The organism is Aeromicrobium sp. Leaf291, from assembly GCF_001423365.1.
In the GTDB taxonomy this organism is placed as follows: Bacteria; Actinomycetota; Actinomycetes; order Propionibacteriales; family Nocardioidaceae; genus Aeromicrobium.
This window is the reverse complement of sequence record NZ_LMNM01000002.1, coordinates 169259-282021: the sequence shown is the minus strand read 5'-3', so window position 1 is coordinate 282021 and position 112763 is coordinate 169259. Positions and strand designations below refer to the sequence as shown.

Genomic DNA, 112763 nt, shown 5'->3' with positions numbered 1-112763 from the left:
CCCTGCCCGGCGTCGAGGCGGGCGGCGAGCCGTTCGGCCTCGGTGACCACGTGCTGCAAGGCGGCGCGCACGGCGTCGCGAGCGGGCGTGGCGGCCTCCGGCGCGTCCGTGGACTCGAACGTGGCGAGGGCCGAGCGCATCGGCGGCAGCAGCTGCGTCCGCAGCGGATCGCCGCTCGTGACGACGGTCGGCGGCGCGAGCTCGGCCGGGTTCAGGTCGAGGGCACGGTTCGCGGCCAGCACGAAGGACCGGGCGTCGACGGAGACGTCGACCACGTCGCCCAGCCGTTGCCACGACTCGCGCAGGGTCACCACGTCCTGGCGCGCTGCGGCGTAGGCGCTCGACCCCGACTCGCCGCGCTCGGGTGCCGACGCCAGCTCCGGCAGGTCGTCACCGCGTGCCTCGATCACCTCGGCGACGTCGGTCGGATCGGCAGCGTCCACGGCCTCCAGGTCCTTCACGAGCGCCGCACGGAAGCCGGCCGCCTCGCCGGCGTACTTCTGGGCGACGTCGTCGGCCCGCTCCACGTCCGCCTGACGGGCGCGGGCGTCGACGACGACGAACCCACCGATCACCAGCCCGAGGACGAGCGTCGGCGCGAGGACCAGCGCGAGGAGGCGCCCCCGGGTCACGCCGCTCGCTCCTCAGGCACTGCCGACCGGGACACCGTGGCGGCGCAGCCCGTACGTGAGGGCGTCGACCATGGCCTCCCACGAGGCCTCGATCATGTTGGCTCCCACGCCCACCGTGACCCAGGAGTCCTGACCGTCGGACGTCTCGATGAGCACCCGTGTGACGGCGTCGGTCCCGTGGCCCTGGTCGAGGATGCGCACCCGGAAGTCGATGAGGTGGAACCGCGCGACGTCGGGGTAGAGCTGCTCGATGGCCTGGCGCAGGGCGTGGTCGAGGGCGTTCACCGGGCCGTTGCCCTCACCGATGACGGCCAGCCGCTGTCCGGCCGCGCGGAGCTTGACGGTCGCCTCCGTGCCCCGGGCCGACTCGGCCAGCACGCGCCAGGACTCGACGTCGAAGTAGGAAGGGCGGCCGCCCTCCATCTCCTCGGCGAGGAGCAGCTCGAAGGACGCGTCGGCGGCCTCGAACGTGTAGCCCTGCTGCTCCATCGCCTTGACCCGGTCGGTCACCCGGGCGAGCCGGCCGGCGTCGGCAGCCACGTCGTAGCCGAGCTCGCGACCCTTGAGCTCGATGGTGGCCCGGCCGGCCATCTCCGAGACCAGGAGGCGCATGTCGTTGCCGACCAGCGCCGGGTCGATGTGCTGGTACAGGTCGGGGTCGACCCGGATGGCGCTGGCGTGCAGGCCCGCCTTGTGCGCGAACGACGAGACCCCGGTGTAGGGCTGACGCGCCGACGGCGGGTAGTTGGTGATCTCCGCGACGGCATGGGCGATGCGCGTGGCGTCGGCGAGCGCGCCCTCGGGCAGCACGCTCATGCCGAGCTTCAGCTCGAGGTTGGCCACGGACGTGACGAGGTCGGCGTTGCCGGTGCGCTCGCCGTAGCCGTTGATGCAGCCCTGCAGGTGCGTGGCACCGGCCCGCACGGCCGCCATCGAGTTGGCCACGGCGCAGCCCGTGTCGTTGTGCGCATGGATGCCCAGACGCGCCCCGACCCCGAGCGCGTCGGCCACGACCTCCTCCACCTGGTGGGGAAGCATGCCGCCGTTCGTGTCGCAGAGCACCACCACGTCGGCGCCGGCGCCCGCCGCCTCGGCGACGACCTGCAGCGCGTAGTCGCGGTTCGCCGCGTACCCGTCGAAGAAGTGCTCGCAGTCGACGAAGACCCGCTGCCCCTCGGTGCGCAGGTGGGCCACGGTGTCGCGCACCATGGCGAGGTTCTCCTCGAGGGTGGTGCGCAGGGCCAGCTCGACGTGACGGTCGTGGCTCTTGGCCACGAGCGTGACCACGGAGGCTCCCGAGTCCCGGAGAGCGGCGACGAGCGGGTCGTCGGCGGCGGCCACGCCGGCACGGCGCGTGGCGCCGAACGCGGCGAGCGTGGCGTTCTGCAGCTCGAGCTCCTTCGCGGCCAGCGCGAAGAACTCCGTGTCCTTCGGGTTCGAGCCCGGCCAACCGCCCTCGATGAACCCCACCCCGAGGTCGTCGAGGTGGCGCGCCACGTGCATCTTGTCCTGCACGGAGAGGTTGAGACCCTCCTGCTGGGCACCGTCGCGCATCGTGGTGTCGTAGACGTGGAACTCGTCGCTGATCACGCGCGCCAGTCTAGTCGGCGCCCGACCTAGGATGGACGGCTATGACCTCTCGACCCGTGCCGGTGCCCACCACGTGCGAGTGGATGTATGCGGTGATGACGCCGGAGCCCCTCGAGCACGAGGACCACCTGCCCCTCCCGAACGCGGCGCTCCTGCGCGCGCACGGGACCTCGCAGGTCGGTCTCGCCCGCCTCGAGCGGTGCCCCCACCAGGTCGTGCTGCAGAGCCAGGCACCGGTCGAGACCGCCGCCGCCGCAGCGCGCGACGCGCGCATCCAGGCCCTCGAGATGGCCGCCCGGCACGACGGTGTGGTGGTGGAGCTGCTGACACCGCGCGTGGTGGAGCTGACGAGCGAGCAGGTCTCCCTCGCGCACGCGGCCCAGTGGTACGTGCTGGACCACGCGGCCCTGCTCGACGGTGATCTGGTGACCGACGGACTGGCCCAGTTCGGCCTCCCCGAGGTCCGCGTGCGCGGCACCGTGCCCGACGGACGCGGCGCGGAGCTCCGCATCGACCGGGCCATGTCGAGCGCAGTGCTCGCCGGGCTCGTGCACCGGCTGATCGCGGAGTGGCCGGCTCAGGACCCCGTCGGAGAGGCCACGATCACGCTGAGCGACATCGCGTTCGGCCTTGGCGACCTGCAGGCGGACGTGACCCCACGCGACCGGGGCATCCGGATCTCCATCGACTACGTCCCCGACGACCACGTCCTGGGCGTCGAGCTGCTCGAGGACCCCGCGACGACGTTGTTCGTGTAGGTCGATCGCCCGCTGCGTCGCCTGCGAGGGCCTCGGCTCGCTGCTGCGCTGCCCGCGGGGGCTTCGGCTCGCCGCTGCGTTGCCGCGGCTCGCGCCCCGATCGGTCTCCGAGAGGGCCTCGACCGGGCGGCTGGCGCGGGACGCGGTCCGGGTTCTCGGGCTGTGGCGGGTGCTGGTCGGACGCAGGATTCTGCGTTCGCGCGCTGGGAGGCGAAAGCTTCTGCGTTCGTGTCGGGATCCGGTCGTGAACGCAGCATCGTGGCCGCCTGGCCGCGCGGGCTGGCATGGATTCTCCCTTCCCGTGGACCGGTCCACGAGAAGGGAGAATCCCTGGCCCTGCGCCCTCGACATCGGTGGATCCTCAACCTCTGCGGGCCGTCTGCGGTGGAGGATCCACCGATGGCACGCACGAACGAAGAATCCTGCGCCGATCGCGCGCAAAGGAAGAATCGTGCGTCACCCGCAGCACCAGACCGGACCCCGAGACGCCGGACCAGCGCCCGCCCAGCCGTCCGGTCGAGGCCCTTTCGGGGGCCGACCCCGGCGCGAGCCGAAGCAGCGCACCAGCACGTCGAGACGAAACCAGGCAGCGCAGCACCAAGCCCAACACGACCCCACGCAGCCCAGCCGCAGGACGGTCGATCAGGCGCGGGGCGTCAGGTTGGCGAGCACCTCGGGCTGCAGGATCGCGTGCAGCTGCTCCGGCGGGAGCAGCTTCTTCTCCAGCACCAGCTCGGCCACGCCGCGGCCGGTCGCCAGCGCCTCCATCGCGACCTCGGTGGCCGCGGCGTACCCGATGAACGGGTTGAGGGCGGTGACGAGGCCGATCGAGTTCTCGACCTCCTGGCGCAGCAGCTCCTCGTTGGCGGTGATCCCGTCGACACAGCGACGCGCGAGCACCAGCATGGCCTCGCGCATGCGGTAGATGCCCGACGACAGCGAGTAGCAGATGACCGGCTCGAAGGCGTTGAGCTGCAGCTGACCACCCTCGGCCGCCATCGTGACCGTGACGTCCATGCCGATGACCTGGAACGCCACCTGGTTGACCACCTCGGGGATCACCGGGTTCACCTTGCCGGGCATGATGCTCGAGCCGGCCTGCACCGCCGGCAGGTTGATCTCGTTGAGACCCGCTCGCGGACCCGACGAGAGCAGGCGCAGGTCGTTGCAGATCTTGCTGATCTTCACCGCGACCCGCTTGAGCACGCCCGACAGCTGGACGAACGCGCCGCAGTCCTGCGTGGCCTCGATGAGGTCGACGGCGCTCACGAGCGGCAGTCCGGTCATGCGCGCCAGGTGCTCGCAGGCGATGGGGACGTAGCCGACCGGCGCGTTGAGCTGGGTGCCGATCGCCGTGGCACCGAGGTTGATCTCGTGCAGCATCGCCACCGCCTCGGTGAGGCGGCTGTGGTCCTCGCCGAGCATCACCGCGTAGGTGGAGAACTCCTGGCCGAGCGTCATCGGGACCGCGTCCTGCAGCTGGGTGCGGCCCATCTTCAGCACACCGCGGAACTCCTCGGCCTTCGCGGCGAACGACGCCTGCAGGACCAGCATCGCGTCGAGCAGGGAGTGGGTCGCCAGGATGATCGCGATCTTGACGGCCGTCGGGTACACGTCGTTGGTGGACTGGCTCAGGTTGACGTGCTCGTTGGGGTGGACCCGGGCGTAGTCACCCTTGGTGTGGCCCAGGATCTCGAGCGCGCGGTTGGCGATGACCTCGTTGGCGTTCATGTTCGTGGACGTGCCGGCGCCACCTTGCATGACGTCGACGACGAACTGGTCATGCAGCTCCCCGGCCCTGATCTCCTCGCACGCCTGCTCGACGGCACGGAAGCGCTCGTCGTCGAGCAGCCCGAGCTGGTGGTTGGTGGTCGCGGCGGCCTGCTTGACCGCCGCGAGCGCCTCGATCAGGAACGGGCTCTGGCCGATCGGGATGCCGGTGATCGGGAAGTTCTCGGTGGCGCGCAGCGTGTGGACGCCCCAGTAGGCGTCGACGGGGACGTCGCGGTCGCCGATGAGGTCGTGCTCGCGTCGCGTGGTGCCGTCCGGTGCCGCCGGCTGCTCCGCAGCGCGGCTGGTCGAGAGCGTCATGTCGTCCTTCCGTCGCAGGGACGGGCCGAGGGTGGGGTCCGCCGCTGGTTCTCGTGGGTCACGTCGCGGGATCGCCGCAGGTGACCGTGGTCACACCCATCTGACCAGAACGACCCCGGGCGCGCCAGCACCCGGGGTCGTGTCGTGCGCGGTTCAGTCTGTGACCGGGCGCATCCAGTTGTGCCGGTCCTCGGCGCGGCCGTACTGCACGTCGACGAGGGCGGAGCGGATGTCGAGGGTGACCTTGCCGGCCCCGCCGTCGCCGGCGACCGCCTCGCCGCCGTCCCACTTGAGCACGCCCACGGGCGTGACGACGGCAGCGGTGCCGCACGCGAAGACCTCGGTGATGGTGCCGTCGGCGGTGCCCTCGCGCCACTCCTCGATGCTCACCCGGCGCTCGACGACCTCGTGGCCGAGGTCGCGGGCGATCTGGAGGATCGAGTCGCGGGTGATGCCCTCGAGGATCGAGCCCGAGAGCTCGGGGGTGACGATCGACCCGTCGGACTGGACGAAGTACAGGTTCATCCCTCCGAGCTCCTCGACCCAGCGGTGCTCGACCGAGTCCAGGAAGGCGACCTGCTGGCAACCGTGCGCGGTGGCCTCCTGCTGCGGGAGCAGGCTCGCGGCGTAGTTGCCGCCGCACTTGGCCGCGCCCGTGCCGCCCGCACCGGCGCGCGAGTACTCCGAGGACAGCCAGATGGAGACCGGCTCGACCCCGCCGGGGAAGTACGCACCGGCCGGTGAGGCGATGACGCAGTAGGTGACGTGCTGGCTCGGACGCACCCCGAGGAAGACCTCGGAGGCGAACATGAACGGACGCAGGTACAGGCTCGTCTCGCCACCCTGGGGCACCCAGCTGCGGTCGGCCTCGACCAGCGCGCCGATGGAGCCGAGGAACCAGTCCTCGGGCAGCTGGGGCAGCGCGAGTCGCTGCGCCGAGCGCTGGAGCCGCGCCGCGTTCTGCTCGGGGCGGAACACCCGGATCGACCCGTCGGCCCACGCGTAGGCCTTGAGCCCCTCGAAGATCTCCTGCGCGTAGTGCAGGACCGCGGTCGCGGGGTCGAGCTGCAACGGACCGTAGGGCACGACGCGCGCGTCGTGCCAGCCGGCCTCGGGCGTCCACTCGGTGAGGAACATGTGGTCGGTGAAGTGGTTGCCGAAGCCCGGCGAGGCGAGGATCGCCTCCCGTTCGGCGTCCGTCCGGGCAGCCTGGTTGAGCTCGAGGGTGCTGGCGAACGGTGCGGTGGTCATGCTGGACACGGTAGTCCTTCCGGGGTCGAGGGGGCACGGCCCCTCGGGGCCCCCGTGGGGTCCCCGACGGGGCTCGCGGTGGGGGTCAGCCCACCGCTACGCCCTCGGCCGCTGCCGCGCTGGCGCGCGCGGCGATGGCCTCCCCCACCTCCTCGGTGCTGCGCGGGGCGGCGTCGTGGGCACCCGCCCCACGAGCAGCGATGTCGGCCTCGACGGCCTGGCTGACCTGGTGGGCGGCCTCGGGGTGGCCGAGGTGCTCGAGCAGCAGCGCGCCCGACAGGATGGCCGCCGTCGGGTCGGCCTTGGACTGACCCGCGATGTCGGGTGCGGACCCGTGCACCGGCTCGAACATGCTCGGAGCCGTGCGGTCGGGGTTCACGTTGCCGCTCGCCGCCAGGCCGATGCCACCGGTGACCGCGGCCGCGAGGTCGGTGAGGATGTCGCCGAACAGGTTGTCGGTGACGATCACGTCGAAGCGCCCCGGGTCGGTCACGAGGAAGATCGTGGCGGCGTCGACGTGCAGGTAGTCGACACTCACCTCCGGGAACTCCCGGCCGACCGCGTCGACGGTGCGGCTCCAGAGGTGACCGGCGTGCACGAGCACGTTGTTCTTGTGCACGAGCGTGAGCTTCTTGCGCGGACGCGCCTGCGCTCGGGCGAACGCGTCTCGCACGACGCGCTCCACGCCGAAGGCGGTGTTCACGCTCACCTCGGTCGCCAGCTCGTGCGGCGTGCCCACGCGGATGGCCCCGCCGTTGCCGACGTACGGCCCCTCGGTCCCCTCGCGCACGACCACGAAGTCGATCGGTCCGCGGTCGGTGACCTGGGGTCCGAGCGGCGTGGGAACGCCGGGGTACAGCGTGCTGGGCCGCAGGTTGACGTAGTGGTCGAGCTCGAAGCGCAGCCGCAGCAGCAGTCCTCGCTCGAGCACGCCCGACGGGACGCTCGGATCGCCCACGGCGCCGAGCAGGATCGCGTCGTGGCCGCGGATCTCCTCCAGCACCGCGTCCGGGAGGGTCTCCCCGGTGGCGTGGTATCGGCGCGCACCCAGGTCGTACTCGACCGTGTCGAACGACAGGTCGTGCTGGGCCGCCACGGCGCGCAGCACCGTGAGGGCCTGGGTGGTGACTTCGGGACCGATGCCGTCGCCGGGGACGACGGCGAGCGAGTAGGAGCGCGTCATGGCCTCATCCTAGAAGTCGCGTCTCATGATCTGAAACCGCGGTCCCAGAGGATGGACGTCGCGGAGCCGTCATCAGTTGTCGTCGGGACGCTCGGACGGCTCGGCGGCGGGGGTCACGGCGTCGTCGCGCAGGTGGGCAGGTCCCCACTCGATCGGGTAGCTGTTCATGGTCTCTCCTGAGGTCGTGCTGGATCGGACGGACGGGTTCCATCGAGACGATGGGCGGGTCCGGCACCGGTCCGACTGCTCCACGGGCGACGACATCCGGGGGTGATCGGATGGATCAGGAGAGGGAATCAGGTCGTGATCCCCGTGCGAGGCGATTCAAGCCTGCGGCGGAACAGTCGGGCCAAACGCCAAACTCCGCGGCAGGGTGGGCCCTACGAGGCCCTGCCGCGGCAAGCGATGACTACGAGCTGCTTCCGCATGATGGGACCAGAGTACGGCCAGCCACGTCGACCGCAGGGCAGGTTGCCCTGCGTGTCTCGCCCGATGAGACGGCGGAGGTCGGCGCCGCGCGCACGGGTGCCAGACTGGCGAGGTGAGCGCTCCTTCGCAGATCCCCGACCTCGTGGCGCGATCGCTCGACCTCGCCCGGCAGCGGGGGTTCATCACGTCGACCCGCCACGAGACGGGCCGACTCCTGGCGGCGCTCGCCGCGTCTCGCGAGGGCACGCTCGCCGAGCTGGGCACCGGCACCGGCGTCGGCTCGGCCTGGCTGTCCAGCGGCGCACCCAAGGCCGCCAGGATCGTGAGCGCCGAGCTCGATCCCTCCCTCGCGGGCGACGTCCAGAAGATCTTCGCCGACGTCGACAACGTCGAGATCGTCGCGGGCGACTGGTCGACGCTCGAGCAGTACGCCCCGTTCTCGTTGCTGTTCGTCGACGTGCGCGAGGTCATGGAGCAGATCGACGTGCTGGCCGACCTGATGCAGCCCGGCGGCATCGTGGTGCTCGACGACTTCGTGCCGTCGGTCCACTGGCCCCCGATCGTCGACGGTCAGGTCGACGTGGTGCGCGAGCAGTGGCTGACCGACGACCGGTTCGCCGCGGTCGAGCTGCTCATCGACGAGGGCGCGTCCCTCGTCATCGCGACACGTCGTTGACCGGTTCCGGACCAGGCGCCGAGGCGCCGGGCCGCTCGGGCCGGCGCACCTGCGTGAGCGGCAGGAACAGCTGCACCACGGGACCGATCGCGAGCGCGTAGAGCACGGTGCCGACGCCCACGGTGCCCCCGAGGACGAACCCGACCACGAGCACCGTGACCTCGAGGCTGGTCCGCACGAGCCGCACGCTGCGACCGGTGCGCCGCACGATCCCGGTCCAGAGTCCGTCGCGCGGCCCGGTCCCGAGGTCCGCCCCGATGTAGAGGGCCCCGGCGATCCCGTTGCCCACCACGCCGACGAGGAGGAAGCCGACCTGGACGCCGAGCGCGTCGGGCGTCGGGAGCAGGGCGAGCGTCACGTCGACGGCGATGCCGATCAGCACCACGTTGAGCACCGTGCCGATGCCGGGGCGCTGACGCAGCGGGACCCACAGGAGCAGCAGCACCGCACCCACCAGGATCACCACCTGGCCGAACGTGAGGGGCAGGTGATGCGTCAGCCCTTCGTGGAACACGTCCCAGGGGTCGAGGCCGAGACCGGACTCCACCAGCAGGGCCATGGTGGCCCCGTAGAGCCACAGACCGATCACGAGCTGCACCATGCGACGCGTCATCCGCCGCCCTCGAAGGGCGCGAGCGAGGTTCACCGTGGCCATGACCGCATCCTCTCCTGGTCGTCACTGACGAGCGGAGGCGGTCGCAGGCCGAGCCCGTCACCGGCCAGGACACGCATGCCGACCGCCAGCCCCAGAAGAGCCGACGGCACCAGGACGAGGAGGAGCCAGAAGGTGATCATGAGCCGAGCCTGGACCGCAGGTGGCCTGATCGACCAGAGCCACTTCGCGGATCATGGACGCAGCCACTCGAGGTCAAGTGGCCCTTTCGGTCAGGTCCAATCATCCCGCATGCTGGTGGTGTGGACCCCAGCACCTCCGCCTTCCGGCTCGCCGCCATGATCGGGACGTTGCCCGACGGACCGGCCTACCGGAACCTCGCGGACACGATCCGTCTGCTGGTCGTCGACGGCCGCCTGCTCGACGGCACCCGGCTGCCCAGCGAGCGCTCGCTGGCCCAGGCCATGGGGCTGAGTCGCACCACGACGACCCGCGCGTACGACGAGCTGCGTCGCCGTGGCGTGCTCCACTCCCGCCAGGGAAGCGGCAGCGTGCTCCGGGTGCCGACGAGCTCCACCACCGCCAGCAGCCTCATCGTCGATCCCGACGACCCCGACACCATCGCCCTGACCTTCTCCGCCCCCACCGGCCCGTCCGGCCTCACCCGGGCCTTCGGCGCCGCCGCCGAGCAGCTCCCGTCGCTCCTCACGACGTCGGGCTACCTGCCCGACGGACTGCCCGCGCTGCGCGAGGTGATCGCCGAGGGGTACGTCGCCGCAGGGCTGCCGACGGACCCGGACCAGATCATCGTCACCAACGGGGCACAGGGTGCGATCTCGCTGATCGGTCGCACGTTCGGCCGACCCGGTGCCGGTCTGCTCGTGGAAGGCACCAGCTACCCGCACGGCGTCGAGTCGCTGACCGGCTTCGGCTACCGCACCACTCCCCTGCCCATCGGCGAGGACCCGTGGGACGCCGACGCGGCCGCAGCGGCCGCACCCCACGTGGAGGCCGCGTACCTGATCCCCGACTTCCACAACCCCACCGGTGCCGTCATGCCCGTGGAGACACGACTCCGGCTCGCCCACACGCTGCGCCGGCACCAGGTGCTCACGGTCGTGGACGAGTCGATGCGTCGGCTCGACCTCGCCGGGGAGGGGCTGCCCGCGTCGTACGCCGCGCACGACCCGGACGCGATCGTCGTCGACTCCCTGTCGAAGGTCCTCTGGGGTGGGCTGCGGATCGGCTGGATCCGCGCGCCCCGCCGTCACGTGACAGCCCTGCTCCAGTCGCGCATGCGCCACGACCTCGGCACCGCCGCGTTCGACCAGCTCGTGGCCGCCGAGGTGCTCCGCCACGACCAGCACCTGTTCGACGAGGCCGTGGTGCGACTGCGCCGACAGCGCGCCGCCATGGTCGAGGCGCTGGCCGCCCACCTCCCGGACTGGGACGTGCCCGTGCCGCCCGGTGGGCCGAACCTCTGGGTCGGCCTCCCCTCACGCTCGTCGAGCCGGCTCGTCGCCGCGGCCGCGCAGGAGGGGCTGCTGCTCACGCCCGGCCCTCGGTTCACGCTCGGCGCTCCCAGCGCCGGCGAACGTCGGCTCCGGCTGCCCTGCACCTCCGCCGAGCACGTGGGCGTCGAGGCCGTCCAGCGCCTCGCCCGTGCCTGGTCGGCCGTCGTCTCCGGTCGACGCTGCGAGCCGACCGGCACGAGGGTCGACCTCATCGCCTGACGCAGGAAGGCCCCCGTCCGAGGGACGGGGGCCTTCCTGCTGCGAGCTGGGGCGATCAGCGAGCTGCCGAACCCTCGACGTAGTCGTCGTCGGACTGCTTCCACGAGAAGTGGGAGCGCAGCACCTTGCCGGTGGCCTCGATCGGGTGACCGGCCTCCTGCTCGCGCAGGGCGAGGAACTCCGGGGCGCCGGCGTCCTGGTCGTCGATGAAGCGCTTGGCGAACGTGCCGTCCTGGATGTCGGCGAGCACGGCCTGCATGCGCTCCTTGACCGAGGAGTCGACCACACGCGGTCCGGAGACGTAGTCGCCGTACTCAGCGGTGTCGGAGATGCTCCAGCGCTGCTTGGCGATGCCGCCCTCCCACATGAGGTCGACGATGAGCTTGAGCTCGTGCAGCACCTCGAAGTAGGCGATCTCCGGCTGGTAGCCGGCCTCGGTGAGGGTCTCGAACCCGGCCTGCACGAGGTGCGACATGCCGCCGCACAGCACGGCCTGCTCGCCGAAGAGATCGGTCTCGGTCTCCTCGGTGAAGGTCGTCTTGATGACACCGGCGCGGGCGCCGCCGATGGCCTTCGCGTACGAGAGGGCGAGGTCCCAGCCCTGGCCGCTGGCGTCCTGCTCGACGGCGATGATGTCGGGGATGCCGCGGCCGGCGACGAACTCGCGGCGCACGGTGTGGCCGGGAGCCTTCGGCGCCACCAGCAGCACGTCGACACCGGCGGGCGGCTTGATGTAGCCGTACCGGATGTTGAAGCCGTGGCCGAACACGAGCGCGTCGCCGTCGACGAGGTTGGGCTCGATGGACTCGGCGTACACGTGACGCTGCACCTGGTCGGGGGTCAGCACGACGATGACGTCGGCCTCCTCGACGGCGTCGGCGACGCTGAGCACGCGCAGGCCCTCGGCCTCGGCCTTGTCGCGGCTCTTGGAGCCTTCGGCGAGGCCGACGCGGACGTCGACGCCGGAGTCGCGCAGGTTCAGGGCGTGGGCGTGTCCCTGGCTGCCGTAGCCGATGACGGCAACCTGCTTGCCCTGGATGATGCTGAGGTCTGCGTCGTCGTCGTAGAACAACTCGGCCACTGGTATCTCCTCGTGTCGTGGATGGGTTCGTGGGGTGGTCAGGCGCTCTGGTGGCCCGGCACCGTCCGCAGCGTGCGGTCGGTGATGGACCGTGCGCCGCGTCCGATCGCGACGCGACCGGACTGGGCGATCTCGCGGATGCCGAACGGCTCGAGCACGTTGAGCATGGCCGTCAGCTTGCCCGAGTCGCCCGTCGCCTCGATGGTGACGGCATCGGTGGACACGTCGACGACCTTGGCACGGAACAGCTGCACGGTCTCGAGCACCTGTCCACGGGTCTGCGCGTCCGTGCGCACCTTGATGAGCATGAGCTCGCGCTCGACCGCCGACGCCGAGTCCAGCTCGACGATCTTCAGCACGTTCACGAGCTTGTTGAGCTGCTTGGTGACCTGCTCGAGAGGCAGCTCGTCGACGTTGACGACGATCGTCATGCGGGAGATCTCGGGGATCTCCGTGGGCCCGACCGCGAGCGAGTCGATGTTGAACCCGCGCCGCATGAACAGGCTCGAGACGCGGGCCAGGACGCCCGGGGTGTTCTCCACCAGGACGCTGAGCGTGTGCTGCGTTGTCATCAGAGGTCCTCGTCGTCCCACTCGGGCGCCATGTCGCGCGCGATCTTGATGTCGTCGTTGCTCGTGCCGGCCGCGACCATCGGCCAGACCATGGCGTCGCGCTCGACCACGAAGTCGATGACGACGGGGCGGTCGGTGATCGCCATGGCCTCCTTGATGACGGTGTCGAGCTGGTCCTCGCTGTCGCAGCGCAGGCCCACGCACCCGTAGGCCTCCGCGAGCTTCACGAAGTCGGGGATGCGGCGCGCACCGATGGACTCCGGACCGGTGTTGAGGTCGGTGTTGGAGTAGCGACCCTCGTAGAACAGGGTCTGCCACTGGCGCACCATGCCGAGCGAGGAGTTGTTGATGACCGCGACCTTGATCGGGATGCCCTCGATGGCGCAGGTGGCGAGCTCCTGGTTGGTCATCTGGAAGCAGCCGTCGCCGTCGATCGCCCAGACGACCGAGTCGGGCAGCCCGACCTGGGCGCCCATCGCGGCCGGGACGGCATAGCCCATGGTGCCGGCGCCACCGGAGTTCAGCCACTGGCGCGGGCGCTCGAAGTCGATGAAGTGCGTCGACCACATCTGGTGCTGCCCGACCCCGGCCGCGTAGGTGGCGTCGGGTCCGGCGATGGCGCTGATCCGCTCGATGACGGTCTGCGGCGCGAGCCCCTCGGACGGCTTGTCGTAGCCGACCGGGAACCGGCCCTTGGTCGAGAGCATCCGCTCGCGCCAGGGTCCGTACTCCCCCTGCACGCCGGTCTCCTCGGCCTGCTTGCGCAACGTGACCACGAGGTCGGCGATGACCTCGCGGCAGTCGCCGACGATCGGCACGTCGACCTCGCGGTTCTTGCCGATCTCGGCCGGGTCGATGTCGGCGTGGATGACCTTGGCCCCGGGGGCGAACGTGTCGAGGTTGCCCGTGACCCGGTCGTCGAAGCGCGCGCCGAGCGAGATCAGCAGGTCGGACTTCTGCAGCGCTGCCACCGCGGCCACGGTCCCGTGCATGCCCGGCATGCCGAGGTTCAGCTCGTGGGAGTCGGGGAACGCGCCGCGCGCCATGAGCGTGGTGACCACGGGGATCTGCGTCAGCTCGACCAGCATGGCCAGCTCGGCCGCGGCGTCGGCCTTGATGACGCCGCCTCCGACGTAGAGCACCGGCCGCTCGGCGGCCGCGATGAGCCGTGCCGCCTCGCGCACCTGCTTGCCGTGCGGGCGGGTCGTGGGCCGGTAGCCCGGCAGGGCGAGCTCGTTCGGCCAGTGGAACGTCGTCGCGGCCTGCAGCGCGTCCTTCGCGATGTCGACGAGCACCGGCCCCGGACGTCCGGTGCCCGCGATGTGGAAGGCCTCGGCGACCACGCGCGGGATCTCGGCGGGGTCGGTGACCAGGTAGCTGTGCTTGGTGATCGGCATCGTGATGCCGCGGATGTCGGCCTCCTGGAAGCCGTCGGTGCCGATGAGGCTCGACGACACCTGACCGGTGATCGCGACGACCGGCACGGAGTCCATGTAGGCGTCGGCGATGGCCGTCACGAGGTTCGTGGCACCCGGGCCCGAGGTCGCCATGCAGACGCCGACGCGGCCGGTGACCATGGCGTACCCCTGCGCGGCATGCCCGGCGCCCTGCTCGTGACGCACCAGAACGTGCCGGATGCTCGAGTCGAACAGCGGGTCGTAGGCAGGCAGGATCGCACCGCCGGGGATGCCGAAGATGACCTCGACGCCGGCGTGCTCGAGGGAGCGGACGAGGCTCTGCGCACCCGTCAGCGTCTCGGTGCTCGGCCTCGTGACCTGTTCCGTCATCGGTCGTTCCTCGCTTCGGTCCACGGTTCTCGGGTGTTCTGGGCTGGGTGTTCCGGGTGGTGGTCGTGCTGCCGGCGGTCGCTCGTGACGCCGACCCGACGGTGTCCTCGCATGAAAAAACCCTCCGGCCAATGATGGCGTACGGAGGGTGACGCGAGACGGCGGGTCGTCGCGTCAGACATCTACTACGAGCAGCATGGCGTGCACCGTCCCAGTCTCGCCCTCGCCCGGGGCGTGGTCAAGTACTGAGACGCGACGTACCAGCATCCGGACTGGTCCCTCTTCCGCCCACGGCCCGGAACCCCCGCCGGGCCCTCTTCCACCCACGGCCCGGAACCCCCGGCCGGGGGCGGCACCGCGTCAGCGGACCTTGCGCGTCGTCGTGCGCACCGTGGCCTTGGCGTAGCCCGGGGCGGTGGCGACCACGCGGACGCTCACCCGGTCACCGCGGAGCTTCTTGCGCAGCGTCAGGCGAGGGCTGGTCGTGGTCGCCACCCGACGACCGTCGGCGTACCAGACGTGGGTGACCTTGGTCCCCGGCGCGGCCCAGCACCGCGACCGACTGGCGACGAGGGTGCGGCCGACCTTGGCCTTGCCGGTCAGGGTGACCCGCGAGCACGGGGCGTTGCGGCCCTGCACGACCACCGCGGTGCTCGCGCTCGTGTCGTTCGACGTGGTCGTGTTGGGCAGGTCCACCCCGACGCGGACCGAGAGCGAGCGCCCGAGCTGGCTCGCCGTGGGCGCGAAGGTGCGATCCGTGGCCCCGGCGACGGGCCTGCCGTCGGCGAGCCACTGGAAGGTGAACAGGTCGTCGGTGACCGGCATCGGTCCACCGAACCAGTCGTCCTCGACCGTCCACTCCTGCGGGTCCGCCGTGAGCGTCCATCCCACCTTCGGCGTGCCCTTGACGTAGGGCCGCCAGGTGGCGGTGGCTCGGCGCGGGAGGTTGCTGCCGTCGAACCGGACGACGTCGAGTCCGTCGAGGTCACGACCCGCACGGACGTCCACGACCGTGGCCTCGTCCTCGCGCAGCGTCCCGCCGAGCCACATGGCGGGGATGCCCGACCTCTCCTCGGCCGGGACGGCGCGGATCCGGTAGCGGCCGTCACGGACGCCGGCCAGTCGGTAGGAGCCGTCGCTCGCGACAGCGGTGTCGACCTGGTCACCGGCACCGTCGACGGGGACGGCCGTGACCGTCCACGGCGTGGCGTCCCAGGCGCTGCCGTCGGCCTGGACGAGCCGTCCCGCAAGGTTTGCCCCGGAGTCGTCGGCCGCCGCGGGGCCAGCCACCAGCGCCACTGCCACGAGGACGGGTGCGACCACGACCACGACCACCCGACCCAGGCGTCCGACGCCCCGACCGAACCTCGACCTGCTCGACATGGCGGCCCTCCCCTGCTCTCCGCTCTTGGAGAGTAGGGCGCCCCAGGACGCTGACGCCGCTCCGCGGATCTTTCCGGGACCAAAGCCGGCGAAGTCCATGACCTAGGTCAAGTGGACCGTCCGGCCACGCTCACCAGGGTGAGACGTCGTAGTCCTTGAGGAAGACGCCGTGCACGTCCTCGCCCGCCTCGCCCCGCACGATCGGGTCGTACACGCGCGCCGCACCGTCGACCAGGTCGAGGGGAGCCTTGAAGCCCTCCTCCGCCAGGCGGACCTTCGTGGTGTGCGGCCGTTCGTCGGTGATCCAGCCGGTGTCGACCGCGGTCATGAGGATGCCGTCGGACTCCAGCATCTCGCCCGCGCTCGTGCGCGTGAGCATGTTGAGCGCGGCCTTGCTCATGTTCGTGTGGGGGTGCCCGGGTCCCTTGTACCGCCGGGAGAACTGTCCTTCCATCGCCGAGACGTTCACGACGTACGTGCGCCGCGCGGGAGAGGCCGCGAGCGCAGGCCGCAGGCGGCTGATCAGCAGGAACGGCGCCGTCTGGTTGCACAGCTGGACCTCGAGCAGCTCCAGCGCGTCGACCTCCGAGACGGTCTGCACCCAGCTGTTCGTGTCGACGACGTCGGGCACCAGTCCCCCGGCGTCGATCCGGCTGAGGTCGGCCGACCCCGCGGTGAGCGCCTGCTCCAGACGATGGGTCCGCTCGGTGAGCGCGTCCGCCGTCGAGGCGTCGCCGGCCAGCACGGGGTGCGACTCGACCGAGCCGACGAGTGCGGCGGGGTGCAGGTCGCTCGTGTGGCCGAACGTGACGAGCTCCGGTCCGCCTGTCTCGTAGGTCAGCCCGGGCGGGAGCGGGGCGTCCTCCGCCTCGGCCAGAGGACCGTACGCGCCCGGCGACCGACGGACGGTCTGCGCCGCGTTGTTGATGAGGATGTCGAGGTGACCACGGGACGCGAGGTCGTCGGCCAGCCCGACCACCTGTGCCGGGTCACGCAGGTCGATGCCCACCACGCGGAGCCGGTGCATCCAGTCGGCGCTGTCGGGCAGCCCGGCGAATCGCCGCACCGCGTCGCGCGGGAACCGGGTCGTGATCGTGGTCTCGGCGCCGTCGCGCAGCAGCCGCAGCGCGATGTACATGCCGATCTTCGCGCGACCGCCGGTCAGCAGCGCCCGACGCCCCGTGAGGTCGGTGCGCGCATCACGCTTGGCGTGGCTCAGGGCCGCGCAGTCCGGGCACAGCTGGTGGTAGAACGCGTCGACCAGCGTGAACTTGCGCTTGCAGATGTAGCAGCCTCGAGGCACCTGCAGGACCCCGGCGGTCGCACCCCGGGCCGTCGAGGTGAGGGTGAGGCCCGCGGTCTCGTCGTCGATGCGCTGGGCCGACCCGGTGGCCGTCCTCTCGACGACCTCGCGGTCCGCCGCGGCCACCGCGTCGCGCTTGGCCTTGCGTCGCTGCTTCTTGACGTCCTTGTAGAACGCCCCGCACGCACGCCGCAGCGCCACGTACGCCTCGTCCTCCTCGGTGAGGAACTGGGCGTCGCCCAGCACCCTGAGCGCGGTGGCGAGCTCGTCGTCGCTGAACCGACGATCCGGAACCGGCACGTCAGCCGGTGACGGCGCCGTGCGCCGCGGAGCTGACGAGCTTGCGGTACTTGGCGAGCACGCCCGACGTGTACTTGGGGGCCATGGGCTCCCACCCGACCTTGCGCCGCTCGAGCTCGTCGTCGTCGATCTCGACCTCGAGCGTCCGGTTGGCCACGTCGAGCGTGATCGGGTCGCCGTCGGCCACGAAGGCGATCGGTCCGCCGTCGACCGCCTCGGGCGCCACGTGCCCGACGCACAGGCCGGTCGTTCCGCCGGAGAACCGACCGTCGGTGAGCAGCAGGACGTCCTTGCCCAGGCCGGCGCCCTTGATGGCGCCGGTGATCGCGAGCATCTCGCGCATGCCCGGTCCGCCCTTGGGGCCCTCGTTGCGGATGACCACGACGTCGCCGGCGGTGATCGTGCCGTCCTCCAGCGCGTCCATGGCGGCGCGCTCACCGTCGAAGACCCGGGCGGTCCCGGAGAACACGTCGGAGTCGAAGCCGGCGCTCTTGACCACGGCGCCCTCGGGGGCCAACGAGCCGCGCAGGATCGTGAGGCCGCCGGTCTTGTGGATCGGTGCGTCGAGCGGGCGGATGATGTCGCCGTCCAGGCCCAGGTCGATGTCAGCCAGGTTCTCGGCCATGGTGCGACCGGTGACCGTCATGACGTCGCCGTGCATGAGCCCTGCGTCGAGCAGCGCCTTCATGATGACGGGGATGCCGCCGACCTTGTCGACGTCGTTCATGACGTAGCGGCCGAACGGCTTGAGGTCGCCCAGGTGCGGCACCTTGTCGCCGACCCGGTTGAAGTCGTCGAGCGTGAGGGGCACGCCTGCCTCGCGGGCGATCGCCAGCAGGTGCAGCACGGCGTTGGTGGAGCCGCCGAGCGCCATCACGACGGTGATGGCGTTCTCGAACGCCTCGAGCGTCATGATGTCGCGCGCGGTGATGCCGCGACGCAGCAGCTCCACGACGGCCTCGCCGGACTTCTCGGCGTAGTCGTCGCGTCGGCGGTCGGGTGCGGGCGGTGCGGCCGAGCCGGGCAGGCTCATGCCCAGCGCCTCGGCGGCCGACGCCATCGTGTTGGCGGTGTACATGCCGCCGCACGCGCCCTCGCCCGGGCAGATCGCCCGCTCGATGCGGTCGACCTCCTCACGCGTGATGAGACCGCGCATGCACGCGCCGACGGCCTCGAAGGCGTCGATGATCGTGACGTCCTTGCCGTCGACGTTGCCCGGCATGATCGAGCCCGCGTACAGGAAGACGCTCGAGAGGTCGAGCCGGGCCGCCGCCATGAGCATGCCGGGCAGGCTCTTGTCGCAGCCGGCCAGGAGCACGGAGCCGTCGAGACGCTCGGCCATCATGACCGTCTCGACGGAGTCGGCGATCACCTCACGGCTCACGAGGGAGAAGTGCATGCCCTCGTGACCCATGCTGATCCCGTCGGAGACGCTGATGGTTCCGAACTCGAGCGGGTACCCGCCGGCGGCGTGCACGCCCGTCTTGACCGACTTGGCCAGCCGGTCGAGCGAGAGGTTGCACGGGGTGATCTCGTTCCAGGACGAGGCCACGCCGATCTGCGGCTTCGGCCAGTCGTCGTCGCCCATGCCGACCGCGCGCAGCATCCCGCGCGCGGCGGTCTTCTCGAGACCGTCGGTGACGTCGCGGCTACGGGGCTTGATGTCGACACCGGGCTCAGGCGTCGGGGCGGGACGGCGTTCGGGGGTCTCGCTGGGCATGGGGTGATCCTACGACCGGGCCGCGCGACCCCGTCCCGTGCGTCAGGGCGAGGGCTCGTCGCAGCGGGCCAGCAGCCGAACGGCGACGGCTCGCAGTCGGTCCTCGTCGTCGCGGCGGGCCACCTGCAGGCGCGCACTCATGGCCTGGGGCGTGATGCCCAGCTGCTCGGCGGCCGCTCGTTGCGTGTCGTGCCGTCGCACCACGTCGACCGCCTCCTGGCCGTCCGGCGACCGGTCCGCGACGAGCCGGCCCAGCACCTGCAGGACGGTCTCGGCGTCGAGGGCGTCCTGCGGGTCACGGCCCTCGCCCGCCTCCAGCGCCACGCCCGCGGTGCACCGGGCCGCTCGTTCGACCGCGACCCGAGCCGCGAGGAGCGCCGGACCCCGAGCCGCACGGACGGAGGTCGGCGTCGGCACGTCCACGTCCCCGACCCCCACCCCGATCCACCAGCGTCCGGTGCCCGCCACCTGCGTGACCACCTCGACGGCGACGGCCGGCGCCGCGACGAGGCCCTGGACCTCGTCGCCCACGGTGCGCTCGAACGCGCGCACGGTCTCGACGTGGGCCAGGGCGTCGAGGAGCTCCGGCACCCCGTCGCGGGACCGTCGGCTCCCCCGCTGGTCGATGGTCAGGGCGAACATCGGACGATGGTATCAAGCCACATGCGTTGATTCCACCGAATCAAGCCCTGAGGATTGACCCGTCGAGTCGATGTCGCCGTCTCGTGGCACGATGGCGCGCGAGGACCATGACATGACCGATGCCACCGACGACGTCAGCCGACCTGCGGCTGCTGACGACGGACCCCCGTCCGGGGACGTCGCCGCTCCCGCCGACGACCGAGCAGTCGGGACGGGCCCGCTCGAGGTCGAGCTCAGCATCCTCGCCGAGGCGCGCAACGAGGTGGGCGCTGCCGACCACAAGGCCTCGATGGTGCTCGCCGTCCTCGGCATCGGCTTCGGCGCCCTGCTCGCAGGTCTGCTGGCCCGCGACTGGAGCCCGGCGGAGCTCGAGCCTTTCGGGCGCGTCGTCTGGACCGTCGGCGCGCTGCTCGCCGGGGGGTCCGTGGCCGCTGCCGCGTGCGCGGTCTGGCCGCGCTTCACCGTTCCCCCGCCGTCGGCGCACGTGTACTACTGGGGCCACGTGGCGGCCTTCGCCTCCCGCGAGGACCTGGACGAGACCCTCGACGCCCATCCCCCGACACTGCCCGCCCGCACCCGGCACCAGCTGTACGAGCTGTCGCGGATCGTGGCCCGCAAGTACCACTGGGTGAGGGTCGCGATGCGCCTCGCGGGTGCCTCGGTGCCGTTCTTCCTGCTCGCCGCCCTCACCGGCTACTGAGCGTCGGGGCCGTCCACAGCCCCCTGGAGCAGCAGTGCGTGGGCGTGCAGCACGGCGTAGGCACCGCTGCGCCGCAGGTTCTGCGACACCGCGGAGGGACTGATGCCCTCCTGCTCGGCCAGCTCGGCCTGCGTGCGTCCGTCGAGCACGCCGCGCAGGAGGCGACGCGAACGCACCGGCATGCTCGTCACGATCTCGTCGCGCAGCAGCAGGAAGGCGTCGACGTGCGCCTGGTCGGGGCGGTCCGGGTCGGCCGGCGCGTCCTCCGCGACGACGAACCAGGTGCGCAGCGTCCGGTCCCGCAGGGTCTCGCGCGCCTTCGCCTCGTTGATGGCGTCGCGCGCCGCCCACCATCCAGGGCCGTCCTGAAGCAAGCCGACCGCACCCTCCCCGAGGTGCTGCACCGAGCCCACGCCGATCCCCGCCCGCGCGTCGAGCTCTCGAGGCAGCTCGAGGCGGAGGAGCAGGGTGGCCCGCAGGGCCTCCTCGACCGTGCGGTACCGGGCCTGGGCCTCATCACCCAGTGTCGGCTCGAGGGGTTGCTCGGCAGGTACCGCGTCGTTGACCGCCGCTAGGGCCTGCGTGAACACCCGGTGCACCCAGGCGCGATCACCGTGGCGACGCGACCCGACGAGGTCCACGATCACCGTCACCCGCGTGTGAACCTCGACCATGGAGATAAGCATATGCGTTCAGGTAAGACAGAACCTGGACCTGGCAGGATGGGGTGATGCGCATCGCTTGGGCCTGCGGGGCCGACTTCCGCGAGGTCGATGCCGACCTCCCCCTGCTCACCGCCGCCGTCGCGGAGGTCGGGATCGACGCCGAGACCGCCGTCTGGGACGACCCCGACGTCGACTGGGGCTCCTACGACCTCGTGGTCGTGCGCTCGTGCTGGGACTACGTCCCGCGGCGCGAGGCGTTCCTCGCCTGGGCCGACAGCGTGCCTCGGCTGGCGAACCCGGCCGGCGTGCTGCGCTGGAACACCGACAAGACGTACCTGCGGCAACTCGTCGAGGCCGACGTGGCCGTGGTCGAGACGGCCTGGTCCGTCCGGTCCGCCGAGGCGTTGCCCGAGGCCGACGAGTGGGTCGTGAAGCCGACCATCTCCGCCGGATCCGCCGACACGGCGCGCTGGAGCGACCCCGAGCGGGCCGTCGCCCACAGCCGCAGCCTGCTCGACGCCGGCCGGCCGACCATGGTCCAGCCGTACGTCGCCTCCGTCGACACCGAGGGCGAGACCGGTCTGCTGCTCTTCGGCCCGACGTACTCCCACGCCTTCCGCAAGGGCGCACTGCTCGTGGACGAGGGTGATCCACGCGGGCTGCCCGAGCTGAAGGAGGACATCGCGTCGAGGGACGCCTCACCCGAGCAGGTGGCCTTCGCCGAGCGCGCGGTGTCGGTGGCACGCGACCTGGTGGGCGACGACCTGCTCTACGCCCGGGTGGACGTGGTGACCGGACCCGACGGCGACCTGCGACTCATGGAGCTCGAGCTGACCGAGCCGTCGTTCTTCCTCGACCACACCCCCACCGGCGCGGCGGCGTTCGCGACCGCCCTGCAGCGTCGGCTCGACGCCTAGGGAGTCTGGGGCGACTCGGCCGCGCGGCACCGGTTCCGGCGAACGCGTTGCGGGCGGGGGCCGGAGGAGGCAGGATCGACGCCCGTGACCTCCACTCCCGGACTCGTGCGCTTCTACGACGTGACGAGTGCCGACGGCACGCAACTGAGGGCCTGGACGAACGACGCCGAAGGCCCCACCGTGCTCCTGTGCAACGGGCTGGGGACCAACCCCTACGCGTGGCCCACGCTGCTGCGTCCGGACTGCGGCGTGCGCGTCGTCTCGTGGAACCACCGCGGCGTCGGCGGGTCGGCCCGACCCAAGGACGGCCGGGTCGATCTCGACGCGTACGTGGAGGACGCCCTGGCGGTCATGGACCACGCCGGGATCGAGTCGGCCCCCCTGCTGAGCTGGTCGGCCGGGGTGACCGTGGCCTTCGAGCTGGCCGGACGCCACCCCGACAGGGTGGAGGGGGTCCTCGCCGTCGCGGGCGTGCCGGGCAACACCTTCGGCACGATGCTCGCACCGCTGCACGTCCCGCCGTTCCTGGCCCGCCAGCTGATGGTGGGCCTGGCGCGCATCACCACCGTGACCGGCCACGGCATCGCCCCCCTGACGACCCGGATCCCCTGGACGCGTTCCACCACCAACATCCTGCGTCGCACCCGACTCATCGACCCCGCGGCCGACACCGCGGAGCTGCAGGCGATGGTGAAGGAGTTCTGCACGACCCACCCCGCCTGGTACGCGAAGCTCGCGCTCGGCGTGGCCGAGCACTCCCGCGTCTCGCTCTCCTCGATCGACGTGCCCACCACGTTCGTGTCCGGCCGGTGGGACGTGCTCACGGGCGCGCGCGACATGTACACCGCGTCGCAGGCCGTGAAGCGCTCCCGCTACCGCGAGCTCGACGCCACGCACTTCATCCCGGTCGAGCAGCCCGAGGTCGTGCGCGAGGAGCTGCGGATGCTGCTCGAGCGCATCGACGCATTGCGGGGAGCCTGAGGCCGCACCCGCTCAGGCCGGCTCGTCCGCCCACGAGGCGCGGCCGTCACCGGTGATGGGGATGGCCGGGCCCGGGGTGACCCGGGGCCGCAACGTCGCCTCGCCGAGGCCGCGGACGCGGGCGATCCACTCGCGCGCACGTCGACCGCCCTCGCTGACGACGTAGCCCTCGACGTCGAGACCGGCCGCGACGCCCAGGTCGACCGTCCGTGCCGCGTAGACGCCCTGGGTGACGACGATCGCGTCCTCGACCCCGAACACGTCCCGGGCGCGCCGCATGGTGTGCCACGTGCTGAATCCCGCGTAGTCGGTGAAGACGTCGGCCGCGGGCACGCCGGCCTCGAGCACGGCCAGACGCATCGCGTCGGGCTCGTTGTAGGTGCTGGTGCCGTTGTCGCCCGACAGGAGGATCTTCTCGACGAGGCCCGCGTCGTGGAGGGCCACGGCAGCGCGCACGCGCTCCTCGACGGGCCGTCCGAGCGTGCCGTCCGGATAGACGCCGGCACCCGGAACGATCACGACCTGGGCCGGGCCGAGGTCGTCCACGTCACGGGTCAGGTCGTCGGAGGTCCGACCCACGACCACGAGGTTCGCGACCACCACCGACGAGCCGACGAGCGCGGTGACGGCGAGACCCGCGATCCGGAGGACGCGCGACGTGGACCGGCTCACGGGCCGACGCCGTCCGGAGCGCTCGTCATCGTGACGGGCTCATCCGCCGAGCTTCTCGAGGATCAGCTCGCGCACGCGCCCGGCGTCGGCCTGGCCCCGCATCTCCTTCATGACGGCGCCGATGAGCGCACCGGCGGCCTGCACCTTGCCGTCGCGGATCTTCTGGGCGACGTCGGGGTTGGCCGCGATGGCGGTGTCGACGGCGGCACCGAGCGCGCCGTCGTCGGACACGACCTCGAGCCCGCGCGCGGTCACGACCTCCTCGGGCGTGCCCTCGCCGGCCAGCACGCCCTCCAGCACCTGTCGGGCGAGCTTGTCGTTGACGCGACCGGAATCGATCAGGGCCTGCACGCCCGCGACCTGCTCCGGCGTGACGCCCAGCTCGTCGAGGCCGGTGCCGGACTCGTTGGCGCGGCGCGCCAGCTCGCCGAGCCACCACTTCTTCGCCGACGCCGGGGTGGCCCCGGCCGCGACCGTGGCCACGACGAGCTCCAGCGCGCCGGCGCCCACGGTGTCGCGCATGTCGAGGTCGGTGAAGTCCCACTCCGCCTGCAGCCGCTTGCGTCGCTCGGCCGGCGGCTCGGGCAACGTGCCCCGCAGCTCGTCGACCCAGGCGCGCGACGGCGCGACCGGCGCGAGGTCGGGCTCGGGGAAGTAGCGGTAGTCGTCGGCGTCGGACTTGGGCCGACCCGGCGAGGTGGTGCCGTCGGACTCGTGGAAGTGCCGCGTCTCCTGCAGGATGCTCTGCCCGGCGTCGAGCACGCCCGCGTGCCGAGACACCTCGAAGCGCACCGCCCGCTCGACCGAGCGGAAGGAGTTCACGTTCTTGGTCTCGCTGCGGGTGCCGAGCGTGGACGAGCCAGTGGGCTTGAGCGACAGGTTCACGTCGGCACGCAGCGAACCCTGGTCCATGCGGGCGTCGGAGACGCCGAGCGCCACCATGAGGTCGCGCAGGTGCTGGACGTAGGCGCGTGCCACGAGCGGGGCCCGGTCGGCCGGCACCTCGATCGTGCGGGTGACGATCTCGATCAGCGGGATGCCGGCCCGGTTGTAGTCGAGCAGCGAGTGGTCGGCGCCGTGGATGCGTCCGGTGGCACCGCCGACGTGCAGCGACTTGCCGGTGTCCTCCTCCATGTGGGCGCGCTCGATCTCGATGCGGAACGTCTCCACCCCGCCGTCCGGCAGGGGCACGTCGAGGTCGACGTAGCCGTCGAAGGCGATCGGCTCGTCGTACTGCGACGTCTGGAAGTTCTTCGGCATGTCCGGGTAGAAGTAGTTCTTGCGGGCGAACCGGCACCACTCGGCGATCTCGCAGTTGAGCGCGAGCCCGATGCGGATGGCCGACTCGACCGCCTTGGCGTTCACGACGGGCAGTGCGCCCGGCAGGCCCAGGCAGACGGGGCACACCTGGGTGTTCGGCTCGGAGCCGAACACGGTGGTGCAGCCGCAGAACATCTTCGTGGCGGTGTTCAGCTCGACGTGGACCTCGAGCCCGAGGACCGGGTCGTAGCGCTCGATCGCCTTCTCGAACGGGACGAGCGCCGGTGTGGTCGTGTTGCTGCTCTGGGTGCTCATCGGGTCGCTCCTGCATCGATCTCGCTCAGCTGGGGGGCCGCGACGAGCCGCTCCAGGGCCGCCCCGACGTTGTACAGACGGTCGTCGGCCTGGGCCGGGGCGAGCACCTGCACGCCGACCGGGAGACCCGTGTCGCTCGCGAGCCCGACCGGGAGGCTGAGCCCCGGCACTCCGGCGAGGTTGGCCGGGATGGTGGCGATGTCCTCGAGGTACATGGCCAGCGGGTCGTCGCTCTTCTCCCCCAGGCGCCAGGCCGTGGTGGGAGCGGTGGGCGAGACCAGCACGTCGACCTGCTCGAACGCAGCCGCGAAGTCGCGCGCGACGAGCGTGCGCACCTTCTGCGCCGAGCCGTAGTAGGCGTCGTAGTAGCCGCTCGAGAGGGCGTACGTCCCGAGGATGATGCGGCGCTTGACCTCGTCGCCGAAGCCGGCGTCACGGCTGACGGCCATGACCTGCTCGGCGCTGGGGCCGTCGACGCCGTCGGGCGCGACGCGGACGCCGTACCGCATGGCGTCGAAGCGGGCCAGGTTGCTGGACACCTCGCTCGGCATGACCAGGTAGTAGGCGGCGATGCCGTGCACGAAGCTCGGGCACGAGATCTCGACGACCTCGGCGCCCGCCTTGGCGAGCAGCTCGACGGACTCGTCGAAGCGCTGCTGGACGCCGGGCTGGAAGCCCTCTCCACCGAGCTCCTTCACGACACCGATGCGCAGCCCGGCGACGTCGCCGCGGCGCGCCGCGGCCACGACGTCAGGCGTCGGCGCGTCGATGCTGGTGGAGTCCAACGGGTCGTGTCCGGCGAGCACCTCGTGCAGGAGGGCGGCGTCGAGCACGGAGCGGGCCATCGGGCCGACCTGGTCGAGGCTGCTGGCCATGGCGATGACGCCGTAGCGCGAGACACCGCCGTACGTCGGCTTGACGCCCACGATGCCGGTCATGGCGCCGGGCTGGCGGATGGATCCGCCCGTGTCGGTGCCGAGGGCCAGGGGCGCCTCGTAGCCGGCCACGGCGGCCGCGGACCCGCCGCTGGAGCCGCCGGGGATGCGCTCGGTGTCCCAGGGGTTGCGCGCCGGCTTGTAGGCCGAGTGCTCGTTGGACGAGCCCATGGCGAACTCGTCGAGGTTGGTCTTGCCGAGGATCGGCAGACCCGCGGCACGCAGACGGCTGACGACGGTCGCGTCGTAGGGCGGGACCCAGCCCTCGAGGATGCGCGAACCGGCCGTGGTGGGCTGGCCGACGGTGTTGATGAGGTCCTTCACGGCCACCGGGACGCCGGCGAGGGTCGCCAGCTGCTCGCCCGCTGCGCGCCGCGCGTCGACGTCGGCCGCCGTGGCCAGCGCGCCCTCGGCGTCGACGTGCAGGAAGGCGCCGAGCCGCTCGTCGACGTCGGCGATGCGGTCGAGGTGGGCCTGGGTGACGGCCACGGACGTGAGGGTGCCGTCGACGAGGCCGTCGGCGATCTCGGCGGCCTCGAGCCGGGTGAGGTCGCTCATCACTCCTCCCCGAGGATCTGCGGGACGAGGAAGCGCTGCTCCTCGCTCGCCGGGGCACCGGCGAGGGCCTCGTCGGGCGTCAGACCGGGACGGACCTCGTCGGCACGGAACACGTTGCTGATCGGCACCGGGTGGCTCATCGGCTCGACGTCGTCGGCAGCGGCCTCCTGGACGGCGGCGACGTGGTCGAGGATCGCCGGGAGCTCGGCGCCGAGCCGGTCCAGCTCGTCCTCGCTGAGCGAGATGCGCGCGAGGCTCGCCAGGTGGGCGACGTCCTCACGCGAGATGGCCGACGACATGCGTCTCCCTTGCAGGCTCGGGTGCGGGTACCGACCCATCGTAGTGACGTGTCACCTGGCGTTCACCACGCTCCCCTAGCCTCCCGCTCGTGATCGACACCGTGGCCGCCCAGCACCTCACCGACTTCACCGTCGACGACTCCGACGACGACGACCCCGTGCTCCTGGATCCCTCCGGCGTGCCGGTGGACACCTGGCGCGAGGGCTACCCCTACGGCGAGCGGCTCGACCGCACGACGTACGACCTGGAGAAGCGGCTGCTGCAGATCGAGCTGATCAAGCTGCAGCGCTGGGTGAAGGACACCGGGCAGCGGGTCGTGATGGTGTTCGAGGGACGCGACGCGGCCGGCAAGGGCGGCACGATCAAGCGGTTCACCGAGAACCTCAACCCGCGCGGCGCCCGCGTGGTGGCCCTCGTGAAGCCGACCGAGCGCGAGCAGGGCCAGTGGTACTTCCAGCGCTACGTCCACCACCTGCCGACGACCGGCGAGCTCACGTTCTTCGACCGGTCCTGGTACAACCGCGCCGGTGTCGAGCGCGTGATGGGCTTCTGCACGCCCGACCAGTACACCGAGTTCCTCAAGCAGGCGCCGGCGTTCGAGAAGATGCTCGTCAACGACGGCATCCACGTCGTGAAGTTCTGGTTCTCGGTCTCGCGCGCGGAGCAGCTGACCCGGTTCACCATCCGCCAGATCGACCCGGTGCGGCAGTGGAAGCTCTCCCCCATGGACCTCGCCTCCCTCGACAAGTGGGACGCCTACACCGAGGCCAAGGAGGCGATGTTCCGCAGGACGGACACGAAGCACTCCCCCTGGACCGTCGTGAAGAGCAACGACAAGAAGCGTGCCCGTCTGGAGGCCATGCGCCACGTGCTGCACCGCTTCGACTACCCCGGCAAGGACCACGAGGTCGTCCGCATCCCCGACCCGCTCGTCGTGGGCGCGGCGGCCGACCTCTTCGACCCGGACGACGCCGACGTGGACTGAGTGCCGCTCGTCGGTCGCGCCCGCTGGACAGGCGCGGCCGAGCCGTGGAAGGGCGGAGGCACCCGCGGGTACCTCGTCGGCCGCCTGCCATGCTCGAGGGATGTCCCCCTTCTCCCGCCTGCTGCTGCCCCTGGTCGCCTGCGTCCTCGTGCTGACGGGGTGCTCCGCGGCCGGGAACGACGCACTCCCTGAGGCCACCGACGGGTGCCCCCAGGTGCAGGTCGTCGGGGTCCGTGGGCAGTCGCAGTCGCTCGACAAGAACCGTGGCCTGGGCACCGAGGTCGACGGCGTGGTCACCGACCTCGAGGAGCGGCTGGCAGCGAAGGGCGTGGACGACATCGACGTCGACGCGGTCCGGCACCGCAGCCGTGACGCCTCCGACGTCGACGTCTACGAGGCCGACGTCGACCAGGGCCGACGGCTGCTGGCCCGCCAGCTCACCGCGTCGGTCCGGGACTGCCCGGAGGCACGCCTGGCGGTCGTCGGCTTCAGCCAGGGCGCACAGATCGCCCAGGAGACGCTCGCCGACCGACCCGCCCTCGCCCGTCGCGTCGACGCGCTCGCGCTCATCGGCAGCCCGCGGCACGACCCCGACGCCCCGTTCATCCGCCCGGACCTCCCTGGTTCGGAGGCCACCCTCGACGGCAGCCTGGGCGCTGGTCCGGACCTCGGGGCGCTCGCCGACCGGACGGTGGATGCCTGCCTGACCCGCGACGTCGTGTGCGACGCCGACGGAGGTACTGACTACACCGTGCACAAGACCGGGTACGAGGACGCGGGGATCGCCCGAGAGATCGCGAGCGCGCTGCACCGTCTCGTCCTGCGCTGACGCGTCAGACGAAGTCGCCGTCGCCGCGCCGCGTTGGCAGGACAGCCTGAACTGAGCGCTCGAACCCGCGGCCGTCCCAGACCACGAAGTGCTCGTCGTCAAGCCGCGAGCCGATCGATTCGTCGAGGTAGAACATCGCTCGTCCGGGACCGTCGCCCGGGTGGCGGCACGTGAGCTCGGCGCTCAGCACGTCGGAGTACCACTCAGCCGGCGTGACCACGATCGTGACGGCTGGACCGTCGTTCCAACGCTCGTCGAGGACGAGCCGACCTGGCGTGGACTGGTCGACCTTCCCCTGACTCTCGAGCTCGCGAACGAGGAAGGCCCAGGTCTCCCGCTCCTCGCCCACGTTCGCGCGGGCTTCGGCCAACGATCGCCGCCCTCGGTTGGCCAGGAAGGCCCACAGCGCGAAGGACAGCAGCAGCACGCCGAGCGCGATGTCGACCACGACGTGGAGCTGCCTCCACCACGGCATGTCGAGGGCGCCGGGCACGGTGTAGTGGCCGACGCCGATCAGCCCGCTGCCGGAGTAGAGCGCCAGGCAGACGACGGCCGGCACGAGGCGACGGCGCAGGAACAAGACCAGACCGGAGGTGCCGAGGGCCGTGAAGGTGAACCAGGCCGCGGCGATGAGCGCCGCCGACGGAGTGGGAAGGGTGGCACCGGGTTCGGGCTGCGGGTAGTCGGCGTAGTTCACGACGTTGTCGAGGTAGTGCACCACCGACACCGCGAAGGCGACGGAGACCAGCGCGATCGCTGTTGCCGCCCCCCGCAGACGCGGCTCGCTCACGAGCGGGTCAGGCAGTCGGGCGCGTGCACCCGGATGGTCGAGGGCGGGTGCGCCGCGAGCCTGGAGGGCGACGGGACCGGCCGGCGGACGAGCTCGCCGCCGCAGTTCGGGCACGTGAGGTCGAGCCGGCCCTCGGCGCAGTCGCGGCACCACGTGCACTCGTAGGTGCAGATGAAGACGCCGCGGCTCGTGGGCGCGAGGTCGACGTCGCAGCACTCACAGCTCGGACGAAGCTCCAGCACGGTCAGGCCTCACCCTCGGTGTCCGGCGCGTCGGCCCCGTCCTCGTCGTTGGCACCGTCGTCCGCGTCGGCGTCGTCCTCGGCCGCAGGAGGCCCGTCGGCGAGCAGCTTCTTGAAGCCGTCCTCGTCGAGGATCGGGACGCCCAGCTGCTCGGCCTTCTCGGCCTTGGTGCCGGGGCTGTCGCCGACGACGACGTAGTCGGTCTTCTTGCTCACCGAACCCGACGCCTTGCCGCCGTGGGCGATGATCGCCTCCTTGACGGAGTCACGGGTGAAGTCCTGCAGCGACCCGGTGACGACGACCGTGAGTCCCTCGAGGGTGCGCACGATGCTGTCGTCGCGCTCGTCGGCCATGCGTACCCCCGCCGCAGCCCAGGCATCGACGATGCCGCAGTGCCAGTCGACGGTGAACCAGTCCACGACGGCGTCGGCGATCGTGGGACCGACGCCCTCGGCCGCGGCGAGCTCCTCGGCGCTGGCGGCGCGGATGGCCTCCATGGTGACGAACTCGGTGGCGAGGGCCCGCGCCGCGGTGGGGCCGACGTGACGGATGGACAGGGCCACGAGCACCCGCCACAGCGGCTGGGTCTTGGCCTTCTGCAGGCCGTCGAGGAACTTGCGACCGTTGGTGGAGAGCACCGTGTCGTCCGGACCCAGCACCGGGGCGTCCGGCGCGCCGGCGGCCACCGCCTCCTTCTCCGCCCTCTTCGCCGCTCGGCGGTACAGCGGCACGGTGAGCAGCTGCTGCTCCGTCAGGGCGAAGAGCCCGCCCTCGTCGACGAGCACCCCGGACTCGAGCAGCGCCACGGCGCCCTCCCAGCCGAAGACCTCGATGTCGAAGGCACCTCGGCCGCCGACGTGGGTCAGCCGCTCGCGCAGCTGCGACGGGCAGGACCGCGTGTTGGGGCAGCGGATGTCGGCGTCGCCCTCCTTGGCGGGGGCGAGCGGAGTTCCGCACGACGGGCACTCGGTGGGCATGACGAACTCGCGCTCGGTGCCGTCGCGCAGCGCGACGACGGGCCCGACGATCTCGGGGATCACGTCACCGGCCTTGCGCAGCACCACCATGTCGCCGATGAGCACGCCCTTGCGCTTGACCTCGTGCTGGTTGTGCAGGGTGGCCATCTCGACCGTGGACCCGGCCACCTTGGCCGGCTCCATGAGCCCGAAGGGCGTGACGCGTCCCGTGCGGCCCACGTTCACGAGGATGTCCTTGAGCCGGGTGTTGACCTCCTCCGGCGGGTACTTGAACGCGATCGCCCATCGCGGCGCGCGGGAGGTGGAGCCCAGGCGTCCCTGAAGCGCCACCTGGTCGACCTTGACCACCACCCCGTCGATGTCGTGCTCGACGTCGTGGCGGTGCTCGCCGTAGTGCTCGATGAACTCCTGGACCGCGTCGAGGCCGGTGACGACCCTGGCCCTGTCCGACGTCGGGAGTCCCCACGCCTTCAGCGCGTCGTAGGCCTCGGACTGCCGCTCGGGCCGGAAGCCCTCGCGGTAGCCCAGGCCGTGGCAGACCATGGACAGCGGCCGCGAGGCCGTGACCGAGGAGTCCTTCATGCGCAGGGTGCCGGCCGCGGCGTTGCGCGGGTTGGCGAACGGGTTGTTGCCGGCCTCGGCCCAGGCGGCGTTGAAGTCGTCGAAGGCCTGCGTGGGGAAGTAGACCTCGCCCCGGACCTCGACGTAGGCGGGCACCGGGAACTCGTCCGTCGCGGAGAGACGGTGCGGGATCGCCTTGATCGTGCGGACGTTCTCGGTGACGTCCTCCCCCACCCGACCGTCGCCGCGGGTGACACCGCGGGTGAGGACACCGTCCTCGTAGGTCAGGCTGATGGCGAGACCGTCGACCTTGAGCTCGCACAGGAACTCGGCCTCGCCCGCGCCGTCGCGCTCGAGTCGCCCGTACCAGGCCTCGAGCTCCTCGCGGCTGAACGCGTTGTCGAGGCTGAGCATCCGCTCGCGGTGCTCGTAGGCCTCGAACGACGAGGAGACCATGCCGCCCACCTGCTGGGTGGGCGAGTCGGGCGTGCGGAGCTCGGGCAGCTGCTCCTCCAGCGTCTCGAGCTCGCGCACGAGGGCGTCGTACTCGCCGTCGGAGATGGTCGGCGCGTCGTCGCGGTGGTAGCGCTGGCGGTGCTCGTCGACCTGCTCGGCCAGCTCCTTGTGCCGCTGCCGCAGGTCGTCGTCGCTCATGCGTCAGACGATATCGGCGCCCGCCGACACGTGCGCCGCGAGTCGCGGGATGCATCGGTGTCGACGACCTGGCACGGTGGACGCATGAGCACTCGACGTCTCGTCCCGATCGTCCTCGGCGCTCTCCTCGTGGTGGCCGGGCTCGTGGGGTTCTTCGCCCTCGACGGGCTCACGGCCGACGTGGTGTGCGGCGTGGCCGTGGTCGTCGGCATCGCGGTCGTGCGGCTCGGCAGTCGCCCGGCCCGCGACGAGATCGTGTGAGGGCCATGGTGCTGCGTCGCTGCGGCTGAACCTTCGCTGGTGCGCTTCCGCGCTTCCCCGGCTGGGTCTTCGCTCGCTGCTGCGTCGCTCCGACTGGGCCTCGAGCTGCGGCTGCGTCGCTGCGGCTGCGAGTCGGCTCGGTCTCCGAAAGGGCCTCGACCGGCGGACGGGTCCGGGGTCGGTCGGGTTCTCGGAGTGTGGCTCGAGGGACGCACGATTCTGCGTTCGCGCGTGAGGGCTCGAAGGATGCTGCGTTAGCTACGGGTTCCCGTCGTGAACGCAGCATCGTTCGGGTTGTTGTGCGCGAAGGCAGAATCCTGCGTCCAGCGGGGCTTCGGTACGCGGCGGCTGGGCAGGGATTCTCCCTTTGCGCGGACCGTTGCACGAGACGGGAGAATCCCTGCCCTTCTGAGGCCGTCTTCGTCGCCACGACTCTTCCTTCGTGAGGCACGGTCCACGCGGAGGAAGCATCGTGCGTGGATCACGCGCAGAGGGAGAGTCGTGGCTGCGCCCCGCAGGTCCGCCCGGGTCGAGACCCACCGGTGCGGTCGAGGTCCTCTCGGAGACCGAGCCGACTCGCAGCCACAGCGACGCAGCAGCAAGCGAAAGCCCAGCCGGAGCCGCGCAGCCACAGGGACGTACCCACCCAAGCCACGCAGCAGCGGGTCGCACACGACCGCAGGTGGCGCTCCCACGCGATGCACACAGGGGTGGCCGCAGCGCCCTCGACGGTGGTCAGCCCGCGAGGGCGGCGAGCTCGGCCAGCACCTGGCGGGCGTGGGCCGGGGTGGCCCCGGCCAGGCCGCAGGACGGCGTCACGACCACCCGGTCGTGCCAGGCGTCCTCGGCGAAGCCCAGACGGTCGAACCACGCCTCCAGCGTGCGACGGGACGCGGCCGGGTCGAGCGCGGCGTCGGTCGACGGGAGGATCCCGGGCCACAGGTCCGTCCCCGCCTCGAACGCCTCGGCCCATGCGTCGCCTCCAGAGGGGGTGTCGAGCGACAGGTCGAAGGAGATCGCGTCGAAGCCCGCGCCGCGGAGCAGCGTGACGGGCAGGTCCGGAGCGCACGAGTGCACGACGGGGCTCGCTCCCGCCGCCCGCACCGCGTCGACGACGACGCGCAGCAGGGCGTCGGCCTCCGGCGGGTGCACGGTGCGGTAGCGCCCGAAGCCCGAGGAGGTGGGGACCTGTGCGGACAGCACGGCAGGGAGCATCGGCTCGTCGACCTGCAGCACCAGCTCGGCGCCGGGGAACCGGCGGCGCAGCGACGCGACGTGGTCGGTGAGGCCCGACGCGAGCGCGTGGGCGAGGTCGCGCCGTGCTCCGTGGTCCGAGAGCACCTTCTCCCCCCGCTGCAGCTCCACGGTCGCAGCGAGCGTCCACGGCCCGGCGACCTGCTGCTTGACGGCACCCTGTCGGTCCTGCGCCAGCTCCTCCACGACGTCGAGGTCCTGGGCGAGCAGCGACCTGGCGCGACGGTGGTCCACGCCCGACGCGTCGAGCAGCCGCCACCCACCGGGCTGCAGGTCCGCCCCCAGCCCCTCCAGGAACGCGAGCGAGCGGCCGATCATCTGCGCGCCGACGCCTCGCGCCGGCAGCTCGGGGACGAAGGCCAGGTCGTCGAGCGTGCCGAGCACGGCCTTGACCGACTCGGCGTAGCCCTCCCCCGGCATCGAGCCGACGCCCGTGGCCCTCACCGCACGGGCCCGGAGGAGATGCTGCTGCGACTCGTCGCGGTGATCGTGGCCGACCCGACCACGCGGGTCCCGACGTAGACCACGGCGGCCTGACCGGGGGCGATGCCCTCGGCGGGGTCGACGAGGTCGACGTGGACCCGGCCGTCGTCGAGCACCTCCACGACCGCCCGGTGCTCGGCACCGTGGGCGCGCAGCTGCACCGTGCACTCCAGCGGTCCGTCGGGCGCGGCTCCGCACCACAGCGGTCGGTCCGCCTCGAGGGTGTCGACGAGCAGGTGCTCGCGCGGACCGACGGTGACCGTGCCGGAGACGGGCTCGATGTCGAGCACGAAGCGCGGCTTGCCGTCGTCGGCCGGGACGCCGAGACGCAGGCCGCGCCGCTGTCCGATCGTGTAGGCGTAGGCACCGTCGTGCTCGCGCAGCACCGCACCTGCCTCGTCGACGACCACGCCCGGTCGCGGTCCCAGCTTCTCGGCCAGCCAACCGGCGTTGTCACCGTCCGCGACGAAGCAGATGTCGTGGCTGTCGGGCTTGGTGGCGACCTGCAGGCCGCGACGTGCCGCCTCGTCGCGGACGTCGGTCTTGACCGAGCCGCCGAGGGGGAAGTGCGAGTGACGCAGCTGGTCCTGCGTGAGCACGCCCAGCACGTAGCTCTGGTCCTTGCCGGCGTCCTCCGAGCGGTGCATCTCGACCGTGCCGTCGGTCGCGGTGCTCAGCTGCGCGTAGTGCCCCGTCACGACGCCGTCGAAGCCGAGCGCGAGGGCGCGGTCGAGCACGGCCGCGAACTTGATCTTCTCGTTGCAGCGCAGGCACGGGTTGGGGGTCCGACCCGCGGCGTACTCGGAGACGAAGTCGTCGACCACCTCGACGGCGAACTCGGCGCTCATGTCCCACACGTAGAACGGGATGCCCAGCGCGTCGGCGGCACGTCGGGCGTCGCCGGCGTCCTCGATGGAGCAGCACCCACGGGCACCGGACCGGTACGACCGGGGGTTGCGGCTCAGGGCCAGGTGCACCCCGGTCACGTCGTGGCCGGCGTCGACGGCACGCGCGGCCGCCACGGCCGAGTCGACACCCCCGGACATGGCCGCGACGAGGCGGGCCATCAGCGGGCCTCCGTCGTCGGTCCGGACATCAACGGCTCCGCACGAGGGAGGCGCGGACGGCACGCTCGTGCACCTGGGGCAGCACCGCGAGCAGCCGGTCGACGTCGGCCTCGGTGCTGGTGTGGCCGAGGCTCAGCCGCAGCGAACCGCGAGCCGCGGCGTCGTCGTAGCCCATCGCGAGCAGCACGTGGCTGGGCTGGGGAACCCCGGCCTGGCAGGCGGACCCGGTGGACACCTCCACCCCCTGCGCGTCGAGCAGCATGAGCATCGCGTCGCCCTCGCACCCCGGGAACGTCACGTGCGCGATGTTGGGCAGACGGTGGTCTGGCCCGGGCTCCGGGTCCCCGTTGACGATCGCGTCGGGAACGATTCGCCCGATGCCGTCGACGAGCCGCCGCCTCAGTCCCTCGATGCGTGCCGAGACCTCCGCCTGGCGCTGCACCGTCAGCTCCAGCGCCCGGGCGAAGGAGGCGATGAGCGCCACGCCGACGGTGCCCGAGCGGAGGTCACGTTCCTGGCCGCCGCCGTGGACCAGCGGCACCGGCGTCACCTCGCGTCGCACGACCAGGGCCCCGACGCCGACCGGACCCCCGAGCTTGTGGGCCGTGACGGTCATGGCGTCCAGGTGCGAGCCGGCGAAGTCGAGCGGGAGGTAGCCCGCTGCCTGGACGGCGTCGCTGTGGACCGGGATGCCGTGCTCGCGAGCCAGGGCCACGACGTCGGCCACGGGCTGGATCGTGCCCATCTCGTTGTTGGCCCACATGGTCGTCACGACGGCCACCGACGCCGGGTCGGACTCGATCTGACCGCGCAGGGCGTCGACGACGACCCGGCCCTGGCGGTCCACGGGGGTCGTGTCGATGCGGGCGCCCTCGTGCGCCGCCAACCAGGTCACGGGGTCGAGCAGGGCGTGGTGCTCGATGGAGCTGAACAGGACGCGGTCCCGCGCCGAGGACTCGTCGTGCCGCGCCCAGTACAGACCCTTGATCGCGAGGTTGTTGGCCTCCGTCCCACCGGACGTGAACACCACCTCGCTGGGCCGTGCGCCGAGACACTCGGCGATCACCTCGCGCGACTCCTCGACCACGCGCCGGGCCGCCCGACCCGACGTGTGCAGGCTCGACGCGTTGCCCGTGCGGGCGAGCTGGTCGGCGAGCACCGCGGCGGCCTCGGGATGCATCGGCGTCGTGGCCGCGTGGTCGAGGTACACGGCGTCGAGGCTCGAGGAGGGATCGGACGAGGTCATGGCTCTCCCAGCGTAGTCACTGGCCCCGAGGCCGGCAGGTACGCTCCCGTCGGGGGTGGTCCATGAGCACCGTGCAGACGTCGGCGCCACGTGGGTGGCTGGTGGTGGCCACCGTGCTGGGGGCGGCTCACGCCGGGATCAGCCTGCTCTGGCTGCTCGGCTCGACCTGGCTGCTCGACACGGTCGGCGAGCCGTTCGTGTCGTGGGGCACCGACCGGGGCGCCGGCGTGCTCGCGGCGCTGGCTGCGGTCGTGGTCGCCAAGCTCGTCGTCGTGGCGCTGGTCGCCGTCGCGGTGCTGCACGGCCGGTTCCGCCGCCCGGCCGCCCTCGCCACCGGGGCGCTGCTGGTCTACGGGGCACTCATGACCGTCGGCAACGCGGCCGTGGCCCTCGACCTGATCAGCCCCTCCGACAGCGCCGACCTCAGGGCGATCCGCTGGCACGCTGCGCTCTGGGACCCGTGGTTCGCCCTCTGGGGCGCAGCCGGACTTCTCGCGCTCCGGGCGACACGTCGCTCCCGCACCACGACCTGACGCCCGAACCGAGGGTCCGGCCCCGGCTCACCCGACGACGTCGACCAGGGCGTCGGCGGTCTCGGCGAGCTGGTGGTCGGTCACCGCCACCCCGAAGGTGAAGCGCAGCGCCGTCTGCGCCACCTCGCGCTCCAGACCCATGGCCGTCAGCACGTGGCTGGGCTCGTCGCTGCCCGCGTGGCAGGCCGAGCCGCTGGAGCACACGATGCCGCGCCGCTCGAGGTCCAGCAGGACCGACTCCCCCGACCGGCCGGGCAGCACGAAGGACGCGTGGCCGGGCAGCCGCGACGTGGGGTGGCCGGTGAGACGCGCACCGGGGACGCCGGCCAGCACGGCCGCGACGAAGCGGTCACGGCGCGCCGCGACCTCCTCGGCCGTCGACGGGCCGCCACGAGCCAGGCGCAGGGCAGCAGCCAGACCCACCGCGCCGGGCACGTCCTCGGTACCTGACCGTCGCCCGTCCTGCTGACCTCCGCCGTGCACGAGCGGCTCGAACCGCGTGCCCCGCCGGACCCACAGCACGCCCGCGCCCTTCGGACCGCCCAGCTTGTGGGCCGACAGGCTGAGCGCCTGCACGTTCAGCCGAGTGACGTCGACGTCGAGCCAGGCAGCCGACTGCACGGCGTCGGTGTGGAACGGGACACCACGCTCTGCGGCGACGGCGGCCAGGTCCGCGACCGGCTGGACCGTGCCGACCTCGTTGTTCGCGTGCTGCACGCTGACCAGGGTCGTGTCGTCGCGCAGGGCGGCCGCAAGCACGCCGGGGTCGACCGCGCCGTGCTCGTCGACGTCGAGGAGCGTGACGTCGTACCCGATGCGTCCTAGCCAGAGCGCCGACTCCAGCACGGCCGGGTGCTCGACCGCGCTGACCACGACGTGCCTCCCCCGCGGCTGCGCCAGGCAGATCCCCTTCACGGCGGTGTTCGCGGACTCGGTCCCACCCGACGTGAACGTGACCTCGCCCGGCCGCGCCCCCAGCGACACGGCGACGTCGGCGCGAGCCTGCTCGAGCCCGGCACGAGCCGCCTCCCCGAGCTCGTGGTGGCTCGACGGGTTGCCGAACGCAGGCCCGAGGTACGGGCCCATCGCGGCGAGGACGTCGCGGCGCAACGGTGTCGTGGCCGCCTCGTCGAGATAGATCATGGTGCTGTTCCAGCCGCCCACGGCCCGGCACCCCCGCCGGGCGCGACGTCGAGGTCCAGCCCCAGGTCGAGCGCGCGGACGGAGTGCGTCAGCGCCCCGACGCTGATCACGTCGACCCCCGTCCGTGCGACCTCGCCGATCGTCTCGAGCGTGATGCCACCGCTGGCCTCCACGATCGCGCGGCCGGCGACGAGAGCGACTCCCTCGCGCAGCTCGTCGAGGGTGAAGTTGTCGAGCATGATCGTGTCGACCCCACCCGCCAGGACGGCCTCCACCTGGTCGAGCCGGTCCACCTCGACCTCCACGTGCATGGTGTGCGGGAGGGTCGCGCGCGCCGCCCGGACGGCCGCCGTGACGTCCGGGACGAGCGCGAGGTGGTTGTCCTTGGCCATCACCGCGTCCGAGAGCGAGAAGCGGTGGTTGTGGCCGCCCCCGCAGCGCACCGCGTGCCGCTCCAGCGCGCGCAGGCCAGGCGTGGTCTTGCGCGTGTCGACGACGCGCACGTCGGTGCCGGAGACAGCCTCGACGTAGAGCGAGGTGAGCGTGGCGATCCCGCTCATCCGCTGCACCAGGTTGAGCGCGACCCGCTCCCCCTGCAGGACCGCCCGCGCCGGGCCCTGCACGCGCGCCAGCACGTCGCCGGCGGCGAACCGTTCACCGTCGGCCACCAGCAGCTCGACGACGACCCGGGGGTCCACGGTCGTGAACGTCTGCCGGAGCACGTCGGTACCGGCCAGGACGCCCGGCTCCCGCGCCACGACGGACCCACGCGCCACGGCCTCGGCCGGGACGAAGACCTGGGACGTGACGTCGCCGAAGGGCGCGTCCTCCGCGAGCGCCATGTCGACGACGCGCTGCACCTGCTCCCGGCTCAGCACGGCACCGACTCCCGCGCCCCGGCGATCAGCAGGCGCGCCGCCGGGAGGACGACGGCACTGTGCCGGGCCTGCGTCGGGTCGGTGCCGGGGGCGTCGGTGCGGTGGTGGCCGCCCCGCGACTCGCGTCGTGCCAGCGCCGACGCCACGACGGCCGCGCCCACGACGTGCAGGTTCGCGTCCTCGACCGCCTTCACGTCGGCACCCGGTGGGACGGCGCCGGCGCCGATCAGCGCCGAGGCCCGCTCGAGGCCCGCCGCGTCCCGGCTGAGGCCGGCGGTCTCCCACAGCAGCTGCTGCAGGTCGGCGCGCTCGAGCGGCTCGGTCGTGGCCGCCGACGGCACCTCGACCGGTGCAGCCCACTCGGCGTCGAACGTCTCCTGGGGCGCCGCGCCGAGGACGGCCTCGACCACACGCCGACCGAAGACCGCACCCTCGAGCAGGGAGTTCGAGGCGAGCCGGTTCGCACCGTGCACACCGGTGCAGGCCACCTCGCCGACGGCGTACAGACCCGGCAGCGACGTACGCCCCCACAGGTCGGTCCGGACCCCACCCATGAAGTAGTGCGCCGCGGGCGACACGGGGACGGGCTCGGCCCCCCAGTCCAGCCCGTGGGACCGGACCATGGCGTCGATGGTCGGGAACCTGCGGGCCAGGAAGGCGGTCCCGAGCGCCGTCGCGTCGAGCAGGACGGGCAGGCCACCCTGGCGCGCCATGTGCGCGGCGATCCCTCGAGCCACCACGTCGCGCGGGGCGAGCTCGGCGTCGGGATGCACGTCGGTCATGAACCGGTGGCCGTCCACGGAGCGCAGCACCGCGCCCTCGCCCCGCACCGCCTCGGACACGAGCGGGCTGCCCGGCACGGCGAGCGCCGTGGGGTGGAACTGGTAGAACTCCAGGTCCGACGCGACCGCGCCGGCCCGCAGCGCCATCGCCAGACCGTCACCCGTCGCGACCGCCGGGTTGGTGGTGAAGGGGTAGAGCTGCCCCGCGCCCCCCGTGGCGAGCACCACGGCGTCGGCGGGCAGGACCGTGCCGTCGAGGAGACGCAGACCGCAGACCCGTCCCTGCGTCAGCTGCAGGTCGACGGCCAACGTGTGCTCGCGCACCTCGATGCCGGCGGCGCGGACCCGCGCCACGAGCGCCTCGGAGATGGCCGCGCCGGTGGCGTCGCCCCCTGCGTGGAGGATGCGCGCGTGCGAGTGCGCAGCCTCCAGGCCGCGCGCGAGGTCGCCCGCGTCGACGTCGAACAGCACGCCCCGGCGCATCAGACCCGCGACGGCCTCGGGACCGTCGGCGCACAGCACCTGCACGGCGTCGTCGTCGGAGAGTCCCGCACCTGCCGCGAGGGTGTCGGCCACGTGCGAGGCGACCGAGTCGCCCGCGTCGGTCACGACCGCAACGCCGCCCTGGGCCCACGCCGTGTTGCTGGTCCCGAGGGCGGCCTTGGTGACGAGGGTGACCTCGACCCCGTCGCGGGCGTCGGCCTCCAGCGCAGCGGTCAGCCCCGCCACGCCACTGCCGACCACGACCACGCGGGTCATGTCAGGCGTCCTTCGGGAGTGCGGCGAGCATGCGCTCGAGGGCGACCTTGGCGTGCGTCGCGACCTCGTCGTCGACGACGATCTCGTTGCGCACCTCGCCCTCGAGCAGGCCGTCGAGGACCCACGCCAGGTAGCCGGGGTGGATCCGGTACATCGTCGAGCAGGGGCAGACCACGGGGTCGAGGCAGAAGATCGTGCGGTCGGGGTGCTCGGCGGCGAGCCGGTTGACCAGGTTGACCTCGGTGCCGATCGCGATCACGTCGCCCGGCTCGCTCGCGGCGACGAACTTCCGGATGAAGTCGGTGGAGCCGGCCGCGTCGGCGGCGTCGACGACGGGCATCGGGCACTCGGGGTGCACCACGACCTTGACCCCGGGGTGCTCCGCGCGCGCCTTCTCGATCTGCGCGACGGTGAACCGCTTGTGCACGGAGCAGAATCCGTGCCAGAGCAGCACCTTCGCGTCCTGGAGCACCTCGGCGGTGTTGCCGCCGAGCGCCTTGCGCGGGTTCCACATCGGCATCTGCTCGAGCGGGACGCCCATCGCCTTGGCGGTGTTGCGGCCGAGGTGCTGGTCGGGGAAGAACAGCACCCGGTGCGCCCGCTCGAACGCCCACTCCAGCACGGTCGACGCGTTGGACGACGTGCACACGATGCCGCCGTGGCCTCCGCAGAACGCCTTGAGGGCGGCGGAGGAGTTCATGTAGGTGACGGGGAGGACGGGCAGCTTGCCGTCGGCGTCGGGGCCCATGCCCGTGACCGGGTCGGCGTAGAGGGCCTCGAGCTCCTCCCACGCCCCTTCGACGGAGTCCTCGTCGGCCATGTCGGCCATGGAGCAGCCGGCGGCGAGGTTGGGCAGGATCACGCGCTGGCCGGGACCAGCCAGGATGTCGGCGGTCTCGGCCATGAAGTGCACGCCGCAGAACACGATCGTCTCCGCGTCCGGACGGGTGAGGGCGGCGTTGGCCAGCTGGAAGGAGTCACCGACGAAGTCGGCGTGCTGCACCACCTCGTCGCGCTGGTAGAAGTGCCCCAGGACGACCAGCCGGTCCCCCAGCGCCTCCTTGGCGGCGCGGATGCGCTCGTGCAGCTCCGGCTCGGCCATCCGCTGGTAGGCCGCGGGCAGCTGACCCGGACGTACGACCGGCTCGGGGATCGTGTCGCCCTCGGAGGCCCCGGGGCCGTAGCCCGGGACGAGGTCGAAGACCCAGGGGCCCTCGGCCAGCTCGGTGTCGCACGAGTCGGCCGGGCGGGCCGAGATCGCGTCGTGGACGGAACCACCGGGAGCGGGGACGAATGAGGTGGTCATCGGTTCTCCTCGAGGTGTCCGGCGCGTCGGTAGAGCGCCGGAGGTCGGTGGCTCGTACCCGTCAGGTGCGAGCCGGTGGGGACGACGGTGCCGCTCGCCAGGACCTGGCGGCGAAAGTTGGCGGGGTCGAGCGGCCGGCCGAGCACGGCCTCGTGCACGGCACGGAGGTCCGCCAGCGTGAACTCGGGCGTGAGGAACGCGAAGGCGATCGGCGAGTAGGTGATCTTGGCCCGCAGCCGGTCGAGCGCGTAGCCGAGGATCGCGTCGTGGTCGAAGGCAAGTCCCTCGACCTCGTCGGCCACGACCCACTCGACGTTCTCGCCGTCGGTGGCGCGCGCGTCCTCGTCGGGGCGCACGAGCGCCCAGTAGACGATCGAGACGACCCGGTCGGCCGGGGACCGGTCGACCGCGCCGAAGGAGTACAGCTGCTCGAGGTACCCGGGCGTGAGTCCGGTGGTCCGCTCCAGGGTGTGCCGCGCCGACGCGGCGAGGTCCTCGTCGGGCTCGAGCGGGCCGCCCGGGAGCGCCCACAGGCCTTCGTACGGCTCGCGGATCCGCCGCACCAGCGGCAGCCAGAGCGTGGTGCTGCCGGTGGTCGGGTGCGGACGCAGCGCGAAGATCACCGTCGAGACGGCCAGGCTCACCTGGTCGCTCGCGAGCAGGTCCGGTGTCGTCGTCATGGTCCGCCTCCCTTCAGGTACTTCTGACCCTAAGCCCCTCTTATGGTCAGGTCAACCCGAAGTCGGTGTGGTGTGCGTCCCTGGGGTGGGGACAGGATGAGTGCATGGAGATCAGCCGCCTGACCGACGACGACACCGCAGCCATGCGTCCCTTGTTCGTGGAGGCGTTCGGGGCGTTCGACCCCCCGGAGCCGCCGGTCGCGATCCACGCCCCGGGCAAGACCTGGTGGGGTGCGTTCGTCGCTGGACGCCTCGTGGCCACCGCGCTCGACCGTGCCTACGACTCGTGGTTCGGGGGCACGCTGGTGCCGACGGCCGGCATCGGCGGGGTGACGATCACGGCCGAGCACCGCGGCAGCGGCATCCTCACGCCGCTGCTGACGACGCTGCTCGACGCCGCGCGGGAACGTGGCGCCCTGGTCTCCACCCTCTACGCCACCTCCCCCGGCATCTACCGGCGCCTCGGGTACGAGAACGTCACCACCCTCGACGACGTCCGCGTGCCCACCGGGGCGCTCGCTGCCGGCGGCACCACGTCGGTGCGCCGTGCCGACGAGTCCGACGCCGAGGCCATCCGTGCCGTGCACGACCGGGTCGTCTCTCGCGGCAACGGCCCGCTCCAGCGTCGTGGACCCTTGTTCGCCGAGGCCCCCACGCTCCGGGTCAGCGGCGTGACCGTGGCCGAGCGCGACGGCGTGGTCGTCGGCTACACGTCGTGGGACCGCGGTCGTGGGTACGCCGCCGACGGCGAGCTGCGGGTGTGGGACCTCGTGGCCGACGACGAGGACGCCCTGCGCTCGCTCATGACGCTGCTCTCGACGTTCGGGTCGGTCACGCCGAACGTGCTGCTCCGCTCCAGTGGCATCCCGGCGTGGCAGCACCTGATGCGGGTCGCGCACCCCACCCCCGTCACGTCGACGCCCTACGCCCTCGCCGTGCTCGATCCGGCGGCCCTCGCGCTCCCTCGCGTGCATCCCGGCATCGGCGCGCGCCTGCCGTTCGTGGTCGAGGGCCGACCGCACACCCTCGTCCTGGCCGACGGTTCGGGTCGGCTCGAGGACGGCGACGGGAGCGGCCGCTCGTTCACCCGCGGTGGGCTGGCCCTGACCTTCGCGGGGGCGCAGACGTCGGCGGCGTTGCGCGCCCTGGGCCACGTGGGCGGTGACGACGCCGACGACGTCACGTGGGACCTGCTGTTCTCACGCGGGCCGGTGACGGTGCACGACTACTTCTGAGCACCCGGCCGTCGGGCTCGTCGAGGCGCCCTGCGCAGGGAGTCCCTCAGTCAGCAGACCCCGTCGTACCGCTTCGGCACGTCGAGGCCGAAGTACGGCCGCAGGCGCAGGCCCACCCAGGTGCCGGCGAGCGCGACGAGGCCCCAGATCCAGCCCGACAGGCTGCCGGTGGAGATGCCACCGAGGTAGGCGCCGATGTTGCAGCCCGACGCGAGCCGCGCACCGATCCCCAGCAGGACGCCACCGATCAGCGAGGCCAGGACCTGCCTCGTCGCGAACCGGTGCCGCAGGGAGTAGGTACCGGCCAGCGTCGCGGCGAGGGCGGCCCCGACCACGATGCCGATGTTGGTGAGCGAGTTCTTGTCCGCGAGCACCGACCCCGAGAGCTGGGCGGCCTGGTCGGGCTGCTGCCAGAAGGTCCAGGTCTCGGGGTGGGCCCCGACCAGCTGGAGGAGCTTGGCGCCCCACAGCGCGAACGCGCTGGTGATGCCCCAGATGCCGCCGGAGACCCACAGCACGCCGGCCGCGAGGACGGCCAGCACCACCGCGCCGACGTACGGCGACCAGGAGCCGCGCACCACGCGTGCCGCACCCTGGGCCGTCGGAGGCGGCGAGGTGGGCGGCGGGTTGCGACGGGCCTGCACGACCCGGGTCCCCCACACCACGAGCGCGAGCGCTCCGATCGTGAGCACCCACGCGCCCAGGTAGCCGACGTGGTCCTGCAGGACGATGGGGTCCCACGCCGGCAGGTCGTCGACGAGGTCGTACTGCCACGTGTAGAGCACCGACCCGACGACGAACCCGAAGAGGGTCACGAGGATGCTGCTCTGGCCCGACCCGACGGCGAACAGCGTGCCCGACGCGCACGCGCCGCCCAGCTGCATCCCGATGCCGAACAGGAACGAGCCGAGCACGAGCCCCACGCCGATCGGGCCCTCGACGCCCGCCGGGGTGGTGCCGAACAGCCCGGACCCTGACGCGAGCAGCAGAAGCCCCAGTGTGGCCGCCGTGCCGAGGAGCAGCGAGTGCGCGCGGACGCCCGCCCCGTTGCCGACGGCGACCAGCTGGCGCCAGCCCGACGTGAAGCCGAAGCGCGCGTGGAACAGCGCCGCTCCGAGCCCGAGACCCAGCGCGAGCAGCACGGCCTTCTGCGTGCCGTGCTGGGTCTGGACGACCGCGAGCAGCACGACGGCGAGCACCCCGGCGGCCACCGCCGGTCCGCGCTGCAGTGGAGGTGCCGGCGGCGCGGGTGGGGTGGGGACCCGGGTACGGGCGGGGCTGAGGAGGGTGGCCATGTCCTCGACGCTACGTCCGGCGGAGTCGACCGCCGGTCGGTTCTCGCTCCCTGAGATCGCTCGGCAGGGCCGACGTGACGTCGATCACCGGAAGTCGCGGGACCGGTGAGGACCGATGGTCGAGGCCGCCTCGGGGTACAGCACCTCCACCCGCTCGATCCGCTCGGCCCGCAGGTTGGTGGCACCCTCCACGTTCTCGACCACACCGCGCACGACCACGCCCGCCGCGTTCTGCAGGACCCGCCGGTGCCGCTTCCAGACGTCGGCGAAGACCACCACGTTGAGCATGCCCGTCTCGTCCTCCAGGTTCAGGAACGTGACGCCCGAGGCGGTGTAGGGGCGCTGCTTGTGGGTGATCAGCCCCGCCACCCGGACCCGACGCCCGGTGCCCAGGTCGGGGCAGTCCTGCACCGCCAGCACCTCCTCGGCGCGCAGCAGCGGTCGCAGGTGCACGAACGGATGCTCCGTGGGCGAGATGCGGGTGGCCCACAGGTCGGCGGTGGTCAGCTCGACGTCGCTCATGCCGGGCAGCATCGGAGGTGGCGCCTGCACCGCCGTGCCCGCCAGCAGGTCGGGGGCGTCGGTGTAGCCCGCGTTCCAGAGCGCCTGACGGCGGCTGATCCCGAACACGTCGAACGCCCCGGCCGTGGCGAGGGCCTCCATCTGCGGGACCGACAGCCCGGTACGTCGCACGACGTCGGCCATGTCGACGAACGGACCGTCGGCTCGCGCCGCCACCACCCGCTCGGCGTCGGCCTCACCGATGCCCTGGACCTCGGTGAGGCCGAGGCGCACGGCGTGGTGGCCGTCGCGGCGGTGCCCGGCCAGCCGCGCCTGCAGCTCCGTCCGGCCCTCAGTGTCGTCGAAGTCGCCTGCCGGCGGCTGCACCCGATGCGTGCACCCGTCGAGGCCGGTGCTGGTCCGCCGCCCACGGCCCGGCGCGTCGTCGATGACCTCCAGGTCGGCATGGACCTGTGAGCGGGCGATGCAGGGCCGCCGCGCCTCGACGCCGTGGCGCCGCGCGTCGGCGGTGAGGGACTGCGGGGAGTAGAAGCCCATCGGCTGGGAGCGCAGCAGCGCCGCGAGGAACGCCGCCGGCGCGTGCAGCTTGAGCCAGCTGCTGGCGTACACGAGCAGCCCGAAGCTCAACGCGTGGCTCTCGGCGAAGCCGAAGTTCGCGAACGCCTGGATGCGGGCGTAGATGCCGTCGGCCACCTCCCCCGTGATGCCGTGGCGCTCCATGCCGGCGTAGAGCTTCTCCCGCAGCCGCTCGATGCGCTCGGTGCCGCGCTTGGACCCCATGGCCCGACGCAGCAGGTCGGCGTCGTCGCCCGTGCAGTCACCCACCGCCATGGCGATCTGCATGAGCTGCTCCTGGAACAGCGGCACCCCGAGGGTGCGCGCCAGCACCGGCTCCAGCAACGGGTGGATGAACTCGACCGGCTCCTTGCCCGTGCGGCGACGGATGTACGGGTGCACGGCGCCGCCCTGGATCGGACCGGGCCGGATGAGCGCGATCTCGATGACGAGGTCGTAGTACGAACGAGGACGCAGACGGGGCAGCGTGCCGATCTGGGCACGGCTCTCGACCTGGAAGACCCCGACGGAGTCGGCCAGGCAGAGCATGTCGAAGACCGCCGGCTCCTCCTTGGGGATCGACGCGAGGTCCCACTGCTCCCCCGTGTGCTCGGCGAGCAGGTCGAACGTGCGCTGGATCGCGCCGAGCATCCCGAGGCCCAGCAGGTCGAACTTGACCAGACCCATCCACGCGCAGTCGTCCTTGTCCCACTGCACGACGGTGCGCTTGTCCATCCGCGCCCGCTCGATCGGCACGACCTCGCCCACCGGGCGCTCGGTGAGCACCATCCCGCCGGAGTGGATGCCCAGGTGCCGCGGGGTCTTCAGCAGCTGCTCGGCGAGCTCACCGACCAGCAGTGGCAACGGGCTCTCCTCGGGCGTCTCGACCGCACGCCACGACTCGATGCTCTTGCTCCACGCGTCCTGCTGGCCCACGGAGTAGCCCAGCGCCTTCGCGACGTCGCGGACCGCCGAGCGCGGTTGGTAGCTGATGACGTTGGCCACCTGGGCGGCGTTGCGGCGTCCGAACGTGTCGTAGACCCACTGGATCACCTCCTCGCGGCGACCTGCGTCGAAGTCGACGTCGATGTCGGGCTCCTCGTCGCGCGTGGCGGCCAGGAACCGCTCGAACGGCAGGTCGTAGAACATCGAGTCGACGGCCGTGATGCGCAGGGCGTAGCAGACCGCGGAGTTGGCCGCAGAGCCCCGGCCCTGGCACAGGATCCCGCGCCGACGGGCCTCGGCCACGATGTCGTGGACGATGAGGAAGTAGCCGCAGAACCCCTTGGCCTCGATGACCGCCAGCTCCTGGCGCAGCCGCTCCTCGGCTCGGTCGCGGTCGTGGGCGTACAGGTCGTCGGCGCCCCGCCTCACCAGCTCACGCAGCCACTCCATGGGGGTGTACCCGTCCGGGACGTCGGTCTGCGGCAGCCGCGGCGCCGCACGACGCAGGTCGAAGGCAGCGCCCCGGGCCACCTCGACCGACCGCGCCACGGCTCCCGGGTAGCGCGCGAAGCGTGCCTGCATCTCCTCGCCCGAGCGCAGGTAGGCCTGCCCGGAGGCGGCCAGCCAGCCGTCCATCTCGGCGAGGCTGCGCCGGGCGCGCACGGCGGCCATGGCCTGGGCCAGCCGGGTGCGCGACGGCACGGCGGCGTGCACGTTGCCGGTGGCCACCACCGGCAGGTCGTGCTCGACGGCCAGGGCCGCGAGCACGTCGTTGGTGGCCGAGTCAGTGGGACCGCCGTGGTCGGTGAGCTCGACGTCGACGGCGCCGGCACCGAACAGGTCGACCAGCCGTCCCAGCGCGCGCGACGCATCGGCCGGCCCACCGGTCGCGAGCGCCTGCCGGACGAAGCCCTTGCGGCAGCCCGTGAGCACGTGCCAGTGCCCTCGGCCCTGCTCGGCGAGCCGCTCGAGGTCGTAGACCGGCCTGCCCTTCTCGTCGCCCGCGAGCTGCGCCTCGGTGATGGCCGCGGCCAGCCGGTGATAGCCCTCCACCCCTCGGGCGAGCACGAGCAGGTGGCTGCCCTCCGGGTCCGCGGCACCCAGCTGGGGCGCGGTCAGGCCCAGCGACAGCTCGGCTCCGAACACCGTGTCCAGACCGGGGTGCTCGGCGGCGGCCTCGGCGAAGCGGGCCACGCCGTAGAAGCCGTCGTGGTCGGTGAGCGCGAGCGCCTCCAGCCCCAGGGAGCTCGCCTGCTCGACCAGCACCTCCGGTGCACTCGCGCCGTCGAGGAAGCTGAAGTCGCTGTGGCAGTGCAGCTCGGCGTACGGGACGGTATCGATCTGCCGCCCACTCCCCGGCGCATCGGGTGGCGCCTCGTACCGCGCCCGCTTGCGGCTGAACGCCGGCCCGTCTCCCCCGTCGGGGAAGCGGCCGTCGACCGGGTCGGGGCGCAGGTCGTCGCGGCCCTCGCTCGGCAGCGCGTGGGCGGGCCGGCCGGAGAGCCGGGCCTCCAACTCGCGCCACGGGACGTCGGGGTTGTTCCAGCCCATCAGCGCTCCACGGGCTCGTGCACGTCAGTCATAGCGGGCCTCGGTCCACCAGGTGCCGTTCTCGACGACCATGAGCCAGGCCGTGCCGTCGACCCCGACCACCTGGAAGCGCGCCACCCGACGGGCCGCCGCCTCGTCCCACCACAGCTCGTCGACCGGCCACGGGCCCGCCCAGGACGCCACGGGACGCCAGTCCTCGTCGCCGGCGGCACGGAACCGGACGGGGTCGCAGCTGATCGCTCCCCGGCCATCGACCCCGACGACCCGGTCGCCGGGGCCGACCACCTGGGCCGGACGCGGTGACGCGTACACCGTGGCCGGTGCCGGCGGTGGCACGGAGCCCGGCCAGGGAGCCCCCACGGCACGCGCCGGCTGGGTCTGCTCGCCCCACGGCGCGAGCAGACGCCGGGCCGACGGCGAGCGGCCACCCTGCACCCGGGCGGCGAGCACCCCCTCGTGACCGACGAGACCCTGCACCCGGGCGATGCCGCGCTCGACGCGGTCGTCCTCCTGCGCCGTCGCGGCACCCCGGCCACCGGGCCCGAAGAGGGCGGGTGCGTGCTCGCCGACGGGCGCGACGCTCTCGGGCACGAGCCGGACCGCGCCGACCGGTCCCGGCAGCGGACCGCCCTGCAGCTGCCAGCGCACCCGGTCGACGACGTCGACCGCACCGAACCAGCGCGGGTGGACCCACCGACGGGTGGACGCCACCTGGTCGTCGACCTCCACCTCGATCCCGAGCGCGGTGCACACCAGGCCGTGGTCGGCCAGGCGCGCGACGAACCGTTCGGCGATCGACCGCAGGCTGAACGCCACCGTCTCGGAGCTGGAGACCGGCGGCTCGAGGGTGAGGATCCCGCCCAGCTCGGGAGGCACCTCACGCCGGGCGAGGAGCCGAGGGTCCTGGCCCGAGGCCAGGCGGTGCAGGAGGGCACCGTGGGTGCCGAACCGGGTGTGCACGTCGGACGCGGGCAGGGCCGCCAGGTGCGCGAGCGTGGTCAGGCCCATGCGACGCAGCAGGCTCACCACCTCCGGCGCCTCGAGCGTCTCGACCGGCAGCGGAGCCAGGAACGCGGCGTCGGCACCGGGCTCGACCACGTGGACCCCTTGCGGCACCGCACGGCGGGCGGCCTGCTCGGCCGCGAAGAGGCCGTCGGCCACCCCGAGCCGCACGTCCCACACCGCCAGCGAGACGACCCGCTCGGCGACGACGGCCGCCGCCTCCTCCTCACCCCCGTAGAACCGGGCCGGCACGGGCAGCGCGCACAGTCCCGGCCGTAGCGGCGTGACGGCGGGGCTGAGCTCCTCGACGCCCAGCAGCACCTCCTCGAAGGCCCGGGCCTCGACCTCCGGGCGGTGGTCGGCGAGCGCGAGCTCGGGGCACCGCGCCTGCGCGTCACGGCGCCGCATGCCGCGGCGCACGCCCTCCACCCGGGCGGCGTGGTTGCAGGCCAGCACCTGGCCGCCGTCCATGACCGCGCCGGGGACGTCGCGCGGCAGGTCCGGCAGAGCGGCCCGCACGGGCCAGTCCGGGCACCAGAGCACGAGCGTCCTCATCCTGCGCTCCTGACGAACGCGGGGCTCCTCACGATGGCGGGAACCCCGGTGGCCGGGGGCGCCGCGAGCTGTGGGCGCACAGGTCGCACGGTCAGGTCGTCGGCCGGCAGGAGGAGGTCGCGGGTCCGACTCGGAGCAGTGCCACGGTGCACGGTCACGGTGGCCTCACGCGCCCTCAGGTGGCCGTCACCCGCCCCCACCCCCGCCCAGCGCGTGGTCGCGAGGGTGAGCCGGGCGTCGCACCGGGGCCAGACGCCCCACGGCACCAGCACGCAGCCCTGCTTGCGCAGCCGGGCACCGAGGCGGGCGGCGTCGCCCTCACCGACGGCGGACGGCGGCCGCACCACCACGAGGCCGACGACGTCGACGAGGGCGGCGGTGACCTCCAGCCACCGGTCCTGCGGGTCCGGCACGAACACGGTGCGGTGCGGGTCGACCCCCATGGCCACGGCGGCCTCGACCCCGAGGTCGGGCGCGCCCACGACCGCGGACCACGTGCCGGCCGCCGACGGGCCGGCCATGAGCAGCAGCGCGAGGCTGGCTGCGTCGACGCCGTAGACCCCACCGGTCTCGAGGCTCAGCAGGCCTTCGAGGGCCGGGTGCGTGGGCACCGCCTGCCGTGCGGGCGCGCCCTGCATCCGCTCGACCTCGCGCCGCAGCTCGGCGACGACCTCGAGGGCTGGACGGGCTGCGGACACCTACCCATGATCGAACAGATGTTCGAACGAGTCAACCTGGTCCCACCCCCGAGCCGTCACCGGATCAGGCGTCGCCCGCCTCCACCACGCCGAGCGGGATCGACCCGCCCGGGATCGCGTCGAGGAGCATCCGCGTGTAGTCCTGCTGCGGGTTCTCGAACACGTCGGTCACGCTCGACTGCTCGACGACCTGGCCGTTCTGCATCACCAGCACGTGGTCGGCGATCTGCCGCACGACAGCGAGGTCGTGGGTGATGAACAGGTACGACAGGCCCAGCTCGCTCTGGAGCTCGTTGAGCAGGTTCAGGATCTGCGCCTGCACCAGCACGTCGAGCGCCGAGACGGCCTCGTCGCAGATGACCACCTCGGGGTCCAGGGCGAGCGCCCGCGCGATGGCGACGCGCTGCCGCTGCCCGCCGGACAGCTCGTTGGGGTAGCGCGTCATGACCGACGCCGGCAGCGACACCTTGTCGAGCAGGTCGCGGATCTTGGCCTCGCGCTCCTTGGAGGTGCCGATGTCGTGGAGCCGCAGCGGCTCCTCGATGGACCGGTAGATCGAGTACATCGGGTCCAACGACGCGTACGGGTTCTGGAAGACCGGCTGCATCTGCCGCCGCATCGCCAGCTGCTGCTTCTTGGACCGCAGGCTGGTGATGTCGACGCCGTCGAACTCCACCGACCCGCTCGTGGCGTCGAGCAGGCCGAGCACCATGCGCGCCACGGTGGACTTGCCCGAGCCGGACTCCCCCACGATGGCGGTCGTGGTGCCGCGCTCGAGCCGGAACGAGACCTGGTCGACCGCCGTGAAGTCCGTGGACTGACCGGGGCGGCTGCCGCGGATCTTGAAGACCTTGGTGAGGTCCTTGGCCTCGATGATCGTGCTGGACCCCTCACCGAACTCGCCGGAGTCCGTCGCGACCTCGGCCGCGATCTCGGCGGCGGTCTGCACCGCCTGCTCGCGCACCTCGGCCCGCGCCTGGACCGACGAGAGCCGCTGCGAGGCGAGCGAGGGGGCCGAGCTGACGAGGCGCTTGCTGTAGGGGTGCTGGGGGTTCTGCAGGATCTCCAGCGCCGGGCCAGACTCCACGATCTGGCCGCGGTACATGACCACGAGGTGGTCGGCGCGCTCGGCAGCCAGACCGAGGTCGTGGGTGATGAGCAGCACCGCGAAGCCGAGCTCGTCGGTGAGCCGGTCGAGGTGGTCGAGGATCTGCTTCTGCACGGTCACGTCGAGGGCCGAGGTGGGCTCGTCGGCGATGAGCAGCTTGGGGCGTGCCGCGAGGCCCATGGCGATGAGCGCGCGCTGGCGCATGCCGCCGGAGAACTCGTGCGGGTACTGCCGCGCACGTCGCTCGGCGTCGGGCAGACCGGCCTCCTCGAGCAGCTCGACCACGCGGGCGTCGGCGGCCTTGCCCTTGGCCACGCCGTTGGCCTCGAGCGACTCCTTGATCTGGGTGCCCACCCGCCACAGCGGGTTCAGGTTCGACATCGGGTCCTGCGGCACGAGACCGATGGACGACCCGCGCAGGGCGACGATGTCGGACCGCTTGGCGTGGGCGATGTCCGTGCCCTCGAACAGGATCTGGCCACCGGTGATGCGCCCGGTCCCCGGGAGCAGGTCGATGATGGCGTGCGCCGTCGTCGACTTGCCCGAGCCGGACTCGCCGACGATGGCCACGGTCTGACCGGGGTAGACCGTCAGGTTCGCGCCGATGACGGCGGGGACGATCGTCTTCTTGTCGGCCTCGAAGCCGACGTGCAGGTCCTTGACCTCGAGCAGCGGCTGCTCGCTGGAGGGGCGACCCTCGGGGTTCGGGTTGCTCATCGCTTCTTGGCCTTCGGGTCGAGGGCGTCGCGCACGGCGTCGCCGAGGAGGATGAAGCTGAACACGGTCAGCGCGAGCGCGCCCGCGGGCCAGAACATGGTGCCCAGCCGCTGCCCGGCCCGGACCTGGTTCTGCGAGGCCGCGATGTCGTTGCCCCACGAGACGATGCTCGTCGGAAGGCCGAGGCCCAGGAACGACAGCGTGGCCTCGGCGACGATGAAGATGCCCAGCGAGACGGTGGCGGTCACGATGACCGGGGCCAGCGAGTTGGGGATCACGTGCCGCACCAGGTTCCGGCGCGGCGTGGCGCCCAGTGCGCGCGCAGCGTCGACGAACTCCTGCTGCTTGGTCTCGATGACCGCGCCACGAGCGATACGGGTGACCTGCGGCCAGCCGAACAGGCCGAGCGCGAGCACGATCGCCAGGACCGAGCCCCAGAAGCCGCGGTCGGGCCACACGTTGTTGAGGGCCGACAGCAGGACGATGGCGGCGAGCAGCAGCGGGATCGCGTAGAAGACGTCGGCGATGCGCGAGATGAGCGAGTCGAAGAACCCGCCGTAGAAGCCCGCGACCGCGCCCGTCACCAGGCCCAGCAGCGCGACGATGAGCGTGGTGAACACGCCGACCGCCACGGAGGCACGCGCCCCGTAGATCATGCGCGAGTAGACGTCGCAGCCCTGTCGGTCGAAGCCGAGCGGGTGCCCGGGCTCGCCCACCGCCAGGCTCTTGCCCGTCTGGCAGAAGCTCGGGTCGTTGCTCGTGAACAGCCCGGGGAAGGCGATCACGACGGCCAGGAAGACCAGCAGCGCGGCCGAGACGTAGAACAGCGGGTTCTTGCGCAGCTGCTTCCACGCCTCCTTCCACTGGCTCTCCGGCGGCGCGGTGGTGTCGAGTGCACCCACGTCGTGCAGGGGCGTGTCCTCCAGCCGGGCGAGGTACCGCTCCTGGCCGGGTCGGATCTTGGGCGAGCGGCCGTCAGGCATAGCGGATCCTCGGGTCGAGCAGGGCGTAGAGCAGGTCCACGACGAGACTGGTGACGACGTAGACGAGCACCATGATGGTGACGACGGAGACGATCGTCGGGGTCTCCCCGCGTCGCACGGCCTCGAAGGCCAGGTTGCCGACGCCGGGGACGTTGAAGATGCCCTCGGTCACGACCGCACCGGCCATGAGGCCGCCGAGGTCGGCGCCGAGGAAGGTCACCACGGGGATGAGGGAGTTGCGCAGCACGTGGCGCCGGTTGACCTGGCCGTCGGGCAGGCCCTTGGCACGGGCGGTGCGCACGTGGTCGGCCGTGAGGTTCTCGATGACCGAGGTGCGGGTCAGGCGCAGCACGTAGGCGAACGACACGAGTCCCAGCACGATCGCCGGCAGCAGGAGCTCCTGGAAGGTCGCCTGCGAGCTCACGAGCGCCGGTAGCGCCCCCAGCTTGATGCCGACGAGCAGCTGCAGCACGAAGCCGAAGACGAAGATCGGCACGGCGATGACGAGCAGCGAGACGACCAGCATCGTGGAGTCGAACAGCTTGCCGCGCCGCATGCCGGCGTAGAAGCCCGCGGCCACGCCGAGCACGGCCTCGATGACCAGGGCCATGAGGGCGAGCTTGATGGTCACGGGGAAGGCACGCTGCACCAGGTCGATCACGGGCTGGCCGCTGAACGCGGTGCCGAAGTCGAGGGTCAGCGCGCCCTTGAGGAACAGCAGCCACTGCACCAGGAACGGCTTGTCGAAGTTGTACTGCTCACGCAGCGCCTGGTAGGTGCCCTCGGGCACCGGCTTGTCGCCGAACAGGGCGACGATCGGGTCTCCCGGTCGCAGGAACACCATCGCGTAGATGAGCAGCGTGGCTCCGAGGATCACCGGGATCGCTTGGAGGAGACGCTTGCCGACGTACCACCACATGGGCAGAACTCCTTGTCTGAGGGGGCGGCGACACCGCGACCCGCCACGACGATACGCCGCGGGCGGAAGCGCCACCGAGGGACCCGGACACACCTGTGGGGCAACACCTGAGGTGTTGCCCCACGGGTGGTCGTGCGGGCGCCGGAGCTACTTCTTGGTGATGAGGTGCAGCTCGGGCTGGTTCTGCCAGTTGAACTCGACGTTCTCCACGTTCTTCGACGCGGCAGCGGCGACGTTGGAGTACCAGAGCGGGATGGCGGGCAGGTCCTTGAAGAGGACCTCCTGGGCCTGCGACTGAAGCGCGTAGCGCTTGTCCTCGTCGGGCTCGCCTGCGACCTGCTTCATGAGGTCGTCGAACTCGCTGCTGGAGTAGTCACCGTCGTTCGACCCGGCCTTGGTCTGGTACAGCGGGGCCAGGTAGTTGAAGATCGACGGGTAGTCGGGCTGCCAACCGGTGCGGAAGGCGGTCTTGATGGTGCGGTTGGTGACGTCGGTGCGCAGCTCGTCGAACGTGGCGTAGCCCTTGGCCTTGGCGTCGATGCCGAGGTTGTTCTTGAGCTGGTTCACGACGGCGTCGACCCACTCCTTGTTGCCGGGACCGTCGCTGTTGTAGGAGATCGTGAACGATCCCTCGAACTCGGCGATGTCGTCGGCCTGGGCCCACAGGTCCTTGGCCTCGGTGGCGTCGAACTGCAGCACCTCGCTGCCCGGGATCTCCTTGTCGAAGCCGGGCATGACCGGAGCCGAGAAGTCGACGGCCGGCGTGCGGGTGTCGTCGAAGATGTTCTTCGTGATCTCCTCGCGGTTGATCGCCTTGGAGATGGCCTGACGACGCAGACGTCCCTCGTCGTTGGTGCCGAAGCCGGCCAGGCTCTCGGGGATCGTGACCGAGCCGAAGACCGAGCCGGGCTCGGAGATGGCCTGGACGCTGTCGTCGGACTGGAACGTCGACAGGGCGCTCGGCGGCACGGCGTCGAGGACGTCGAGGTCACCGGTCTGGACGGCTGTGTAGGCGGTGTCGGGGTTCGTGAAGAACTTCAGCGTGACGCCACCGTTCTTCGGCTTGCGGACACCGTCGTAGGAGTCGTTCGGGACGAGCTTGATCTGGACGTCGTGCTCCCACGCGCCCTTGCCGTCCATCTTGTACGGGCCGTTGCCGATCGGGTCCTCGCCGTAGGCCTTGATGTCGTCGAAGGCCGACTCGGGCAGCGGGTAGAACGCCGAGTAGCCCAGACGCGCCGGGAAGTCGGCCTCGGGCTGGTTCAGCTCGATCGTGAAGGTCTTCTCGTCGACGACCTTGAGGCCCTCGAGCGTCTTGGCGGTCGGCTTCTCCTCCTGGACGGCGTCGAAGCCCTTGATCGGGTAGAAGAAGTAGCTGTTCAGCTGCTTGTTGGTGCTGAGGGCGCCGTAGTTCCACGCGTCCACGAAGGAGTCGGCGGTGACGGGGGTGCCGTCGGAGAACTCCCAGTCCTTGAGCTTGACGGTCCAGGTGACGTTGTCCTCGGACTCGATCGACTCCGCGACCTCGTTCACGCTCGAGCCGTCCTTCTGGTACGAGACCAGGCCGGCGAAGAGCAGGTCGATGGCGCGACCGCCACCGGTCTCGTTCGTCGAGGTGGGGACGAGCGGGTTCTGGGGCTCGGTGCTGAAGTTGGTGATGACCGAGTCGGTGGACCCGGAGTCGTCACCGCCCCCGCCACAAGCCGCCAGGACGAGGCTGCCCGCGGCGAGCAGGGCTACGCCCGCGACGCGAGTACGTCGGGAGAGACGCATGGATTCCTCCTGTGAAGATGGGTGCACGCAGGCGCGTGCGCCCCTATTGCTATCACCGCGACAGGGCCGCACGACAGAGCCGGACGACGTCTTAACCAACTTGGAACCTGATCCCGATGGGCCATTCCCCCTGGCTCGGTCGGACCATGGGACGCACGAGGGCCCCGGACCGTGTGGTCCGGGGCCCTCGTGGCAGGAGTGCGATCAGCCCTTGCGCTGGGCGATGCCCTCGGTGGCCTGCGGCAGGACCGTCTTCAGGTCGCCGACGACGCCGAAGTCGACGAGCTCGAAGATCGGCGCCTCGTCGTCCTTGTTGACCGCGACGATGGTCTTGGACGTCTGCATGCCGGCGCGGTGCTGGATGGCACCGGAGATGCCGTTGGCCACGTACAGCTGCGGCGAGACGGTCTTGCCCGTCTGGCCGACCTGGAAGCTGTGCGGGTACCAGCCGGAGTCGACCGCGGCGCGCGAGGCGCCCACGGCGGCACCGAGGCTGTCGGCGAACGCCTCGACCTCGGTGAAGTCGCCACCGGTGCCACGGCCGCCGGAGACCACGATGGCGGCCTCGGTGAGCTCGGGACGGCCGGAGGCGGCCTTCTCCTTGGTGGAGACGATCTTGGCGCCCTTGGCGGCGTCGGAGACCTCGACCGTGACGGCCTCGACCGTGCCGGCGCCCGAGGCGGCCTCGGGGGCCACGGAGTTGGGCTTGACGGCGATGACCGGGATGCCCTTGGTGACCTGGGCGTCCACGGTGAAGTTGCCGGCGAAGACCGACTGCGTGGTGGTGACGACGTCGCCGTCGACCTTCACGTCGACCGCGTCGGTGATGAGACCGGACTCGGTCCGCAGCGCGACGCGGGCGGCGATCTCCTTGCCCTCCGTGCTGGAGGGGACCAGCACGGCCGAGGCGGAGGAGTCGGTGACGATCTTGGTGAGCGCCTCGGCCTTGGGACCGACCAGGTACTCGCCGTAGACGGCGTCGTCGAGCTGGTAGATCTTCTCGGCGCCGTGCTCGGCCAGCGAGCCGGGGACGTCGGCGCCGAAGACGACGGCCGACGGCTCACCGATCTTGCGGGCGATCGTGAGGAGCTCGAGGCTGGGCTTGGTGGCGTTGCCGTCGACGACGTCGACGAGCACGATGACTTCGGACATGTCTCTGCTCTCCCTGCTCAGACGAACTTCTTGGAGGCGAGGAACTCGACGAGCTTGGAGCCGCCGTCGCCCTCGTCGGTGATGATCTCGCCGGCGGTGCGCGGCGGGCGGGGCTCGGTCGAGGCGACCTTCGTCCACGCGGCGTCGAGGCCCACGTCGGACGCGTCGACACCGAGGTCGGACAGGTCCCACTCCTCGACCGGCTTCTTCTTGGCCGCCATGATGCCCTTGAAGGACGGGTAGCGGGCCTCGCCGGTCTGGTCGGTCACGCTCACGACGAGCTTGCCCGTGCCCTGGACCTCCTGCGTGGCGACGTCGCCGTCACGCTTGATGGTCACGGTCTCGCCGTCGACGGTGATCTCGCCGCCGAGGGTGACCGCGGGCAGGCCGAGACGCTCGGCGACGAGCGTCGGGACGACACCCATGCCGCCGTCGGTCGAGGCCATGCCGAAGAAGACGAAGTCGTACTCGAGCTTCTCGAGGGCCTTGGCCAGCACGAGCGACGTGGCGAACGCGTCGGAGCCGGCGATGGCCTCGTCGTTGACGTGCACGCCCTTGTCGGCGCCCATCTGCAGCGCCTTGCGCACGGCGTCGGCGGCGTCGTCGGGGCCGACGGTGAGGACGGTGACCTCGCCGTCGCCCTCCTCGACGACCTTGAGGGCCTGCTCGACGGCGTACTCGTCGAGCTCGGACAGCAGACCGTCGACGTTCTCACGGTCCACGGTGTTGTCGGACGAGTCGAAGGTGCGGTCGGCCGTGGCATCCGGCACGTACTTCACCGCGACGACGATGTTGGTCACGAGGACCCTCCTGTGGTCGGGGACGCGACGCTCGGCGTCGCGTGGTCGGGAGGTCCACCTTCCCACGTGGAGCTCCACGTGGAGAGGGCAGCCTTGCGTCGCAGGTTACCGGCGGGTTACAAGCGCGGCCACCCACACCGGCAATGGCGTCGGTCACATCGCTGCACGCCGCGTCGCCCGCGGTGCCGGCCGACCGCCGGCTCAGGCGTCGCGGCGGGAGAGCAGCGACGGCGCAGCCACCCCGACGATGAGGTAGACCACCGAACCGCCGCCGTAGGCGACGAACGCCTCCTTGGCCGCAGCGTTCTCCCCGGAGAAGGCGACCAGGCCACGCAGTGGTGCCGTGAGCGGGTCCGCGACCACGGCGACCGCCCGGAGCACACCGGCGTCGGCGTCGAAGCCGAAGGCGACGAGGAGGGCGGCGAGCGCCAGCAGCACCGAGGCCACCAGTCCGAGCACGCCGATCGCCACGCCCACCAGGGACACCACACGCGCCGGTCCGAAGGAGGAGGACTCCTGCGGCACCGACGGCGGCTCCGGCACGCTGTCGTCGATCTCGCGGGCCGGCGCCTTCTCGGCCCGACGACGCCGGGCCGCCTCGCCCTTCTCGGCGCGGGCCCGCTCCTTCGCCTCGGCCTTCTCGCGACGACGCGCCACGGTGGCTGCCGCCGCTGCTCGGCGGTCGTCACCTCGACCGCCGCGGTCCACCGGTTCCTGAGAGGTGTGCTCGGACTCGCGCGCGTCGGCACGGGCGTCCTGGGCGTCGGCCTCGGTGACCTCGGTGGCCTCGGTGGCCTCGACGTCCTCGGTGGCCTCGAGGTCCTGGTGGGCGGCACCGACGGCGTCGAGGAGGGCCGTCTCCGCGGCCAGGTCGGCAGCGGAGCCGTCCTCGGACCGGGTCGTCGTCGACTCCTGCTCCGACGTGCCGTCGCCCGGCATCGGGTCCTGCGCGTCGGGGTCCTCGGGCGCAGCGTCCTGGTCCGCGACGTCCTGGGACGTGGGGGCGTCGGCTCGAGCGGTGGTCGGGCGTCCGGCCAGGGCGGCGAGGGCCGCGGCCTTGCTCTTCTCGCGGCGCTGAGCCTTCTGCTCCGCCGCCGCGCTCTCGGCCTGGCGACGTCGGTCCTGCTCGACCCGCGCGGCCGCGGCCTGCTCCTCGGCGAGCTGCCTCGTCCGCTCGTCCTCGACCTCCTGCGCCGCCCTGCGGGCCTCGGCCTGCTCGGCCTCGCGCTCCTTGGCCTCCGCCCGCTCGGCCGCCTCACGATCCTTGGCCTCGGCGCGCTCGCGCCTGGCACGATCCTTCTCGGCCTTGGCGGCGGCTCGCTGCTCCTCACGGGCTCGGCGCGCGGCAAGACGCTTCTCGGCCTTGGCCTGCTTGGCGGCTCGGCGCCGGTCCCCCGCGTCGCGGCGCGCGTGGTCACCGGGCTGGTCCTCCAGCTCGGCCGCACCGTCGTCGGACGAGCCGCCGTGCGTCGCAGCGATCCACGCGAGCGAACCCGGCACGAGGTCCTCGTAGGACCGCGTCGGGCGCGCGTCGTCGGTCGCAGACGTCGCCTGCGCAGGCTCCGGGGTCGCCACCGGCTCGTCCTCGGGCGTGCTCGCCTCGAGTCCGGCGACGATCGCGCCGGCGGTCAGGTACTCAGGATCGGCGGATGACCCTTTTTTTGGTCGGGGGGACGGATCCCCCGGTCCCGTCGCTCACCTCCGGGGGGGTCTCGGTGCCCACGGACGGCTTCTCGTCCACGAACTCCCCCACCGACGGTTCCGAGAGGCTCTCGGAGAACGTCGGGGTGGCCTTGGCCGACTGGTTGGCCGCCACGATGTGGGACTGCGCCACCCGCTCGGCCTCGGCCTCGGCCGCCGCGACCCATTCCATGGCCGTCGCCTCGGCCTCGGCCAGCTTCTCCTCGGCGGCCGAGCGTGCGGCCGCCACGGCCTGGCTGAGTCGCTCCTGCGCGTCGCGCTTGGCCTGCTGGACGACGCGGTCCGCCTCGGCGCGCGCCTCCTCGATCCGTCGCCGCGCGTCGTCGTCGGCGCGCTGCGCCACGGTGCGGGCCTCGGCCTCGGCCTGCGAGAGGCGGTCGGCCGCCTGCTGCTCGGCCTCGGCCAGCTTGCGCTCCGCGGTGACGCGTGCCTGCTCGGCCTCCTCGGCCTGACGACGCGTGGCCTCCTCGCGAGCGGCTGCGGACGCCCGCGCGGCGTCGGCCGCCTCGGCCGCCACGCGCTCGGCCTCGGCCTGGGCGTTGCGGACGCGCTCCTCCGCGACCCGCTCGGCCTCGGCCAGCTGTGCGGTGGCCTGGTTGCGCTCCTCCTCGGCCTGGCGTGCGAGCTCGGCCACCTCGGCGGTGACGCGCTCCACGTGGGCCCGGGCCTCGTCGCGCTCGCGGGCGAGCTCGGTCGCCGCGAGCTCGTGCCGCTCGGCGGCCTCGGACGCGAGGCGCTCCGCCTCCGCCTTCGCGGCGGCCAGCTGGTCGCCGGCCGTGCGCTCGGCGTCGGAGAGCCGCACGGCGATGGCGACGCGCTCGGCCGCCACCTCCTGCGCGTACTTCTCCGCCTCGGCCTTCGCGGCGGCCACGTGCTCGGCCGACGTCCGTTCGGCATCGGCCACGACCTTCTCGGCCTCGAGCCTCACCTGCTCCAGCTTGGCCTCGGCCTCGGCACGCTCCTTCTCGAGCTGCTCGAGGGCCGCTTCGCGATCCCTCCGGGCGCCCTCGGCGAGCTTCTCGGCCTCGGCACGGGCCTCGCTGATACGACGCTCGGCGTCCTGCTCGGCCGCGGCGAGCCGTCGCTGGGCGGCGTCCTCGGCGTCACGCTCACCCTGGGCGAGTCGTTCGGCCGCCTTGCGCGACGCCTCCTCCTCGGCGGCGGCGATGCGCCGCTCGGCCTCGGCCTTGGCCTCGTCGAGCCGCTCCTGCGCGGCCCGCTCGGCCTCGGCACGGGCGACCTCGACGCGCTCGTCGGCCTCCTTCTGCAGCTGCTCGATCTTCGCCGACGCCGCCTGGCGCTCGCGCTCGATCTCCGCCGTGACGCGATCGGCCTCCTCGCGTGCGGCGCGGACCCGCTCCTCCGCCGCCTGCTCGGCTGCGCGCAGTCGACCCTGCAGCACCTCGCGCTGCTCGGCCTCGTCGGCGCGGATGCGAGCGGCCACCTCGGCGCGCTCCCTGGCCGCCTCCTCCATGAGGCGAGCGGCCTCGGCGCGCGCGGCGCTGACCCGCTCCTGGGCCGCGGCGCTGGCGGCAGCCAGCTTCTCGGCGAACGTGCTCGGAACCGCGGGCGGGGCCGGGCTCGCCACCGCAGCAGCCTCCGGTGCGGACGTGGTCGGCGCGGGGTCCTCGGGGGCGGGCGCCTCGAGGCTCTCCGTCGCGGCGGCAGGAGCCTCCTCGGGCGCGTCGGCGGCCACGGGGCGGTCCTGCGGCGGCTCGACCGGCTCCGAGAGCGCGTCGACGTGGTCGTCGGTCGGGACCTCGGACGTCGGCTCGGCGTGCTCCACGACGGTCTCGTCCGGCGTGCTCTCGGGCTGTGTGCTCTCGGGCTGCGTGCCCTCGTGCGGCTGGGCCGCGACCGACTCGCTCTCCTCCGCCTCCGCAGCGGACTCGGTCTCGACGTCGGGGCTCGTCGCCCCGTCCGTCGCGGTCTCGGCAGGTGGCTGCTCGTCGGGCGCGGACTCGTCGGCCTGAGCGCGCTCGGGCTCGGCGCGCTCGGGCTCGGGGACCGCGACACCCTCGGCATGCGACGCCGTCACGGACTCCTTCGTGCCGGAGGCCTCGACCGGGTCGGCGTCGGCCGGTCGGTCGGTCGCGGCGGGCGTCTCCGGCTCGGCGAGGCTCGCCGCGGTGGGCGGCATCCACCGCCTCGTCTGCGGCTGCTCGACCGCTTCGGCCTCGGGAGCGGCGGAGGCGGGAGCCTCGGGCTCGACGGCGGCCGGATCGTCCGTGTCGTCCAGCAGCGCCGCATCGATGTGCTCGTCGTCGTTCGGGACCCGACCGGTCAGGGCGTCCGCGACCGTGGGCCGGGCCTCGGGATCCGCCGGCGCCGCGGGGACCTGCGGCATCTCGGCGGTCTTCTCGGCCTCGGGCACCTGGCTCGCCGACCCGGCCTCGACAGCGCCGGTCTCGACGGGCGGAGTCTCGACGGGCGGAGTCTCGACGGCTTGGGCCTCGACGGGCTCCGGAGCGGTGGGCTTGGGCTCCTGCTGCGCCGCCTCGGCCGGCTGCTCGGCGTCGAGCGCCTCCTCGGCCGTGCGCAACGCCGGCTCGACCGAATCGTCCTCGGAGCGGCGTCCGCGACGGGAGGCGCTGAACGCCCGTGCCGCGTTGCGCTCGCTGCGCCGCTTCTCGGCAGCCACCTGACGCGCGGCGCGCTGCGCTGCCCGCTTGCGTCGTCGGTCGTCCGCGGACCCGGAACCGCCCGCGTCGCTCGTGTCGGCGGCGTCGTCGCCGTCGGACTGCGCGAGCATGTCCGCCGCGACCTTCAAGGGGTCGGCACGCCGACGATCCTGTGGCTGGTTCGACCCTGAGTCGGTCATGACTCCCCTTCTTGGCGACACGGCGGCACGTCGCAGCACAGTATGCCCCATGCGCCTCTCGAGCCACGGACGTTTCGCGGCGATGTCGAGGCGTGAGACCTCGGACCGTCCCGTCCGGGTCAGGAACCGCTGAACGTGGCCTTGCCGGGACCGTTCTCGACGAACGAGTCCATGCCGGCGCTCCGGTCGTCGGTGGCGAAGAGGCCGGTGAACTCGATCCGCTCGATCTCCAGCCCCGTCTGCAGGTCCGTCTCCAGGCCGCGGTCGATCGCGCTCTTGGCCGCCCGCAGGGCCAGCGCCGGGCCTCCGACGAATCCGCGGGCCCACGCGAGCGCGGCCTCGAGCACCTCGTCGGCCGGGAGGACGCGGTCGACCAGACCGATGCGCAACGCCTCCTCGGCACCCACGAACCGTCCGGTGTAGACGAGGTCCTTCGCGATCGAGGGACCGACGAGGCGCGCCAGCCGCTGCGTCCCACCCGCACCCGGGATGATGCCGAGCAGGATCTCGGGCTGGCCGAGCTTGGCGTTCTCCGCGGCGAACCGCAGGTCGGTGGAGAGGGCGAGCTCGCAGCCTCCGCCGAGCGCGAAGCCCGTGACGACCGAGACCGTCGGCTTGCCGATGCTCGCCACGGCCCGCGTGAACTCCTGCAGCAGGTGGCCGTGGGCGACCATCTGCTGGTAGGTCATCGCCGCCATCTCCTTGACGTCGGCGCCCGCGGCGAACACCTTGGGGCCTCCGTGCAGCACCACCGCGGCGACGTCGTCGCGGGTGTCGGCCTCACGGGCCACCTCCACCAGCTCGCGCTGCAGCTGGGCGTCGAGGGCGTTCATGGGCGGACGATCGAGTCGGATCACGCCGACTCCGTCGGTCACGTCGAGCTGGACGAGCTGCGTCACGCTGCTTCCTTCCGTCGGGCGACCACCCGAGGAAGGGGCCGCTGGTCCGTGGCCGCGAGCATAGGAGTCGTCGCGACCCGGGGCGGCATCGGGGGAACACGCCCGAAAGCCGCACGCACGCACTAGCGTGGGTCCATGGTCGCTCGGGTTCCGGTGCTGGAGGTCCGTCCGTGCCTGGACCGCGGCCGGTTCCCGGCCAAGGTCGTCCCCGGCGAACCGTTGCGCATCGAGGCGATCGTGCTGCCCGACGACCTCGAGGTCGGCGCCGCCGTGGTCCTCACCGACCCCGAGGGGAAGGCGCGCGCCCCCATCGCCCTTCGCCACCTCGGCGACCACCTGTGGTCGGCGACCGTCACCACCGACGTCGTCGGGGACTGGACCTACCACGTCGAGAGCTGGCAGGAGCCGCTGCGCAGCTGGGCGGCTCGCGTCGTCTCCGACATCGACGGCGGCGCCGACGCCGAGAACGTCCTCGCCCACGGCAGCGCGCTCGTGCTCGGCATCGGCGACCGCGATCCCGCCGCGCTGCAGGTGGCCGAGGACCTCCTCGACGACGCCGCACCGGCCCACGAGCGGCTGGCCGAGGCGCTCGCCTACGTCGCGTCCCTGCCCGACGAGATCGGTCGGCTGCACGTCGACAGCACGGATCCACTGCCGTTGCGCGTCGATCCGGAACGAGCCCTCGTCGGCGCCTGGTACGAGCTGTCCCCCACGTCCACGTCCGACCTGGCCACCGTCACGGAGGAGCTCGCACGGGTCGCCGCCCTGGGCTTCGACGTGGTCCGGCTCCCTCCGCTGCACCCGTCCGCGTCCGCCAACCCCTGGGATGCCGGACCGGCCACCGGGGAGCACACCTCGGTGGATCCTCGCCTCGGCACCGTCGACGACGTCCTGGAGCTCGTCGAGCAGGCACACCACGTGGGCCTCGAGGTCGCCCTCGAGCTCGCCTGGACCATCTCGTCGTCCCACCCGTGGCTCGCGCAGCACCCGAGCTGGTTCGTCCCCGCCGGAGACGACACCTGGCGGTTCGACCACGACGGGGACACCGGTGCCACCTATGCCGCGGTCCTCGACATGGTGACCACCTGGATCGGCCGGGGCATCAGCGCCTTCGTGGTGCAGGACGCGCACCGCTGGCCGCTGGCGCTGTGGGAGCAGCTGCTCCACGACGTCCGGGTCGCGGCCCCCGACGTGGTGCTGGTGGCCGAGGGCGATCCGTCGCCCGCGCAGGCGCACGCGCTGTCGCTCGTCGGGTTCCACCAGACCACCCCGCCGCTGCACCGGGCCCTCGGCGTCCACGACGTCGAGGAGGTCCTCACCGGGATCGGCCGCGGGTCGGTGACCCGCCCGCAGCTGCTGGCGTCCACGCGCCACCGGCGCTCGTCGGCCCTCACCGGCGGATCCGCGGCCACCTTCCAGGCCTGGGCCGCCGTCGCGGCGCTCGGCGGACCCGCCTGGGGAGTCAGCAGCACCTTCTCCCCCACCGACGACCCCGCCGACGAGACGGTCGCCGCGTTCCTCACCCGCCTCAACGAGCTGCGCCGGTCCCACCCCGCCCTGCGGTCGCGTCGTGGACTCGAGCTGCGACCGGTGCACCACGCCGGGGTGCTGGCCTTCAGCAGGACCTGCGCCGACGACGAGGTGCTCGTGGTGATCGACCTCTTCCCGGCCTTCTCCAAGACCGTGGGCGTGCAGACCACGCTGACCGGCAGCGACGGCCGGCTGCAGGACGAGCTCGACGGGTCCTGGCACGCCGCGGAGTCGATCCTGCTGGACCTCGAGCACCCGGTCCGGGTCCTCACGGGCCGGCGGTGACGCTCGCCCACGACGGCCGACGTCAGCGATGACGGCCGCACAGGCCCCGCGTACGGTGGCGGCGTGAGCACCATCCTGCGAGACGACGACCTCGTCCTCGAGCCCACGAGCGGATCCGACGGACTCCACGGCTGGGCCCTGACCATCGACGGAGATCGTCTCGGCACGATCGCGCTCCTCGACGAGGGCCGTGGGGTGGGCTCGGTCCGCTGGAACACCGGCACCGGTGACGGTGCGCTCGGTCTCGCGGTCCGCGCCCTGCGACTGGTGCTCGAGCACGCCTTCGGGGACCGGGGGCTCCTGCGGGTCGAGGCCCGGGTACCCGTGGACCGGACCGAGGACGTACGAGCGGCCTCGATCAGCGGCCTGCGCCGCGAGGGCATCGCTCGGGGAGCGGGCGACGCCCCCGACCGCGCGCTGCTCGCCCGGCTGCACGACGACCCTCCGGCCACGAGCCGCGACGGCTTCATCGCCCTGCTCAACGCGGGTCTGCCCACCAAGCGGGTCATCTCCCAGGGCCTGCTGCGCGACCCGCAGGGACGCGTGCTGCTGTGTCGACTGACCTACAAGCAGGAGTGGGACCTGCCGGGAGGGGTCGTCGAGGTCGGCGAGTCCCCCGCCGACGGCCTCGTGCGCGAGCTCGAGGAGGAGCTAGGCCTCACCGTGCAGGTGCGCGACCTGCTGACCGTCAACTGGTTGCCCGCCTGGCGCGGCTGGGACGACGCCTGCATCTTCCTGTTCGACCTCGGCGTGGTCGACACGTCGTACGTGGACGACATGGTGCTGCAGCCCACCGAGATCGTGTCGGTGCACTGGTGCGACACCGAGACGGTCCACGACAAGGCGACCGCGGCCGCGATCGAGCTGCTCGACGCGGTGGCCGGCGACGACCTCGCGACCTACCGCGAGGCCCCTCTCGCTCCCGAGCCGCCTGCCGTCTGACCCGTCAGGGCCCCTGGGCCTCCACGACGCCGCCGTACTGTCCGATGACCCTCGGCTTGCCCGACCCGCCGGGGATCGAGACGAGCACCTGGTGCAGGTAGCGCAGGCTGCCCGACGAGGACAGTCCCGACTCCAGCAGGGCCTTCTGCGGCGAGTCGTCCGGCCACGTGACCCGGACGCCCTCCCCCACCTCGTAGGAGTCGACGCGCTCGAGGGTCGCGAACACGAGCGCACCCCCGTCGGCGGTCCGCAGGACGTGCCGCACCTCCTGCGCCGACCACGTCTGCGTGAACGACACGTCCTCGAGCGAGGCGTTGCGCTCGGCCGCCGCACGCATCTGCTCGATGAAGTCGTCCTGCTCGAGCGACGAGGCCGCGGGTGAGGCCGGGTCCGCGAGCACCGCGGCGTAGCGGTCGGCCGCCTCCTGGGGCGACATCGACATGCCGGTGGCGCTGTCCGGGGGCACCACGAGCTGGACCCCGTCGCGCTCGCGCAGGTCGGGCAGCTGCGTCGTGAGCAGCGTCTCCGGGCTGGCGACCAGGAACCACGGGTCCACGGCCGAGGCGCGCTCGAAGATCTGCACCCGGTTGACCTCGGCCGCGCGGTCCTGCACCTCCACCATGAACCACAGGGGGTAGGCCGTGAACCGGGGCGTGGCCAGGCGCACGACGTCGTTGGAGGCCGAGTCGCCACCCACGGCTCGCGCCAGGCGCTGCGCCACTTCGAAGGACCCGGTGTCGATCGCCAGCACGGCACCGCTCTCCACGGTCGACAGCGGCTTGGGGTCGAGCAGCTCGGCGGCGGTGTCGCGCACCTTCTCGTAGCGGGCCAGCACCGCGTCGACCTCCCCGGCGTCGACCGGGACCGTGGACGGGGGCGCGTCGCCGCGCTCGCGCGGGAGACCACAGGCCGCGAGGACCAGCAGCGCACAGACCAGCGCCACGAGGAGCCGTGAGGACCGCCTCATCGCTCGTCCTCCTCGTCGACGACCTCGTAGTCGGCCAGCTCGTCGGCCGAGACCTCGTGCTCCACGCCGTCCTCGTCGACGAACACGTAGACGACGTCCTGGACCGGCGTCGGTGCGGGTGGGTCGGCCATCGGCGTCGCCGGAGCCGGAGCCGGAACCGGAACCGGAGGAGTCTGCTCGCCAGACGCCGCCTCGACCGGACGGTCCACGGTGGAGGAGTCGGGCCCGGCGGCCTCCGCAGTCGGCACGTCGTCGCGCCCCGCCTGCTCGGCGAGGTCCAGGCGGGCCTGGAGACGTTCTGCCTCGTCCTCGGAGATCTCGTGCTCCACGCCCCGTTCGTCGACGAAGACGTAGACCACCTCCTCGACCTCCTCGACCTCCTCCTCCCCGCCCGAGGCACCGGGCGCCGCGACCCGCGCGGGAGCGAGTGCGGTGTCGCGCCGCAGCAGCACACCCACCCACACGAGTCCGGCACCGACGAGCACCGCACCGAGGCCCAGCCCGAAGCCGCCCTTCACGCCGTAGGCGAACGTGACGGTGAGTCCGGAGAGGTCCGAGGCCCCCACCGCGAGCACGGCCACGGACACGGACTCGTCGGGCAGGCTCGCACTGATCGACGCCCCACCGAGACCCGCCGACTCCGCGATCCACCAGTCGAGGGCCGTGGGCGCACCGGGCAGCGCCGGGCCTCCCTCGACCTCCCGCGTGCGGACCGTCCACGGCACCCGGAAGGACGTCACCTCGAGCCGCTGCGTCCGACTCACGTAGTCCTGCACGTCCACCGTGTTGCCGAGGCCGACGAACACCGGCTTGTTCACCGGCACCTCCACCAGCACGTCGACCTGGAGCCCGCGGTAGGAGACGACTCCGGGGGCGGTCACCACGGCGGCGGCATCGGTGTCGACCTCGTGCGGACCCGTCGTGAACCGGCTGTCCGGACCGAGCACCACGACGACCGCGAGGCCGACGACGGACAGGAGCACACCCACGACGAGCGCCGGCCAGGCCAGCCGTCCGCCCATCGTCGCTCTCCTCGCTGCGGCCACGCCTGTCGTCGCCGTCGCCGCACCCTAACCCTCCGGGTGCGTCCGCACCGTCAGAAGAGGGCGGACGCGAGGGCGCGTCGCGCGTCGGCCACCCGTGGGTCGTTCGATCCCACCACCACGAACAGCTCGAGCAGACGCTCGCGGATGCGGTCGCGGTCGTCGCCCTGCGCCTGGCGCACGAGCGCGACCAGACGGGCGAAGGCGTCCTCGACGTGGCCACCGCTGACGTCGAGGTCGGCCACCAGCAGCTGCGCGTCGAGGTCGTCGGGCCGGTCGGCCGCGGCCGCGCGAGCAGCCTGGAGGTCGGCGTCCTTCGTCCGGTCGAAGAGCTTGACCCCGGCCAGCCGCTCGGCCACCTCGGCGTCTCCGGGGTGCTGGGCCTTGAGTCGTTCGTACTCGGCGATGGCCGTGGTGGTGTCGCCTGCCGCGAAGGCGGTGTCGGCCGCGGCGAAGCGCGGGTCCTCGGCGGGCTCGGCCTCGACGTCCCCCGCCGCGTCCGGCGCGGCGACGCGTCCGGACAGCCCGTTCTGCACCGCGACCGCGACCAGCTGGTCGAGGTACTGGCGCACCTCGGCCTCCTCGACCGCACCCTGGAAGAGCGGGACGGGCTGGCCCTTGACGAGACCCACGACCAGCGGGACGCCCTGGGCCTGCAGTGCCTGCGCGATGGCGGGGTTGGCATCGGCGTCGACCCTGGCCAGCAGGGCGCGACCCTCGAGGCCGTCGACGGCGCGTCCGACGACGTCGACGAAGTCGCGGCTCTGGGGTGCGCGCGGCGACCACAGGGCCAGGACCACGACGTGCTGCATCGAGGCCTCGAGGGCGACGGTCTGGAAGTTCTGCTCGGTCACGTCGACCGCGTACGCGCCTGCGGCACCCGACGGTCCTGCAGCCGGGGACGGCGGGGGCGACGCCAGGGCGGACAGGTCGATGGCACCGGGACGCGAGAAGGTCATGGACCCATCCTAGGAAGTGGGGCCAGCGTCCTCACGCACCCCACGTCCCCAGGCCTCGGTCCTCGGGCCTCAGCGGCCGTCCTGCGCCTGCCGCTCGAAGGCCGTGCGCGGGCCGCGCAGCCCGGAGCGCTGGACGACCCGCTGGATCGTCAGGTCGCGAGCGTCGGGATCGCCGATGAAGCGGATGTCGCGCAGGCCCTGGGCCTGGGCGGCCGACTCGAAGACGAAGTGCCCGTAGCCGAGCACCCGCCCCACGAACGGCTTCTCGACGGTGATGTCGAGGATGCGGGTGATGGGCATGGTGGCGATGCGCACCGAGAACACGCCCGAGGCGCGGAAGACCCGCATGTTGGTGATGACGAAGACGTCGCGGTGCTCCTGGAGCACCAGGTAGCCGGCGTGCAGCAGCACCCCGACGCCGAGCAGGATGAACAGCCACCCGATCTGGATGGGACCGACGACGGCCAGCACCCACAGCAGCACGGCACCGAGGGCCTCGGCGGCGGGACGCAGGTAGACGACCGGGTGCTTGCGGACCAGGTCGATCACGTGCTCGCCCTCGTCGAGCAGCAGGTGCCCCTCGACGTCCTGCTCGGGAAGTCGCGCCAGCAGGGCGGCCAGCACGGGGCCTACCGGGTCAGCTCGTTGAAGAAGATGAAGACCTGGCCGAAGGCGTTCATGACGGCCTCGACCGCGCCGGAGACAGCATCGGCCGCGCCGGCGGGCGCGGTCAGCAGGTAGTAGACCACGAACGCGGCGACGAGGAGCACCAGGAGCTTCTTCAGCACGCGAACATTCCTATCGCACTCGACCGCCCGTCAGCGGCAGGCGCGCCCGGGTGATCGCTGAGACTGTCGACACGCCTCAGCGGACGACGTCGAGCAGCACGTCGGCCGCGGCGAACGGGTCCTGGTCGCCGGCCAGCACGGCAGCGGCGAGGTCGTCGAGGCGCTCGTCTGCGCCGACGTGCCCGAACCGCTCTCGCAGCTCGTGCAGGGCGACCGCCTCGATCTCACGGCGCGTGCGGGCGAGCCGGCGTCGGCGCAGCCCGCCCGAGGACTCCTGGTGCTCGCGGTGCCGCTCGATCTCGGCCACGACCTCGTCGATGCCCTCACCACGCGAGGCCACCGTCAGGGTGATGGGTGGCTTCCAGGCGCCCTCGGGACGCTCCGACATCGCGATGACCGAGCGCAGCTCGCGCCGGGTGGACTGCGCACCGTCCCGATCGGCCTTGTTGACCACGAAGATGTCACCGACCTCCAGGATCCCGGCCTTGGCCGCCTGGATGCCGTCGCCCATGCCGGGGGCGAGCAGCACCAGGGTGGTGTCGGCGAGCCCGGAGACCTCCACCTCCGACTGTCCGACCCCCACGGTCTCGACCAGCACGACGTCGCAGCCGGCGGCGTCGAGCACGCGCAACGCGTGCGGCGCCGCCCACGACAGGCCGCCGAGGTGACCACGGCTGGCCATGGAGCGGATGTAGACGCCGCTGTCGGTGGCGTGCTCGCCCATGCGGATGCGATCACCCAGCAGCGCTCCACCGGAGAACGGGGACGTCGGGTCGACCGCGAGGACACCCACGCGCTTGCCCTGGGCACGCAGAGCCCCGACCAGGGCTGCGGTCGAGGTCGACTTGCCCACACCGGGCGACCCGGTCAGGCCCACCACGTGGGCGCGGCCCACGAGTGGGGCGAGCGCCGCACTGACCTCGCGCAGCGCGGGCGACTCGTCCTCGACGAGCGAGATCAGACGCGCGACCGCCCGCGGCTGCCCCTCCTGGAGCCGCGCGACGAGGTCGGCGACGTCGGGAGTGGGGGCAGGCACGGGCGGTCGGTTGCGCTGGTGAGGGTGACCGTCAGGCGGACGGCACGGTGATGAGCAGGGCGTCGCCCTGGCCGCCGCCACCACAGAGCGCGGCAGCGCCGAGCCCACCGCCGCGTCGCTTCAGCTCGAGCGCGAGGTGCAGCACGATGCGCGCGCCGCTCATCCCGATCGGGTGCCCGAGGGCGATCGCACCGCCGTTGACGTTGACGATGTCCTCGGAGATGCCGAGCTTGCGGGCCGACTGGATGCCGACGGCCGCGAAGGCCTCGTTCAGCTCGACGAGGTCGAGGTCGGCCGCGGTCCTGCCCTGCTTCGCGAGCGCCTTCTCGATGGCGTTGGCCGGCTGCTCCTGGAGCGTGGAGTCGGGGCCGGACACGTTGCCGTGCGCGCCGATCTCGGCGATCCAGGTGAGGCCGAGCTCCTCGGCCTTGGCCTTGCTCATGACCACCACGGCGGCGGCGCCGTCGGAGATCTGGCTGGCGGTGCCGGCGGTGATGGTCCCCTCCTTGTCGAAGGCGGGGCGCAGTCGGCCGAGGGACTCGGCCGTGGTGTCGCCCCGCACGCCCTCGTCGGCCGAGACGACGACCGGGTCGCCCTTGCGCTGCGGGATCTCGACGGGGACGATCTCCTCGTCGAAGACACCGTTCTTCTGCGCCGTGGCCGCGAGCTGGTGCGAGCGGGCTCCGAACGCGTCCTGCTCCTCGCGGGTCAGTGCGTCGACGTCGGCGTTGCGCTGCTCGGTGAGCGAGCCCATGGCCTGGTCGGTCAGCGCGTCCCACAGGCCGTCGTACTCCATGTGGTCGAGCATCGTGGCCTTGCCGTACTTGGTTCCCTCGCGCGAGCCCGTGAGCAGGTGCGGCGCCTGGGTCATCGACTCCTGACCGCCGGCCACGACCACGTCGTACTCACCGGCGCGGATCAGCTGGTCGGCGAGCGCGATGGCGTTGATGCCCGACAGGCAGACCTTGTTGATCGTCAGGGCCGGCACGTCGAGCGGGATGCCGCCCTTGAAGGCAGCCTGCCGCGCGGGGACCTGGCCGGCTCCGGCGCCGAGCACCTGGCCCATGATCACGTAGTCGACCTGGTCGCCGGAGATCCCGGCCTTCTCGAGCGCGCCCTTGATGGCGAGGCCACCGAGGTCGGATCCGGACAGCGTCTTGAGGCCGCCGAGCAGACGGCCGATCGGCGTGCGGGCGCCGGCGACGATCACGGACTGGGTCATGGGGTTGCTCCCTTGCATGGACACAGGTGGTGGGGTGCCCGTCACTGTACTCGCGGGTCACTTCGCCCAGGAGCGGATGTGGGTCACGTCACCCGGGGCCGCGCCCAGGTGAAGAACAGCACGCCCAGCACCACCAGCACCGCGAGGGCCAGGCCGGCCTCGAGGGGCCCGACCTGGCGCTGCAGCCCCGCACCGGCGAGCGCCGTCGGGAGGAGCAGGACCACCAGGGCAGCCAGCAGGATCCCCCAGCGGCGCGCCGTCACGAGACCCCCGAGGTCGACCAGGCGTAGGTGCCGTTGGCGTAGGACCGGATGACGTTGGTCGGATAGGTGGTCTGGACGCAGCCGTACTTGAGCACGCAGTTCTCGAAGCGCCCCTGCCGGTAGTGGTAGAACGCGCTGCGCGGGTGGCCGTCGTTCGCTCCTGCGTCGTAGAAGTACCGGGTGGACGCCACCTGGCCGCGCCAGTACTGGAACGCGTCGGCCTCGGAGACGAAGAAGCCGTTGCTGCCACCGGCGTGGATGTGCTGGGTCGACCTGGTCCAGCACCAGCGGGTCCACGTGTTGTAGCGGTAGGCCGTCTTGCCCGTGTACGTCGTCGCGCGGTTCGAGATCGTCACCTTGCGACACCCCGAGCCGGTGCTCGACCCGCCCTTGCCCGACCCCTTGACGGCCGACGGGCCGTCGGGGGCCGTCGCTCGGCTCGCCGTGGCGGTGATCGGGGTGGTGACGGTGGAGATCGGGGTGCCGTCGAGCGCCGAGAGCTCGTCGACGACGTAGTCACCCTCGGCGGTGTCGACGACCCAGAGGTCACGCGGCACCGGACCGGGGTCCTCGGAGGCCGACGCGGCGACCGGTGCCGACGCCATCCCCGCCACGCCCAGGATCGTTGCCGTCACCATGGCGATCGCACCCCTGGCCCTCGCGATCGACCCCGACCCCGCCATCGACCCCGTCCTCGTCATCGACCCCGTCATCGAGCTCGCCCTCGTGACCGACCCTGCTCGCCTCATGTCGTCCCCCTCGTCGGCCGCCGCCGTCTCGTGTCGCGTGGGACGAGACTCTCGGGAGCGCCGCGGCGCCGACCACCCTTCCTCAGACTTCGTGCGGGAGGTGTTGACGAGGAGCGCTGCCACCGGGTAGTGCGCCGCGAGCCACCGGCCCGCGCTCGGCGACACCACCGAGCTCCTCGGCGGCCGCCAGGATGAGCCGCGCGATCGGCACGGCCCGACGTCCCTCCTCGGTGAGGCGCACCCCGGCGCCCTCGCGCCGGACGAGGCGGACACCGCACTCGCGCTCCAGGGCCTGCAGGTGAGCACTCACGGCCGGCGCCGAGAACCGCAGGACCCGGGCGGCGTCGGTGATCGAGCCGCTGCGCTCGACCATCACCAGGGCGCGCAGCATCCGTAGATCGAGATGCACCCGGACCAGCTCCCCCCGCAGGCGCGACGTACGTGCCCGACGCTCGACGACGCGTCTGCCGACAGCCTCGCGGCGTGGGAGTGGGCCGATCAACGAACCTCACGATCTCTGTGGTTGCTCTTGATCGACGACGGTCCAGGCGGTATGACACCGCTGCGGCTCGGGCTCGCGCGCCGACCGAGCCGCTCCAGCTCGACGGCCGCGGCGAGCATGAGGCGGGCGATCGGCACCGCCCTGCGCCCCTCCTCCGTGAGTGCCGTGCCGGCCCCCGTGCGCTCGACCAGACGCACCCCGCACTCCCTCTCGAGCGCACGCAGGTGCTCGCTGACCGCGGCGGGCGAGAAGGCCAGGCCGTCCGCCGCGCGGGTGATGGAGCCGCTGGCCTCGACCATCACCAGGGCACGCAACATCCGCAGCTCGATGTGCACGTGACCTCCGACGGGTAGGGGAAATCGACCATACGTGCGGTCTCCGACGGGCCTCGGCGGGCGACACGGACCTCCCCTACCCTGCTTCTCATGACCACCTCGACCCCTCCGTCGGACGCCCCCGCCGACGCCACCGTCCCCGAGCACCTCCTCGTCGCCATCGACCACGTCGGCATCGCCGTGCCCGACCTCGACGACGCCCTCGCCTTCTACTCCTCCGTCTTCGGGCTCCGGTCCGTGCACGAGGAGGTCAACGAGGAGCAGGGTGTCCGCGAGGCGATGCTCGCCGTCGGCGACTCCGGCTCCTGCATCCAGCTGCTGGCCCCGCTCAACGACAGCTCCACGATCGCGAAGTTCCTGGACCGCAACGGCCAGGGGATCCAGCAGCTCGCCTACCGCGTGCTCGACATCGACGCGGTCTCGGCGATCCTGCGCGAGCGCGGCGTCCGGCTGCTCTACGACCAGCCGAAGCGCGGCACGTCCGACAGCCGGGTGAACTTCGTGCACCCCAAGGACGCCGGCGGCGTGCTCGTCGAGCTGGTCGAGCCGTCCTCGACGTCGCACTGAGCCCGAGGCCCGCGTCTCGGGCGTGACCCGCCCCACACTCCCGAGCCGGGACGCAGAACGCTACGGATCGGTAACATCGCCGAAACCCCGACCCAGCGCCGGACCGAGCGCCGGAACACCCCACCTTGGAGGCCCCGTGCAGCACATCCTCGATGCGATCCTCGCCGGAGACACGGCGAGCGAGGACTTCGCCCACCTGGACATCCCCGACCACTACCGCGCCGCCACCGTCCACAAGGACGAGGTCGACATGTTCGAGGGCGTCGCCAGCCGCGACAAGGACCCGCGCAAGTCGATCCACGTCGAGGACGTCGCGCTCCCCGAGCTGGGTCCGGGCGAGGCCCTCGTGGCCGTCATGGCGAGCGCCATCAACTACAACACCGTCTGGACGTCGATCTTCGAGCCCGTCTCCACGTTCGGCTTCCTCGAGCGCTACGGCCGACTCTCCCCGCTCACCAAGCGCCACGACCTGCCGTACCACGTGGTCGGCTCCGACCTCGCCGGAGTCGTGCTGCGCACGGGCCCGGGCGTCACCCAGTGGAAGCCGGGTGCGGAGGTCGTCGCACACTGCCTCTCCGTGGAGCTCGAGGACCCCGCCGGCCACGACGACACGATGATGGATCCCCAGCAGCGCATCTGGGGCTTCGAGACCAACTTCGGCGGACTGGCCCACATCGCCCTGGTCAAGTCCAACCAGCTGCTGCCCAAGCCCGACCACCTCACGTGGGAGGAGGCCGCCTCGCCCGGACTGGTCAACGCGACCGCGTACCGCCAGCTGGTCTCCAAGAACGGCGGCAACATGAAGCAGGGCGACAACGTGCTGATCTGGGGCGCCTCCGGCGGCCTCGGCGGCTTCGCCACGCAGTACGCCCTGAACGGTGGCGCCAACCCGATCTGCGTGGTCTCCAACGAGGAGAAGGCCAAGATCGTCCGGAGCATGGGCGCCGAGCACGTCATCAACCGGTCCGAGGAGAACTGGAAGTTCTGGAACGAGGAGGGCACCCAGCAGAACCCGAAGGAGTGGCAGCGCCTCGGCAAGAAGATCCGCGAGCTCACCGGTGGCGAGGACATCGACATCGTCTTCGAGCACCCGGGTCGTGAGACCTTCGGCGCCTCGGTCTACGTCACCCGCAAGGGCGGCACCATCACCACCTGCGCGTCGACCACCGGCTTCATGCACGAGTACGACAACCGCTACCTGTGGATGAACCTGAAGCGGATCGTCTCGAGCCACTTCGCCAACTACCGCGAGGCGTACGAGGCCAACCGGCTCATCGCCCAGGGCAAGATCCACCCCACGGTCTCGCGCACGTACACGCTCGAGGACGTGGGCCAGGCCTCGCTCGACGTCCACCACAACCTCCACCAGGGCAAGGTCGGCGTGCTCACCCTCGCCCCCGAGGAGGGGCTGGGCGTCCGCGACGAGGAGTTCCGCGCCAAGCACCTCGACGCCATCAACCGGTTCCGCGGCATCTGACGCAGGACCGACCAGCACCACCGCTCGACCGAGGGGCCCGGACGATCCGTCCGGGCCCCTCGGCACGTCCGCGTCCTTGGCGTGCCGGTTCCTTCGGGGTTGGGCGCCGCCCGGGGCGTGGGGACGCCGGACGAGCGTCCGGCACGCGGTCGCGGCAGCGCGGGGGCGTCGGCCCACCTGGGTATGGTGGGTCCCACCGCGAGCGAAGTCGACGCGACGTCGTCCGATGCAGGCTCGCGCACCAGTCGATCCAGCCAGAGGGAGTACCGCGGCATGTCCGAGGAGCAGTCCGGATTGTCCATCTTCGACGCGGCACGCAAGTCCGCCGAGGTCTCGTTCCCCTTGGCCCGGCGCGGCGGCTACGACAGCGACGCGGTCGACGCCTGGGCCCGCACCCAGTCCGCCGAGCTGCAGAAGGCCGCCGACGCGGTCCAGTCGCTGCAGGAGGAGAACGACGAGCTGCACGACCTCGTCGAGCAGCTGCGCGAGCGGGTCGAGGCCATCGACCGGCCCACGTACTCCGGGCTCGGCGGGCACGCCGCCCAGCTGCTGCAGCTGGCCGAGCAGGAGGCCGACGAGGTGCGCTCGCGTGCTCGCCGCGAGGCCGACGAGGTGCTGAAGGTCGCCGAGGAGGAGGCCGCCCTCGTCCGCACCGCTGCGGCCAAGGAGGCCGAGGACCTGCGCACGCGCGCGGTCAGCGAGCTCGAGGAGAAGCGGCGCGAGCTGCTCACCGAGGCCGAGGCCGGCCGTGCCGACGCGGCTGCACACGCCGACGACGTGCGCGCCCAGGCCGACCGCGAGGCCGCCCAGATCCGGCTCGCGGCCGAGCAGGACGCCCAGAACATGCGTCTCGGCGCCACCCGTGAGGTCGAGCAGGCTCGCGCGGCCGCCGACCGGGAGGTCACCGAGGCCCGTCGCGTGCTGGCGGTCGAGAAGGAGCGCCTGGCTCGCGAGGCCGCCGAGAACCACGCTGCCGCCACCGAGCAGACGTCCAAGCTGGTCACGGACGCCGAGACGCGTGCCGCGGCCGCCGACGAGCGCGCCCGAGGCCTCATGAGCAAGGCCAACGCGGCGCGCGAGTCGGCCAGCACGGACGCGTCGTCGATCGTCGACAACGCGCGCAAGGAGGCGGCCGCCCTGGTGGCGAACGCCAAGGCCGAGGCCGACCACCTGCGCGCCTCCGCGACCACCGACGTGGAGCGCGAGACCCGCTCCCTGCGGACCGAGGTCGAGGACCTGCAGCGTCGACGCGAGGGGATCCTGGCGCAGATGGGTCAGCTCCGCGACATCGTCGCGTCCTTCGCGGGCGACTCGGCGGCGAGCACGGTGTCCGCGTCCGCCCCGCAGGGGCGGGCCGACGAGCCGGCACCGCAGGACGCCTCGGACGAGGACACGGGCGACACGGACGACACCGTCGAGGCTCCTGCGGCCCGCTGATCGACGACCCCTCGCCGGTCCGGGCCACCCGGGTCCGGCGAGGTTCGCGCGGGTCAGGGCTTGCGGCGCCAGCAGGCGGTGTGCCAGTGCCGGCGCTCGTCGACGGCTGCCGCACTGAGCAGCGGCTTCTCGACGGGCCAGACCACCACGTGAGGGGTCCCGGGCGGGATCGGACGGTGGCAGTCGGGGCACGTGTAGCTGCTGGTCGCACCGGCCCCCGTCAGGCGTCGCACGTGCCAGCCGCCGTCGGCCTTCGGCTCGACAGGGGGTGAGCCGGCCGACGGTGGTCCCGGCCGGGGTCGTCGGGGCGGCCGTCGTCTGGACACCCGGGTGACCTTATCGTCCGGCGACGTCCTCGACGCAGTAGGAGCGGAGCCAGCCCTCCCGGTGGGCGGCAACCTCGAGCGCTCGGTCGAACACGACGACCTCGGCCTCCCCCGTCATCCGCTCGACCACGACGACGTCGGTCAGCCGGGGCGCCGAGCTGCACACGAGTCCCTGCTCCGTGAGCCGGGCGACGAGCGCGGTGGCCGCGGAGGACATCTCCCGGTCACAGGGAGCGGCGCCGCAGCGCATCACCTGCCTGACGTCCTCCGTGGCCGCCGGCGGGTCGACCAGCTGCTGGACGACGCCCAGGGCCGGCAGGAACGAGAGCCCGAACGACAACGCCGCGATGCGCACGACCCGACTCGCCTGCTGGGCGGTCTGCATCGTCGACACGGGGGCTCCGGATCCGTCGGCCCCCGAGGCGACGGCCGGATGACCGCCACGCCCACCTCAACGAGCGGGTGGGGTCGGGGTTACCGCTCAGCGGCAGTAGACGACCGTGCGAGGCGTCATGCCGACGCTCGTGGCCACGACGTCGGCGAGCGAGCTGAGGGTGGCGCCGCCGCGACCGTCGTCGACGGCCACCACGTCGCTCAGTCGTGGCGTGCTGGTGCAGTGCATCCCGAGCGCCTGCTGCGACTCGACCAGCTCGGCGAGTGCCGGCGCCATGGCGGGACAGCCCGCGACGGCGCAGACGTCCTCGTCCGTGGTCCCGTACCCGCGGTCGAACGCGTGCAGCGACACGAGCGTGAGCACGGCGGCCGCCACGCTCACGAGCGTGAGCCGCCGCAGCGCCGCAGCGATGCGCAGAACCCCCCTGGTCCGCATGTGCTCTGCCTTCCTGTCCCGGGCGCCCGGGTTACCCCGGGCGCCCTCCTCTCGTCGGATCGGTTCAGTAGGTGTGGAAGCCCTCGCCGGTCTTGCGGCCGAGCTTGCCCTCGGCGACCAGGCGCTCCAGGGTCGGCGCGGGCGTCCAGCCCTCGTGACCGAAGGTGGACACCAGCGTCTGCTGGATCGCCAGCGAGACGTCGTTGCCGACCACGTCGAGCAGCTCGAACGGACCCATGGGGAGCTTGGTCCCCTTGAGCGCGGTGTCGATCTCCTCGAGCGAGGCCTCACCGGACTCGTGCAGCGTCACGGCGTCGTTGAGGTAGGGGAACAGCAGCGCGTTCACGATGAACCCGGCGCGATCACCGCAGGAGACCGGGTGCTTGCCGACGTCGAGGCACAGGGCCTTGACGGTCTCGGCGACCTCGGGCGAGGTCGAGTCCGCGGAGACGACCTCGACGAGCTTCATGACCGGGGCGGGGTTGAAGAAGTGCATGCCCACGACGTCCTGCGGACGCGAGGTGGCCTCGGCGCACGACGCGATGGAGAGCGACGACGTGGTGGTCGCGAGGATCGCCCCGGGCTTGGTGATGCGGTCGAGGTCGCGAAAGAGCTCGAGCTTCACGTCGAGGTCCTCGGCGATGGCCTCCACCACGATGTCGACGTCGTCGAGCGCGTGCCGGTCCGTCGCGGCGGTCAGCCGACCGATGACGTCGGACTTCTCGTCCTCGGTGAGCCGTCCCTTGGCGATCGCCCGGTCGAGGTTCTTCTCGATCCGGGCCTGGACGGCGGCGACCTTGTCGTCGGAGCGACCGACGAAGACCACGTCGTGCCCGGCCTTGGCGAAGACCTCGACGATGCCGGAGGCCATGGTGCCCGTGCCGACGACACCGACCTTGGCGACCGGGTGGTGCTTCTGGGGGGCCGCGTCGGCGCCCGCGTCGGCGGCGGCCTCGAACGTCTCGGAGGACTCGGCGAGCTTCACCAGCACGGGAGCCGGCTCGTGGAGCGGGTCACCGGTGCCGGCGTGCTGGGCGCGCAGGCCCTCGACCACGGTGGCGGCACCGAGGGCGTCGACCAGGGCCAGCGGGCCGATCGGGTAGCCGCAGCCGAAGCGCATCGAGGCGTCGATGTCGTCCTTGGTGGCGTAGCCGCTCTCGTACATGGTGGCGGCGTGGTTGAGGTACGGGTACACCAGCGTCCGGGCGATCTCGGCGCCGCGGTCGTCGGCCGTGAGACGGTCCACGATCTCCTGCATGCCTACTCCTAGGTAACTTCGGGGTCGTGACACACTAGCGTCCGATCCGCACCAACGGGAGGGCTGTCACATGAATCGTCGTATGAGCCTGGCCACGGGCGTCGCCGCCCTCGCGCTGAGCACCCTCGCCGCCTGCGGGTCCGACGACGGACCGGGGACCCCCGACGGCTCCTCGCCGTCCCCGTCGACCTCCGCCTCCGCGTCCGAGTCCCCCACGGCGGCCGAGCCCACCGGCGATCCGGCCGACGCGGCCGACCTCGCCGGCACGTGGCGCGACGACGAGGCCGACTGGACGGTGACCTTCAAGGCCGACGGCACGTTCTCCGAGGACTTCCAGGGCGTGCCGGAGTTCCGGACGGGTGACTACGAGGTCGCCGACGGCGTCGTGACGCTGCAGGGTGGCGACGGCAACGACGACGAGGGCACCATCAAGGACGGCACGCTGGTGTTCAAGCTCGGGACGTTGGTGCGTCAGTAGTGCGTCTGGTCGTCGCACGCTGCCAGGTCGACTACGCCGGGCGGCTCACCGCACATCTGCCCATGGCCACCCGGGTCATCATGGTCAAGGCCGACGGCTCGGTGCTCGTGCACTCCGACGGTGGCTCCTACAAGCCGTTGAACTGGATGAGCCCGCCCTGCAGCCTCAAGGAGGGCACCGCCGACGACGGTCGCCTCGAGTGGGTCGTGCAGGCCGGCAAGACCGACGACACGCTGCGCATCCTCATCGACGAGGTCGTGTCCGACTCCAGCCACGACCTGGGCGTCGACCCCGGCCTGCGCAAGGACGGCGTCGAGAAGCACCTGCAGGAGCTCCTGGCCGAGCACACGAGCACCTTCGGCGTCGGCATGTCGCTCGTGCGCCGTGAGTTCATGACCGCGATCGGACCGGTCGACCTGCTGTGCCGCGACGACGCCGGCGCCGCCGTGGCCGTCGAGATCAAGCGGCGCGGCGACATCGACGGCGTCGAGCAGCTCACCCGCTACCTCGAGCTGATGAACCGCGACCCGAAGCTGCGCCCCGTGCGCGGCATCTTCGCCGCCCAGGAGATCAAGCCCCAGGCCCGCGTGCTCGCCGAGGACCGAGGCATCGAGTGCGTCGTCGTCGACTACGACGCCCTCCGCGGCATCGACGACCCCTCCCTGCGCCTGTTCTGAACGCTCCCACCGTGTGGGGCTCGGCCAGCGACGCCAGCATGGGCCGAGCGAGCGCCAGCGAGTGACGGCAGGCGCCCGGGCAGAGCCCGGCAGCCGTGAGGAACGAACGGCTGGAGCGGCGAGGAACGAGCCGCGCGCCTCATTGAAGGGGGACGTCGAAGAAGGTGGTGCCGAGGGTCTCCCAGCGGTCGACCTCGCAGCCGTTCTCGCGGGTGAAGGTGGCATCGACGTCGGCGCCGTCGACCGTGCCCTTCACCGTGGCGGTCTGGGGGCCGCCGTAGATCATCGTGCAGACCTGGTCGGCCGGCACGGGCTCGAGGACGTCCGCCCCGGCCGACGCGAGCGCGGCGCACGCCTCCTGGGCCTGGGGGTGGTCGCCACCCACCGGGTCGCACTCGAGGGTCATGACGTTCGGCTCGGCGTCGGCGTCGGTGCGCACCTCGATGGTGATCGACGTGGCCGCGACCGAGCCGTCGCCGGCCTCGGCGTCCGTCCCGGGCTCGTCGTCGGAGCCCTGGCCGCAACCGACCAGGAGTGCCACGACGAGGACGAGGAGCGGCAGGGCCCTACGCACCGGCGATCCTGGGCGCCGTCGGGTCGGAGGACTCCCCCGTGTCCTCGCGGGCGACCCAGTCCTCGATGCGGTCGACGTCGTCCTTCGCCCGCGTGACCACGGCCAGCAGGTCCCCCATCTTGGCGACCTCCTCGACCTGCTCGCGGATGAACCACTGCATGAACTGCTCCGACGCGAAGTCGCCGTCGGCCCTCGCGATCCGGGTCAGCTCGTTGACCTGCTCGGTGACCTTCTTCTCCTGCTCGAGCGCAGCGCGGACCGGCTCCACGACGTCGCCGAACTCTCCGACCGGCGCAGGCAGGGCAGGGATGTGCGGCGTCTCGCCGGCGTCCAGCAGGTACTGCACCATCATCATGGCGTGGTCGCGCTCCTCGGCCGCCTGGTCGTAGAAGAGCGCCGCCATCCGCGGCATCGTCTGGGCGTCGTAGAACGCCGCGATCGCCACGTACTGCTGGTGCGCCCCGAACTCGTGCCCCAGCTGCTCGTTGAGCTTCTCCACGAACGCCTGTGACGTCATCGTCGTCCTCCATCGTCGCCGGGTGACCTCATGGGCCCGATGCTACGGTCTGCTCGTGTCCAAGGAGCCGAAGCGCAAGTGCTGCGTCAGCAAGAACCGCTGCAAGCGCTGCCCGATCCGGATGCTCAAGGAAGGCACCCTCCCCGACGGCTACGGCGTGAAGAAGAGGCGGCTCGTCCGTATCGGCGCCGACGGCACCGTCGTCCCGGTGGAGAAGAAGGACAAGAAGTCCAAGAAGGGCAAGAAGGGCAAGAAGTCCGGGTCGAAGAGCACGAAGTCCCAGGGCAAGAAGTCCGGCTCCAAGAACGCGAAGACGCCGGGCAAGAAGGCCAAGAAGCACGCCCTCGCCGCCTGAGTCCGTCCCGGGGCGAGATTCGTCTGGTGGGTCCCGACGTCGTGCCCTAGCGTCGGCGTCATGGACCTGAAGACACGCGCCCAGACGCTGCTCGACCTGCACACCGCCCCGGAGCTGCTCACCGTCGTGAACGTGTGGGACGCCATCACCGCCCGCATCGTCACCGAGGTCGAGGGCACCAAGGCCCTCGCCACGGCGAGCCACTCCATCGCCGCGTCGCACGGCTACGAGGACGGCGAGAACATCCCGGTCGACGAGATGATCGCCGCCGTCGGGCTCATCGTCGCGAACACGCACCTGCCGGTGACGGCCGACCTCGAGGCCGGCTACGGCGACCCCGGCGAGACCGCCCGCAAGGCGATCGGCGTGGGCGCGGTCGGTGCCAACCTCGAGGACCAGGTGAAGCCGCTGGCCGAGGCCGTGGCCGCGGTCGAGTCCGTCGTGAAGGCCGGTGAGGCCGAGGGCATCCCGTTCGTGCTGAACGCCCGCACCGACGTCGTCGCGAAGGCCGGCGACCGTCCGCACGACGAGGTCATCGCCGACGCGATCGAGCGCGGCAGGGCCTTCATCGAGGTCGGCGCGCCGATCGTCTTCGTACCGGGCCCCCTCTCGGAGGACGACGTCAGCGCGTTCGTCGACGCCTGGGGCCCGCAGCGGCTCACCACCATCGGCTACCCGGGGTCCATCCCCCTCGCGCGCCAGCAGGAGCTCGGCGTCGCTCGCGTGTCGTACGGCCCGTTCACGCAGTCCGTCGCGCTCATGGCCCTGCAGGACCTGACCCGTGACATCCAGTCCGGCGGCGCGCTGCCCGAGGGCTTCCGCGTCCTCAACTGACCCACGGACGACGAAGGGCCCGGGACCGTGTGGTCCCGGGCCCTTCGCGCGCGGTCAGGCCTCGAGGCCCTTGGCCTTGCGGATCTCGTCGACGATGCGACCCATGATGTCGGTCATGCCGAAGTCCTTCGGGGTGAACACCGCGGCGACGCCGTCCGCCTCGAGACGACGACCGTCGGAGTCGGGGATGATGCCACCGACGATGAGGGGCACGTCGTCCATGCCGGCCTCGCGCATGCGCTGCTGCACGTCGGGCACGAGCTCCATGTGCGACCCCGACAGGATCGACAGACCCACCACGTGCACGTCCTCGGCCACGGCGGCGGAGACGATCTGCTCGGGAGTCAGCCGGATGCCCTGGTACACGACCTCGAAGCCGACGTCGCGGGCGCGGACGGCGATCTGCTCGGCCCCGTTGGAGTGGCCGTCCAGGCCCGGCTTGCCGACCAGGAAGCGCAGCCGGGTGCCGAGCTCGTCACCCGTGCGCTTGACCTTCTCGCGCACGGCGGTCAGCTCGGCGCCGGCCTCCGCCACGCCGACGGCGCCGGACACGCCGGTGGGTGCCCGGTACTCGCCGAACACCTCGCGCAGCGCACCCGACCACTCCCCCACGGTCGCACCGGCCCGCACGGCCGCGAGCGTCGCCTCCATCAGGTTCGTCTCGGTCTTGGCCTCGGACTGCAGCCTCTCGAGAGCCGCGTCGACGGCACCCTGGTCGCGCTGCTCGCGCCATGCCTGCACGTCGGCGACGGCGTTGGCCTCGGCCTGCGGGTCGGCCACCATGATGGCGCCGTCGAGGTCCGCGGTCAGGGGCGACGGCTCGGTCTCGACGTAGCTGTTGACGCCCACGACCTTCATCTCGCCGGACTCGATCTTCGAGCGGCGGGCGGCGTGCGAGGCGACCAGCTCGGACTTCATGTAGCCGGACTCGACGGCCGCCACGGCACCGCCCATGGCCTGCACGCGGTCGATCTCGGCCTGCGCACCCTCCACGAGCTCGGCCACCTTGGCCTCGATGACGTGCGAGCCCTCGAAGATGTCGTCGTACTCGAGGAGGTCGGACTCGAAGGCGAGGACCTGCTGGAGGCGCAGCGACCACTGCTGGTCCCACGGGCGGGGCAGGCCGAGCGCCTCGTTCCAGGCGGGCAGCTGCACCGCCCGGGCCCGGGCGTTCTTGCTGAGCGTGACGCCGAGCATCTCGAGCACGATGCGCTGCACGTTGTTCTCGGGCTGGGCCTCGGTGAGTCCCAGGGAGTTGACCTGCACGCCGTAGCGGAAGCGACGCATCTTGGGGTCGGTGACGCCGTAGCGGTCGCGGGTGATCTGCTCCCAGAGCTGCCCGAAGGCACGCATCTTGCAGGTCTCCTCGATGAAGCGGACACCGGCGTTGACGAAGAACGAGATGCGCCCGACGGTCTTCTCGAAGTCGGCGTCGTCGACCTGGCCGGAGTCCTTCACGGCGTCGAGCACCGCGATGGCGGTGCTCAGCGCGTAGGCGATCTCCTGCGTGGGCGTGGCGCCGGCCTCCTGCAGGTGGTAGCTGCAGATGTTGAGCGGGTTCCACTTGGGGATCGTGTTGACCGTGTAGGCGATCATGTCGGTCGTCAGCCGCAGCGACGGGGCAGGACCGAAGACGTAGGTCCCGCGCGACAGGTACTCCTTGATGATGTCGTTCTGGGTCGTCCCGGCGAGCGCCGACGGATCGACGCCCTGCTCCTCGGCGGCCACCTGGTACATGGCGAGCAGCCACATGGCGGTGGCGTTGATCGTCATGGAGGTGTTCATCTCGCCGAGCGGGATGTCCTGGAACAGCCGTCGCATCGATCCCAGGTGCGGGATCGGGACGCCGACCTTGCCCACCTCGCCGCGCGACAGCACGTGGTCGGGGTCGTAGCCGGTCTGGGTGGGCAGGTCGAAGGCCACCGAGAGCCCGGTCTGGCCCTTCGCCAGGTTCTTGCGGTACAGCGCGTTGGACTCGGCCGCCGAGCTGTGTCCGGCGTACGTGCGCATCACCCAGGGACGGTCGGGCGCAGACTTGTCAGGCATGCCGGTCAGGTTACCGCGCCGTAACGTGACGCGGCAGACTCTGTGAGCCACGCGACCCGCCTCAGGTGGCCCGGCCGTCCCGAGCGACACGCCCTAGGGTGAGGTCATGGTCAACCTGACACGGATCTACACCCGGACCGGCGACGACGGCACGACCAACCTGGTCGACTTCAGCCGCACCTCGAAGAACGACCTGCGGCTCGTGGCCTACGCCGACGTCGACGAGGCCAACAGCCAGCTGGGGCTCGCCCTGGCGTTCGACGAGCTGGACGACGAGGTGACCGCGGTCATCCGGCACGTGCAGAACGACCTGTTCGACGTCGGTGCCGACCTCGGCGCTCCGGTCGTGGAGAACCCCGAGCACCCGCCGTTGCGTGTCGAGCCCGACTACGTCGACCGGCTCGAGGGCTGGTGCGACCAGTACAACGACCGGCTCGAGAAGCTGCGCTCGTTCATCCTGCCCGGCGGCACCCGCTCGGCATCGGCCCTGCACGTCGCGCGCACAGTGACCCGGCGCGCCGAGCGATCCGCGTGGGCCGCGATCGAGGTGCACGGCGACACGATGAACCCGTTGACGGCCCGCTACCTGAACCGGCTGAGCGACCTGCTGTTCATCCTCGGTCGCTACGCGAACCGCGAGGCCGGCGACATCCTCTGGGTGCCCGGCGGCGAGCGCTAGCGAGCCTGCCCGACCGCACAGCGGCGAGCGCTAGCGAGCCCGCCCGACCGCACAGCGGCGAGCGCTAGCGAGCCCGCCCGACCGCACAGCGGCGAGCGCTAGCGAGCCCGCCCGACGGCACAGCGGCGAGCCCCAGCGAGCCCGTCGGAGACGCAGATCGCCGCCGTCCACGCGGGACGACGGCGATCCGGTCACGTGCTGGTGGGGGTCACTCCCAGTCGATGGCTCGCTGGGTGGTGACGGTGCCGCCGGACTTGACCTTGGTCACCTTCGTGACGGAGGACGTGGAGTCGACGTCAGCCTGGGCCGGCGACGACAGCGGCAGGAACGCGAGGGCCGACGCGAAGGTGGCGACGACGATGCGCTTGGTCATTCGGTTCATGGGGCTACCTGTTCCATCGGGGGACCCGGTCGACCGGGCATGGTCCATCGGGACCATGGTCCCGTAGTCCTCGGGAGATCGTCAATCGAAACGCCGAAAACCGATCCACCTCGTTCTCGCACATGGTGGTCGCTGGCCCTGCGTGCGGGGAGGAGCTAGAGGACGGTGCTGACGCGCTGCCCGGGGGGCGAGGCCTCGAGCCAGGCCAGCAGCCCCGTCAGGGCCGCCGGGGTCAGGGCGAGCTGCTGCACCGGTGTCGGGTTGCGTGTGGTCACGACCACGTGCCCGTCGTGGACCGCGTGCACCTCACCGCCCACGGGGTCACGACGACCGTCGACGGCCATGGCGTCCCGCGAGAACCGGTACGCCGGACGCAGCCTCAACGAGAAGGTCCGGTACCACTCCAGCGTGCTTCCGCGGTACACCGCGAGGCCCAGGGTCCACCCCTGGGCCGACGCGCCGTCCCGCTTGTTGATGCTGAGGTCGAAGGCGCCCAGCGTGCGCGCCAGGTACCGACGGCGCAGCACGAGGACGGCCAGCAGGACGACGGTGAGGGCGATCGCGGCGAGGACGAGGTCCACGGCCCACAGCCACAGCGGCACCCCGCCCTCCCTCCTCCGGCAGACGGCCGAGAACCCTAGGCCAGCTCGATGCCGCGGAGCTTGGCCTCGGCGCGCTGGACGGCCGCGTCGTCGTCGTCGGACCGCGCCTGCTCCAGCTCGGCCTGCACCTGGTCGCGGTCGAGCTCGGACACCAGGTGGGTGTCCTCGCTCAGGATCGAGACGCGGTCGTCGGCGACGGACAGGAACCCGTCCTCGACGACCGCGACGACCGTCTCGCCGTCGGCCTTGATCTTGACCACGCCGGGCACGAGCACCGACAGCAGCGGCGCGTGCCCGACGAGGACACCGAGGTCACCCTCGACGGTGCGGGCGACGACCTCGTGGGCCTCCCCCGACCACACCACGCGGTCGGCGGCGACCAGCTCGACCTGGAGCGTCGTGTCCGCCATCAGGAGTTCTTCTGGATCTCGGCCCACTTCGCATCGACGTCGTCGAGACCGCCGCACATGAAGAAGGCCTGCTCGGCCACGTGGTCGTACTCGCCGTCGCAGATCTTGGTGAAGGCGTCGATCGTCTCGTCGAGCGGGACGGTGGAGCCCTCGATGCCGGTGAACTGCTTCGCCACGTAGGTGTTCTGGCTGAGGAAGCGCTGGATGCGACGGGCGCGCGAGACGATCGTCTTGTCCTCCTCGCTCAGCTCGTCGACACCGAGGATGGCGATGATGTCCTGGAGCTCCTTGTTGCGCTGCAGGATGCCCTTGACCCGGTTGGCCGTCGTGTAGTGGTCGTCGGCGATGTAGCGCGGGTCCAGGATGCGCGAGGTGGACGTCAGCGGGTCGACCGCGGGGTAGATGCCCATGGAGGCGATCTCACGGTTGAGCTCGGTGGTGGCGTCCAGGTGCGCGAACGTGGTGGCCGGGGCCGGGTCGGTGTAGTCGTCTGCCGGCACGTAGATCGCCTGCAGCGACGTGATCGAGTGACCACGCGTGGAGGTGATGCGCTCCTGCAGCACGCCCATCTCGTCGGCCAGCGTCGGCTGGTAGCCCACGGCGGACGGCATGCGGCCGAGCAGCGTGGAGACCTCGGAGCCGGCCTGCGTGAACCGGAAGATGTTGTCGATGAACAGCAGCACGTCGCGGTTCTGGACGTCGCGGAAGTACTCCGCCATCGTCAGGGCCGACAGCGCCACGCGCAGACGCGCTCCGGGCGGCTCGTCCATCTGGCCGAAGACGAGGGCGACCTTGTCGAGGACGTCGGCCTCCTCCATCTCGGCGATGAGGTCGTTGCCCTCGCGGGTGCGCTCGCCGACTCCGGCGAACACCGACACGCCGTCGTGGTCCTTGGCCACACGGGCGATCATCTCCTGGATGAGCACCGTCTTGCCGACGCCGGCGCCGCCGAACAGGCCGATCTTGCCGCCGAGGACGTAGGGCGTCAGCAGGTCGATGACCTTGATGCCGGTCTGGAACATCTGCGTCTTGGACTCGAGCTGGTCGAACGCGGGGGCCTTGCGGTGGATGCCCCAGCGCTCTGCCGCCTCGAAGGTCTCGCCCTCGGGCATGTTCATGACCGCGCCGGTGGTGTTGAACACCCGGCCGAGCGTCTGGTCGCCGACCGGCACCGAGATCGGCTCGCCGGTGTCGGTGACGACGCTGCCGCGCACGACACCGTCGGTCGGGCGCAGGCTGATGGCGCGCACCAGGCCGTCACCGATGTGCTGGGCGACCTCGAGCGTGAGGGTCTCCTCGCTCCCGGGGATGCTGGTCTCCACGGTGAGCGCGTTGTAGATCTCCGGCATCGAGTCCGACGGGAACTCGATGTCGAGGACCGGGCCGATGACCCGCGCGACGCGACCGGTGGTCGTGGTCTTCTCTTCGGCAGTGGCAGTCATAGCTCTCTCACTCCTGACCAGCGGTGGCGTCGGCGAGCGCGTTGGCGCCGCCCACGATCTCGCTGATCTCCTGGGTAATGCCGGCCTGGCGGGCCTGGTTGGCAATGCGGGTGTACTTCTCGATGAGGTCCTGCGCGTTGTCGGTCGCGGACTTCATGGCCTTCTGGCGGGCGGCGAGCTCGGAGGCGGCCGCCTGCAGCTGGCAGTAGTAGATGCGGCTGTTGACGTACTTCGGCAGCAGCGCGTCGAGGACCTCGTGGGCCGAGGGCTCGAACTCGTACAGCGGCAGCAGGTCCGACTCCTCGGGAGCCTCCGTGCCCTCGACGACCTCGAGCGGGAGCAGACGGATGACGTCCGGCTCCTGCGTGAGCATCGACTTGAACCGCGTGAACACGATGTGAAGCTCGTCGACGGCGCGGGACGGGTCGATGGCCTCCTCGTCCGTCTCGTCCTGGGCGAACAGGCTCGTGAGCGCGTCGCCGATCTCGCGGGCGTTGGCGTACTCCGGCTTGTCGGAGAATCCGGTCCACGACGAGACGAACTCGCGCTGGCGGAAGGAGAAGTACGTCACGGCCTTGCGACCGGAGAGGTAGAAGTCGACCTCCTTGCCCTCGGACCGGAGCTTCTCGGTGAGCCGCTCCGCCTCCTTGAGGACGCTGGAGGAGTACGACCCCGCGAGGCCGCGGTCGCTCGTGATGACGAGCACCGCCGCCCGCGTGGGGTTCTCCTTCTCGGTGGTGAGCGGGTGGTCGACGTTGGAGAACGTCGCCACCGCCGACACCGCCCGGGTCAGCTCACGGGCGTACGGGGCCGCCGCCGCCGCGTGCTGCTGCGCCTTGATGATGCGCGAGGCGGCGATGAGCTCCATGGCGCGCGTGATCTTCTTGGTCGCCTGGGTCGACCTGATCTTCGCTCGTAGCTCTCGTACCGACGCTGCCATGTGGGTCAGCCCCGCTTCTGCTTGACGATCTGCTCCTGCTCGACGTCCTCGTCGTCCAGAGCGTCGAACTCCTCGCGACCGACGGAGATGCGTCCGCCCTCGCTGGTCTCGAACTGCTCGAGGAACGACGTGTACGCCGACTCCAGGGAGGACGCCGTGTCGTCGTCGAACTTCGCCGTCTCGCGGATCGTGGTGAAGATGCCCTCGTGCGAGCGCTTCACGTAGTCGAGGAACTCCTCCTCGAAGCGGCTGATGTCCTCGACGGGGACCGGGTCGAGCTTGCCCTGGGTACCGGCCCAGAGGGAGACGACCTGCTGCTCCATCGGGAACGGGGCGTACTGACCCTGCTTGAACAGCTCCATGAGGCGCTGTCCGCGGGCGAGCTGGGCCTTGGACGCGGCGTCGAGGTCCGAGGCGAACATGGCGAACGCCTCCATGGCGCGGTACTGCGCCAGGTCGACCTTGAGCGAGCCCGTGACCGCCTTCATCGCCTTGGTCATGGCCGCACCACCGACGCGCGAGACGGAGATTCCGACGTCGACGGCGGGGCGCTGGTTGGCGTTGAACAGGTCCGACTGCAGGAAGATCTGGCCGTCGGTGATCGAGATGACGTTGGTCGGGATGTAGGCCGAGACGTCGTTCGCCTTGGTCTCGATGACCGGAAGACCCGTCATCGAGCCGGCGCCCAGCTCGTCGTTGAGCTTGGCGCAACGCTCGAGCAGCCGGCTGTGGAGGTAGAAGACGTCTCCGGGGTAGGCCTCGCGGCCCGGCGGACGACGCAGCAGCAGCGACACCGCACGGTAGGCCTCGGCCTGCTTGGAGAGGTCGTCGAAGATGATCAGGACGTGCTTGCCCTGGTACATCCAGTGCTGGCCGATGGCCGAACCGGTGTACGGGGCGAGGTACTTGAAGCCGGCCGAGTCCGAGGCGGGGGCCGCGACGATCGTCGTGTACTCCAGCGCACCCGCGTCCTCGAGGGCGCCGCGGACGCCGGCGATGGTCGAGCCCTTCTGACCGATGCCGACGTAGATGCAGCGGACCTGCTTGGTCGGGTCGCCGCTCTCCCAGAACTCCTTCTGGTTGATGATCGTGTCGATGGCGATCGCCGTCTTGCCGGTCTGGCGGTCACCGATGATCAGCTGGCGCTGGCCGCGACCGATGGGCGTGAGCGAGTCGATGGCCTTGATGCCGGTCATGAGCGGCTCGGAGACCGACTGACGCTGCACCACGTTGGGGGCCTGGAGCTCGAGGGCACGACGGCCGTCGGTCTCCACGTCGCCCAGACCGTCGATCGGCTGGCCGAGCGGGTCGACCACGCGGCCGAGGTAGCCGTCGCCGACGGGCACGGAGAGCACCTCGCCGGTGCGCTTGACCTTCTGGCCCTCCTCGATGCCGGAGAAGTCACCCAGGATGACGACACCGATCTCGCGGACGTCGAGGTTCAGCGCGAGGCCGAGCGTGCCGTCCTCGAACTCGAGCAGCTCGTTGGCCATGGCCGAGGGCAGGCCCTCGATCCGTGCGATGCCGTCGCCGGCCTCGGCGACGATGCCGACCTCTTCGGTCTTGCTGGCGCTCGGGGAGTAGTCGGACACGAACTGCTGCAGCGCGTCGCGGATCTCCTCGGGACGGATGGAGAGTTCCGTCATGTCTTCTGCCTGCCTTCTGTGGGTCTGGTGGCTGGGTGGTGCCGGATGATCAGGGGACGTCAGCCGGCGAGCTGCCGGCGGGCGGCCTCGAGTCGGCTGGACATGGTTCCGTCGACGACCTCGCCCTCGACGGAGACGGCGATGCCTCCGACGACCGACGGGTCGACCACGATGTTGAGGTGGACGTCGCGTCCGTACTTGCCGGCCAGGGCGGCCGCGAGTCGGGAACGCTCGTCGTCGGACAGCTCGTAGGCCACGCGCACGACCGCGACGAGGCGGTCGCGACGCTGGGCCGCCACCTCTCCGAACGCGGTCAGGACCTTCTCGAACGACCCGGTGCGTGCCACGACCGCCTGCTGCGCGAGCTCGAGGGTCTCGGTCGAGACCTTGCCCTCGAAGATCGAGGCCAGCAGGGACGCCTTGGCCTTGGCCGGGACCGAGCGATCGGCCACGACGCCACGGAGCTCGACGTCGCCGGCGACCGTGCGGCCGAGCTCGAACAGCTCGGTCTCGACCCGCTCGAGGTCACCGGCGGCGTCGGCACGCCCGACCAGGGCGGCCGCACCGGCGGTCTCGAGGGCGTCGGCCAGGTCACGCCCGGCGTTCCAGCGCGAGGCCGCCGCGGCCTTGACCACGTCGAGGGTCGCGCCGTCGACCTGCGAGCCGAGCACGGTGGCCGCGAGGCCAGCCTTGGCCTCGGGCTCGGTCGACGGGTCCGTGAGCACGCGGCGCAGCGCCGGGTTGGCGTCGAGCAGCGCCACCACCCCGAAGAGCTGGCTGCCGAGCGCCGCCGAGGAACCCTGGGCCGACTCGACGGCCGACAGGACCTCGTGCTGGGACCTCGCGGAGATGCCTCGCATCAGTTGGCCGACCCCTCCAGCTCCGTGATGAAGCGCTCGACGGTGCGACGCTGACGCGCCTCGTCCTCGAGCGACTCACCGACGATGCGTCCGGCGAGGTCCGTGGCGAGCGAGCCCACCTCGGCCTTCAGCTGGGCGAGGGCCTGCGACCGCTCGGCCTCGACCTGCGCGTGCGCCGTGGCCGTGATGCGGGCGGCCTCGTCCTGGGCCTGGGCCCGGAGCTCGGCGATGATCTGCGCGCCCTGCTCCTTGGCCTCCTCGCGGATGCGCGAGGCCTCGTGCCGGGCGTCGGCCAGCTGGGCGTTGTACTTCTCGAGCGCGGCCTGCGCCTCCTTCTGGGCAGACTTGGCCTCCTCGATCCCGCCCTCGATGGCGGCGGTCCGCTCGGCGAACGCCTGCTCGAAGTTGGGCACGACGAACTTGCGGACCAGCAGGAAGAGGATGCCCAGGACGACGAGGCCCAGGACGATCTCGGGCAGCTCGGGGACGAGCGGGTTGTGCTCCTCGCCCTCTGCTGCGGCGACCAGGATCGCGCTCATGGTGAATCTCCCTTAGCGAGGATCAGTTGTAGCCGAAGACGAAGGCCAGGGCCAGCGCGATGATGAAGAACTGCTCAGCGAGGACGAAGCCGAAGATCGCGATGCCCTGGAGCTTGCCCTGCGCCTCGGGCTGACGGGCGACGCCCGTGACGTAGGCGGCGAAGATCAGGCCGACGGCGATGGCCGGGCCGACAGCGGCCAGTCCGAGGCCGACGGTGGCGATGGAACCAGTCATGACGGTTCTTTCCTTTCGTGGTGACGCAGGAGGCGTCGGGTGCGGGTCGAGAGGTGGTCAGGTGGTACCGAGCGAGCTCAGTGCTCGTCGGCGATCGCGCTGCCGATGTACATCGCGGTCAGCAGCGTGAAGACGTAGGCCTGCAGGAACATGATCAGCATGTCGAGGAAGCTGACCCCGATGCCGAGCAGGAAGGACACGATCCCGGCGGGGATGCCGATGGCGGCGTTCGCGTAGTCGGTCACCAGGTACGCGGCGCCGAGCGAGAACAGCAGGATCAGCAGGTGCCCCGCGAACATGGTCGCGAAGAGTCGCAGCGCGAGCGTGAACGGTCGCACGATGATGTTGGAGAGGAACTCCAGCGGCACCAGGGCCAGCAGGATGGGGCCCTTGGCCCCGGCCGGCACGGTCTGGTGCTTGAGGTAGCCGAAGAAGCCGTGCCTGCCGATGCCCGCGACGTTGTAGATCAGCCAGGTCACGAGGGCCAGGGCCACCGGGAAGCCGAACTTCGACATCGACGGGAACTGGATGACCGGGATCACGCCGTAGAAGTTGTTCACCAGCACGAACAGGAAGACCGTGAACAGGTACGGCACGTACTTCATGAAGTCCTGGCTGCCGATGTTGTCGCGGGCGATGCCGTTGCGGATGAAGCCGTAGACGTACTCGCCGGCGAACTGCAGTCGGCCGGGGACCACCGCGGCCTTGCGGCTCGTCGCGTACGCGAAGCCGAAGACGATGACGATCGAGAAGACGAGGAAGAGCTCGGGCTTGTTGACCTCCCAGCCGCCGATCGTGAACGTCGGCGGGAGCAGGAAGCTCCCGGGGCCGGGCTGCGGCGGGCCGTCAGCGGCAGCCGCCAGGGCGGTCGAGGCGAGGGTCACTCGGTCACCTTTGTCTCATGGCGCGGTCGATTCCGACTGGGAAGTCGGCGATCCGGCATACGGCCAGCGTCATCGTTCACGTCGTGACCGACCGGGAACCGGCTGGGCTTCGACGCACTCGAGAGGCTACCAGGAGGTCACGGCGGGGTGTCGTCCAGGTCATACGTGAGGACTCGACGGCGGCGGAACGCCCGGACCTGCAGGGCCGTCCACACCAGGCTGCACACCACGGCGGACAGGCCGAAGGCACGGCGGTCGACGTGCTCGGCCACCCCACCGACGTCGAAGAGCAGCAGCAGCACCGCCATGGCGGCGAACGCCTTGACGAGGAAGAACAGCACCGCCGCGGGCAGGGCGAGCACCGGGCTCGAGCGCGCGACCGGGTTCATCACCAGCGGCGTGGAGCCGAGGAAGGCCACCACCACGATCCCGGCGAGGAGGGCGCCGAGCACCCCCGGCCACCCGTGGGTGGCGCCGGCGACCGTCGCGCACAGCAGCACGGCGACCACCATCGGGACCGCGACGGGGACCACCCGCCGGACGGTGGGCCGTGGGTCCGGAGCCGAGCCGCTCACGTGCGGTTCCACACGCGACCCTCGAACCGAGGCAGCACGAAGGCCGAGGCGGCCGTGAGCAGGGCGAGCACGACGAATCCGACGATCGACTGCCACCCGCTGAACAGGCTCACCACGACGCTGCCGAACGCCACGAGCCCGGCCGCCGCGTACATGAGCAGCACGGCACGGCGGTGCGAGTGGCCGATCTCGAGCAGCCGGTGGTGGATGTGCATCTTGTCCGGGCTGAACGGGGAGCGCCCGGCCCGGGTGCGGCGCACCACGGCGAGCGCCAGGTCGAGGAAGGGGACGAGCAGGATCGCGAACGGCAGGAACAGCGGCAGCAGGGCGGGCAGGAAGCTCGCCGCTCCCCCGCCCACGCCCTCGGAGAGGCTCGTGGCCGGGAACTGGCCCGTGAGGCTGATCGAGGAGCAGGCGAGCATGAAGCCGATGAGCATCGAGCCGGAGTCGCCGATGAACATCCGGGCCGGGAAGAAGTTGTGCGGCAGGATCCCGATGCACGCCCCGGCCAGCGCCGCGGTCAGGAGGGCGGCGGCGATGGCGCGCGTCTCGCCGTTGACCACGGCGAGCGAGAACGCGTACGAGAAGAACGCGACGGCGCCGATCGCGACCATGCCGGCAGCGAGGCCGTCGAGGCCGTCGACGAAGTTCACCGCGTTGGCCGTGGTGACGATCAGCAGCACCGTGAAGATGATCGACTGCGCGTTGTCCAGACCCAGGTAGTTGTTGTAGAGCGGCAGGTACAGGAACTGCACCCCCATGGCCACCACCACGACCCCGGCGAGCACCTGGCCGGCGAACTTGCTGAGGGCGTCGAGCTCGAACAGGTCGTCGATCACGCCCACGACGCAGATCACCGCTCCCCCGACGATGACCGCCTGGGCGTCGCCGAAGACCGCGTCGTCGTTGCGCGACAGGAACGGCAGGTGGGTCGCCACGAGGTAGGCCGACACGAGCCCGCCGAGCATCGCGGGGCCGCCGAAGTACGGGGTGGGGATGGCGTGGACGTCGCGGTCGCGCACGCGGGCCACGGCCCCGAAGCGCACCGCGAGCATCCGCGCGATCGAGGCGAGGAGGTAGGTCACCCCGAGGGCGACCCCGAAGACGACGAGGTACTCACGCACCGAACGGCTCCACGGTGTTGTTGTAGCGGTGGAGGACGTCGAGGGTGACCGGTCCCTCGCGCAGGATGCGTGGCGAGCTGCCGGTCACGTCGAGGATCGTGGAGGCGGTGCCGCCGGGGCTGGTCCCGGCGTCGAGGTAGACGGCCACCGCGTCGCCCAGCATGCGCTCGGCGTCGTCGACGGTGACGGCGGCGGGCTCGCCGGTGAGGTTCGCGCTGCTCACCGCGAGCGGGCCCGTCTGCTTGAGCAGCGTGAGCGCGACGGGGTGGTCCGGCATCCGCACGGCCACGGTGTGGTGCGTCTCGCCCAGGTCCCACGTGAGGGACGGCTGCTGACGGCAGATGATCGTGAGCGGCCCGGGCCAGAGCTCGGTGGTCATGGACCGGAGCCATCCGGGGACGTCGGTGGCGAGCGCCTCGAGGGTCGTGGGGGCGCCCACGAGCACGGGCGGAGGCATCTGCCTCGTCCGGCCCTTGGCGTCGAGCAGGCGCTGCACGGCCTCGGGCGAGAACGCGTCGGCGGCGAGCCCGTACACCGTGTCGGTGGGCACCACGACCAGCTCACCGGACTCGAGCACGCCCTGGGCGGCGTCGATCCCGGTCTGGCGTGTCTCCTCGTCGGCGCAGTCGTACCTCACCGGGACACCCTAACGGCCGCGCCAGCGCCGACGCAGCGCCCACGCGGTCTGCCCACGCCGTCCGACACGCCGTCTGCCCAGGGCCTCACAGCACACCGTGGATGACGAAGGCGATGGCGAGGAACTGGATGGTCCGACCCAGGAAGACCATGGCGAGGAAGACCCAGAGCCGCTGGCGGGACAGCGGGGCGAGCAGCGTCACGACCGCGAGCGGCGGCACGGCGGCGAGCGCCGACAGGAACACCGTGGCTGCACCGGCCACGGGGCGGTCGAGCCAGGTGAGCAGGAGGTCGCCGGTACGGCGCAGCCACGCGGTCACCCGGTTCCGCGGCGGTCGGCGCTCGGCCTGCTTGCGGTAGCGGGCGGACCCGGTGCGCACCAGCTGGAACACGATCGCCTTGCCGACCACCGTGCCGACGCCGAGCGTGAGGATGACCAGGGCGAGGTCGAACCGGCTGTCGACGAGGGCGCCGAGGCTCAGCACGTAGATCTCGGCGTTGAGGAACATCGGCAGGATCGCCGAGCCCACGCCGAAGGCGAAGGCGGCCGCGTGGACCAGGACGACTGCCATGGTCCGGGAGCCTATCGGCAGGCGGACGCCCTGCGAGCACACCCGTCGCCGAGGACCTCCCGGCGCGCCGGGTCAGCGCAGCACGACGTCGCCCACCAGCCAGGCACCGTCCTGGCGGACCATGGTCATGACCACCCGGCTCCGCTCGGTGCGCTGGGTGCCGTCGCTGCCGCGGGTGATGGTCTGGTCGACGAACAGCAGCACCTCGACCTCGTCGGCGGAGACGGCCCTGCCGACCGCCTCGACGACGTCGCCGACCGCACGGGCCTCGACCCGGCGCGCCACCTGGGCGACGGGCTCGTTCGCCTCGGCGTACTCCCGCGCGAACTGCGGGGTCGCGCCGGTGCGCGCCCACGCCGTGTCGGCGTCGAAGGTCTCGCCGGTGTAGCTCGTGAGCTGGACGGCGCGGTCGCGCGCCACGGCCGTGGCCTCCGCCGCGGCGTCCGCACGCTGCTGTGCCGAGCGACCGGACAGGACGAGCCACGCCGCACCGACGACCGAGGCAAGCAGCGCCACCGCCAGCGCGAGGGCCACGACACGCACCCGCCGGTCCCCGCCCGACGACAGGCGTTCCACGGCACTGCCGCGCGAGGTCGTCACCGTCGGTCCTGCGGCAGGGGCGCGTTGGACGACCCGCGCTGCTGGCCGCCGAACGTCGTCGGGCACGAGCGGTCCGGATCGATCGGCCGGCGCTCCGCGTGCTTGGGGCTCGGGTCGGCGACGCCGTAGGAGCACACCCCACCGGGCGAGACCAGCATGTTGGTCTGGAGTCGCCCGCCCTTCACGGCCTCGGCGAACCGGTCGAACCCGCTGGGGAACACCCGGAGCAGCTCGCGCAGGTGCTGGTCGCGCGGGATCGTCATGTCGGCGAAGACGATCATCTCGTCGAGCACCCGCGGCAGCTTGAGCGCGACGAGCGACGTGAGCTCCCTCAGGTCCTGGACCCGCGCCGGGAGGGTCTCGATGCTGGTGCGGAGGGTCGGGTCGTAGTCGGCGAGCCAGGCGGTGAACGACTCGGCGGACCGCGCGAACTCGCGGAACTCGTCCTCCACGTCCACCCCGGTCCGCAGCACCGTGCGTCCGTTGACCAGGAGCCGCTCGGTCTCCGGCCACGTGCGGTCGAGGGTCTCGACGATCCGCGAGCCGGAGTCGAGGACACGGCGCAGGTCGTCGGGGTCCTCGAAGGCCACGCGCAGCTCCCGCAGCGTGGTCCGCAGGGCGGCGGTGTCGACGTCGGACATGAGGTCGTCGACCGAGCGCAGGGTCTGTGCGACCGTCGTCGGCGTGGTGGTCGCCGACGCCGCGATGCGGTCGCCGTCGTCCAGCCACGGTGCGCGGTGCTGCTCCGGCTGCAGGTCGAGGAACTGCTCACCGGCCGGGGAGAGCGAGCGCACGACCGCCCTGGCCGTGGCCGGGACCTGGGCACCGGGGTCGAGCGACAGGGTCGCGACGGCTCCGGACCCCTGGGCGCGGACGGTGTCGACCTTCCCGATGCGTACCCCGCGATAGGTGACGCCCGACCCTTCGAACAGACCGCCGGTCGTGGCGAGGTCGACCTCCACGCGATCCTGGCGCTGACCGACCGTCCCGCCCAGGACGGAGGTGTAGAGGTGCATCGAGACCAGGACCAGCACGGCGAGCAGCGCGAACGCGCTCGTGCGGTACCTCATGGGCATCGGACGGCTCATCGCGCGGCTCCCAGCAGTCCGTCGAGACCCAGTCCGGTGAGACCGCCGCCGCTCGAGGCGTCGGCGCCCGATCCCGAGGAGGCGCCGCTCGGGGGCACGATGCGGCCGAGGCCCGGGAGCGACCCGACCAACGACTCGATCCCGTCGACCAGCCCGTCCGCGGACAGCCCGTCCGTCCCGGGGGACTCGATCCGCGGCAGGTCGAGGTCGCCCACCCCTGGCAACGACGGCAGCCCGACGCTCACGGAGGTCTGGAAGTACAGGTACGTGTTGAGGTACTCCGCCGGCACCGCCTCGTCGATGAGCCTCGAGAAGCCCACGAGGGTCCGCAGGCCCGGCTCGAACTCGTCCGCCGTCGTGTTGAGCGACTCGAACACCGGCCCCGCCTGGGCGAGCACCGTGGTGAGGTCGTCGCGCGAGCGGCCGACCACGTCCACGACGTCGGCGCCGAGCCGGTCGATCCCGCTGAGCAGGTCCACGAGCTCGTCGGTGTTCTCCCGGACGACCTCGGCGGCCGGGCGAAGGTCGGTCAGGGCCGCGTCGACCACGTCCTCGCGCTCGTCGAGGACCCGCGAGACCTCGGCCAGGGCGGTGAGGGCGGCATCGAGCTCGTCGTCGGAGGCGTTGAGGGCCGACGCCGTCCCCGCCATCCTGCGCAGCGCGGTGCGCACGGCCGGTTCGCGGCCCCCGAGTGCCGCGGTGGCCTCCTCGACGATGGTCTGGACCTGGCCGAGCCCACCACCGTTGATGAGCATCGAGGCGGCCGACATGGTGTCCTCGATGGTGGGCGCGCTCGACGCGTCGCCCGCGGCCAGCACGGAGCCCGGCGCCAGGAACGGACCGTCCGCGCCCTCCTCGCCGACGTCGACGAAGAGCTCACCGAGCGGCGTCGTGGCGCGCAGCCGCACCGTGGTGCCCTGACGGAGCCGACGGTCCGCGAGCACGTCCATCGTGACGCGGGCCCGGAAGTCACGGACCGAGATCTCCCGCACGCGCCCGACCAGCACACCGCCGCTCTTGACCGGCGCGCCGACCGCGAGGTTGAGCGCGTCGTCGAACTCCGCCGACAACGGGTAGGAGTCGCCGCCCAGTCGGCTCCCGGGGAGCGGCAGGTCCGAGGCCGTGGTGCTGCACCCGGCCAGGGCCACGGCCAGCAGCACGCCCACCACGGCACGGCCCAGGCGGCGCGTCGAGGAGGTCATCCCTCGCTCACCCCCGCCAGCGTCAGCAGGACGGTCCACAGCGGGAGGTCGAGCAGGCCCAGTCGCTCGCACGCGTCCTGCGGCGCGCGCTCGCAGAGGTCGGCGACCACCGTCCTGCCGGGCACGAGGTCGAGCGGACGGGTGCGGAAGCTGAGCCGGTCGTTCTCGTCGATCGCCCGGACCAGGTTCTGCAGCATGAGCGGGCCGGTGTCGAGGAGCTGCTGGTACTCGGCCTGGTGGTCGGCGAGGTCCTGGGCGAGCGCCACGAAGTCGTCCATCTGCGAGCTGATCCGCCCGCGCTGGTCGCGCACCACGATGCCGACCTCGCGCACCATGGCCGTGACGGCGTCGAACGTCGCCTCGATCGACTCGTGCTGCTCATCGAGCATCGTGGTGGCCTCGGCGACCTGGTCCACGAACTGCCGGACCACCTGGTCGTCGTTCGCCACCGCCGTCGTCAGCTGGTCGAGCCCGGTGATCGTGCCCTCGACGTCGCCCAGCTGGGCGTCGATGGTGCCCAGCACGTCGGCCATCCCGGCCAGCCCGTCGCGGATCGCGCCACCGTTCCCGTCGAGGTTGGCCGCCGACGACGTCAGCAGGCCGTTGAGCGCGTCCCCACCGTCCGCGCCCAGGGCCGACGACGTGGACTCCAGCGTCGAGAGCAGCTCGTCGAACTCGACCGGTGTCCGCGTCCGTTCCAGGGGGATCACGTCGCCGTCGCCCAGCGTCGCTCCGTCGCGGTAGACCGGTGTGAGCTCGACGTAGCGATCCGTGGCGACCGACCGCGACACCACCACCGCGGCGGCGTCGGCCGGGACGTCGATCCCGTCGTCCAGACGCAGGGTGACGTCGACGTGCCCGCCGCGGGGGCGCACCTCGACGACCTCACCGACCCGCACCCCCAGCACGCCGACGTCGTTGCCCTCGAAGAGTCCTGCGGCGTCGCGCAGCTGCACGGTCACGGTCCGGCCACCGGAGCCGACGCAGCTCGAGAGCAGCGGGGCCACGAGCGCCACCACGAGCACGGGCAGGAGGGCCCGCCACCACCGTCGGGTCCTCATGAGCACTCGTCCGGGCTCGCGAGGCACGCGAGGTTGTCGTTGATGGCGACCGGCACGTGCAGGTCGAGCCAGGGTCCGTTGCCCGAGGCGTTGGCGACGTACTTCGTCATCGTGGCCAACGACGACAGGGCCTTCGTCACGTCGTCGCGGGCGTCCTCGAGACCGTCGAGAGCGGTGGTGAGGTCGCGCAGCATCGGGTCGAGGTCCTTCTCGGTGTCGTCGAGCAGACCGCGCACCTGCACGGCCATGCGCAGCGCGTCGGACAGCATCTGGTCGATCACCTCACGACGGGAGGTCAGCTCGCCGAGCACGAGCGTCGACTGCTCCAGCAGGTCGAGCACGGCGTCGGCGTTGCGGTTGAGCGTGCCCGTCACGTCGTTGCTGGCCGCCAGGAGACGGGACAGCTGGTCGCTGCGCCGCGACGCGACGCGCGCGAGGTCGGCCACGCCCTCGACCGCGGCCCTCGTCTCGTCGGGGGTGCGACCGAGCACGTCGGCCATGACGTTCATGGAGCGGGCCAGACCCTCGGCGTCGAGCGTCTGCAGCGCGTCGGTCGAGGCGTCGACGACGTCCTGCAGGTTGTAGGGCACCGAGGTCCGCGCGAGCGGGATCCTGGCGTCGGCGAGGTCACCGGTGCCGCGCGGTGCCACCTCGAGGAAGTGGCTCCCGAGCAGCGTCGCGACCTTGACGGCGACCCCCGTGGACCGACCGAGCCGCACGTCGCGGTCGGCGGTGAAGGTCACGACCACGCGATCCTTCGCCAGTCGGATCCCGGTCACCTCCCCCACGCCGACGCCGGCGACCTGGACCTCCTCGCCGACCCGCAGGCCGGCCGTGTGCTCGAGCTCGGCGGTGTACGTGCGCTGGCCGAACGGGATGACGCTGAGCGCCAGGACGAGCAGGCCGAGGACCCCCAGTCCGACGACCCCGACCATGCCGACGCGGCGTGCGTGCGTCCGTCGATCGCTCATCGGCAGACCTCCGAGTAGGGGCCGTCGGTGGAGCCGAGGTTGATCAGCTCACCACCGACCTCCACCCCGAGGTTGCAGATGTACATGTTGAGCCAGGTGCCGTAGGACATCGGTCGGGCGAACGCGCCGGTGGCGGTCGGCACGGCGGCCAGCATGGTCTGCAGCTCGCCCATGTTGTCGGCGAACAGCGCCGCGGTGGTGCGCAGCGCCGTCGTCACCCGGGCGACGTCGGGGCGGGTGTCCTCGACGAGGTCGGCCGTGACCCGGGAGAGCTCGGAGATGCCGTCGATGGACTCACCGATCGTGGTGCGCTGCTCGGCCAGGCCGGTCATCAGCGCCCGCAGCTCCCCGACCGTGGCGGTGAGGTCGTCCTCGCGGTCGACGAGGTTCTCGAGCACCGGGGTGAGGTGGGTGAGGACGTCGGTGACGACCGCGTCCTTGTCGGCAAGGTTGCGCGTGAGCGTCGCCGTCTCGTCGAGCAGGCTCTCCACCGTGCCGCCCTCCCCCTGGAGCACCTTGACCACCGACTCCGCGAGCTGGTTCACGTCCTCGGGCCGGAGCGTCTCGAAGAGCGGCTCGAAGCCGTTGAGCAGCGCGGTGAGGTCGAAGCCGGCGCTCGTGCGCGACGTCGGGACGACGCTGCCCGGCTCCAGGGCCGTGCCCCGCTCACGGCCGGGCAGCAGCGCCAGGTACCGCTGGCCGAGCAGGTTCTGGTAGCGGATCACCATGCCCGTGGTGTCGGTCAGACGCTGCCCCTCCCCCACGGACACCCGCACGCGGGCGGTGTCACCACCGACGAGCTCGATGCCGTCGACGCGACCGACCCGGACACCGGCGGCGCGCACGTCGTCGCCGACGCGCAGCCCGCTGACCGAGGTGAAGTCCGCCACGTAGGTCCGGGTGGTCCCCTCCGTGCTGTTGAGCATCGTGTTCGCGAGCACCACGAGGACGAGCACGCACACGGTGGCGAAGGTGACGAGCTTGACGACGGTGGCCCTCATCGGTCGTCGCCCTCCAGGTAGGGGCGTCCGAGGAGCTCGGCGACACCACCCTGGGGGGCGGCCTCCAGCTCGTCGAGCATGTCGCGGAGCTCGGCGACCAGGGCGTCGTCGGCGGGCGTCGTGGCGTTCGTGCCGCTGCCGGTCGAGCCCGGCGAGCCCCCGCACCGCGGGCCGCGGGCCGTCCCGTAGGTGGGGCAGTCCGACGCGGTGTACGGCGCGTCGTCGCCGGTCTTGATGAAGACGTTCGTCGACATGTAGGAGCCCTGCGAGAACGTCTCGGCCTGCTTGGCGGCGAAGTCGACGAACGAGGTGAAGCTGTCGGGCAGACCGGCGCGCTCGTCGTACATGGCGTCGACCACGACCGCGGCACCGTCGAGCGCCTCGACGAACGGGTCCCCGACGGCGTCGAGCGCCCGACGCCCCTCGCCCACGAGGGCGTTGCTCCCGGCGAGGAGCGTGGTGAGCTGCGCCCGCTTCTGCACGATCGTGCGGCTCGTCACGAGCGCGTTGCGCGTGGCGTCGAGCAGCTGCGGCGACGTCTCGGCCAGCGTCGTCATGTTCTGCGCGAACAGCGCGAGGTCCTCGCGCAGCAGCGGCAGCCGGGGCTCCAGGCGGCCGAGGTAGCCGGAGACCGTCTCGATCGTGCCGCCGAGCTGCTCGCCGCGGCCGTCGAGCGCCGTCGCGAGCGCACCCAGGGTGGCCGACAGCTCGGCCGGCTCCACGGCGGTGAGGATGCGGTACGAGCTGTCGAGCGTGTCCTGCAGCTCGAGCGTCTCGGCGTCCCGGGCCTGCTCGATGGCGGCACCGGCTCGCAGGGCGCCGCGCTCGCTCCGGGGTCGGACCAGGTCGACGTAGGTCGTGCCGAACACCGTGGCGGGCAGCACGCGCGCCGTCACCTGCGCCGGGACCTCACGTGCGTGCCGCTCGTCGATGCGCAGGTCGATCCGCACCGAGGGGTCGGCACCGTCGGCCGTCGTGCCCGGCTCCTGGGTGATCGAGGTGACGCGTCCGACGATCACGCCGTCGAGCTTGACGTCCGAGCCCGGGACGAGCGACCCGCCGGCGTCGTCGACGAGGGCGTGCGCCGTCGTGTCGTCCGCCAGGGCACCTCGCGACACCGCGGCCAGGGCCGCGCCCACGAGCACCAGGAGCACCACGAGCACGAGGCCGCGGCGCACGAGGACCGCGCGGCCGGGGTCGTCGGGATCGATCGTCGTCAGGTCCATCGCCGCATCACCCCGCGATCCGGACGCCGGGGTCGCCGCCCCAGAAGAGCAGGGTGAGCACCATGTCGAGCAGGACCACGACGACGATGCTGGCCCGGATCGCCCGGCCCGTCGCCTCGCCGACACCCTGCGCCCCACCGCTCGCGGTGAACCCGAACCAGCAGTGGATGAGCGTCACGGCAGCGGCGAACACCAGGATCTTCACGACCGACAGCAGCACGTCGCGCAGGGCGACGAACGAGGTGAAGTAGTGCTCGAACGTGCCCGGCGGTTGTCCGAAGATGAACGTGACGGAGAGCTGGGTCGCCAGGTACGAGCCCGCCAGCCCGATCAGGTAGAGCGGAAGGATCGCCGCCATCGCCGCGACGAGCCGGGTGGTGACCAGGAAGTGCAGGGGCGGGACCGACATGACCGCGAGGGCGTCGATCTCCTCGTGCACCCGCATCGATCCGAGCTGTGCGGTGAAGCGACAGCCGACCTGGGCGGCCAGGGCGAGCGCCGCGATGAGCGGGGCGAGCTCGCGCGTGTTCACGACCGCGGACACGAAGCCGGTCAGAGGTGCCAGGCCGATGGTCTCCAGCCCGTTGAAGCCCTCGATGCCCAGGGAGGTCCCGGCCGACAGGGACAGCAGCACCATGACGCCGACCGTCCCGCCCCCCACCAGCAGCGCACCGGTCCCCCAGCTGATGTCGGAGAGGATCCTGAACGTCTCGAGCCGGTAGGTGCGCAGCGTCGCGGGGATCGCCCCCACCACCTTCGCGGCGAAGGTCAGCTGGGCCCCCATCAGCTCCAGCGCGTTCCCCGGCGCCGCCATGGCGCGCCGGCCAGCGCGTTCCAGGCCGCTCATGCCATCCTCTGCGGCACGAGCATGACGTAGCCCTGGGTGATCACGACGTTGACGACGGCCAGGGCGATGACGCTGATCACCACGCTGGCGTTGACGGCGTCGGCGACGCCCTTGGGGCCGCCCTGCGCCGACAGACCCTTGTGGCACGCCACGATCGTGGCGATGAAGCCGAAGATCGCGGCCTTGGCCTCGGCGAGCAGCAGGTCGGAGGGCTGGGCGAAGCTCGTGAAGGACCCGATGTAGGTGCCCGAGCTGACGTCGCCGGACCCGACGTTGAGCGCGTAGCCGGTGGTCATGGCGGTGGCGGCCACCACCACGTTGAGGAGCAGGCCGACCGTGACCGCTGCGACCATGCGCGGTGCCACGATGCGCTGCGTCGGGTTGAGTCCCATGACCCGCATGGCGTCGATCTCCTCGCGCACGGTCTGCGAGCCGATCTGGGCACAGATGGCCGAGCCGACGGCTCCGGCCATGAGGAGCGAGGTGACGAGCGGCGCGCCCTGGCGGAGCACGCCGATGCCGTTGACCGCCCCGGAGAACGAGACCGCACCGATCTGCGACGCGACCGCACCGACCTGCACCGCCACGATCACGCCGAACGGGATCGCGACGAGGATCGTCGGCAGCAGGGCCACGCGCGTCATGAACCAGGCCTGCTCGACGTACTCGCGCCAGGCGAACCGGCCGCGCAGGATGTCGACGACGGCGAAGCGCAGGGACCCGAGGCCGAGGAGGATCATCTCGCCGAAGGTCTCGAGGCCGGCGTTGCCGGAGGCACGCAGGCCGGTGGCGGTGCGCGCCAGGCGTCCGGAGGCCGCGCCTGGGGGCACCGACGTGTCCGCGCTCATCCGACCTCCCTCACCGCCGCAGATGATACCTGTACGAAGGTACTAGTTCAGGGCCTCTCGGGGAAGAGAACGAGCCAGGAAGGCGTGGGTCACGTCGCACGGCCCGGCGCAGCGGACCGTTCGGACGGTCGCGGACGGCCCCCACGGCAGCGCACGGGACCCGCGGCGACGGCGGGAGCGCCGTCGGCGGGGCGAGCCTCAGGGGCGACGGGCGGTGAGGAAGCGGGGCCGGTCCGCGAGGTCCACGTGGTCACGCACGTCGGACCAACGTCCGGCGAACACACCGGGGGCGGACTCGCCCTGCGCGTCGGCGTGCTCGGCCCCGACCGAGCCACCCGGGCGCAGCAGCCGCCACGCGGCCTGCTCGAGCGCACGCATGGCGTCGAGACCGTCGTCGCCCGACCACAGCGCGAGCGACGGGTCGTGGTCGCGCGCCTCGGGGGCGACGCTCTCCCAGGCCTCGAGCGGGATGTACGGCGGGTTGCAGACGACCACGTCGACGGTGCCGTCGAGGTCCGCGAACGCCTCGAAGGCGTCCCCGAGTCGAAGGTCGATGCCGGTGTCGCCCAGGTTGCGCTCGGCCCAGCCGTAGGCGGCCTCGTCGAGCTCGACGGCGTGCACCCGGGCCCGCGGCACCTCGTGCACGATCGACAACGCGATGGCGCCCGAGCCGGTGCAGAGGTCCACGACCACCGGCGGCTCCTCGCGTGCGGCGACGACGGCGGCCGCCTGCTCGACGGCCCACCCCGCGAGCAGCTCGGTCTCGGGACGGGGGACGAAGACCCCCGGGCCGACCTCGAGGTCGACGTAGCGGAACCCGGCCGAGCCGGTGAGGTGCTGCAGCGGGACCCGCCGGGCCCGCGCCTGGACCATGTCGCGGTACACCTGCGCCTGGGGACCCTGCGGCCGTGCGGTCAGGAGCAGGCCGCGTGGCGTCCCGGTCACGTGGGCGAGCAGGATCTCGGCATCGACCCGCGGCGACGCGACGCCTCCGGCCGTCAGCGTGTCCGTGGCCTCGTCCAGGAGCCGCTCGGCCTGGCTGCGCACCCGGCTCACGCTCTCGTCCCGTCGACCGACTCGAGTCGTTCGGCGAGGTCGGAGTCCACGAGGGAGCCGATCACGTCGTCGAGCGCGCCGTCCATCACGGCATCGAGGTTGTAGGCCTTGTACCCGGTGCGATGGTCGGAGATCCGGTTCTCGGGGAAGGTGTAGGTGCGCACCCGCTCCGAGCGGTCCATGGTGCGGATCTGGGACCTGCGGGCGTCCGAGGCCTCGGCGTCCGCTGCGGCCTGGGCCGCCTCGAGCAGCCGCGCCCGGAGGATCCGCAGGGCCTGCTCCTTGTTCTGCAGCTGGCTCTTCTCGTTCTGGCAGCTCACCACGAGGCCCGACGGCAGGTGGGTGATGCGCACCGCCGAGTCGGTCGTGTTCACGCTCTGACCACCCGGGCCGGAGGACCGGAAGACGTCGATGCGCAGGTCGGCGTCGTGGATCTCGACGTCGACGTCCTCGGCCTCGGGCAGCACCAGGACGCCGGCCGCCGACGTGTGGATCCGTCCCTGCGACTCGGTGACGGGGACGCGCTGCACGCGGTGCACCCCGCCCTCGAACTTGAGCAGCGCGTACGGTGCCTGACCGGGCTCCGGCGTGCCCTTCGCCGCGACCGAGGCGGTGACCGACTTGTAGCCACCGAGAGCGGACTCCGTGGCGTCGATGATCTCGACCCGCCAGCCCTTGCGCTCGGCGAACCTGGTGTACATGCGCAGCAGGTCGGCGGCGAAGAGTGCCGACTCCTCGCCACCCTCCCCGCCCTTGACCTCCAGGATCACGTCCTTGCCGTCGGCGGGATCCCGCGGGACGAGCAGGCGCTGGAGCCGCTCGGCGAGGGCTGCACGCGTCGCCTCGAGCTCGGCCGCCTCGTCGTCGAGCTCGAGCTCACGCGCGGCCTGCAGGTCCTCGACCGCCTGCTGCCACTCGCGGTAGGTGCCCACCACGGCGCCGAGCTCGGCATACCGCCGGCCGACGCGCTTGGCACGGCCGGCATCGGCGTGCAGGGCGGGATCGGCCATCTGCCGCTCGAGCTCGGCGTGCTCGGCGACCAGGCCCTCGACAGCCTCGAACATGGCGATCCTCTCGTGCCCTCGGCGTCTCGACGACGCGTCCGGTCCCTGGGCCGGCGGCCCTGGGACGACGACGCCGACCCGTCCCTCGAGGGATCGGGTCGGCGTGTCGGAGGAGCTACTTCTTGCCGTAGCGCTTCTCGAACCGGGCCACGCGGCCGCCGGTGTCGAGGATCTTCTGCTTGCCCGTGTAGAACGGGTGGCAGGCCGAGCACACGTCGGCACGGAGGGATCCCTCGGTGGCGGTGCTGCGGGTGGTGAACGAGTTGCCGCAGGTGCAGGTGACCTGGGTCTCGACGTACGTGGGGTGGATGTCGCGCTTCATGATGTCCTCTCGTCGGTACTGGGTCGGACCGCGGCGCGGACCGTGAACCAGGACCAAGGCTGAATTCTGCCAGGGGCACCCTGGTCAACCCAAATCGTGCCCCGTCTGTTCCCCACCCCGATGCCCGTGACCGGCGCGCCGCGCCCGCCGGTGCGTGGGGTGGAGGACCCGCTCAGGAGGCGAGCAGGGCCTCGATGTCGGAGGCGATCTTCTCGGGCTTGGTGGTCGAGCCGTACCGCTTGACCACGTTGCCCTCGGTGTCGATGAGGAACTTGGTGAAGTTCCACTTGATCTTGTTCCCGGCGAACCCGCTCTTCTCGCTGCGCAGCCACTGGTAGAGCGGGTGCGCGTCGTCGCCGTTGACCTCGACCTGCGAGAACATCGGGAAGCTGACCCCGTAGTTCCGCTCGCAGAAGGCGGCGGTGTCGTCGTCGGAGTCGGGGTTCTGCCCGCCGAACTGGTCGCACGGGAAGCCCAGCACCACGAGGCCGCGGTCGGCGTAGCTCGCGTAGAGCTCCTCCAGGCCGGCCAGCTGTGGTGTGAAGCCGCACTGGGTCGCCGTGTTCACGACGAGCAGCACCTTGCCCCGGTAGTCGGCGAGCTCGCGCGGGGTTCCGTCGATCGCGTTCGCGGTGAAGTCGTATGCAGTGGTCACGCGCTCATCCTAGGTTCACGGCCCGAGCGCCGCAGGAGTCCTCGATCCTGCACACACCTCCTGATCCCGCGAAAGCCCGACGAGGCGGCGCACCCCGCCCTACGATGTCGGCACGGCGGTGGATGGGGAGCCATCCAGCAGGGACGCCGGGACGAGGGAGTCGTCATGAAGTCGTTCGCCTGTGGGGACGTCGTCCCCGGGTGCACCGCCCGGTGGGAGGAGCCGTCCGACGAGGCCGTCCTCGCGCGCGTGGCCGACCACGCTGCGGCGGTCCACGGCCTGGTGGAGGTCCCGGCCGAGCTGGTCGCGGCGGTCCGGGCCTCGATCCGCACCACACCCGCACCCGTCTGATGTCCGTCGCACCCTGGGTCGTCTCGACGCCCCAGCGGATCGATGCCGACGTCGCCTTCAGTCCGATCCTCGACCTCGCGCGCGGCGTGGTGGCCGGCTACCAGACGGTGGCCTCCCCGGTGGGCGCACGCCGGTCGCAGGACGTCGTCGACGACCCGTGCTCGATCATGACCGCCGCTCTCGCGGCCGCGGCGACGTTGCCCCCCGACACGTTCCTGACCGTCCCCCTGGGGCTGGGCGACGGGGGCCCCGGCGACCTCGACGACCCGGCGCTCATGTCGGTCCTGACGTCACGCGGCGACCTGTCCGGCGTGGTGCTGGACCTGCGCGCCGTCCCCGAGGACGTGGGCGCCGCACCGACAGCCCGCCTCGAGGGTCTGCGCGAGGCGGGCGCCAGCGTGGCGCTCGGGGGCGAGCAGGCGGCCCAGCCCACGCTGCGCAGCGTCATCCGCTTGCGTCCCTCGATCGTCCGGCTCGGCCGCGCCTGGGTCGAGGGGATCGAGCACAGCGCGGAGAAGCGGGACGCCATCGAGGTGACGGGCACCATGGCCGCCCAGCTGGACGCCTGGCTGCTCGCCGAGGGGGTCAGCACGGCCGCGGAGCTCCGCACCCTCTCCGAGCTCGGCGTCCCGCTGGCTCAGGGACCGCTCGTCGGCCCGGCCCGACGGGTGTGGCAGAGCGCCGCGCCCCAGGCTCATCGAGCCCTGCCCCGGGACCGGGCACCGGCCGGGGACGGCGTCCTTCGCGACCTGGTCCGCCGTGCCTACACGACCGACGACGTCGGCTCGGCCCGATCGGTGCTGGCGGAGACGGTCGGCTTCGAGGTCGTCGTCGCCGTCGACGAGCACCGGCGTCCGCACGCGGTCCTAATCAAGGACGACCACGGGCGGTGGCAGTCCAGCGACGTGCTGGCCGTGCACGTGGACACCCCGCTCGGCGACGCTGTCGCCCGGGCGATGGCACGCCCGCGCAGCACCCGGTTCGGGCCGCTGGCGTGCACCGACTCCGCGGGCGGGTTCCTCGGCGTCCTCCACCTGGAGGACCTCATGACCCACCTGGCCGGCCGGGCCTGAGCGGGCTCGCGGACGCATCCGCGAGCCCGCCCGACCGACGACCGGTGCTCAGGCCAGCGGCGTGCGCGAGAGCTGGAGCAGCAGCTCCCCGTTGCTCCCGGTCGCACCGAGCCGCTCGGCCACGGCGTCGAGGGCCTCGCGCGGCTCGCGACCGGCCAGGGCGCGACGCAGCCCGGCGACGATCTCGAGCTCCTGCGGGTCGAGGAGCAGCTCCTCGTGGTGGGTCCGCGAGGCGATGACGTCGACGGCCGGGAAGACCGTCCCGCGGTCGTCGACGACGAGCCGCAGCGTGCTGTTGGCCGCACCGTCGAGCTCCTCGAGCACCGTCTCGTCCACGGCCGAGCCGGTCCCGACGAGGGCGGTGGCGACGATGGTGAGCGATCCACCGTCCTCGGCGTTGCGGGCGGCCCCGAAGAGCGCCTTGACCGGGTGCAGGGCCGACGCGTCGACGCCCGCGGTCACCCGTCCGGAAGCCGGCGTCGCCTGGTGGTAGGCGCGACCGAGCCGCGTGATGGAGTCCAGCAGCACCACGACGTCGTGACCGAGCTCGACCAGACGCTTGGCCCGCTCGACGGCGAGCTCGGCGACGATCGTGTGGTCGGTGGCCGGCCGGTCGAAGGTGGAGGCGATGACCTCGCCCTTCACCGCACGCTGCAGCTGCGTGACCTCCTCGGGCCGCTCGTCGACGAGCACCACCATGAGGTGGCACTCGGGGTTGTTCGTCGTGACGGCCTCGGCGGCCGCGCGCACGAGGGTGGTGCGGCCGGCCCGCGGCGGCGCGACGACGAGGCTGCGCTGACCCTTGCCGATCGGCGCGAAGAGGTCGACCAGCCGCGTCGTGACCAGCGTCGGGTCGGTCTCCAGGCGCAGACGTTCGTCGGGGTGCACCGGGGTCAGACCGGCGAACTCGACCCTGCCACGAGCGTCCTCCAGGGGCATCCCGTTGACCGTGTCGACCCGCACCATGGGGTTGAACTTCTCCTTGCGCTCCCCCTCACGGGGCTGGCGCACCTGACCGGTGACGGCGTCGCCCTTGCGAAGACCCCACTTGCGCACCATCGACAGCGACACGTACACGTCGTTCTCGCTGGGCAGGTAGCCCGTGGTGCGCACGAAGGCGTAGTTGTCGAGGATGTCGAGGATCCCGGCCGCGGGGACCAGCACGTCGTCGTCGGCGTAGGTGGGCTCGCCGTCGGCGCCTCGGCCGCCACGGTTGCGGCCGCGTCGGTTGCGGCGGCGACCACCGTTCTCGTCGTCGACGTCGTTCTGTCCCCGGTCGTTCTGGTTCTTGTCGTTCTGGCCCCGGTCGTTCTGGCCCTTGTCGCTCTGGTTCTTGTCGTTCTGGTTCTTGTCGTTCTGGTTCTTGTCGTTCTGGTTCTTCGCGCCCTGGTTCTTCGGTCCGCCGGAGCGCTGGGCATCGTCCTGGCCCTGCCCGCGGCCGCCCTGCTTGGGGCCGTCCTGGTTCTTCTGGCCGTCGTTCTTCTGCCCGTCCTGGTTCTTCGGGGCGTCCTGCTTCTTCGGGGCGCCCTGGGCCCGCTGGCCGTCACGCTTCCTGCCGTCCTGGTCCTGGGGAGCGCCCTGTTCGTGGGGGGCACCGCCCTGAGGGGCGTCGTCCTGGCCACGGCGGTCCTGCTCCTCGGTCGGCGTCTGCTCCGTCGCGGGCTCACGGCGCGCACCGGCCCGGGTCCGCGGTCCGCGCTCGTCCTTCGCCTCGACTGCGGGAGCCTCGACCGGTGCGGCCTGGACCGCGCTGGTGGCCGTCTCGCCACGGGCCTGCTTGATGGCGTCGATCAGCTCGCCCTTGCGCAGCTTGGCGGCGTCGGCGATGCCGAGACCGGACGCGATCTCGCGCAGCTCGGCGAGCACCTTGCCGCCGAGCGCGCCGCCCGCACGGCGGGCGGGCTTGGTGGTCGGTTCAGCCGCGGCACCGGAGGTGTCGGGCGCAGCCTGGTCGTTCGGGGAGTCGGTCACGTGAGAGCTTCCTGGGTGGGAGGGGCGCCGGGCACTCTCCCGGCGAAGACCGGGGCACCACGGCCACCCGCCGACGGCGGGTGATCGAACAACGGTGTCGGGGAGCGGACTCCACACCGACGATCGTCACTCTAGCAGCGCTGCCGGTCCCCGGCGTCCTGCCCCGATCACGCGCTCCCGTGCGGGTCAGGGGGCGT

112 protein-coding genes (2 of these 112 running past the window's edge) are annotated in these 112763 nt (G+C 71.9%); 23 read left to right on the top strand and 89 right to left on the bottom strand.

The window, feature by feature from the left end; translation table 11 throughout:
* On the bottom strand, positions 1–632 hold the 5' portion of the coding sequence (locus ASF35_RS11135; RefSeq protein ID WP_055967201.1) for a hypothetical protein. The gene continues 130 nt to the left of window position 1, outside the view; 632 of the gene's 762 nt are visible here — the first part of the coding sequence; it begins with the start codon at positions 630–632; its stop codon lies off the left edge, out of view.
* 12 nt (positions 633–644) lie between these two features.
* On the bottom strand, positions 645–2222 hold the full coding sequence (cimA, locus tag ASF35_RS11130; protein ID WP_156368021.1) for a citramalate synthase: 1578 nt from the start codon (positions 2220–2222) through the stop codon (positions 645–647).
* 41 nt (positions 2223–2263) lie between these two features.
* Between cimA and ASF35_RS11125 the strand changes: the two genes are divergently transcribed.
* On the top strand, positions 2264–2980 hold the full coding sequence (locus ASF35_RS11125) for a hypothetical protein (protein WP_156368020.1): 717 nt from the start codon (positions 2264–2266) through the stop codon (positions 2978–2980).
* A gap of 642 nt (positions 2981–3622) precedes the next feature.
* Here the strand turns inward: ASF35_RS11125 and ASF35_RS11120 are convergent.
* The 3 genes from ASF35_RS11120 to ASF35_RS11110 all read right to left on the bottom strand — a co-directional run bounded on the left by ASF35_RS11120 (position 3623) and on the right by ASF35_RS11110 (position 7505).
* Positions 3623–5071, bottom strand: a complete 1449-nt coding sequence (locus tag ASF35_RS11120) for an aspartate ammonia-lyase (protein WP_055967195.1) — start codon at positions 5069–5071, stop codon at positions 3623–3625.
* Positions 5072–5224: 153 nt separating this feature from the next.
* Positions 5225–6322 carry a branched-chain amino acid aminotransferase gene (locus tag ASF35_RS11115; RefSeq protein ID WP_055967192.1) on the bottom strand — a complete coding sequence of 366 codons (1098 nt, stop codon included), beginning with the start codon at positions 6320–6322 and terminating at the stop codon, positions 5225–5227.
* A gap of 85 nt (positions 6323–6407) precedes the next feature.
* Positions 6408–7505 carry a 3-isopropylmalate dehydrogenase gene (locus ASF35_RS11110; protein ID WP_055967191.1) on the bottom strand — a complete coding sequence of 366 codons (1098 nt, stop codon included), beginning with the start codon at positions 7503–7505 and terminating at the stop codon, positions 6408–6410.
* A gap of 541 nt (positions 7506–8046) precedes the next feature.
* On the opposite strand from ASF35_RS11110, the gene ASF35_RS11105 reads away from it, so the two are divergent.
* Positions 8047–8610 carry an O-methyltransferase gene (locus tag ASF35_RS11105; protein WP_055967188.1) on the top strand — a complete coding sequence of 188 codons (564 nt, stop codon included), beginning with the start codon at positions 8047–8049 and terminating at the stop codon, positions 8608–8610.
* Here ASF35_RS11105 and ASF35_RS11100 read toward each other — a convergent pair.
* Positions 8591–9265, bottom strand: a complete 675-nt coding sequence (locus ASF35_RS11100; protein WP_055967186.1) for a YitT family protein — start codon at positions 9263–9265, stop codon at positions 8591–8593. The two genes, ASF35_RS11105 and ASF35_RS11100, sit on opposite strands and share 20 nt — an antisense overlap.
* 260 nt (positions 9266–9525) lie before the next feature.
* On the opposite strand from ASF35_RS11100, the gene ASF35_RS11095 reads away from it, so the two are divergent.
* On the top strand, positions 9526–10956 hold the full coding sequence (locus ASF35_RS11095) for a PLP-dependent aminotransferase family protein (RefSeq protein WP_055967184.1): 1431 nt from the start codon (positions 9526–9528) through the stop codon (positions 10954–10956).
* Positions 10957–11011: 55 nt separating this feature from the next.
* Here ASF35_RS11095 and ilvC read toward each other — a convergent pair whose 3' ends face one another.
* From ilvC to ASF35_RS11060, 7 genes are all read right to left on the bottom strand, one after another.
* Positions 11012–12037: a ketol-acid reductoisomerase gene (gene ilvC, locus ASF35_RS11090; protein WP_055967181.1), complete on the bottom strand. Its 1026-nt coding sequence runs from the start codon at positions 12035–12037 to the stop codon at positions 11012–11014.
* A 38-nt stretch (positions 12038–12075) separates the two neighbouring features.
* Positions 12076–12609 (bottom strand): acetolactate synthase small subunit, encoded by a 534-nt coding sequence (gene ilvN / locus ASF35_RS11085; RefSeq protein ID WP_055967178.1) that lies wholly within the window; start codon positions 12607–12609, stop codon positions 12076–12078.
* Positions 12609–14396 (bottom strand): acetolactate synthase large subunit, encoded by a 1788-nt coding sequence (locus tag ASF35_RS11080; protein WP_055967176.1) that lies wholly within the window; start codon positions 14394–14396, stop codon positions 12609–12611. The genes ilvN and ASF35_RS11080 overlap by 1 nt, the downstream gene beginning before the upstream one ends.
* A gap of 360 nt (positions 14397–14756) precedes the next feature.
* Positions 14757–15779 carry a hypothetical protein gene (locus ASF35_RS11075; protein ID WP_055967174.1) on the bottom strand — a complete coding sequence of 341 codons (1023 nt, stop codon included), beginning with the start codon at positions 15777–15779 and terminating at the stop codon, positions 14757–14759.
* A 130-nt stretch (positions 15780–15909) separates the two neighbouring features.
* Positions 15910–17382, bottom strand: a complete 1473-nt coding sequence (locus ASF35_RS11070; protein WP_055967171.1) for an SDR family NAD(P)-dependent oxidoreductase — start codon at positions 17380–17382, stop codon at positions 15910–15912.
* A gap of 1 nt (position 17383) precedes the next feature.
* A complete protein-coding gene (gene ilvD / locus ASF35_RS11065) occupies positions 17384–19102 on the bottom strand; it encodes a dihydroxy-acid dehydratase (RefSeq protein WP_055967170.1) in 1719 nt (572 codons plus the stop codon).
* Positions 19103–19144: 42 nt separating this feature from the next.
* Positions 19145–19744: a hypothetical protein gene (locus tag ASF35_RS11060; RefSeq protein WP_055967167.1), complete on the bottom strand. Its 600-nt coding sequence runs from the start codon at positions 19742–19744 to the stop codon at positions 19145–19147.
* Positions 19745–19856: 112 nt separating this feature from the next.
* Between ASF35_RS11060 and ASF35_RS11055 the strand changes: the two genes are divergently transcribed.
* Positions 19857–20444: a Pycsar system effector family protein gene (locus ASF35_RS11055; RefSeq protein ID WP_055967164.1), complete on the top strand. Its 588-nt coding sequence runs from the start codon at positions 19857–19859 to the stop codon at positions 20442–20444.
* On the opposite strand, the gene ASF35_RS11050 is transcribed toward ASF35_RS11055, so the two are convergent.
* Entirely contained in the window at positions 20438–21118 is a 681-nt protein-coding gene (locus tag ASF35_RS11050; protein ID WP_055967161.1) for a SatD family protein, read from the bottom strand. The genes ASF35_RS11055 and ASF35_RS11050 overlap by 7 nt on opposite strands.
* Positions 21119–21174: 56 nt before the next feature.
* Between ASF35_RS11050 and ASF35_RS11045 the strand changes: the two genes are divergently transcribed.
* Both ASF35_RS11045 and ASF35_RS11040 read left to right on the top strand, forming a co-directional pair.
* Positions 21175–22026, top strand: coding sequence for a RimK family alpha-L-glutamate ligase (locus ASF35_RS11045; RefSeq protein ID WP_055967157.1), 852 nt, complete (start codon positions 21175–21177; stop codon positions 22024–22026).
* Between the two features lie 84 nt (positions 22027–22110).
* Positions 22111–23007 (top strand): alpha/beta fold hydrolase, encoded by an 897-nt coding sequence (locus ASF35_RS11040; protein WP_055967154.1) that lies wholly within the window; start codon positions 22111–22113, stop codon positions 23005–23007.
* Positions 23008–23019: 12 nt separating this feature from the next.
* Here ASF35_RS11040 and ASF35_RS11035 read toward each other — a convergent pair whose 3' ends face one another.
* Genes ASF35_RS11035 through gatC form a run of 4 tightly spaced genes read right to left on the bottom strand, consistent with a single transcriptional unit; the run spans position 23020 to position 27046 of the window.
* Complete coding sequence (locus tag ASF35_RS11035; RefSeq protein ID WP_055967151.1) at positions 23020–23679, bottom strand: vancomycin high temperature exclusion protein; 660 nt, start codon at positions 23677–23679, stop codon at positions 23020–23022.
* A gap of 39 nt (positions 23680–23718) precedes the next feature.
* Complete coding sequence (gatB, locus tag ASF35_RS11030; RefSeq protein WP_055967148.1) at positions 23719–25254, bottom strand: Asp-tRNA(Asn)/Glu-tRNA(Gln) amidotransferase subunit GatB; 1536 nt, start codon at positions 25252–25254, stop codon at positions 23719–23721.
* Entirely contained in the window at positions 25251–26747 is a 1497-nt protein-coding gene (gene gatA, locus ASF35_RS11025; RefSeq protein WP_055967144.1) for an Asp-tRNA(Asn)/Glu-tRNA(Gln) amidotransferase subunit GatA, read from the bottom strand. The genes gatB and gatA overlap by 4 nt, the downstream gene beginning before the upstream one ends.
* Entirely contained in the window at positions 26747–27046 is a 300-nt protein-coding gene (gene gatC, locus ASF35_RS11020) for an Asp-tRNA(Asn)/Glu-tRNA(Gln) amidotransferase subunit GatC (protein ID WP_055967141.1), read from the bottom strand. Before gatC ends, gatA begins: the two co-directional genes overlap by 1 nt.
* Before the next feature lie 89 nt (positions 27047–27135).
* Between gatC and ppk2 the strand changes: the two genes are divergently transcribed.
* Complete coding sequence (gene ppk2, locus ASF35_RS11015) at positions 27136–28032, top strand: polyphosphate kinase 2 (protein ID WP_200914534.1); 897 nt, start codon at positions 27136–27138, stop codon at positions 28030–28032.
* A 100-nt stretch (positions 28033–28132) separates the two neighbouring features.
* Positions 28133–28861, top strand: a complete 729-nt coding sequence (locus ASF35_RS11010; protein ID WP_055967137.1) for a cutinase family protein — start codon at positions 28133–28135, stop codon at positions 28859–28861.
* Positions 28862–28865: 4 nt separating this feature from the next.
* Here ASF35_RS11010 and ASF35_RS11005 read toward each other — a convergent pair whose 3' ends face one another.
* From ASF35_RS11005 to ligA, 3 genes are read right to left on the bottom strand one after another with little or no spacing between them, the layout of a single operon-like run.
* On the bottom strand, positions 28866–29651 hold the full coding sequence (locus ASF35_RS11005) for a hypothetical protein (protein WP_055967135.1): 786 nt from the start codon (positions 29649–29651) through the stop codon (positions 28866–28868).
* Positions 29648–29893: a DUF1272 domain-containing protein gene (locus ASF35_RS11000; protein WP_055967132.1), complete on the bottom strand. Its 246-nt coding sequence runs from the start codon at positions 29891–29893 to the stop codon at positions 29648–29650. The genes ASF35_RS11005 and ASF35_RS11000 overlap by 4 nt, the downstream gene beginning before the upstream one ends.
* 2 nt (positions 29894–29895) lie before the next feature.
* Positions 29896–32085, bottom strand: a complete 2190-nt coding sequence (gene ligA / locus ASF35_RS10995; protein ID WP_055967129.1) for an NAD-dependent DNA ligase LigA — start codon at positions 32083–32085, stop codon at positions 29896–29898.
* An 84-nt stretch (positions 32086–32169) separates the two neighbouring features.
* On the opposite strand from ligA, the gene ASF35_RS18060 reads away from it, so the two are divergent.
* The gene (locus ASF35_RS18060; protein WP_156364755.1) at positions 32170–32346 is read left to right on the top strand and encodes a hypothetical protein; all 177 of its coding nucleotides are present in this window, start codon (positions 32170–32172) and stop codon (positions 32344–32346) included.
* Between the two features lie 735 nt (positions 32347–33081).
* On the opposite strand, the gene ASF35_RS10990 is transcribed toward ASF35_RS18060, so the two are convergent.
* From ASF35_RS10990 to ASF35_RS10980, 3 genes are read right to left on the bottom strand one after another with little or no spacing between them, the layout of a single operon-like run.
* Positions 33082–34044, bottom strand: coding sequence for a methionine synthase (locus tag ASF35_RS10990; RefSeq protein WP_235497740.1), 963 nt, complete (start codon positions 34042–34044; stop codon positions 33082–33084).
* The gene (mnmA, locus tag ASF35_RS10985) at positions 34041–35150 is read right to left on the bottom strand and encodes a tRNA 2-thiouridine(34) synthase MnmA (protein WP_055967126.1); all 1110 of its coding nucleotides are present in this window, start codon (positions 35148–35150) and stop codon (positions 34041–34043) included. Before mnmA ends, ASF35_RS10990 begins: the two co-directional genes overlap by 4 nt.
* 28 nt (positions 35151–35178) lie before the next feature.
* Positions 35179–36396, bottom strand: a complete 1218-nt coding sequence (locus ASF35_RS10980; protein ID WP_055967123.1) for a cysteine desulfurase family protein — start codon at positions 36394–36396, stop codon at positions 35179–35181.
* A 62-nt stretch (positions 36397–36458) separates the two neighbouring features.
* Between ASF35_RS10980 and ASF35_RS10975 the strand changes: the two genes are divergently transcribed.
* Positions 36459–36929 carry a DUF3995 domain-containing protein gene (locus ASF35_RS10975; protein ID WP_055967120.1) on the top strand — a complete coding sequence of 157 codons (471 nt, stop codon included), beginning with the start codon at positions 36459–36461 and terminating at the stop codon, positions 36927–36929.
* 27 nt (positions 36930–36956) lie between these two features.
* On the opposite strand, the gene ASF35_RS10970 is transcribed toward ASF35_RS10975, so the two are convergent.
* Genes ASF35_RS10970 through ASF35_RS10950 form a run of 5 tightly spaced genes read right to left on the bottom strand, consistent with a single transcriptional unit; the run spans position 36957 to position 42477 of the window.
* Entirely contained in the window at positions 36957–38072 is a 1116-nt protein-coding gene (locus ASF35_RS10970) for a cysteine desulfurase family protein (RefSeq protein WP_055968522.1), read from the bottom strand.
* Positions 38069–38950, bottom strand: coding sequence for a carboxylating nicotinate-nucleotide diphosphorylase (gene nadC / locus ASF35_RS10965; protein WP_055967117.1), 882 nt, complete (start codon positions 38948–38950; stop codon positions 38069–38071). Before nadC ends, ASF35_RS10970 begins: the two co-directional genes overlap by 4 nt.
* A complete protein-coding gene (gene nadB, locus ASF35_RS10960; RefSeq protein WP_055967114.1) occupies positions 38944–40491 on the bottom strand; it encodes an L-aspartate oxidase in 1548 nt (515 codons plus the stop codon). Before nadB ends, nadC begins: the two co-directional genes overlap by 7 nt.
* 1 nt (position 40492) lies before the next feature.
* Positions 40493–41797, bottom strand: coding sequence for a quinolinate synthase NadA (nadA, locus tag ASF35_RS10955; protein ID WP_082495478.1), 1305 nt, complete (start codon positions 41795–41797; stop codon positions 40493–40495).
* The gene (locus ASF35_RS10950; protein ID WP_055967111.1) at positions 41794–42477 is read right to left on the bottom strand and encodes an NUDIX domain-containing protein; all 684 of its coding nucleotides are present in this window, start codon (positions 42475–42477) and stop codon (positions 41794–41796) included. The genes nadA and ASF35_RS10950 overlap by 4 nt, the downstream gene beginning before the upstream one ends.
* Positions 42478–42581: 104 nt before the next feature.
* Between ASF35_RS10950 and eis the strand changes: the two genes are divergently transcribed.
* Positions 42582–43712 carry an enhanced intracellular survival protein Eis gene (gene eis, locus ASF35_RS10945; protein WP_055967109.1) on the top strand — a complete coding sequence of 377 codons (1131 nt, stop codon included), beginning with the start codon at positions 42582–42584 and terminating at the stop codon, positions 43710–43712.
* Positions 43713–43762: 50 nt separating this feature from the next.
* On the opposite strand, the gene ASF35_RS10940 is transcribed toward eis, so the two are convergent.
* The 13 genes from ASF35_RS10940 to ASF35_RS10880 all read right to left on the bottom strand — a co-directional run bounded on the left by ASF35_RS10940 (position 43763) and on the right by ASF35_RS10880 (position 63708).
* The gene (locus tag ASF35_RS10940) at positions 43763–45007 is read right to left on the bottom strand and encodes a YeeE/YedE family protein (RefSeq protein ID WP_055967106.1); all 1245 of its coding nucleotides are present in this window, start codon (positions 45005–45007) and stop codon (positions 43763–43765) included.
* Between the two features lie 84 nt (positions 45008–45091).
* Entirely contained in the window at positions 45092–48580 is a 3489-nt protein-coding gene (locus ASF35_RS10935; protein ID WP_055967104.1) for an error-prone DNA polymerase, read from the bottom strand.
* Between the two features lie 24 nt (positions 48581–48604).
* Positions 48605–50137 carry a DNA polymerase Y family protein gene (locus ASF35_RS10930; protein ID WP_055967101.1) on the bottom strand — a complete coding sequence of 511 codons (1533 nt, stop codon included), beginning with the start codon at positions 50135–50137 and terminating at the stop codon, positions 48605–48607.
* Positions 50134–50835 (bottom strand): hypothetical protein, encoded by a 702-nt coding sequence (locus tag ASF35_RS10925; RefSeq protein WP_235499147.1) that lies wholly within the window; start codon positions 50833–50835, stop codon positions 50134–50136. Before ASF35_RS10925 ends, ASF35_RS10930 begins: the two co-directional genes overlap by 4 nt.
* Positions 50836–50899: 64 nt before the next feature.
* Positions 50900–52660, bottom strand: a complete 1761-nt coding sequence (locus ASF35_RS10920) for an ABC transporter ATP-binding protein (protein ID WP_055967098.1) — start codon at positions 52658–52660, stop codon at positions 50900–50902.
* A complete protein-coding gene (locus ASF35_RS10915) occupies positions 52657–53643 on the bottom strand; it encodes an ABC transporter permease (RefSeq protein ID WP_055967095.1) in 987 nt (328 codons plus the stop codon). The genes ASF35_RS10920 and ASF35_RS10915 overlap by 4 nt, the downstream gene beginning before the upstream one ends.
* Positions 53636–54562 (bottom strand): ABC transporter permease, encoded by a 927-nt coding sequence (locus tag ASF35_RS10910; RefSeq protein WP_055967092.1) that lies wholly within the window; start codon positions 54560–54562, stop codon positions 53636–53638. Before ASF35_RS10910 ends, ASF35_RS10915 begins: the two co-directional genes overlap by 8 nt.
* Positions 54563–54709: 147 nt before the next feature.
* Positions 54710–56335 (bottom strand): ABC transporter substrate-binding protein, encoded by a 1626-nt coding sequence (locus ASF35_RS10905; RefSeq protein WP_055967088.1) that lies wholly within the window; start codon positions 56333–56335, stop codon positions 54710–54712.
* A 204-nt stretch (positions 56336–56539) separates the two neighbouring features.
* Positions 56540–57487 carry an electron transfer flavoprotein subunit alpha/FixB family protein gene (locus ASF35_RS10900; RefSeq protein ID WP_055967085.1) on the bottom strand — a complete coding sequence of 316 codons (948 nt, stop codon included), beginning with the start codon at positions 57485–57487 and terminating at the stop codon, positions 56540–56542.
* Between the two features lie 17 nt (positions 57488–57504).
* On the bottom strand, positions 57505–58287 hold the full coding sequence (locus ASF35_RS10895) for an electron transfer flavoprotein subunit beta/FixA family protein (protein ID WP_055967082.1): 783 nt from the start codon (positions 58285–58287) through the stop codon (positions 57505–57507).
* A 201-nt stretch (positions 58288–58488) separates the two neighbouring features.
* A complete protein-coding gene (locus ASF35_RS10890; RefSeq protein WP_055967080.1) occupies positions 58489–59862 on the bottom strand; it encodes a hypothetical protein in 1374 nt (457 codons plus the stop codon).
* A 61-nt stretch (positions 59863–59923) separates the two neighbouring features.
* Positions 59924–62809: a hypothetical protein gene (locus ASF35_RS10885; protein ID WP_156368019.1), complete on the bottom strand. Its 2886-nt coding sequence runs from the start codon at positions 62807–62809 to the stop codon at positions 59924–59926.
* A gap of 119 nt (positions 62810–62928) precedes the next feature.
* Entirely contained in the window at positions 62929–63708 is a 780-nt protein-coding gene (locus tag ASF35_RS10880; RefSeq protein WP_082481880.1) for an enoyl-CoA hydratase/isomerase family protein, read from the bottom strand.
* A 135-nt stretch (positions 63709–63843) separates the two neighbouring features.
* Between ASF35_RS10880 and ASF35_RS10875 the strand changes: the two genes are divergently transcribed.
* Complete coding sequence (locus tag ASF35_RS10875; RefSeq protein WP_082495477.1) at positions 63844–65523, top strand: maltotransferase domain-containing protein; 1680 nt, start codon at positions 63844–63846, stop codon at positions 65521–65523.
* 63 nt (positions 65524–65586) lie between these two features.
* Positions 65587–66465 carry an NUDIX hydrolase gene (locus tag ASF35_RS18360; protein ID WP_055967073.1) on the top strand — a complete coding sequence of 293 codons (879 nt, stop codon included), beginning with the start codon at positions 65587–65589 and terminating at the stop codon, positions 66463–66465.
* Positions 66466–66469: 4 nt separating this feature from the next.
* Here ASF35_RS18360 and ASF35_RS10865 read toward each other — a convergent pair whose 3' ends face one another.
* The 11 genes from ASF35_RS10865 to ASF35_RS10820 form a co-directional block, all read right to left on the bottom strand.
* The gene (locus ASF35_RS10865; protein ID WP_055967071.1) at positions 66470–67432 is read right to left on the bottom strand and encodes a hypothetical protein; all 963 of its coding nucleotides are present in this window, start codon (positions 67430–67432) and stop codon (positions 66470–66472) included.
* Positions 67429–68454: a hypothetical protein gene (locus tag ASF35_RS10860; RefSeq protein ID WP_055967067.1), complete on the bottom strand. Its 1026-nt coding sequence runs from the start codon at positions 68452–68454 to the stop codon at positions 67429–67431. Before ASF35_RS10860 ends, ASF35_RS10865 begins: the two co-directional genes overlap by 4 nt.
* Positions 68455–68528: 74 nt before the next feature.
* Entirely contained in the window at positions 68529–69434 is a 906-nt protein-coding gene (locus ASF35_RS10855; RefSeq protein WP_055967064.1) for a tetratricopeptide repeat protein, read from the bottom strand.
* 69 nt (positions 69435–69503) lie between these two features.
* Positions 69504–70058, bottom strand: coding sequence for a PH domain-containing protein (locus ASF35_RS10850; protein ID WP_055967061.1), 555 nt, complete (start codon positions 70056–70058; stop codon positions 69504–69506).
* Between the two features lie 5 nt (positions 70059–70063).
* A complete protein-coding gene (locus ASF35_RS18355) occupies positions 70064–70222 on the bottom strand; it encodes a hypothetical protein (RefSeq protein WP_164468778.1) in 159 nt (52 codons plus the stop codon).
* A gap of 76 nt (positions 70223–70298) precedes the next feature.
* A complete protein-coding gene (gene meaB, locus ASF35_RS10845; RefSeq protein ID WP_055967057.1) occupies positions 70299–71258 on the bottom strand; it encodes a methylmalonyl Co-A mutase-associated GTPase MeaB in 960 nt (319 codons plus the stop codon).
* A gap of 31 nt (positions 71259–71289) precedes the next feature.
* Entirely contained in the window at positions 71290–72480 is a 1191-nt protein-coding gene (locus ASF35_RS10840) for an acetyl-CoA C-acetyltransferase (RefSeq protein WP_055967055.1), read from the bottom strand.
* A gap of 83 nt (positions 72481–72563) precedes the next feature.
* Positions 72564–72743: a hypothetical protein gene (locus ASF35_RS10835; protein WP_055967052.1), complete on the bottom strand. Its 180-nt coding sequence runs from the start codon at positions 72741–72743 to the stop codon at positions 72564–72566.
* The gene (locus ASF35_RS10830) at positions 72740–73381 is read right to left on the bottom strand and encodes a hypothetical protein (RefSeq protein ID WP_156368018.1); all 642 of its coding nucleotides are present in this window, start codon (positions 73379–73381) and stop codon (positions 72740–72742) included. The genes ASF35_RS10835 and ASF35_RS10830 overlap by 4 nt, the downstream gene beginning before the upstream one ends.
* A gap of 193 nt (positions 73382–73574) precedes the next feature.
* Positions 73575–73883 (bottom strand): LysR family transcriptional regulator, encoded by a 309-nt coding sequence (locus tag ASF35_RS10825; RefSeq protein WP_055967048.1) that lies wholly within the window; start codon positions 73881–73883, stop codon positions 73575–73577.
* Positions 73884–73990: 107 nt separating this feature from the next.
* Positions 73991–74329 (bottom strand): LysR family transcriptional regulator, encoded by a 339-nt coding sequence (locus ASF35_RS10820; protein ID WP_055967045.1) that lies wholly within the window; start codon positions 74327–74329, stop codon positions 73991–73993.
* 90 nt (positions 74330–74419) lie between these two features.
* On the opposite strand from ASF35_RS10820, the gene mce reads away from it, so the two are divergent.
* From mce to ASF35_RS10805, 3 genes are all read left to right on the top strand, one after another.
* Entirely contained in the window at positions 74420–74896 is a 477-nt protein-coding gene (gene mce, locus ASF35_RS10815; protein WP_055967042.1) for a methylmalonyl-CoA epimerase, read from the top strand.
* 136 nt (positions 74897–75032) lie between these two features.
* Positions 75033–76373 (top strand): crotonyl-CoA carboxylase/reductase, encoded by a 1341-nt coding sequence (gene ccrA, locus ASF35_RS10810; protein WP_055967040.1) that lies wholly within the window; start codon positions 75033–75035, stop codon positions 76371–76373.
* Positions 76374–76646: 273 nt separating this feature from the next.
* Complete coding sequence (locus ASF35_RS10805) at positions 76647–77810, top strand: DivIVA domain-containing protein (protein ID WP_055967037.1); 1164 nt, start codon at positions 76647–76649, stop codon at positions 77808–77810.
* Between the two features lie 53 nt (positions 77811–77863).
* Here the strand turns inward: ASF35_RS10805 and ASF35_RS10800 are convergent, their stop codons facing one another.
* The 4 genes from ASF35_RS10800 to ASF35_RS10785 form a co-directional block, all read right to left on the bottom strand.
* A complete protein-coding gene (locus ASF35_RS10800) occupies positions 77864–78136 on the bottom strand; it encodes a hypothetical protein (protein ID WP_082480770.1) in 273 nt (90 codons plus the stop codon).
* Positions 78137–78146: 10 nt separating this feature from the next.
* Positions 78147–78530: a hypothetical protein gene (locus tag ASF35_RS10795; RefSeq protein WP_055967032.1), complete on the bottom strand. Its 384-nt coding sequence runs from the start codon at positions 78528–78530 to the stop codon at positions 78147–78149.
* An 87-nt stretch (positions 78531–78617) separates the two neighbouring features.
* Entirely contained in the window at positions 78618–78965 is a 348-nt protein-coding gene (locus ASF35_RS10790) for a hypothetical protein (protein WP_055967029.1), read from the bottom strand.
* 64 nt (positions 78966–79029) lie between these two features.
* Complete coding sequence (locus ASF35_RS10785; RefSeq protein ID WP_055967025.1) at positions 79030–80223, bottom strand: 3-hydroxyacyl-CoA dehydrogenase NAD-binding domain-containing protein; 1194 nt, start codon at positions 80221–80223, stop codon at positions 79030–79032.
* A gap of 82 nt (positions 80224–80305) precedes the next feature.
* On the opposite strand from ASF35_RS10785, the gene ASF35_RS10780 reads away from it, so the two are divergent.
* Both ASF35_RS10780 and nucS read left to right on the top strand, forming a co-directional pair.
* Positions 80306–80701, top strand: a complete 396-nt coding sequence (locus ASF35_RS10780) for a lipocalin family protein (protein ID WP_055967022.1) — start codon at positions 80306–80308, stop codon at positions 80699–80701.
* On the top strand, positions 80701–81378 hold the full coding sequence (gene nucS / locus ASF35_RS10775; protein WP_055967019.1) for an endonuclease NucS: 678 nt from the start codon (positions 80701–80703) through the stop codon (positions 81376–81378). The genes ASF35_RS10780 and nucS overlap by 1 nt, the downstream gene beginning before the upstream one ends.
* 139 nt (positions 81379–81517) lie before the next feature.
* Here the strand turns inward: nucS and ASF35_RS18350 are convergent, their stop codons facing one another.
* Together ASF35_RS18350 and ASF35_RS10765 are read right to left on the bottom strand one after the other, a co-directional pair.
* Positions 81518–81952: an SSI family serine proteinase inhibitor gene (locus tag ASF35_RS18350; RefSeq protein WP_200931160.1), complete on the bottom strand. Its 435-nt coding sequence runs from the start codon at positions 81950–81952 to the stop codon at positions 81518–81520.
* Positions 81945–82469, bottom strand: a complete 525-nt coding sequence (locus ASF35_RS10765; RefSeq protein WP_055967017.1) for a ferritin — start codon at positions 82467–82469, stop codon at positions 81945–81947. Before ASF35_RS10765 ends, ASF35_RS18350 begins: the two co-directional genes overlap by 8 nt.
* 55 nt (positions 82470–82524) lie before the next feature.
* Between ASF35_RS10765 and ASF35_RS10760 the strand changes: the two genes are divergently transcribed.
* Both ASF35_RS10760 and ASF35_RS10755 read left to right on the top strand, forming a co-directional pair.
* On the top strand, positions 82525–82824 hold the full coding sequence (locus ASF35_RS10760) for a hypothetical protein (protein WP_156366929.1): 300 nt from the start codon (positions 82525–82527) through the stop codon (positions 82822–82824).
* A gap of 60 nt (positions 82825–82884) precedes the next feature.
* The gene (locus ASF35_RS10755) at positions 82885–83658 is read left to right on the top strand and encodes an isocitrate lyase/phosphoenolpyruvate mutase family protein (protein WP_055967012.1); all 774 of its coding nucleotides are present in this window, start codon (positions 82885–82887) and stop codon (positions 83656–83658) included.
* Positions 83659–83712: 54 nt separating this feature from the next.
* Here ASF35_RS10755 and ASF35_RS10750 read toward each other — a convergent pair whose 3' ends face one another.
* Positions 83713–85704, bottom strand: a complete 1992-nt coding sequence (locus tag ASF35_RS10750) for a protein meaA (RefSeq protein ID WP_055967008.1) — start codon at positions 85702–85704, stop codon at positions 83713–83715.
* Between the two features lie 106 nt (positions 85705–85810).
* Between ASF35_RS10750 and ASF35_RS10745 the strand changes: the two genes are divergently transcribed.
* Complete coding sequence (locus ASF35_RS10745; protein ID WP_055967005.1) at positions 85811–86383, top strand: cob(I)yrinic acid a,c-diamide adenosyltransferase; 573 nt, start codon at positions 85811–85813, stop codon at positions 86381–86383.
* A gap of 208 nt (positions 86384–86591) precedes the next feature.
* Here the strand turns inward: ASF35_RS10745 and ASF35_RS18055 are convergent, their stop codons facing one another.
* From ASF35_RS18055 to ASF35_RS10615, 27 genes are all read right to left on the bottom strand, one after another.
* Positions 86592–86765 (bottom strand): hypothetical protein, encoded by a 174-nt coding sequence (locus ASF35_RS18055; protein ID WP_156368016.1) that lies wholly within the window; start codon positions 86763–86765, stop codon positions 86592–86594.
* 155 nt (positions 86766–86920) lie between these two features.
* Positions 86921–87367 carry a DUF2550 domain-containing protein gene (locus tag ASF35_RS10740; protein ID WP_055967002.1) on the bottom strand — a complete coding sequence of 149 codons (447 nt, stop codon included), beginning with the start codon at positions 87365–87367 and terminating at the stop codon, positions 86921–86923.
* A 35-nt stretch (positions 87368–87402) separates the two neighbouring features.
* A complete protein-coding gene (locus tag ASF35_RS10735; protein ID WP_055966999.1) occupies positions 87403–87777 on the bottom strand; it encodes a F0F1 ATP synthase subunit epsilon in 375 nt (124 codons plus the stop codon).
* On the bottom strand, positions 87777–89219 hold the full coding sequence (gene atpD / locus ASF35_RS10730; RefSeq protein ID WP_055966996.1) for a F0F1 ATP synthase subunit beta: 1443 nt from the start codon (positions 89217–89219) through the stop codon (positions 87777–87779). Before atpD ends, ASF35_RS10735 begins: the two co-directional genes overlap by 1 nt.
* 7 nt (positions 89220–89226) lie before the next feature.
* A complete protein-coding gene (locus ASF35_RS10725) occupies positions 89227–90159 on the bottom strand; it encodes a F0F1 ATP synthase subunit gamma (RefSeq protein WP_055966994.1) in 933 nt (310 codons plus the stop codon).
* 5 nt (positions 90160–90164) lie between these two features.
* A complete protein-coding gene (gene atpA, locus ASF35_RS10720) occupies positions 90165–91805 on the bottom strand; it encodes a F0F1 ATP synthase subunit alpha (RefSeq protein ID WP_055966991.1) in 1641 nt (546 codons plus the stop codon).
* A 59-nt stretch (positions 91806–91864) separates the two neighbouring features.
* Entirely contained in the window at positions 91865–92665 is an 801-nt protein-coding gene (locus tag ASF35_RS10715) for a F0F1 ATP synthase subunit delta (RefSeq protein ID WP_055966988.1), read from the bottom strand.
* Positions 92665–93204 carry a F0F1 ATP synthase subunit B gene (locus ASF35_RS10710; protein ID WP_055966985.1) on the bottom strand — a complete coding sequence of 180 codons (540 nt, stop codon included), beginning with the start codon at positions 93202–93204 and terminating at the stop codon, positions 92665–92667. Before ASF35_RS10710 ends, ASF35_RS10715 begins: the two co-directional genes overlap by 1 nt.
* 22 nt (positions 93205–93226) lie before the next feature.
* Positions 93227–93439, bottom strand: coding sequence for an ATP synthase F0 subunit C (locus ASF35_RS10705; RefSeq protein ID WP_055966982.1), 213 nt, complete (start codon positions 93437–93439; stop codon positions 93227–93229).
* A 77-nt stretch (positions 93440–93516) separates the two neighbouring features.
* Positions 93517–94323, bottom strand: a complete 807-nt coding sequence (gene atpB / locus ASF35_RS10700) for a F0F1 ATP synthase subunit A (RefSeq protein WP_082480769.1) — start codon at positions 94321–94323, stop codon at positions 93517–93519.
* A gap of 137 nt (positions 94324–94460) precedes the next feature.
* A complete protein-coding gene (locus ASF35_RS10695) occupies positions 94461–94856 on the bottom strand; it encodes a hypothetical protein (protein WP_156366928.1) in 396 nt (131 codons plus the stop codon).
* 38 nt (positions 94857–94894) lie between these two features.
* Positions 94895–96022, bottom strand: a complete 1128-nt coding sequence (locus ASF35_RS10690) for a glycosyltransferase family 4 protein (protein ID WP_055966977.1) — start codon at positions 96020–96022, stop codon at positions 94895–94897.
* Positions 96015–96659, bottom strand: a complete 645-nt coding sequence (locus ASF35_RS10685) for an L-threonylcarbamoyladenylate synthase (protein WP_055966975.1) — start codon at positions 96657–96659, stop codon at positions 96015–96017. Before ASF35_RS10685 ends, ASF35_RS10690 begins: the two co-directional genes overlap by 8 nt.
* A gap of 85 nt (positions 96660–96744) precedes the next feature.
* Complete coding sequence (locus ASF35_RS10680; RefSeq protein WP_055966973.1) at positions 96745–97230, bottom strand: VTT domain-containing protein; 486 nt, start codon at positions 97228–97230, stop codon at positions 96745–96747.
* Positions 97231–97302: 72 nt separating this feature from the next.
* On the bottom strand, positions 97303–97830 hold the full coding sequence (locus ASF35_RS10675) for a hypothetical protein (RefSeq protein WP_055966969.1): 528 nt from the start codon (positions 97828–97830) through the stop codon (positions 97303–97305).
* Complete coding sequence (locus ASF35_RS10670; protein WP_082480768.1) at positions 97827–98918, bottom strand: MCE family protein; 1092 nt, start codon at positions 98916–98918, stop codon at positions 97827–97829. The genes ASF35_RS10675 and ASF35_RS10670 overlap by 4 nt, the downstream gene beginning before the upstream one ends.
* Entirely contained in the window at positions 98915–100120 is a 1206-nt protein-coding gene (locus ASF35_RS10665; RefSeq protein ID WP_055966961.1) for an MCE family protein, read from the bottom strand. Before ASF35_RS10665 ends, ASF35_RS10670 begins: the two co-directional genes overlap by 4 nt.
* Positions 100117–101181, bottom strand: a complete 1065-nt coding sequence (locus ASF35_RS10660) for an MCE family protein (protein WP_055966958.1) — start codon at positions 101179–101181, stop codon at positions 100117–100119. The genes ASF35_RS10665 and ASF35_RS10660 overlap by 4 nt, the downstream gene beginning before the upstream one ends.
* Positions 101178–102152, bottom strand: coding sequence for an MCE family protein (locus ASF35_RS10655; RefSeq protein ID WP_055966954.1), 975 nt, complete (start codon positions 102150–102152; stop codon positions 101178–101180). The genes ASF35_RS10660 and ASF35_RS10655 overlap by 4 nt, the downstream gene beginning before the upstream one ends.
* Entirely contained in the window at positions 102149–103153 is a 1005-nt protein-coding gene (locus tag ASF35_RS10650) for an MCE family protein (RefSeq protein ID WP_055966951.1), read from the bottom strand. The genes ASF35_RS10655 and ASF35_RS10650 overlap by 4 nt, the downstream gene beginning before the upstream one ends.
* Complete coding sequence (locus ASF35_RS10645; protein WP_055966947.1) at positions 103150–104379, bottom strand: MCE family protein; 1230 nt, start codon at positions 104377–104379, stop codon at positions 103150–103152. The genes ASF35_RS10650 and ASF35_RS10645 overlap by 4 nt, the downstream gene beginning before the upstream one ends.
* 7 nt (positions 104380–104386) lie before the next feature.
* On the bottom strand, positions 104387–105226 hold the full coding sequence (locus ASF35_RS10640; protein ID WP_055966944.1) for an ABC transporter permease: 840 nt from the start codon (positions 105224–105226) through the stop codon (positions 104387–104389).
* Positions 105223–106074, bottom strand: coding sequence for an ABC transporter permease (locus ASF35_RS10635; RefSeq protein WP_082481872.1), 852 nt, complete (start codon positions 106072–106074; stop codon positions 105223–105225). The genes ASF35_RS10640 and ASF35_RS10635 overlap by 4 nt, the downstream gene beginning before the upstream one ends.
* A gap of 198 nt (positions 106075–106272) precedes the next feature.
* On the bottom strand, positions 106273–107130 hold the full coding sequence (prmC, locus tag ASF35_RS10630; protein WP_369797012.1) for a peptide chain release factor N(5)-glutamine methyltransferase: 858 nt from the start codon (positions 107128–107130) through the stop codon (positions 106273–106275).
* Positions 107127–108194, bottom strand: a complete 1068-nt coding sequence (gene prfA, locus ASF35_RS10625) for a peptide chain release factor 1 (RefSeq protein ID WP_055966941.1) — start codon at positions 108192–108194, stop codon at positions 107127–107129. Before prfA ends, prmC begins: the two co-directional genes overlap by 4 nt.
* A gap of 115 nt (positions 108195–108309) precedes the next feature.
* On the bottom strand, positions 108310–108516 hold the full coding sequence (gene rpmE / locus ASF35_RS10620; RefSeq protein ID WP_055966938.1) for a 50S ribosomal protein L31: 207 nt from the start codon (positions 108514–108516) through the stop codon (positions 108310–108312).
* Positions 108517–108688: 172 nt separating this feature from the next.
* A complete protein-coding gene (locus tag ASF35_RS10615; RefSeq protein WP_055966935.1) occupies positions 108689–109171 on the bottom strand; it encodes a glutathione peroxidase in 483 nt (160 codons plus the stop codon).
* A 165-nt stretch (positions 109172–109336) separates the two neighbouring features.
* Here ASF35_RS10615 and ASF35_RS10610 point away from each other — a divergent pair, with 165 nt between their 5' ends.
* Both ASF35_RS10610 and ASF35_RS10605 read left to right on the top strand, forming a co-directional pair.
* The gene (locus tag ASF35_RS10610; protein WP_055966930.1) at positions 109337–109522 is read left to right on the top strand and encodes a DUF1059 domain-containing protein; all 186 of its coding nucleotides are present in this window, start codon (positions 109337–109339) and stop codon (positions 109520–109522) included.
* On the top strand, positions 109522–110595 hold the full coding sequence (locus ASF35_RS10605; RefSeq protein WP_055966927.1) for an EAL domain-containing protein: 1074 nt from the start codon (positions 109522–109524) through the stop codon (positions 110593–110595). Before ASF35_RS10610 ends, ASF35_RS10605 begins: the two co-directional genes overlap by 1 nt.
* Before the next feature lie 48 nt (positions 110596–110643).
* On the opposite strand, the gene rho is transcribed toward ASF35_RS10605, so the two are convergent.
* The gene (gene rho, locus ASF35_RS10600) at positions 110644–112566 is read right to left on the bottom strand and encodes a transcription termination factor Rho (protein WP_055966924.1); all 1923 of its coding nucleotides are present in this window, start codon (positions 112564–112566) and stop codon (positions 110644–110646) included.
* Between the two features lie 186 nt (positions 112567–112752).
* Positions 112753–112763: the 3' end of a homoserine kinase gene (thrB, locus tag ASF35_RS10595; RefSeq protein WP_055966921.1), read on the bottom strand. The gene runs 880 nt beyond the window's last position; the window shows 11 of its 891 coding nt (coding positions 881–891); its start codon lies beyond the right edge, outside the window; the stop codon is at positions 112753–112755.

Excerpts from the sequence above, each read along its gene's own strand:
- ASF35_RS11125 (WP_156368020.1), top strand. The coding sequence starts at position 2,264 with ATGACCTCTCGACCCGTGCCGGTGCCCACCACGTGCGAGTGGATGTAT.
- ASF35_RS11120 (WP_055967195.1), bottom strand. The coding sequence starts at position 5,071 with ATGACGCTCTCGACCAGCCGCGCTGCGGAGCAGCCGGCGGCACCGGAC.
- ASF35_RS11115 (WP_055967192.1), bottom strand. The coding sequence starts at position 6,322 with ATGACCACCGCACCGTTCGCCAGCACCCTCGAGCTCAACCAGGCTGCC.
- ASF35_RS11110 (WP_055967191.1), bottom strand. The coding sequence starts at position 7,505 with ATGACGCGCTCCTACTCGCTCGCCGTCGTCCCCGGCGACGGCATCGGT.
- ASF35_RS11100 (WP_055967186.1), bottom strand. The coding sequence starts at position 9,265 with ATGGCCACGGTGAACCTCGCTCGCGCCCTTCGAGGGCGGCGGATGACG.
- ilvN (WP_055967178.1), bottom strand. The coding sequence starts at position 12,609 with ATGACAACGCAGCACACGCTCAGCGTCCTGGTGGAGAACACCCCGGGC.
- ASF35_RS11080 (WP_055967176.1), bottom strand. The coding sequence starts at position 14,396 with ATGACGGAACAGGTCACGAGGCCGAGCACCGAGACGCTGACGGGTGCG.
- ASF35_RS11075 (WP_055967174.1), bottom strand. The coding sequence starts at position 15,779 with ATGTCGAGCAGGTCGAGGTTCGGTCGGGGCGTCGGACGCCTGGGTCGG.
- ilvD (WP_055967170.1), bottom strand. The coding sequence starts at position 19,102 with ATGCCCAGCGAGACCCCCGAACGCCGTCCCGCCCCGACGCCTGAGCCC.
- ASF35_RS11060 (WP_055967167.1), bottom strand. The coding sequence starts at position 19,744 with ATGTTCGCCCTGACCATCGACCAGCGGGGGAGCCGACGGTCCCGCGAC.
- ASF35_RS11055 (WP_055967164.1), top strand. The coding sequence starts at position 19,857 with ATGACCGATGCCACCGACGACGTCAGCCGACCTGCGGCTGCTGACGAC.
- ASF35_RS11050 (WP_055967161.1), bottom strand. The coding sequence starts at position 21,118 with ATGGTCGAGGTTCACACGCGGGTGACGGTGATCGTGGACCTCGTCGGG.
- ASF35_RS11045 (WP_055967157.1), top strand. The coding sequence starts at position 21,175 with ATGCGCATCGCTTGGGCCTGCGGGGCCGACTTCCGCGAGGTCGATGCC.
- gatB (WP_055967148.1), bottom strand. The coding sequence starts at position 25,254 with ATGAGCACCCAGAGCAGCAACACGACCACACCGGCGCTCGTCCCGTTC.
- gatA (WP_055967144.1), bottom strand. The coding sequence starts at position 26,747 with ATGAGCGACCTCACCCGGCTCGAGGCCGCCGAGATCGCCGACGGCCTC.
- gatC (WP_055967141.1), bottom strand. The coding sequence starts at position 27,046 with ATGTCGTCGGCCATCTCGCGTGAGGACGTCGCCCACCTGGCGAGCCTC.
- ASF35_RS11010 (WP_055967137.1), top strand. The coding sequence starts at position 28,133 with ATGTCCCCCTTCTCCCGCCTGCTGCTGCCCCTGGTCGCCTGCGTCCTC.
- ligA (WP_055967129.1), bottom strand. The coding sequence starts at position 32,085 with ATGAGCGACGACGACCTGCGGCAGCGGCACAAGGAGCTGGCCGAGCAG.
- ASF35_RS18060 (WP_156364755.1), top strand. The coding sequence starts at position 32,170 with ATGAGCACTCGACGTCTCGTCCCGATCGTCCTCGGCGCTCTCCTCGTG.
- mnmA (WP_055967126.1), bottom strand. The coding sequence starts at position 35,150 with ATGGCCCGCCTCGTCGCGGCCATGTCCGGGGGTGTCGACTCGGCCGTG.
- ASF35_RS10980 (WP_055967123.1), bottom strand. The coding sequence starts at position 36,396 with ATGACCTCGTCCGATCCCTCCTCGAGCCTCGACGCCGTGTACCTCGAC.
- ASF35_RS10975 (WP_055967120.1), top strand. The coding sequence starts at position 36,459 with ATGAGCACCGTGCAGACGTCGGCGCCACGTGGGTGGCTGGTGGTGGCC.
- ASF35_RS10970 (WP_055968522.1), bottom strand. The coding sequence starts at position 38,072 with ATGATCTATCTCGACGAGGCGGCCACGACACCGTTGCGCCGCGACGTC.
- nadB (WP_055967114.1), bottom strand. The coding sequence starts at position 40,491 with ATGACCCGCGTGGTCGTGGTCGGCAGTGGCGTGGCGGGGCTGACCGCT.
- nadA (WP_082495478.1), bottom strand. The coding sequence starts at position 41,797 with ATGACCACCTCATTCGTCCCCGCTCCCGGTGGTTCCGTCCACGACGCG.
- ASF35_RS10950 (WP_055967111.1), bottom strand. The coding sequence starts at position 42,477 with ATGACGACGACACCGGACCTGCTCGCGAGCGACCAGGTGAGCCTGGCC.
- eis (WP_055967109.1), top strand. The coding sequence starts at position 42,582 with ATGGAGATCAGCCGCCTGACCGACGACGACACCGCAGCCATGCGTCCC.
- ASF35_RS10940 (WP_055967106.1), bottom strand. The coding sequence starts at position 45,007 with ATGGCCACCCTCCTCAGCCCCGCCCGTACCCGGGTCCCCACCCCACCC.
- ASF35_RS10935 (WP_055967104.1), bottom strand. The coding sequence starts at position 48,580 with ATGGGCTGGAACAACCCCGACGTCCCGTGGCGCGAGTTGGAGGCCCGG.
- ASF35_RS10930 (WP_055967101.1), bottom strand. The coding sequence starts at position 50,137 with ATGAGGACGCTCGTGCTCTGGTGCCCGGACTGGCCCGTGCGGGCCGCT.
- ASF35_RS10920 (WP_055967098.1), bottom strand. The coding sequence starts at position 52,660 with ATGAGCAACCCGAACCCCGAGGGTCGCCCCTCCAGCGAGCAGCCGCTG.
- ASF35_RS10915 (WP_055967095.1), bottom strand. The coding sequence starts at position 53,643 with ATGCCTGACGGCCGCTCGCCCAAGATCCGACCCGGCCAGGAGCGGTAC.
- ASF35_RS10910 (WP_055967092.1), bottom strand. The coding sequence starts at position 54,562 with ATGTGGTGGTACGTCGGCAAGCGTCTCCTCCAAGCGATCCCGGTGATC.
- ASF35_RS10905 (WP_055967088.1), bottom strand. The coding sequence starts at position 56,335 with ATGCGTCTCTCCCGACGTACTCGCGTCGCGGGCGTAGCCCTGCTCGCC.
- ASF35_RS10900 (WP_055967085.1), bottom strand. The coding sequence starts at position 57,487 with ATGTCCGAAGTCATCGTGCTCGTCGACGTCGTCGACGGCAACGCCACC.
- ASF35_RS10885 (WP_156368019.1), bottom strand. The coding sequence starts at position 62,809 with ATGACCGACTCAGGGTCGAACCAGCCACAGGATCGTCGGCGTGCCGAC.
- ASF35_RS10875 (WP_082495477.1), top strand. The coding sequence starts at position 63,844 with ATGGTCGCTCGGGTTCCGGTGCTGGAGGTCCGTCCGTGCCTGGACCGC.
- ASF35_RS10865 (WP_055967071.1), bottom strand. The coding sequence starts at position 67,432 with ATGAGGCGGTCCTCACGGCTCCTCGTGGCGCTGGTCTGTGCGCTGCTG.
- ASF35_RS10860 (WP_055967067.1), bottom strand. The coding sequence starts at position 68,454 with ATGGGCGGACGGCTGGCCTGGCCGGCGCTCGTCGTGGGTGTGCTCCTG.
- ASF35_RS10855 (WP_055967064.1), bottom strand. The coding sequence starts at position 69,434 with ATGACCTTCTCGCGTCCCGGTGCCATCGACCTGTCCGCCCTGGCGTCG.
- ASF35_RS10840 (WP_055967055.1), bottom strand. The coding sequence starts at position 72,480 with ATGACCCAGTCCGTGATCGTCGCCGGCGCCCGCACGCCGATCGGCCGT.
- ASF35_RS10830 (WP_156368018.1), bottom strand. The coding sequence starts at position 73,381 with ATGGTGACGGCAACGATCCTGGGCGTGGCGGGGATGGCGTCGGCACCG.
- ASF35_RS10825 (WP_055967048.1), bottom strand. The coding sequence starts at position 73,883 with ATGCTGCGCGCCCTGGTGATGGTCGAGCGCAGCGGCTCGATCACCGAC.
- mce (WP_055967042.1), top strand. The coding sequence starts at position 74,420 with ATGACCACCTCGACCCCTCCGTCGGACGCCCCCGCCGACGCCACCGTC.
- ASF35_RS10805 (WP_055967037.1), top strand. The coding sequence starts at position 76,647 with ATGTCCGAGGAGCAGTCCGGATTGTCCATCTTCGACGCGGCACGCAAG.
- ASF35_RS10790 (WP_055967029.1), bottom strand. The coding sequence starts at position 78,965 with ATGCGGACCAGGGGGGTTCTGCGCATCGCTGCGGCGCTGCGGCGGCTC.
- ASF35_RS10785 (WP_055967025.1), bottom strand. The coding sequence starts at position 80,223 with ATGCAGGAGATCGTGGACCGTCTCACGGCCGACGACCGCGGCGCCGAG.
- ASF35_RS10780 (WP_055967022.1), top strand. The coding sequence starts at position 80,306 with ATGAGCCTGGCCACGGGCGTCGCCGCCCTCGCGCTGAGCACCCTCGCC.
- ASF35_RS10765 (WP_055967017.1), bottom strand. The coding sequence starts at position 82,469 with ATGACGTCACAGGCGTTCGTGGAGAAGCTCAACGAGCAGCTGGGGCAC.
- ASF35_RS10755 (WP_055967012.1), top strand. The coding sequence starts at position 82,885 with ATGGACCTGAAGACACGCGCCCAGACGCTGCTCGACCTGCACACCGCC.
- ASF35_RS10750 (WP_055967008.1), bottom strand. The coding sequence starts at position 85,704 with ATGCCTGACAAGTCTGCGCCCGACCGTCCCTGGGTGATGCGCACGTAC.
- ASF35_RS10745 (WP_055967005.1), top strand. The coding sequence starts at position 85,811 with ATGGTCAACCTGACACGGATCTACACCCGGACCGGCGACGACGGCACG.
- ASF35_RS18055 (WP_156368016.1), bottom strand. The coding sequence starts at position 86,765 with ATGAACCGAATGACCAAGCGCATCGTCGTCGCCACCTTCGCGTCGGCC.
- ASF35_RS10735 (WP_055966999.1), bottom strand. The coding sequence starts at position 87,777 with ATGGCGGACACGACGCTCCAGGTCGAGCTGGTCGCCGCCGACCGCGTG.
- atpD (WP_055966996.1), bottom strand. The coding sequence starts at position 89,219 with ATGACTGCCACTGCCGAAGAGAAGACCACGACCACCGGTCGCGTCGCG.
- ASF35_RS10725 (WP_055966994.1), bottom strand. The coding sequence starts at position 90,159 with ATGGCAGCGTCGGTACGAGAGCTACGAGCGAAGATCAGGTCGACCCAG.
- atpA (WP_055966991.1), bottom strand. The coding sequence starts at position 91,805 with ATGACGGAACTCTCCATCCGTCCCGAGGAGATCCGCGACGCGCTGCAG.
- ASF35_RS10715 (WP_055966988.1), bottom strand. The coding sequence starts at position 92,665 with ATGCGAGGCATCTCCGCGAGGTCCCAGCACGAGGTCCTGTCGGCCGTC.
- ASF35_RS10710 (WP_055966985.1), bottom strand. The coding sequence starts at position 93,204 with ATGAGCGCGATCCTGGTCGCCGCAGCAGAGGGCGAGGAGCACAACCCG.
- ASF35_RS10705 (WP_055966982.1), bottom strand. The coding sequence starts at position 93,439 with ATGACTGGTTCCATCGCCACCGTCGGCCTCGGACTGGCCGCTGTCGGC.
- ASF35_RS10680 (WP_055966973.1), bottom strand. The coding sequence starts at position 97,230 with ATGGCAGTCGTCCTGGTCCACGCGGCCGCCTTCGCCTTCGGCGTGGGC.
- ASF35_RS10670 (WP_082480768.1), bottom strand. The coding sequence starts at position 98,918 with ATGAGCCGTCCGATGCCCATGAGGTACCGCACGAGCGCGTTCGCGCTG.
- ASF35_RS10665 (WP_055966961.1), bottom strand. The coding sequence starts at position 100,120 with ATGACCTCCTCGACGCGCCGCCTGGGCCGTGCCGTGGTGGGCGTGCTG.
- ASF35_RS10660 (WP_055966958.1), bottom strand. The coding sequence starts at position 101,181 with ATGAGGACCCGACGGTGGTGGCGGGCCCTCCTGCCCGTGCTCGTGGTG.
- ASF35_RS10655 (WP_055966954.1), bottom strand. The coding sequence starts at position 102,152 with ATGAGCGATCGACGGACGCACGCACGCCGCGTCGGCATGGTCGGGGTC.
- ASF35_RS10650 (WP_055966951.1), bottom strand. The coding sequence starts at position 103,153 with ATGAGGGCCACCGTCGTCAAGCTCGTCACCTTCGCCACCGTGTGCGTG.
- ASF35_RS10645 (WP_055966947.1), bottom strand. The coding sequence starts at position 104,379 with ATGGACCTGACGACGATCGATCCCGACGACCCCGGCCGCGCGGTCCTC.
- ASF35_RS10640 (WP_055966944.1), bottom strand. The coding sequence starts at position 105,226 with ATGAGCGGCCTGGAACGCGCTGGCCGGCGCGCCATGGCGGCGCCGGGG.
- ASF35_RS10635 (WP_082481872.1), bottom strand. The coding sequence starts at position 106,074 with ATGAGCGCGGACACGTCGGTGCCCCCAGGCGCGGCCTCCGGACGCCTG.
- prfA (WP_055966941.1), bottom strand. The coding sequence starts at position 108,194 with ATGTTCGAGGCTGTCGAGGGCCTGGTCGCCGAGCACGCCGAGCTCGAG.
- rpmE (WP_055966938.1), bottom strand. The coding sequence starts at position 108,516 with ATGAAGCGCGACATCCACCCCACGTACGTCGAGACCCAGGTCACCTGC.
- ASF35_RS10610 (WP_055966930.1), top strand. The coding sequence starts at position 109,337 with ATGAAGTCGTTCGCCTGTGGGGACGTCGTCCCCGGGTGCACCGCCCGG.
- ASF35_RS10605 (WP_055966927.1), top strand. The coding sequence starts at position 109,522 with ATGTCCGTCGCACCCTGGGTCGTCTCGACGCCCCAGCGGATCGATGCC.